This is a genomic window from Stenotrophomonas maltophilia (genome assembly GCF_002799245.1).
Classification (GTDB): domain Bacteria; phylum Pseudomonadota; class Gammaproteobacteria; order Xanthomonadales; family Xanthomonadaceae; genus Stenotrophomonas; species Stenotrophomonas maltophilia_S.
Genome location: NZ_NEQV01000008.1, coordinates 1 through 112,561 on the forward strand (window position 1 = coordinate 1; position 112,561 = coordinate 112,561).

Below are 112,561 nucleotides of genomic sequence, written 5' to 3' on the forward strand. Positions count from 1 at the left end.
CGACGTTAAGGTGCGGGATGGGGATCGCTCGGCTCGTCTGTCGGCTGGTACCCGCAGATATCATGTTGACGGTCCCTCCACCCTGGCTCCTACATACCTCGTAGGAGCCGGGAGGAACATACAAGCCCATGCTCGGCTGCCTTTCGCGCCATCCGGGAAGAGCAGCCGAGCGTGGGCTCGGCTCTACACGGAGCGGCAAGGCGGTCGAGCAAGCTCGACCCCTACCCGAGCGAAGCGCTCAGCGCCGCTTGGCCCATTTGTAGAACCGCTTCCAGCCCTGGCGCACGGCGGCGACCCAGCCCGGGTCGGCCACCAGTGCGACCTGCGCGGCACTCGGCGCCTGGCCGGTCACGCGCTGGCGGATCTTCAGCAGATTCTTCATGTCGCTGCGGCGCATCTGCCGGCTCAGCGGGCCGCGCCGCAGCCAGCGCGGGGCGCGCCAGGCCGAGGTGAAGTCCAGCAGCACCGGTACGCCACCGCTGACGACTACGTTGGTGCCATGCAGGTCGTTGTGGGTGATGCCGGCGGCATGCAGGCGGCTGAGCGCGTGCTGCAGCTGCTCGAACACTTCATTGCCCACGGCCTGTGCGCTGCTGAGCGTCTGGCCGGGAATGAACTCCATGCCCAGCGCCAGGCCACCCAGCGTGCCGAGCAGCGCGGGTGCGTGCTTCCAGCCGCCGAGGCGCTGCAGCATGCGGGCTTCGCGGCGCACCATCAGCCGCGCGATCAGCGAAACGGGGGTGCCGCGGTAGCGGGAGTAATCCTTGATGACCGCCTCGCGCCCGTCCAGGCAGGTGCGGTAGACGTCGGGGGCCAGGAAACGCTCGCCGCGCTTGAGCAGCAGCGGGGAGGCGGCGTCATCGCCGCAGGAGGAGGGGGGCAGAGCAGGAAGATACATGTCGGGGTCTCGGACGACCCGGTGGGTGGCGCAAAGCGTCAAGCGAACCGGTGTTACAGGGAGTTACTAAGTTTTCGTTAATTTTAGTACTCGCCAGTTCGCTATTCCACGATTTGTCGGAGAAATGTCGGGGTCGTGACTGGAACAGTTCGTCACGCAGAATCGGACAATTATGTCTCACTTATAAGGATCACCTTGCTGGATCAAGGGGTTGGGTGCTCTTTCGGCCCATTCATCTGCGCCGCGCTGAACGCGGCGCACGTCCGGCTTGACCCCGGCGCACGCCCTGCCGACCATAAGCTGTTAACCCGCGACATCGGCGGCCGCCCCCCTCCGGCACGTCCCCGTCCCCTGCCGCGTTCCCCACCGGTGCTGGCCGCCAGGCCGTGCATCGCCCCGTTTCCCGTTCCGGCCGCGGCTGGAGGAAAGTGCTTTGATTATCAAGATCGTCCTTGCAGCGCTGTTCGTGGCCTGCGTGCTGTACATCCACTTCCGTGGCAAGGTCCGCGCGCGCTGGTCGCGCCAGCTGCTGGACCATTCCAGTTTCATGGCCCCGATCAACGTGGTCATGTACATGTTCTCGAAGGTGCCGACCACGCCGTTCCTGGATCCGGCCAAGGAGTTCCCGCAGCTGGAGCCGCTGCGCCAGAACTGGCAGATGATCCGCGACGAGGCGCTGGCGCTGCGCGACGCGCAGAAGATCGCCGCCTCCAGCACGTTCAACGATGCCGGCTTCAACTCGTTCTTCCGCCGTGGCTGGAAGCGCTTCTACCTGAAGTGGTATGGCCCGTCGCACCCGTCGGCCAAGGCGATGTGCCCGAAGACCACGGCGTTGCTGGAGTCGCTGCCGGACGTGCGTGCGGCGATGTTCGCGCAGCTGCCGTCGGGCAGCGAACTGCGCCCGCACCGCGACCCGTTCGCCGGTTCGCTGCGCCTGCACCTGGGCCTGGCCACGCCCAACAATGACGGCTGCTACATCGAAGTGGACGGCATCAAGAAGAGCTGGCGCGATGGCGAGTGGATGATGTTCGACGAGACCTACATCCACCACGCGCACAACGAGACGCCGGATGACCGGGTGATCCTGTTCTGCGACATCGCCCGCCCGCTGCGCTTCGGCCTGCCGGGCCTGTTCAACCGCGCGGTGGCGGCCACGCTGCTGGCCGGCGGTGCATCGCCGAACCTGCCGGGTGACCCGACCGGTGGCGTCAACAAGGCGTTCGGCAGCGTCTACAAGGTGCGCCTGAAGGCCAAGGCACTGCGCGAGCGCAGCGTGGTGGCCTACCAGCTGATCAAGTGGGGCCTGGTGGTGGCGGTGATCGCGGGGATCTGGGCGCTTTGATCGAACCGCCGCCGGGCATGGCCCGGCGCTGGCGGACTTCGCGGGGGATGCTGTAGAGCCGAGCCCATGCTCGGCTGCATTTCGCGCAGAAGCAGCCGAGCATGGGCTCGGCTCTACAGAAAGCAAAAACCCGCGCTGTTGCCAGCGCGGGTTTTTCATTGGATGGGTGCCGACCGTTGGTCGGCACGCCTTACTTCAATGCTGCCTGCACGAACGGCGGGGTCACCAGCACGCCGGTGTGCAGCGCGGCGGTGTAGTACAGGGTGTTGAAGGTCTTGGCAGCCGAGTCGGCCTGGCGGAAGTCGAAGCTGCTGTCGCCCTTGCGCGCCATGGTCACGCTCCACCAGCCGGTGGGGTAGCACGGCTGCGGGAACGGCAGGGTCTTGAACGAACCGAAGCCGGCCTTGCCCATCTCGGTGCGCATTTCGTTGATCAGGTCCAGCTGCATCAGCGGCGACTCGGACTGCTGCACCAGGATGCCGTCGTCCTTCAGGGCCTTGAAGCAGCTCTCGTAGAAGGCCTTGTTGAACAGGCCTTCGCCGGGGCCGACCGGGTCGGTCGAATCAACGATCACCACGTCCACGCTGCCGGCCGGGCAGTTGGCCATGTAGGCCACGCCGTCGTCGAACAGCAGCTCGGCGCGGGCGTCGTCGTTGGAGTCGCACAGTTCCGGGAAGTGCTTGCGCGCCATCACCGTGACCTGCTCGTCGATGTCGCACTGGGTCACGCTCTCCACGCCCTTGTGCTTGAGCACTTCGCGCAGGGTGCCGCAGTCGCCGCCACCGATGATCACCACGCGCTTGGGCGCGGCGTGGGTGAACAGCACCGGGTGGCTGATCATCTCGTGGTAGAAGAAGTTGTCCTTGCTGGTCAGCATGATGGCCCCGTCGATGGTCATCAGGTTGCCCCAGTCGGTGGTCTGGAAGATCTCGATCTTCTGGAACGGCGACTGCACCTCGTCCAGCTTGCCGGTGATGCGGTAGCCGATGGCCGAGCCGGTGCGCTCGAAGTGTTCGATGTACCAGTTGTTGCTGTCAGTCATTGAAAACAGTCCTGTTCGGAGGGGTGAAGCCGGGCTGGCGGGCGGGGCCGCGTGGCACAGATGCCACATCCGGACGGATCGGCCTGTTCAGGTTGAAACCTGTCACGGGCGCGGGCGCGCATGATAACGAACCTGTGGGCATATAGGCGTTATCATGCCCCCCCTTTTATTGCCAACAAGGCCGACTGAAATGACCGATTGGTCCCTCGACCAAGCCCGCAAGACCTACTCGATCCCGCATTGGGCGGACGGTTACTTCGACGTGGATCAGGCCGGGCACATGGTGGTGAGACCGACCGGGGCGGATGGCCCGGTGGTGTCGCTGCCCAAGGTGGTCGATGCTGCGCGCGCGGCCGGCGCCAAGCTGCCGCTGCTGGTGCGCTTCCCGGACATCCTCGGCCAGCGCCTGGGCAAGCTGCAGGCGGCCTTCGGCCAGGCCCAGCAGGACTGGGAGTACAGCGGCGGTTACACCGCCGTGTACCCGATCAAGGTCAACCAGACCCGCGGCGTGGCCGGCACCCTGGCCAGCCACCACGGCGAGGGCTTCGGCCTGGAAGCGGGCAGCAAGCCCGAGCTGATGGCCGTGCTGGCGCTGTCGCGCCCGGGTGGCCTGATCGTCTGCAACGGCTACAAGGACCGCGAGTACATCCGCCTGGCCCTGATCGGCCGCAAGCTGGGCCTGCAGACCTTCATTGTCATCGAGAAGCCGTCCGAGCTGAAGCTGGTGCTGGAAGAGTCCAAGGCCCTGGACGTGAAGCCGGGCCTGGGCGTGCGCATGCGCCTGGCCTCGCTGGGCGCCGGCAAGTGGCAGAACAGCGGTGGCGACAAGGCCAAGTTCGGCCTGTCGCCGCGCCAGCTGCTGGACCTGTGGAAGTCGCTGCGTGACACCGAGTACGCCGACTGCCTGAACCTGCTGCACTTCCACATGGGTTCGCAGATCTCCAACGTGCGCGACATCGCCAACGGCATGCGCGAAGCCACCCGCTATTTCGTGGAGCTGTCGCGCCTGGGCGCGAAGATCACCCACGTCGATGTGGGTGGTGGCCTGGGCGTAGACTATGAAGGCACCCGTTCGCGCAGCTTCTGCTCGATCAACTACGGCCTGCATTCCTACGCCAGCAACATCGTGCAGCCGCTGGCCAATGCCTGCGAAGAATTCGGCCTGACCCCGCCGCGCATCGTCACCGAGTGCGGCCGCGCGATGACCGCGCACCACGCGGTACTGATCGCCAACGTGTCGGAAGTGGAAGAGGCACAGGAAGGCCGCGTGCCGGACCAGCACGACGACGAACCGGCGGCGATCCGCCACCTGCGCGAGATCCACGACGAGCTGGACGTGCGCCCGGCGGTGGAACTGTTCCAGGAAGCCCAGCATTTCCACGCCGAAGGCCTGGCCAGCTATGCGCTGGGCCAGATCGACCTGCCGCAGCGTGCGCGCATCGACGATCTGTTCTACGCCATCGCCCATGGCGTGCGTGCACGCCTGAGCTACGACGAGAAGAGCCATCGCCCGGTGCTGGACGAACTGAACGAGCGCCTGGTCGACAAGTACTTCGTCAACTTCAGCGTGTTCGAATCGATCCCGGACGTGTGGGCGATCGACCAGGTGTTCCCGATCGTGCCGATCGAGCGCCTGGACGAAACCCCGGACCGTCGCGGCATCATCGCCGACATGACCTGCGACTCGGACGGCATGGTGGAAACCTATGTCGAGAACGAGAGCCTGGACAGCTCGCTGCCGCTGCACCAGATGAAGCCGGGCGAGAGCTACCGCATCGGGTTCTTCATGGTCGGCGCCTACCAGGAAATCCTGGGCGACATCCACAACCTGTTCGGTGATACCGACGCGGTGGAAGTGCTGGCCGATGCCGATGGCTATGCCATCACCCAGCAGCGCCGTGGCGACACCACCGACGTGATGCTGGATTACGTGGGTTACCGCCTGGACGAGCTGCGCGCCACCTATGCGCAGCGCGTGGCCGAGGCGCAGCTGTCGCCGGAACGCGCGCAGGAGCTGTCGGAGGCGCTGGAAGCCGGCCTGACCGGTTACACCTACCTGTCCGACGAACCGCTGGTCTGAGGTAAACGGGAACGCCGGGCATAGGCCCGGCGCTACCGGTCCCGATGAGCGCCCGCGCGATCTTCCACCTGTTCCTGCATGCCGCCGTGCCAGCCCTGCTGGCATGGCTGTTCTGGCGCAAGCGCTTCGCCTCGGCGTGGCTGCTGATGCTGCTGGGCTGGATCATCGATCTGGACCACCTGCTGGCCGATCCGATCTACGCGCCGAACCGCTGCAGCATCGGTTTCCATCCGCTGCACACCGCGCCGGCCATCGCGGTCTATGCAGGGCTGTGCGTGCCGAAGAAGACGCGGCTGGTGGGTATCGGTCTGATCATCCACATCGTGCTGGACGCGATTGATTGCTGGTGGATGCATCACCGTTGATGGAGGCCTTGCGAAGGGCCCCGCTCTGGTAGCTGCCGACCTTGGTTGGCGCTGGGGAATGCGTGTCGACCCAGGTCGACACCTACCGGGTGTACGGTGACCGGCCCTGGTAGCTGCCGACCCTGGTCGGCACCTACCGCTGGGTTGTGCCCGGCAACCACAACGTCGCACGCAGGCCGGGCTGCGCATTCTCCAACGCCACGCGCCCACCATAACTGGCGGCGATATCCCCTACGATCGCCAGGCCCAATCCACTGCTGCCTTCGCGCTCATCCAGCCGCACGCCGCGCTGGGTGACCCGTTCCAGCGCGTCTGCAGCCAGGCCGGGGCCGTCGTCGCGTACTTCGATGCGCAACTGGCCTTCGTTGACTTCCGCACTGACGTGAACCTGCTGCTGTGCCCACCGCCCGGCATTGTCCAGCAGGTTGCCCAGCATCTCTTCCAGATCCGCGCCGGCACCGGCGAACTGCAGCGCCGGATCGATGCCTGCGGCTGTGAACGTGATGCCACGCTCGCCATGCACGCGTGCCATCAGCCGGCACATCGCCTGTGCGACGACTGCCACGAGGGTCCGCTGGCGATGGTCTGCGGCCAACCCCGCAGCCAGGTAACGGTCGACACTGGCCTGCATGCGGGCACTCTGCTCGCGCACCGTGGCACGCCAGTGCGTGCCGTCGCCGTCAGCCTCGGTGGCCAATACGCTCAGCGGGGTCTTCAGCGCATGCGCCAGATCCTGCGCGCTGGTGCGCGCCCGCGCGACCATGCGTTGCTGGTGGTCCAGCAGCGCGTTGAGTTCTTCACCCAGTGGCGCGACTTCCGCGCCCAGCCCCTGCGTGTCGATGCGCTGCGCATCGCCGCGCCGTATCCGTTCCAGCTGCGCACCGAGGCGATGCAGCGGGCGCAGGCCGAAGTGTACCTGGCTGGCCAGCACCGCCAGCCACGCCGCGACCAGCACGCCCAGGGCGATGACGGTACGTTTGCGGAATGCGGCAACATCCGCATCCAGCGCGCTGCGGTCGGTGGCGACCACGGCCACGAATGGTTCGCTGGCGCGTGGCAGGCGGACCTGCTGCACACGCGCACGCAGGGATTGCTGCAGTGGTCCGGCCAGATTGCGCGTGGACGGCCCGGCAGCCGGCGCCGGCAGGGTTTCATCCCACAGCGAGCGCGACTGCAGCAGCACGCGGCCATCGGCACCGGCGATCTGCCAATAGGCACCGGAGAACACGCGCTGGAAGCGCGCGTCATTGGGTTCCTGGCGCAGGCGCAGCTGTCCGTCCGCATCCACTTCGGCCTGTGCCAGCAGGGTCAGCATGTCCTGCTGCAGTTCGTGGTCGAAGCGATCGCGCGCGCTGCGCTTGAACAGCTCGCCCAGCAGCGCACTGGCCAGCAGTGAGACCAGCAGCAGGCCGATGCCGCCGGCCAGCAGCAGGCGGCGCCGCAGCGACGGCTGCCGGTTCATGGCGCGGCCAGCCGCCAGCCCTGGCCGCGCACGGTCTGGATCAGGTCGGTGCCGAGCTTGCGGCGCACCCGCCCGAGCAGCACGTCCAGTGCGTTGGAGTCCGGGTCATGGCCACCGTCGAACACCTGTTCGCCCAGGCGGTCGCGGCCGATCACCTGCCCACTGTGGTGGATGAAATAGCTGAGCAGGCGGAACTCCTGCGGGCTGAGGGGCAGCGCCTGCCCGTCCAGTTCAAAGCGGCCGGCGTTGACGTCCAGTTGCAGCGGGCCGCAATGCAGGCGCGGGCTGGCGTGGCCATGGCTGCGGCGGATCAGGGCGCGCAGGCGCAGCACCAGTTCGTCGGCCTGGAAGGGTTTGGTGAGGTAATCGTCGGCACCGGCGTCGAAGCCGGCCAGCTTGTCGTGCCAGCGCCCGCGTGCGGTCAGTACCAGCACCGGAAACCCGCGGCCGTTGCCACGCCAGCGCTCGATCACGCTCAGCCCATCCAGTCCGGGCAGGCCGAGGTCGACGATGGCGGCCTGCAGGTCTTCGACCTGGCCGATCTCTTCGGCCTGGCGACCGTCGGCGACCAACGCCACGACATAACCGGCCTGTTCCAGCAGGGGAACCAGGCGCTGTGCCAGTGCGGCATCGTCTTCGGCCAACAGGATGCGCATCAGTCGTCGAGCTCCGTCTTCAGCAGCTTTCCGCTGCGCGCATCATAGTCCAGCTCCACCACCACGCCGTCGCCGCGCAGGATCTCCACTTCGTAGACGCCGTCGTCCAGCTCCACTTCCAGCAGCTGGCCCGGGTAGCGCTTGAGTGCATCGCGTACCACGCTTTCCAGCGGCACGTAGCGGCCCTGCTGCACGGCGCGGCGTGCAACCTGCTGCGCCGGGTCCTGCGCGGGCGCGGCGGCGATCGGGGCGTTGGCCAGGGCCAGCAGCAGGGGCAGGGTGGAGAGCATGCGGGTGCGCAAGTAAAAGAGGGGAACAGGCGCGAGTGTGGAGGAGGTGACTAACAACGGGCTAACAGCCACGGCTAAGGCGCTGTTAACCGGGCCATGCATGGTGGCGTTGCCGGGATGGTCCGGCCACGAACACGAACAGGAGAACCCCCATGTTGAAGTCGCTCACCCTCGCCGCCGTTGCTCTGCTGGCCATCGCACCGGCCGCACAGGCTGCTCCGCTGGGCATGGCCCAGGTCGAGCAGGCGCTGCGCAAGGCCGGTTACACCCAGATCCACGAGATCGAACGCGATGACGGCCTGTGGGAGGCTGACGTGAGCCGCGCCGATGGCCGCTTCAGCGAGGTCTACGTGGACCCGAAGACCGGCGAGATCTTCGATGAGCACAGCGGCCGCGCGCTGCTGACCACCGAGCAGGTGCTGGCACGGGCGCAGTCGCATGGCCTGCGCGAGATCCATTCGCTGGAACGTGATGGTGCGACCTGGTCGCTGGAAGCGCGCAACACCCGCAACCAGAAGGTGGAGGTGCGCCTGAGCGGCTACGACGGCCGCATCCTGCACAGCGAGCGCGACGGCTGGCTGGATTGACGCCAGATCCCCGGTGGATGCCAACCTTGGTCGGCCCGCGGAAGAGGGGTGTCGACCAAGGTCGACACCCACCGGCACATGCAGCGGTGGATGCCAACCTTGGTCGGCCCGCGCGGAAGAAGTGTGTCGACCAAGGTCGACACCTACCGGCACATGCAGCGGTAGTGGCCGACCTCGGTCGGCCCGCATCCCGCGCGCGGCTTACCAGCCGTACGGCGGCGGGTAATCCCAGCCCGGGCCGCGGCCGTAGTAGCCGCCATACGGGCCGAAGAAGCCCGGGCCCTTGCCTTCACTCACATGGATGTTGAGGTTGACCCCGTGGGTCTTGCCTTCATCGGTGGTGTAGTTCTTGCTCAGGTTCAGTGTGGCCGCGTTGTAGTGGCTGTTGCCGCCGTTCTTCGAATAGCCGATGCCGGTGGTGAAGCTGCCGGACACCTTGACCTTGTCGTCGGTCACGTCGGCGATCTTGGCGTCGTCGTGCACGCGCGGGCCGCTCTTGTCACCGTAATAGGTGCCGGGCGGGTCCTGCTGCAGGGCCGGGTCGTTGAGGTAGCGCATCGGCGCCTGCGGCAGCGTCAGGTCCAGGCCAGCGGCCTGCGGCGCGGTGGCGCCAGCGGCGGACTGGGCCAGCACGGTTCCCGGCAGGGCCAGGCACAGCAGCAGGGTCAGGGGGCGGATCATGACGGCGCTCCAGCGGGCAGGTGGCCGCGCAACACGCGGCGGTACAGGCCGACGCTAGCAGGGGTTGCTTGAATGATGCCTGTCGGCGCCCGATTGGGGTAGAGCCGGGCCATTCCGGGCCGCGCGCTACAACCGGCCGAACCCGAACAGCCCCTCCAGCGCATGCCTGCGCCGCTCGATCCGGGCCCGCAGCAGCTGGGCGCCGATCATCGAATAGGTGATGCCGTTGCCGCCGTAGGCCATGGCGAAGTGCACCCGTGGCCCCCACTGGTCGTGCGGGCCGAAGAACGGCAGGCCGTCTGCCGTCTCGGCGAAGGTACCGGCCCAGGAGAAGGCGGGCACCGGGTTCAGCCGGGGGAACCAGTGCAGCAGCTGGTCCATTAACTGGCCGGCCTTGCGGTGCACGCGCCGGTCGCGGCGGGCCGGGATGTCGATGGCATCGTCCAGCCCGCCCACCAGCAGGCGACGGTCGCCGGTCGCGCGCAGGTACAGGTACGGGCGCGCACTTTCCCACACCATCGTGCGCTGCAGGCGGCCCAGCAGCTCCGCATCGATGGGATCGGTGATGAAGGCGTAGCTGCTTCGGTTACGGGCAACCCGCTGCTGCAGCCACTTCTGGTTGGCATAGCCCATCGCCAGCACCACGTGGCGGGCGTGGATCGTGGCGCCGCCCTCGGTGAGGGCGCTCACGCCCCGCGCGGTGGGTGTGAGCGTGTGCAGCACCGTGCGGTCGTGCACCGGGTTGCCACGTCGACGCACGCGTTGCAGCAGCGCATAGGTCAGGCGGTAGGGATCGACCCGCGCGGCCTGGCGCGTGAGCAGCGCGCCGCCGGCGTCCACGTCGAAGCGCTCGCGCAGCGCCCGCCGGTCCAGCCAGCGGGCGTCCAGCCCAATGTCACGGCGCGCGGCCCCTTCCGCCATCAGGCGCGGCACGTCGCGACGGCGGCTGGCCAGGTACAGGCTGTCCATGCGCTGGAAATCCACGTCCTTCAACCCGCGTGCCACGTCGCCCAGGGCCGGGATCGCTTCGGCACACGCGCGGTAGGCCAGAGCGGCGTCCTCGCCATAGCGCTGGGCCAGTTCCAGCAGATGCGTATCGATCTCGTACTGCAGCAGGGCGGTGCTGGCCGCAGTGCTGCCCCAGCCGATGTCGCGCTGCTCGATCACCGCCACGCCATGGCCATGCCGGGACAGCTCGTCGGCGATCAGCGCGCCGGTGATGCCGCCGCCCACCACCAGTACGTCGCAGCGCAGGTCCTGCTGCAGCGGCGGGAACGCATGGATCAGGCCGTTGCGTACCGCCCACCACGGGTAACCGCTTTTCAGGTCCATAGCGGCGGGCAGCTCAGGCCGTGGGCCGGCCGGTGTGCGGGGTCTGGATCAGTTCGGACAGATCGAAGCCCTGCAGGCGGGCCGCCGCCAGATAATGGTCCTGCACGGTCGCGTCCAGGCGTGGCTCGCGCGCCAACAGCCACAGGTACTTTCGATCCGGGCTGCCGACCAGCGAGACGCTGTAGTCCGGGGCAACCTGGATCACCCAGTAGTCACCCTTGGCGAACGGCAGCCAGCGCAGGCCCTTGGGCAGGAAACTCACCTCAAGGCGGGCGCTGTCGTTGTCGACGGCGCAGGCCTCGCCACTGGCCTCTTCGATCTCGCCGTCCATGCGGCAGCGGTTGGTGACGCCAACGTTGCCGTTGTCGAGCAGGGTGTAGTGCGCCGACACGTCGGTGCAGCCCTCCGGCTCGTGGCGCATCGGCAGGCGCGCGATCTCGTACCAGGTGCCCAGGTAGCGGGGCAGCTTGAGGTCGGCGACGGTCTTCAGCGGCGGGTGCTCGGTCATCGTTCATCGTGGCAGGGGTGGGCCTCCACGATGCCGATGGCCTTGCCATGGGCGGGTGAAGCCGGGGCGATGGCCGTGTCCAGAACGTTCCGTCGCCGCGGCGGAGCGCCCGCTGTCACCGGCGTGGCGGTATCCTGCCGCCAGCGCCGTGTTTCCCTGATCCAACCGAGGTGGAGGTGCCGATGTACCAGGTGATCCTGTTGAAGAGTGAATCCGCGTTCGCGCGCGAACAGTGGCCGCAGGTCGACGACCTGGTCGACTACGAGGGCGTCAGCTACAGCCTGCGTGCCGGCCCGCGGCAGCCGTTGCCGACCGACCACGACTGGCACCCGGTGGCGGTGTATGCGCCCGATGAGATCACCGAGGAAGAGTTCCAGGACTGGTATGCGCTGCAGCAGCCGACGGTGGAAGAGCTGCGCCTGAAGTACTGAGTACCGCGGCGCGCCCCCATCCGCCCTTTACCGGCTCTGCCGTATAGTCGCGCGCAGGCGCGGTGGTCCGCGCGAACCGGTGTGGCTGGCTTGTCTTCTTTCCTGCGATCGATCCGTGCACGGGGGCCCTGGTGGGTCCTGCTGCTGTGCACCGCCTTCCTGCTGTCCGCGCCGGTGCTGGCGCAGGATGAGGACCCCACGCCGAAGCAGCAGCTGGCGGATATCGATTCCAGCCTGAAGGATGTGGAGCGCAAGCGTGGCGATGCGGAAGCCACCGAGACGCTGGCGATGCTGTCCGAGAATGCCTCGCAGGCACGGCGCGACGCCGAGGCGCTGGAAAAGGCATTGCAGCCTCAGCTGGATCGACTCAACGAACAGCTGGCGCAGCTGGGAACGCCGGCAGAGGGCACCACTGAACCGCCGGAGCTGGCGGCGCAACGGCGCACCCTCACCAAACAGCGCGACGGCCTGGCTGCTTCGGTGGTGCAGGCCAAGGCCAGTGCCGTGCGTGCACAGCAGCTGGCGGCGGACATCGAGCAGCAGCGCACCGCGCAGCGCACGGAAGAACTGGGCCAGAAGGTCGCCTCGCCGCTGTCTCCGGCGCTGTGGAGCAAGGTGGCCGAGCGCCTGCCGATCGATATCGCACGCGTTGCGCCGTTGGCCGGGCAGGGGCGCGACGCGCTGGTCGCTGGCATCCGTGCCAATGGCTGGGGCACGCCGCTGCTGGGCCTGGTGGCCGCGCTGGCGATGATGTTCCCGCTGCGGCTGTGGCTGCGCCGGATGGGGCGGCAGTTCGCCGCGTCCGATCGTGCACCCGATGGCCGCCTGCGCCGTTCCGGCCTGGCCATGTGGCTGCTGCTGGTGGGCACGCTGCTGCCCGGTTATGCCGTGGTGGTGCTGATGGCGGCGCTGGACGCCGTCGACGCGATCGCGCCGCGCCTGCAGGTGGTGGCCGACGGCCTGGAGACCGCCACCTTCCGCGCCGCCTTCATTGCCGCACTCAGCGCCTGCCTGCTGGTGCCCAAGCGCCCGTCGTGGCGCCTGTTGAACCTGGACGACACCGCCGCGCTGAAACTGCGCAAATACGCCTGGGGCGCGGCGGCGCTGGCCTGGCTGAGCACGGTGCTGGTGGCCCTCGACCAGGCCACGCGCACCAGCGATGTCACCACGGTGGCGCTGGACGGCCTGATTGCGCTGACCTACCTCGGCCTGATCATGGCCATGCTGGTGACCCTGGCGCGCCTGCACCGCCGGCAGACCGCCGAGGCCGAGGCCAAGCTGGAAGCACAGGCCGATGGCCTCGGTGCGAGCACGCCGGTGCGCCGCAGCAGCTGGCTGGTGCTGGCACGGGTAGCGGGCAACATCGCCGTGGTGGCGGCCATCATTGCCACGTTGCTGGGCTACCTGAATTTCGCCAAGTTCGTGAACCAGCAGCTGATCGGCGGCAGCATCGTGGTGCTGGCCGCGACCCTGCTGTTCAAGTTCGTCGACGACCTGAGCACCTGGATACTCAACGCTGACAGCAAGGTCGGCCAGACCATCCTGCTCAGCACCGGCCTGAGCGTGTCGCGGCTGGAGCAGGCCGGCGTGCTGCTGTCGGCGGCGCTGCGCACGATTGTCGTGCTGCTGGCACTGCTGGCGCTGGTGGCGCCGTTCGGCAACATCGGCGCGGTGGTGGAGCGCTTCTTCTCGCTGTTCACCTCCGGGTTCGATGTCGGTGGAACGAAGCTGGAACCGGTGCGCATCGTGCTGGCGGTGCTGGTGCTGCTGGCCGGCCTGGCGATCACCCAGCTGGTGCAGCGCTGGCTGACCGACACCTACCTGCCCAAGACCGAGCTGGACCTGGGCGCACGCAACTCGGTCAGTACGGTTGCCCGCTATGTGGGCATCATCATCGCGGTGATCTGGGCGCTGTCGGCCATGGGCCTGCAGTTGAGCAAGCTGGCATTGCTGGTCAGCGCGCTGTCCGTGGGTATCGGTTTCGGCCTGCAGGTGATCACCCAGAACTTCGTCTCCGGCCTGATCCTGCTGGCCGAGCGCCCGGTGAAGATCGGCGACTGGGTGAAGCTGGGTGACCAGGAGGGCGACATCCGCCGCATCAGCCTGCGTTCCACCGAGATCCAGGTGGGCGACAAGTCGACGTTGATCGTGCCCAACTCCGAGCTGGTCACCAAGACAGTGCGCAACATGACGATGGGCAACAACCAGGGCCGCATCCAGATCCAGTTCGCGGTGCCGCCCAGCACCGATGTCGGCAACCTGCGCCAGGCGCTGCTGGATGCGTACACGGCGCACACGAACGTGCTGAAGCAGCCGGCACCGACGGTCTACATCGACAGCATTGCCGGTGGCCAGATCACCATCAACAGCTTCGCGTACGTGGCCAGCCCGCGGCAGGTCTACGCCACCCGCAGCGATCTGTACTTCAGCCTGCTGCAGATCCTGGCCGAGCGGAACATTCCGCTGTCGACCCCGACCGACATCCACATCACCCGCGATCCGCAGTAGATCCACGCCATGCGTGGATGAAGCCTGTCAGATATCGGCATCAATCCGGGGTCAGATCCGTTTTCCGGGGGAAAACGGATCTGACCCCGTGCGGCGAGGTTATCCACGCATGGCGTGGATCTACCCTCGCGGTCTACTGCGCGAAGGCACCAGTGCGAACGTATCCACCGCCAGCTTCTCGGCGTGGTTCAACCACGCACGGATCTCCAGATCATCCACTTCGTGGTCCAGCCCGAACGACACGTTGATCTTGCCGTTGGCATCGGGCTGTACCCACTGCTGGGCCAGTACCACCTTGCGCTGCGAGGACACCGCTTCGATCCAGAAACCACGATCCGGGCGCGTGCTCGCCACCAGCTGCAGCATGTACTGGCCGGCACGGGTGCGGCGTCCCTTCTGGGTGATCATGTGCGCCTGGCGCACGCTCGGGCGCGGGCCCTGGAGCGCATCCAGCGGTGCATCCACCGCAATGCCGCCGCGCAGGTCGTTGTCGCGGTAGAGCTTGATGCCGTTGTCGCGGTTGACGAGCAGGGCGCACCAGTCGCCGTCGGCCGAGCCATCCTCGAATGCAGTGCAGCGGTCGACGTAGGCCAGGGTGTTGTCCGGATCGGCGTCATCGAACTGCCGCGAAGTGTTTTCCAGATACACCGACTTCAACCCCCAGTCCTTGTCGTACTCCAGCAGTACCGGGGGCTGCACGTGCTGCAGGCCGACCACCACCTGGTCATCGCCATCGATCTTCAGTTCGCGGGTCGGTTCGCCCAGCCACAGCGAACGGGCGAACGCCAGGTACTGCGGGTAATCGCGGCCGCCATCGCGCTGGTTTGCCACGCTGGCGCTGGGCGCGCGCTGGGCATCGATCAGCGAACGGCCAAAGCCCATCGTCTTCAGGTTCGGGTCCAGCAGGCTGAGCAGGGTCGCACCCGAATCCAGGGTGGTGCCGGCCTCGGCACTGAGCTGCTGCGGAGCAATGCCGTCGCCGAGGAACAGCAGCAGGTTCTCGCGCTTCTGCTTGGCCAGTATGTGGCTGAGGTCGTTGGGCATCGCCAGATGGTCGGAGGCGATCACGATCAGCGTGTCCTTGCCATACGGACTGGCCTGGATGCGCTCGACCAGCTGCGAGATCAGGCGGTCGGTGCACTTGAGTGCATTCAGCAGCCCGATGTTGCCGTACCCGCTCTGGTAGCGCTCGCCCTTGCATGACACCGGCAGGTGGCCCGCCGGATGGTGGGTGTCCATGGTCAGCGTGGTCAGCATGAACGGCGAACCGGCGCGCGAGAGCTGCTCGAAGCGTTGATAGGCGGTATCCAGCAGCACATCGTCGTGCACGCCCCAGGCCGAGTAGTGGATGCGGCCGATCTTCTTCTGCTGCTTGAACCATGCCAGGTCGTGCACTTCGTCGAAGCCGTGGCTGGCCAGGAACTGGCCCTTGCCGGCAAACTGGCCGTTGGCGCCGCCCAGGTAATGGTTGGTGTAGCCCTGCTGCTTCAGGTAGTCGCCCAGGCACACCGCCTTGGGCAGGAAGCTGCCCATGCGGTCCATGCTGTTCTCATCGCCCTGCGAGGTGGTCAGCGGCACGCCGCACATCGATGACACCAGGCCGGCGATGGTCCAGCCGCTGCCCTCGGCCGAGGCGAGGCCGCGTACATCCAGCGACTCCGACGCCAGGCGGTTGAGGTTGGGCATCAGGCCGGGAAACACGGCCTCGTCCAGATAGGTGCGTTCCAGGCTTTCGCCGTAGATCCATACGATGTTGCGCGGGCGCTGCAGCGGTTGTGTCGGCACCTGGTACTCGGGCGCGATGCGGGCGAAGTCGACCGGGCGAAGCTGCTGGTAAAGGCGTTGGCCGTCGCGGGCCAGCGGGCTGATCATGATTGTGGCGATCCACACGGCAGCGAAGCCGGCGAACCAGGTGCCACCATGGTCGGGCCGGCGCCAGCGCTTCACCCGTGTGGCGAACAACGGCAGCAGCGAGACCAGCGCCAGCACGATGAAGCCGGCGATGTAGCCCTTGAAGTCGGAGACACCGGCACCTTCCATGTCGGCGCCCAGGTGGTACAGCGTGGCAGCGTTGAGCCCGTCGCCGGACAGTTTGTCGATCAGCCACCAGGCACTGAGCGTGAGCAGCAGCAGCGAGAACGCACCGGCCTTCCACCACACCCACCTGTCGGACGCGAGGAACAACCAGCACAGCAGCAACAACGACAGCAGCAGTATCCAGAGCATAGGCAGCTTCGGCAGTGACGGGGTGGTGGTGATGGACGTCGTACCGACGCGTGCCCATCCGACCGACGCTGCCGCAATCACATTCACATGACAGGCCGATGACCCGATAGTGCATGCACGAACCTGACTGAAATGTTTGTTGAAATGACGCACGCGCAATCGCGCCCAGAAGGTAAAACGAGCGTGAAAGGCTTCGTTGGATTGCATTAAAAACCGCATGAATACGCGGTATTTCGTCGATGCGCTAGCGGTGCCCGCGTTCCTCGCGTGCCCGTGCCCGGCGGTCGAACAGCAGTGCACTGGTGACGATGCCCAAGCCCAGTACCACGCCGATCAACAGCAATACCAGTGCGATGAGTGGATAGCCGAACAGGTGCCAGCCGGTGTCGATCTTCATCATCATCGCGGCGGCCATGATCAGCGCCGCGCTGATGATGCCGGCCGCCACGCGGTTGGCGATCTTCTGCAGGTTCTCCATCAGCCGCGATTCTTCCAGGCCGGTCACCTTCATCTGCAGGCGGTTCTCGGCCAGCAGCGCCATGATGTCCGACAGCTTGCGCGGCCCATCGCGCAGCAACTGCTGCAGTTCCATCGCCTCGCTGGCGATGTTGGCGGCAGACAGCGACTTCTTCAGGCGCGCGCGCATCACGTGCTGCAGCTGGCGCTCGACGATGCGGCGTGTGTCCAGCTCCGGTGCCAGCAGCCGGCATACGGTTTCCAGGTTGAGCAGGGCCTTGCCGAGCAGGCTCAGTTCCGGCGGTGTGCGCAGGCCGCAGGCGGTGGCGATGCGCACCATGTCCAGCACCACGCGGCCTTCGGAGAAGCTGCCGCTGGCAGCGTAGCGTGCGATCAGCTGGCCGGTCTCGCGCAGGTAGCGCTCTTCGTCGAAGGCCTCCAGCCGCGTGCTGATGCTGATCAGGTCGTCGGCCACTTCTTCGCCACGGCCGTCAACGGCGGCGAACAGGATCTTCAGCAGCCGCTCGCGCAGGCGCGGCGGCATGTGCGCGACCATGCCCAGGTCGAAGATCGCCAGCCGGCCATCGGGCATCACCCGCAGGTTGCCCGGATGCGGGTCGGCATGGATCTCGCCATGCACGAAGATCTGGTCCAGGTAGCCGCGGATCAGCGCCGCCGCCAGCGGGTCCATCGACTGCTCGGTGCGGCGCACATCGGGAATCGCGTCCACGCGCACGCCGGTGGCCAGTTCCATGGTCAGCACGCGCTGGCTGCTGTAATCCCACAACGGCTGCGGAATCCACAGGCGCCGGAACGGCTTGAGATGGCGGCCGAACCGGGCCAGGTTCTCGGCCTCGGCGTGGTAATCCAGCTCCTGCATCAGGGTCTTGGCGAACTCGTTGAGCCAGTCGCGCAGGCGCACGCGGCGGCCCACCTGGGTCAGGTGGTCGGCGGCCAGCGCGAAGCTGCGCAGCGCTTCCAGGTCCGAGCGCAGCTGCGCGGCCACCTCCGGCTTCTGCACCTTCACCGCCACCTGGCGGCCATCGTGCAGCACCGCGCGATGCACCTGCGCGATGGAGGCACAGCCCAGCGGCTCGGGATCGAACGCGGCAAACAGCTTGTTCACCGGTGCGCCCAGTTCCTGCTCGACGATGGCATGGATGCGCTCGACCGGGATCTCGGCCACCTTTTCCTGCATGCGCTCCAGCGCCGTGGCGAACTCCACCGGCACCATGTCCGGGCGGGTGGACAGCATCTGGCCCAGTTTGACGAAGGTCGGGCCCAGGGCTTCCAGATCGCTGACGAACTGTTCGGGATTGCCATCGGCGGGCACGTCGGCCTGATTGCTGGCGGCGTCCAGGTTCATGCCCGAGAACACGCCCGAATGGCGGTAACGCATCAGCAGGCGCAGGATCTGGCTGCGCCGGTTCATGCCTGTGACCAGCGGAGGATTGCCAGTGGTGGTGGGCGGGTTGCTCAAGCGGAACTCCCATGCGGCCAGGACAGGCGGTGCCGGGCGTTGGCCGGCACTGCGCGGTTGCCGGCCAGCGGCTGGCACGACCGGATTTGGCAGTGTCGCCGGGGGGCGGTAGGCATGCAGTGAATCCCACGGCTACCGCAGGGACCGGCGGATCGGTCAGAATCGGCGCATTCCCTCTCTTGGACGCCCCATGGCCGGTGCCAGCCTGTTCGCCCTGCTCGACGATATCGCCTCCCTGCTCGACGATGTCTCGGTGCTGACCAAGGTCGCGGCGAAGAAGACCGCGGGCGTGTTGGGCGACGATCTGGCGTTGAACGCGCAGCAGGTCACCGGGGTCAACGCCAACCGCGAGCTGCCCGTGGTGTGGGCGGTGGCCAAGGGTTCATTGGTCAACAAGGTGATCCTGGTGCCGGCGGCACTGGCGATCAGCGCGCTGGAGGCCTGGCTGCACAGCCGCGGCTGGAACGTGCCGCTGATCGTGCCGCTGATGATGATCGGTGGTGCCTTCCTGTGCTTCGAAGGCGTGGAGAAGCTGGCGCACCGCTACCTGCATTCGTCCGATGACGATGCCGAGCGCCTGGCCGAGCGTCGCAAGGCGCTGGCCGATGCGCAGGTGGACATGGTGGCGTGGGAGAAGGACAAGGTGAAGGGTGCGATCCGCACCGATTTCATCCTCTCGGCCGAGATAATCGTGCTGACCCTGGGCGTGGTCGCCACCGCACCGTTCACCAACCAGGTGATCACCCTGGCTGTGGTGGCACTGGCGATGACGGTGTTCGTGTACGGGCTGGTGGCGGGCATCGTCAAGCTCGACGACGTCGGCCTGTACCTGTCGCGCAAGGGCGGTGCCATTGCCGCCTTCGGTCGCGGCCTGGTGGCTTCGGCGCCGTGGCTGATGAAGTTCCTGTCAGTGGCCGGCACCATCGCCATGTTCCTGGTGGGCGGCGGCATCCTGGTGCACAACGTGCCGGCGCTGCACCACGCGGTGCAGGCGTTGGGCGGCGAGGGGCAGTGGGGCTGGCTGGTCAGTGCAGCGGGCAACATGGTGGTCGGGATCATCGCCGGTGCCATCGTGCTGGCGGCGGTGACCGGCTTCCAGAAGCTGCGCGGGAAGTAATCTGTAGAGCCGAGCCCACGCTCGGCTGCTCTACGGCGCTCCGCGCCGCCGCCCGAGCATGGGCTCGGGCGCTACAGAGCCCGCACGTTGGATCATCACCCCGCCTGTACCCGGTTCTTGCCCTGCCGCTTGGCTGCATACAGCGCGTCATCGGCGCGCCGCAGCAGGGTTTCGATATCGTCGCCGGGCTGCCATTGCGCCAGCCCGGCGCTGAAATGCACGGGCACGCGCCGGTCCTGCACGGTCAGCACGCGGTGCGCCAGTGAACGCTGCAGGCGCTGCACGGTGGCCATGCTGTCGGCGGCCTGGGTTTCCGGCAGTACCAGCACGAACTCGTCGCCGCCCAGACGTGCGATGCCGTCGGTAGCGCGCAGCAGCAGTTTGCACACGGACACCAGGTGCTGCAGCAGCGCATCGCCACCCGCGTGGCCGTGCGCATCGTTGGTCTGGTGGAAATCATCAAGGTCGATCACTGCCACGCCCAGCGGTGAGCTGTTGCGTGCGGCGCGGGCCAGCTCGCGTTGCAGCAGTTCGTCCAGGCCACGGCGGTTCAGCGCCTGGGTCAGCGGGTCGATGCGGGCCAGGTCACCGGCGGCACGCAGTTCCTGCTCCAGCTCGGCAATGCGTTGTTCTGCACGTTCCACTTCCTGCCGCGCGTTGGCGAGGTGATCGCGCGCCTGTGCGGCCTGCTGCTGCACCTTGCCGGTATCGCGCATCACGTCCTGCAGCAGCTGGTTGAGGTCGGCGATGCTGCGCGCTTCACGCAGCTGCAGCGCGTAGCTGCCGATACGGTCGTGGTACTCACCGGTGCTGGTGGCCATGCCATCCATGCGTTCGATGAACTCGCCCATCAAGCCGCGCATGGCCGCCTTCGAGTCGTCGATGCCCTGGCGCAGCAGGCCCTGCTTGTAGATCACTTCACGCAGCTCGGCGCGGGTGCGCTCGACCGCTTCAGCTTCCAGTGGGCCGTCCAGCAACTGGCGCACCGCTGCAATCTGGCCCTGCAGCCAGCTGCGGTCATCCAGCAGCTCGCTCACGTTCTCCAGCAGCAACGCAAACAGCTCCAGCAGCAACGCCTGCTGTTCCTGCCAGCTTTCGGCGCGCACGCCGACCTGGTGGCCGAGTTCGCGCACGCCCTGTTCGATCGGCTCCAGCGCGGTGCCTGGCTGCCACTGGCGCAGGTGCATGGCCAGTGCCTGCGCCTGTTCGCGCAGATCGGGGTCGTGCTGCAGCAGGGCCACCACCGCGCCGCCCAGCAGCAGCCGCAGCTGCTCGGACAGGCGCAGGCTTTCCGGCTGCCCGTCCGGCGAATGCTGTTCGATGGTGCGGATGTACTTGTCGATCAGTTGCCGCATCGCGCGCCCGTAGCGTGGCCAATCGGCACTGGCCTGCGCCGATTGCAGGCGGTCGCCCATGTCACCGAGTTCGCCGGGCAGGGTGGCCATGCCGTTGGCGAACGCGGCCAGCAACGGCTCCGGCGCATCGGCACCGGCAAACAGCTGCTGCAGCGCCACGCCACCGCCGCCCTGCAGCACCACGCGGTCACCCAGCCCGTCGTCCACGACCGCGCGCACGCGTGCCGGCGGCCCAAGGGCGGTACCGGGGGCAGGGCGGTGGTCGGGCTGGTCCGTCATGGAGCGAATCCTGGGGCTGGCAGGGACTGGTTCCAGCATATCGGCGCGTCCGCCGACGGCTTGAACGGCTAGGATGGGCGACAGGATGCCGCAGTGGAGGTGCTAATGCGCGTGATGTTGCTGGGGGCGACCGGCCTGGTCGGCGGGTTGACCCTGCGCAGGCTGCTGGACGACCCGCGCTGCAGCGCCGTGATCGCCCCGGCCCGCCGTCCACTGGACCTGCGCCATGCCAAGCTGGAGAACCCGGTGCTGGCCTTCGATGCGTTGCCGGCCGAAGCCGGCTGGGCGCGTGTGGACGCGGTGATCTGCGCGCTGGGCAGCACCATCGCCCAGGCCGGCAGCCGCGAGGCCTTCCATCGTATCGACCACGATTACCCGCTGGCGTTCGCCCGCCTGGCACAGGTACAGGGTGCGCAGGCCTATGTACTGAATTCCGCAGCCGGCGCTGATCCGCAGTCGTCGATCTTCTACAGCCGGGTGAAGGGCGAGCTGGAGCGCGACCTGCGTGCGTTGGACTTCGCCTCGTTGACCCTGGTTCGACCGGGACTGATCGGAGGCGAGCGCACCGAGGTGCGCCGTGGCGAGCGTTTCGCATTGGCGGTGCTCGGCGCGCTGGGGCCGGTACTGCCGCGGGCGTGGAGGATCAACCCGGCCAGCGAAATCGCCAAGGCACTGGTCGAGGCGGCGCTGGCCCCGCAACCGGGTGAGCAGGTGGTGGCCTCAGGCGCGCTGGTCGGCTGATGTCGCGTGCGCTGCGCCTGACCCAGCTGCTGCAGCTGCTGCGTCGCCATCGGCGGCCGGTGGCCGGGCAGGTGCTGGCCGAAGCGCTGGGCATCAGCCTGCGCACGCTGTACCGCGATATCGAGACGCTGCGCGAGCAGGGCGCCGACCTGCGTGGTGAGGCCGGCGTCGGCTACCAGCTTGCGCCGAGCGACACCCTGCCGCCGATGACCCTGCCACCGGCCGAGATCGACGCGCTGGTGCTGGGCCTGCGCTGGGTTGCGGCGCGCACCGAGCCGGCACTGGCTGAGGCGGCACGTGATGCCCTGGCACGTATCGCGCATGTGTTGCCTGCAGCCCGCCGCGAGGCGTTACGTGACAGCGGCCTGCGTGTCGGCCCTTCGCGGGCGGCGGCCAAGGTGCCGTCTGCACGCCTGCAGGCCGTGCGTGAGGCCGTGGGTTCGCAGCAGCGCCTGCGGTTCGGTTACGAGGATGCGCAGGGCCAGCGCAGTGAGCGGATCGTCTGGCCGTTCGCGCTGGGCTACTTCGACGAAGTGCCGATGCTGGCGGCGTGGTGCGAGAGCCGCGGGGACTTCCGCCATTTCCGGCTGGACCGCATCCGCCAGGTGCGCGCGCTGCAGGATCACTATCGGGTGCCGCGCGCCACCCTGCTGCGGCGCTGGCAGAAGGCACAGGGCATCACGCCGGACTGGCTGGATCGTTCGTAGCGTCGGGCTTGTCCGCCTGCTTCCGCGCTTCGTTTCCTGCTGCGGGCGTGATGGGTTGGCGGCCTTTGCTCTTAGCTCTGGTAGAAGTCGAGCTTGCTCGACTGCCCTTGATCTTCGCGAACAGCTGTCGAGCAAGCTCGACATCTACCAAGGCAAGGACAACAGCTGTCGAGCAATCTCGATGCTACTGACAGAATCTGTCAGCAGGGCAGTACCACCATGAACGCTCCCAACAACGGAGCCACCCCATGTTCAAGCCCAGCACCCTGCTGCAGTACGTGCGCGACGTCGCTGCCAGCGCCACCTTCTACAGCGGCATCCTCGGCAGACCGCCGGTCGAGCAGTCGCCCGGGTTCGCCCTGTTCCTGATCGGCGATGGCGCGGCACTCGGCCTGTGGCAGCGCGATGACGTGCAACCGCCGGTGTCCGCGCAGGCCGGCGCCGCCGAACTGGCGATGGTCGTCGCCAACCCTGACGCCGTGCAGCAGATGCACGATGCGTGGCATGCGCTCGGTGTGCAGATCCTGCAGGCACCGGTAACGCTGGAATTCGGCCACACCTTCGTCGGTGCCGATCCTGATGGCCACCGCTTGCGCGTCTACAGCCGCGCCGAAGGTCTGGTAGCGCGTGATTGATCGCCGGCGTTCTGTAGAGCCGAGCCCATGCTCGGCTGCTTCATGCCTTCATCCACTGAAAAGCAGCCGAGCATGGCTCGGCTCTACAGGAGAAGAGCGGGCATAAAAAAACGCCGGGCAGTGCCCGGCGTTTTTTTGTTCATGTGCCAACCAACGGTTGGCACCCACCAATCAGCTGGATCAGCTGGCCAGCGCCAGGTCGTCCATCATCGCGCGCAGGAAGCGGGCCGCTTCGCCGCCGGTGGCCGCGCGGTGGTCGAAGGTGACCGACAGCGGGATCACCTTGTGCGCTTCCACGCCGCCCATCACCGGGGTCATCTGGTGGCGGGCACGGCCGGCACCGACGATGGCCACGCACGGCGGCACCACGACCGGGGTCGCGTAGCGGCCGGCGAACATGCCGAAGTTGGACAGCGAGATGGTATAGCCACTCAGTTCCGAGGCCGCGATCGAACGCGATTCGACCTGCTCGCGCAGGCGGTTGACGCCTTCGCGGATGCCGCGTGCATCGAGCATGTCGGCGTTGCGCAGGGCCGGCACGAACAGGCCGTCGTCGGTGTCCACGGCGATGCCGATGTCCACCTGCGCATGCAGGGTGCGGGTCAGGGCTTCACCGTCGAACCAGGCGTTCATCGCCGGCACCTTCTGTGCGGCGACCACGATCGAACGCACCAGGCGCGCGGTGACATCGTTACCCGGCAGCCAGGCATGGATGTCGGCGTCGTCGTTCAGCGTGGTCGGCACGACCTTGCTGTGCGCATCGGCCATCACCCGTGCCATGTTGCGGCGCACGCCCTTCAGCGGTTCCGGCTGACCCTTGGCGACCACGCCCGGCGGCTGGGTACGCATCGGCTTGCCGGCGGCGGACAGCGGGGTGCGGGCTTCGCTCTGCACCGGGGCCGAGACCTGCGCCGGGGCCGGCGCGGCATACGCGGCAGCGGCGACCGGTGCCGGGGCGGCGCCGAGCCTGGCGCTGCCGTTGGCGGCGGCCTGCTTGACGTCGGCCATGGTCACCGCGCCATCGGTGCCGGTGGCCGGCACGCGGCCCAGGTCGACACCCAGCTTGCGGGCCATCGCACGCACGGCCGGCACGGCCTTGACGCCACCGACGGCCAGCGCCTGTTCGGCGTGCACGGCATTGGAGCTCTGCATCGCGCCAACCACGGTGCCGGCGTCATCGCGCTCGGCTGCGGCAGGCTTGGCCTCTTCCGCGGCGACTGGCGCCGCCGGCAGCGGCGGCGGGGTCGGTGCTGCGGCCGGAGCGGCGTGGCCGTGGCTGTGGCCGGTGTCCTGGCCATCGGCACGCTGCGGCAGGTTCGGGTCCAGTTCGAAGCTGGCCAGCACCGAGCCGGTCGGGATGATGTCGCCGGCCCCGCCGGACAGTTTCAGCACCTTGCCGGAGAACGGCGAGGGCACTTCGACAACGGCCTTGGCGGTCTCCATCGACACCAGCGGCTCGTCCAGCTTGATCACATCGCCTTCCTTGACGAACCACTCGACGATGGTCGCGTCCGGCAGGCCTTCGCCCAGGTCGGGCAGGTTGAAGTTCTTGGTCTGGCTCATTTGCAGTTCTCTTCCAGCAGTTCCAGTTCGCGGGCCGGCAGCCAACCCGTCGCGCCATTGGCGCGCTCGGACCACCACCACCCGCCATGTTCGTGATGAAGCTTCACCATCTCGCCGCTTTCCACATCCAGCTCGCGGGCGTCGTAGTCGCACAGGGCTTCGGCGCGACCCTCATCCAGCAGCTGCAACCAGGCGATGGGCGCCCATCCAGCGCGCCCATCGTTGGTGCGTACCCAGGCAAACGCCGGCCATTCCTCGTCACGGACACCTACTTCGACGATCTGGCCGGTGTGGAACCGGAGCGGGTTGGGATACTGGCTGCGGTAAGCCCCCAGAAGGCGGGCCCGCATGTCAGCCGGCCGCCACCGCGCGCTTGGCCGCAGCCACGATCCGCTCAACGCTCGGCAGGTACTTCATCTCCAGGCGGAACAGCGGAATGTGGGTGTCGTAGCCAGTAACGCGTTCGACCGGGGCCAGCAGGTCGTAGATCGATTCCTCGGCCAGGCGCGCGGCGATCTCGGCGCCGAAGCCCGCGGTCTTCGGGGCCTCCTGCACGATCACGCAGCGGCCGGTCTTGGCCACCGACTCGGCGATGGTGGCGAAGTCCAGCGGGCGCAGCGTGGCCACGTCGATGACTTCGGCACTGATGCCTTCGCCGGCCAGCTTGTCGGCCGCTTCCAGCGCTTCCTTCACCTGCGCGCCCCAGGTCACCAGGGTCACGTCGGTGCCATCGCGCAGCACGAAGCAGACGTCCAGCGGCAAGGCTTCGCCGTCGTTGACGACCACTTCCTTGTACTGGCGGTAGATACGCTTGGGCTCCATGTAGATCACCGGATCCGGCTCGCGGATCGCGGCCAGCAGCAGGCCGTAGGCACGCTGCGGGCTGGACGGCAGCACCACACGCAGGCCCGGCACGTTGGTGAAGATCGCTTCGTTGGCTTCGCTGTGGTGTTCCGGCGCGCGGATGCCACCGCCCCACGGCACGCGCAGCACCATCGGGCAGTGCAGGCGGCCACGGGTGCGGTAGCGCAGGCGTGCGGCGTGGCAGACGATATGGTCGACCATCGGGTACATGAAGCCATCGAACTGGGCTTCGGCCACCGGCTTCATGCCCTGTGCGGCCAGGCCAATGGTCAGGCCGGCGATGGTGGTTTCGTCCAGCGGGGTGTCGAGGATGCGGTCCGAGCCGAAGCGCTGCTGCAGACCGGCGGTGGCGCGGAACACGCCGCCATTGACGCCCACGTCTTCGCCCAGCACCAGCACCGACGGGTCGTGTTCCAGCTCCCAGGCCAGCGCCTGGGTGATGGCTTCGATCAGGGTGATCGGGGTGGTGGTCATGCTGTCATCTCCGCGCGCGACAGCAGCGCTGTCGGCGGCGTTGGTGTGCGCGCCGGGCGCGCCGTTCTTGATCTCATCCATGGCGCTTCTCCAGGGCGATCGCCTGGGCACGCTGGGCCAGCAGGTCCGGCGGCGGATCGGCATACAGGAAATCGAACATCGCCTCGACCGGCTGCACCGGCGTGTTGAGGTACAGGTTCACTTCCTCGTCCACGCGCTTGCCGCACTCGGCGGTCCAGGCGGCTTCTTCTTCCTCGCTCCACACACCCGCGTTGATCAGGTACTTGCGCAGGCGCAGCATCGGCTCGCGCTGCCAGGCATCCTTCACCTCGGCGTCGTCGCGGTAGCGGCGTGCGTCATCGGCGGTGGTGTGGTCGGACAGGCGGTAGGTCATCAGTTCCAGCACGGTGCCACCGCCGCCGGCCAGCGCACGTTCGCGCGCCTGCTCCATCGCCGCCAGCACTGCGATCAGGTCGTTGCCGTCCACCTGCAGGCAGTGCAGGCCGCCAGCCAGGCCCTTCTGCGCCAGCGTTTCGGCACCGGTCTGGGCCGAGCGCGGCACCGAGATGGCCCAACCGTTGTTGACGATGCACAGGATCAGCGGCAGCTTGTAGGCGCCGGCCGAATTCAGGGCCGCGTAGAAGTCGGTCTTGGAACTGCCGCCATCGCCGCACACGGCCACGGCGATCTGCGGTTCCTTGTTGAGCTTGAACTTCAGCGCGGCGCCTGCGGCGTGCAGGCACTGGGTGGAAATCGGCACGCAGAACGGGAAGTCCTTGGCCGCGTTGCCGCCGTAATCGTTGCCGCGTTCGTCGCCGCCCCAGTACATCAGCACGTCGTGCGGGCGCACGCCACGCATGAACATGGCGCCATACTCGCGGTACGAAGGCGCGAACACGTCGTCCTTCTGCATCGCAGCGCCGATACCCACGTGCGCGGCTTCATGGCCCAGGCAGGCGGCATAGGTGCCGAGCTTGCCGGTGCGCTGCAGCGCGATGGATTTGCTGTCGAACGTGCGTACGAACAGCATCTGCTTGAACAGCGGTACCAGGACCTTGGGGTCGCGCAGCGACGCGGGCAGGTCATCGCGGACGAGCTTGCCGTCCGCGTCCAGGTACTGCAGGTATTCGATCTTGAATTCAGCGGCAACCGTCATTGCGTACTGCACCTTCGACAGAGAAGTTACAAATGATATGAATCACCATGTTAAGGAACGCGTACGGAATAGCCTTCCTGCGCCGCAACACGGCGATTCCCCGTTTTACCCCTGCCGGTGGGTGGGGGGCCAATAACAACAACGTATTCAGTCGTTGCTGCAAAGCATCAGAATACGCCTCTGGCTGACCGCCAGTACAACGGCGTGGACGGTTCCACGCGCAGGCCCGGCATCGGCCGATGCTCCACGGCCAACCGCACGCCCCGGTATGGACCCGGCGGCTGTCAGCGCGGCGGCAACGCGCTACCCTTGCCGCCCCCGATCTGGTCCCGCCCATGTCCGTCGACAACAACCAACGCGATCTCGAAGCCGGCATCCACACCGACCTGCAGGGACGCCTGACCTACGGCGGCTACCTGCGGCTGGACCAGCTGCTCAGCGCGCAGCAGCCGCTGTCCAGCCCGCCGCACCACGACGAGATGCTCTTCATCATCCAGCACCAGACCTCGGAGCTGTGGCTGAAGCTGCTGGGCCACGAACTGCGCGCGGCGATCGGCTTCCTGCAGCGCGATGAAGTCTGGCAGTGCCGCAAGGTGCTGGCGCGCAGCAAGCAGGTGCTGCGCCAGCTCACCGAGCAGTGGTCGGTGCTGGAAACGCTCACCCCGTCCGAATACATGGGCTTCCGCGACGTGCTCGGCCCGTCTTCGGGTTTCCAGTCGCTGCAGTACCGCTACATCGAGTTCCTGCTGGGCAACAAGAACGCGCAGATGCTGCAGGTGTTCGAGCACGACCCGGCCGGCCAGGCGCAGCTGCGCATCGTGCTGGAAGCGCCCAGCCTGTACGAGGAATTCCTGAAGTACCTGGCCCGCTTCGGCCATGCCGTCCCGGCGGTCTACGAGGCCCATGACTGGACCCAGCCGCATGTCGCCGACGACGCACTGCAGCCGGTCTTCGAGCGCATCTACCAGGACACCGACCGCTACTGGCGCGAGTATTCGCTGTGCGAGGACCTGGTGGACCTGGAGACCGCCTTCCAGCTGTGGCGATTCCGACACATGCGCACCGTGATGCGGGTGATCGGCTTCAAGCGCGGCACCGGCGGCTCGTCCGGCGTGGGCTTCCTGGCCAAGGCGCTGGAACTGACCTTCTTCCCCGAACTGTTCCAGGTGCGCACCAGCCTGCAGGCCGCGCCCCCGGCAGAGCTGGGCTGATCCCCATTCAGCTTTGTCGCCGGCCGGCGGCTGGATCGTTTCAGATGCAAGTTCAGGGAGCAGGCTGCCACCTGCCTCAAACGGCGTGTATTTGACGTGAACGCCAGAAGTCGGTGATCCTCGCGCGTTGCTCCAACTGCACAGCGGACGTGCTCGTCATCCACCGAACCAGGAAATCCGCATGAGCCTAAACGCCACTGCGAACACCCCAGAGCCGGCGCTGCCGGACTTCAAGACCACGATGGGCCACCCGCGCCCGTTGTGGATGCTGTTCATGACCGAGTTCTGGGAGCGCTTTGCGTTCTATGGCATCCGCTGGGCCTTGGTGCTGTACATCGTCGCCCAGTTCTACAACGGCAGCGCTGCCGGTGAAGGCGACGCCAGCCGCATCTACGGCGCCTACCTGGCCCTGGTGTACGCCGCGGCGATCTTCGGCGGCTACGTGGCCGACCGGGTACTGGGCTACCAGCGCTCGATCCTGACCGGCGCGATCATCATGGCCGCCGGCCTGTTCATGATCTCGCTGCCGCAGGAGCACATCTTCAAGCTCGGCCTGGCCACGATCATCGTCGGCAACGGCCTGTTCAAGCCCAACATCTCGACCATGGTCGGCAAGCTGTATGGCCTGAAGGACGAGCGCCGCGACTCGGGCTTCACCATCTTCTACATGGGCATCAACATCGGCGCGATGATCGCCCCGGTGCTGACCGAGTACCTGGCCCGCAAGGTGTTCGGTACCGATGCGATGCCGTCCTACAAGGTCGTGTTCATCGCCTCGGGCGTGGGCATGCTGATCTCGCTGGTGTGGTTCTACATCGGTCGTGCCGGCCTGAAGGGCATCGGTGCACCGCCGGCCGGTGCTGAAGGCTTCGGCCGCATCGTCATGGTGCTGGCCGGTGCCGTGGTTGCCATCCCGGTTGCGTACTTCCTGCTGGCCACCGGCGCTACCGCGCTGGCCTGGATCCTGGGCGCGATGTTCACCGCCCTGGCCGTCCTGCTGCTGGTCGAGGGTATCCGCGAGGGCAAGGTGCAGCGCGACCGTGTGATCGCCATGCTGATCATCTTCGCCTTCAACGTGATGTTCTGGATGTTCTTCGAACAGGCCGGCAGCTCGTTCACCTTCCTGGCCGAGAACATCGTCAACCGCCAGATGGGTGACTGGACCTTCCCGACCGCATGGTTCCAGTCGGTCAACTCGGTGGCGATCATCACCCTGGCGCCGATCATCGCCTGGATCTGGGTGGCCCTGGGCCGCGCCAATCCGTCCATCCCGCGCAAGTTCGGCCTGGGCCTGCTGTTCAACGGCGCCGCTTTCGCGCTGCTGATGTACGCCCTGTCGCAGATGGTGGTGGACGGCAAGATCCCGTTCTGGACCCTGTTCATGGTCTACGTCATCCAGTCGGTGGGCGAGCTGTGCCTGTCGCCGATCGGCCTGTCGATGGTGACCAAGCTGGCCCCGGTGCGCCTGGTCGGCTTCGGCATGGGTGGCTGGTTCCTGTCCACCGGCATCGGCAACAACCTGTCGGGCATCTTCGCTGGCGTGGTCAGTGGTGAAGGCGGCATGACGGTCGAGTCGGCCCTGAAGGGGTATACCTTCGGGTTCTGGGCCCTGATCGGCTCCGGCGTGGTGCTGTTCCTGGTCGCCCCGCTGATCAACAAGCTGATGCACGGCGTCAAGTAACGATGAGAGGGTAGAAGGCATGCGCATGAAGCTCGGTGGTGCAGTGGTGGTGGTCTGTGCGGCGCTGATCGGCGCCTGTTCCCAACCGCAAGCGCCTGCCGCCGCCGAGCCCACGCAGCCTCTGGATACCCGACCCACCGAGCCACCGGTCGCTGACCCCAGCGAACCGGTGGCTTCGGGCAATACCCCGGTGGCGGCGGACATCGCCGCCATCGCCGGGCTCGGCGCGCAGTTCGACCCGGCCCGCGACCCCGCCGACGATCTGGCCACCGCCAAGGTGGAAGCCCAGCGCGGCAAGAAGCGCATCCTGCTTGAAGTTGGCAACGCGGCCTGTGATCGCTGCCAGGCGCTGGACGAGACAGTTGAAGGCAACGGCGATCTGCGCCGCTTCCGCGATGCCCACTACGTGTGGGTGAAGGTCAACGCGAGCGACGAGCAGCCCAACGCCACCTTCTTCGCCCAATACCCGGCGATGGAGCGCGACTACCCGTACCTGCTGGTACTCGACGCCGATGGCGGCCTGCTGGTGTCGCAGGCGACCGGCGAGCTGCGCAAGGGCGAAGCCTTCCAGCCCGCACGCGTGACCGCCTTCCTCAAGCAGTGGGCGCCTGATCGGTAGTGCCGGCCGCTGGCCGCTGGCCGGCAGCCTCGGTGGATGCCGACCGTTGGCCATCAGCCCCGGTGGTTGCCGACCGTTGGCCAACAGCCCCGGTGGGTGCCGGCCGTTGGCCGGCACTGGGGCACATCCCCGCACGGCGCGGAGCTACTGCGCGCACCGTCACACTCTCCGAATCAGCGTCTCAACTTCACCGTGAGCACGCCGCTACCGGCAAGGACCTCAGTCGACGCCCCGTCGATGCAACCTACCGGAACGCCCATGCACAGCGACCACGCCGAACGATTGCCCGAACCTGCCAGCGACCTGGCCGAGGGTGGGGCTGGCGAGGGCGTGACCCTGCCTGCGCAGGAGGCGCTGCTGGATGACGCGGGCACCGGCGAGGACGCTGTTGAACTGGCACCGCCACGCCACCGCCTGCCGCAGATCGCGCTGCCCGACAATGTGGTGCTGAAGGGGGCCGTGCAGAAGCTGGTGGAGCAGAAGGCGCGCCTTGATGCGCTTGCCGCCGAGGGCCAGCTGGCCGGGCTGATGCCGCCGGAATGGCAGGGCCACGGCGTGCGTGCCATCGATCTGTCCACCTTCATCCAGGGCGTGCTGCCGTTCCTGCAGACCAGCGAACGTGGCGAAACCGCGCCCGCCCGCCTGCCGGTACGCCACGTGCTGGGGGATGACAGCCGCTGGGGCCTGGAGGATGTCTCCGAGCCGAAGTCGCTGGCCTGGTACCTGGCCAGTGACGAGCGCGCCACCGCCGGCAGCAAGGACGTGGCAGAGGCCTGGCTGGTCGGCGCGCTGGGCCTGGCGTGGATGCAGGAGGGGCGCAGCCGCCCCGGCTTCCTGCGTGCGATGGGCCAGGACAGCCTGGCAGCGCGGGTGACCATGCTGGGTTATCCGCCGGCCAACGAACTGGCGCTGTACAGCGTCACCGCGCACGGCCAGCCGCAGATCTGGTGCGTGCACGGCCGTCGCCGCATGCGGCCGCTGGTGGCGCCCTGGCTGAGTGTGCCGCTGCTGACCGCCTACGGCGTGCCGGCGCCGGTTGCGTGGCCGTCCAGCTTCCCGCCGGTGGAGGCGGTGGCCGAACTGCTGGCGACCGCCCGCCTGGGGCGCGCGCTGCCGGAAGTGGATCTGGGCAAGGTGGTGGCGAAGATCGCCGAGGATGCCGCGTCCGACGCCTGGCAACCGGTCAGCCTGCTGCAGCTCAACACCTGGTCACCCCGTTGGCACTTCTTCCTGGGCACCTTCGTCGGCCTGCCGTCGCTGCTGCTGGTGGCCGCAGCGCTGGCGCTGCCGGGGGCAATCGAAGCGGCCACGGTTGCCGCATCACTCGGTTTCGCCGGCGGTGCCATCGCAGCGCTGGCAGTGCCGTGGATCCACGCACGTCGCAAGCACCTCAGCTGAAAAAAGGGGACGGAGGGGATTAAGTCGCAATCAGCACAGGTGTGCGTGATGCGACTTAATCCCCTCCGTCCCCTTTTTCTCTCAGACGCCTTCGCCCATCCGCTCCAGGCCTTCGCCGGCCAGGCGCAGGATCAGCTTCTCCAGCATCTGCTCCTCCTCGTCGCTCAGCACCGACATCAGCTTGCGGGTGATCTCGATCACCATCGGGGCGATGGTCTCGTATACCTCGAAGCCGGCCGCCGACAGCGCCAGCACCGAGCGGCGGCGGTCGTCGCCGTGGGTCTCGCGCTTGATGAAACCGCGCTCCAGCAGGCGGGCCACGGCCCGGCTGACCGCCACCTTGTCCATCGCCGTGCGGTCGGAGACCTCGCTGGCCGAGGAACCCGGGTACAGCGCCAGGATGGTGATCACCCGCCACTCGGGGATCGCCAGACCGTAACGATCACCGTATAGCTTGGCGATGTTGCCGCTGACCCGGTTGGACAGCACGCTCAGCCGGTACGGCAGGAACTGTTCCAGGTCGAGCAGGACGTGCGAAGAACGCAGGCGGGTCGAAACGGGATCGGCGGGGCTCATGTTGCGGTGCACCTTGCTGGTGGTTTCAAGTGTAACTATAAGTGTTGGGTCCAGACCCTGCATTCTCGCCGGGTCCCTACCTGCCCGCACCTGGTTTGTACCGATGCGGTACCGATTCGGAGCCACGCCATGAATACCGCAGTCCCGACCGCCTCGCATCCCAACCCCGGCATGCAGGTCACCACCTTCGAGAACCCGATGGGCATCGACGGCTTCGAGTTCGTCGAATTCGCCGCCCCGGCAGGCCGCGGCCAGGAGCTGCACGAGTACTTCCGGAAGATGGGCTTCAGCGCGGTGCTCAAGCACAAGCAGCGTCCGATTACCGTCTATCGCCAGGGCGACGTCAACTTCCTGGTCAATGAGGACCCCGATTCGTTCGCCTCGGACTTCGCCGAAAAGCACGGTCCGTGCGCCTGCGGCTTCGCGATCCGCTTCAAGAAGCCGGGTCAGGAGGTCTACCAGACCGCGCTGGGCAACGGCGCCGAAGCCATCGCCTTCAAGCCGGACAGCAAGGCGGTCGGCGCGCCGGTCATCAAGGGCATCGGCGATTGCATGCTGTACCTGGTCGACCGCTACGGCAGTGCCGGCAGCATCTTCGACGGCGACTACGAGCCGATCGCCGGTGCCGACCTGCACCCGGTGGGCTTCGGCCTGACCTTCATCGACCACCTGACCCACAACCTGTACTTCGGCAACATGCAGCAGTGGTCGGACTACTACGAACGCCTGTTCAACTTCCGCGAGATCCGCTACTTCGACATCAAGGGCCTGAAGACCGGCCTGGTGTCCAAGGCGATGACCGCGCCGGACGGCATCGTGCGCATCCCGCTGAACGAATCGTCCGACCCGAAGAGCCAGATCAACGAGTACCTGGACGCGTACAAGGGCGAAGGCATCCAGCACATCGCCTGCTTCACCGAGAACATCTACGAGACCGTCGAGGCGATGCGCGCGCAGGGTGTGGATTTCCTCGACACGCCGGAGACCTACTTCGACGTGATCGACCAGCGCGTGCCGAACCACGGTGAAGACGTGGCACGCCTGGCGAAGAACAAGATCCTGATCGATGCCGATCCGGAAACCCACCAGCGCAAGCTGCTGCAGATCTTCACCCAGAACTGCATCGGTCCGATCTTCTTCGAGATCATCCAGCGCAAGGGCAACGAAGGCTTCGGTGAAGGCAACTTCACCGCGCTGTTCGAGAGCATCGAGCGCGACCAGATCCGCCGCGGCGTGCTGTAAGGTCTTCGGGAGCGCCGGGCCACGCCCGGCGCCTGCCCACCTGTAGAGCCGAGCCTTGCTCGGCCGCTTTCCGTTCCGGTCTCGCCGTTTCCAGGAGTCCCCCATGTCCCCCGCCATCACCGCCCGCGGCTACCAGTCCGGCTTCGGCAACGAATTCGCCACCGAGGCCGTCGCCGGCGCGCTGCCGGTCGGGCAGAACTCGCCACAGAAGGTGGCCCATGGCCTCTATGCCGAACAGTTGACCGGCACCGCCTTCACCGCGCCGCGTGGCAGCAACCGCCGCAGCTGGCTGTACCGGATCCGTCCGGCGGTGACCCATGGTGAGTTCACCCCGTTCGCGCAGTCGCAGCTGCAGTGTGATTTCGGCGCACAGCCGGCCTCGCCGAACCAGCTGCGCTGGAGTCCGCTGCCGCTGCCGGAGCTGCCGACCGACTTCGTCGAAGGCCTGTACACGATGGGCGGCAACGGTTCGCCGGATGCGCATGCCGGCGTGGGCATCCACCTCTACGCTGCCAACCGCGACATGGTCGGCCGCTACTTCTACGACGCCGATGGTGAACTGCTGATCGTGCCGCAGCTGGGCGCGCTGCGCCTGCTGACCGAGCTGGGCGTGATCGAAATCGAGCCGCAGCAGATCGCAGTGATTCCGCGCGGCGTACGGTTCCGCGTCGAGCTGCCCGATGGTCCCAGCCGCGGCTACATCTGCGAGAACTACGGTGCGCTGCTGAAGCTGCCCGACCTCGGCCCGATCGGTTCCAACGGCCTGGCCAACCCGCGCGACTTCGAAACCCCGCACGCGGCGTTCGAGGATGTTGATGGCGATTTCGAGCTGATCGCAAAGTTCGAAGGCCGCCTGTGGCGTGCGCCGATCGACCATTCGCCGCTGGACGTGGTGGCCTGGCACGGCAACTACGCGCCGTACCGCTACGACCTGCGCCGCTTCAACACCATCGGTTCGATCAGCTACGACCACCCGGATCCGTCGATCTTCCTGGTGCTGCATTCGCCCAGCGACACGCCCGGGACCAGCAACATGGATTTCGCGATCTTCCCGCCGCGCTGGCTGGTGGCGCAGAACACCTTCCGCCCCCCGTGGTTCCACCGCAACATCGCCAGCGAGTTCATGGGCCTGGTGCATGGCGCCTATGACGCCAAGGCCGAAGGCTTCGTGCCCGGTGGCGCATCGCTGCACAACTGCATGAGCGGTCACGGCCCGGACGCGCCGACCTTCGACAAGGCCTCCAATGCCGATCTGTCCAAGGCCGATGTCATCAAGGACACGATGGCCTTCATGTTCGAGACCCGCGCGGTGATCCGCCCAAGCGCGCAGGCCTTGGCTGCCGGCCATCGCCAGGGCGATTACCAGCAGTGCTGGAACGGGCTGCGCAACAACTACCGCTGAAGCGGAAGGGGCCACGTCTCGGCGACACGCCGCACCCGGTAGGTGCCGACCTTGGTCGGCACGCGCTTATGTGCCTGAAACGACTTAATCCCCTCCGTCCCCTTTTTCTTCAGGCGGCTTCGGCGAATGCGTCGCAATGCTCCAGCGGCAGTGCTTCCAGCAGGCGCTGGCGTACGCGCTGGCAATAGCCTTCCGAGGTCAGCCCGGGCAGCATCCGCATCGCCGATTGCAGCACCTGCAGTACGTCCCTTTCCGCACGGGCCTGCTGCAGGTCGCGGAACAACGCCGCCGCCTGCGGGTGGCGCTGCATTTCCAGGATGCCCAGCACATAGATGCGCGCGGCCACCAGCGAGCGGCGGCGTTCGACCGCGGTGGACGCGGTTGCTGCAGGTGCCGCGGCCGGTGGTGCGGGTGTCGGCTCCACCGCGGCTGCGGGCGACGGTGGTGGGGCTGGGGCGCCGGTACCGGTGCTCAGGTAGCCGGCCTGCACCAGCTGGATGACCATCGCCGGCGCGTCCTGGCCGAGCAGACCGGTCAGGTCGGCAATGGTGCGCTGGCCGTCGCACAGGATCAGCAACCGGCGCTGGCGCATGTCCAGCGGCGCGCGATGGGCCTGCAGCGCGGTTCGGGCGAGTTCGGTCTTGCGCGGTTGCATGGAAGGGACAGCCAAGTCGGTGCACGCCGAGCCTGAACGAAGGCGATGAAACCGCGATGACAATGCAGCGCCTGCACGTGCGCTGCGCTAGCGTGCAGCTACCTCCGTGCCAGGGAACCGCACCGATGAAGCACCTTCCGATTGCCGGTCTTCTGCTGTTGTCGCTCACCGCCTGCAACCGCAGCGCCGAGGCGCCGTCGCCGGCCGCCACTGCGCCCAGTGCGGGCGCCGCTGCCACGCCTGCGCCGATGGTTCCGGCTACCGGGCAGGGACCGGCGCGCCTGGACGGTTTCGCCGGCGCGATGCTGGGCGCCGGCATCACCGAGGTCCGCAGTGGTTTTGGCGCGCCGCTGCAGGGGCTGGGCACTGATGCCGCCGGCAAGCCGCTGCCGGCCGACGATGGCAACGATGGCTGCTACTTCCTGCGCCCGCAGGGTGCCGAGGACCCGCGCCTGATGATCGAAGGCCGCAAGCTGGTGCGCTACGACGTGCGCAGCGCAGCCATCACCGCACCGGGCGGCGGCAAGGTCGGCATGACCCTGGGTGAGCTGCAGGTGCTGTACCCCGAGCGCGCTGACGTCGGCCCCGACAAGTACGACGAGAAGGCCCAGCACCTGCGCGTGCGGCCGGCGCAGGAGGGCGGGGCGGTGATCGACTTCGCGCTCGGTGCTGATGGTCGGGTGGGTGCCTGGCGTGTCGGGCAGACCCCGCAGGTCGACTATGTGGAAGGCTGTGGCTGATCCTTGATCCATCGCCCAGCCATGCGCTCGGGCCAAGCGTAGAATCGCGCCACCACTGCTGGGGGAGTGCTCGATGATCGCCATTGCCATTGCCTGGTTCCTGCTTGGCCTGCTGCTGCTGGCGCTGGGCGGGGACTCCATCGTCAAGGCCGTGTCCGGCCTGGCCCAGCGTTTCGGGGCCAGCCCGTTCACTGCCGGGCTGCTGCTGCTCGGAGTGACCACCTCGTTGCCGGAACTGGCGGTCAACGCGCGTGCGCTGGCGGTCGGCCAACCGGAGCTGGCACTGGGCAACGCGGTGGGCAGCAGCATCGTCAATCTGGGCTTGACCCTGGCGATGGCCGCGATCGCCGCGCCCCTGCTGCTGCGCGCGCGCCTGCAGACGGTGCTGTGGTGGTCGCTGCTGGCGGCCGGCGCGCTGCTGATCCTGTTCGGGCTGGATGGTCGCCTGGTGCGCTGGGAGGGCGGGGTGCTGGTGGCGGGCTTCATCGTCGTGCAGGTGTTGCTGCTGCGCCGCGGCCGCGTTGAGAGCGCCGAGGTGCAGGCGGCCATCGCCGAATCCGCACTGAGCCGCACCAGCCTGCCGTTGAACGTGCTGCGGGTGCTGATCGCCGGGCTCACCCTGTACTGGGGCGCGCGCCTGGTGGTGGGGGCTGCTGCCGATTTCGGTGCTGCGCTGGGCTGGACGCCGCTGCTGGTCGGCCTGTTGCCGGTGGCGATCGGCACCGCACTGCCGGAAGTGGCCACGGCCGTCGCCGCCGCACGTCGCGGCCACGGCGACATGGTGCTCGGCCATGTGCTGGGCTCCAGTGTGGTCAACCTGCTGCTGGTGATCGGTGCGATGGCGGTGTTGCAGCCGTTGGCCTTGCCGGCCTCGTTCGTGCGCCTGGAACTGCCGGCGCTGCTGGCGTTCGCGCTGGTGCTGTACCCGATGCTGCGCGGCGACCTGAAGATCAGCCGCAGCGAGGGCGGAATCCTGCTTGTCGCGTTCGCCGGCTGGTTCGTGCTGGAACTGCTGCTGGTGGGCGCCCCGGCGTTGTAGATCCACGCCATGCGTGGATGCGGTTGGTTCCATGCCGACCAACGGTCGGCACCTACCGGTCAACCCGTCGATGATGCGGTAGCTGCCAACCTTGGTTGGCACTCGGGGAAACATGGCGCCGACCAAGGTCGGCCTCTACCGGATTTACCGGTTCCACGCCATGCGTGGATGCAGTTGGTTCCATGCCGACCAACGGTCGGCACCTACCCGCACAGGGTTACCGGCCCTGCGCGTGCTTTTCTTCTTCCCGCACCGGTTCCGGCGGCGGCAGTTGCTCTTCGGCGGCCGGCTCGTTGCCCGGCAGGCTGGGGCGGGTTTCCATCAGCAGCGACAGCGCGGCCTTGGCCATCATGTGCGCGCTGATCGGTGCGGTGATGAACAGGAACACGGTGATCAGCAGCTCGCGCGGCTGCGGGTCCTGGCCGAGGAAGATGTGGTAGCACACCGAGCACACCAGCACGCAGCCCACGCCCAGCGTGCTGGCCTTGGTCGGTGCATGCAGGCGCTTGAAGAAGGTGGACAGCTTCACCAGCCCCAGTGCGCCGACCAGGATGAAGAAGCAGCCGAACAGCAGCAGGATCGACAGGCCGATCTGGATCGCGGTGATCATTCGACGATGTCCCGGCGCAGCACGAACTTGCTCAGCACCACGGTGCTGCCAAAGCCGAGCATGGCGATGATCAGCGCCGCCTCGAAATAGATCGGCGAGTTGAGGTACATGCCGAACAGCATCAGCTCGGCGATCGCGGTCACCGACAGCGTGTCCAGCGCGAGGATGCGGTCGGGTACGGTCGGCCCGCGCAGCAGGCGCCAGGTGGCCAGCAGCATGGCCAGGCCGACCACGTGCATGCACACCACCAGGGTGGTCTGGATGACTTCAAAACCGGTCATGGGAAGATCTCCATCAACGGCGCCTCGTAACGGCGCTTGATCGTATCGATCAGGTCCTGTGGGTCCTCCAGGTGCAGCACGTGCACCAGCAGGAACTTGCGGTCGTCGCTGAGCGCGGCCGAGACCGTGCCCGGGGTCAGGGTGATCATGCTGGTCAGCGCGGCGATGCCATGGATGTTGGCGATGTCCAGCGGCAGCCAGATGAAACCCGGGTGGATGTTCTTCTCCGGGCCGAGCACCTGGATGGCCACGCGGATGTTGGACATCAGGATGTCCCACAGGGTCACGCACAGCAGTTTCGGCAACGGGCGCAGGGTGCCGATGCGGGCGAACTCGCGGTCCAGGCGTGCGGCGAACAGCGGCACCACCACGCCCAGCAGCAGGCCCAGCACGATCTGGCCAAGGGTGAAGCTGTCGGACATCAGCAGCCAGAACGCCACCACCATGATGCTGAGCATCGGCGAGGGAATCAGGCGGCGGAACAGGGAGCGCTGGGCGGTCATGGCTGGCGGATCTCCGGTGCAGTCGCGCGCAGCTGCTGCACATACTCGCTGGGTTGCAGCAGCTGTGCGGCGGTGGCGTCGGTGTAGCGCATCAGCGGTGCTGCGGCCAGGGTCATGCCGATGCCGTAGGCCAGCAGGATGCAGGCGGCGTACAGCTCGACCCGGCGCAGGCGTGCCTTGCGCGGTACCGGCGCTTCCGGATCGACCGGCGGCACACGCCAGAACAGGCGGATGCCACCACGGGTCAGGCCCATGATCACCAGCAGGCTGCTGACCAGTACCGCGGTCCAGACCGGGGCGGTGTACTGCGCCGGCATGCCGGCCAGCAGCGCAGCCTTGGCCAGGAAGCCGGACAGTGGCGGCAGGCCGGCCACCGACACCGCGCCGATCAGGAACAGCACGGCGGGTGTTTCCTTGCCCGGCATCGGCGCGACCACTTCCTTGCGGTCGCTGGCGCCACCGCGACGGCGGCGGATCAGATCGGCAACCAGGAACAGCGCGGCGGCGACGAAGCTGCTGTGCGGCAGGTAGTACAGGCCGGCCGAGAGCACCTGCGGTGTACCCACCGAGAAGGCGATGAACAGCGTGGCTGCCGACACGATCACCAGGTAGGAGATCAGCACGCGCAGGCGGGTCGCGGCCAGCGCGCCAAGGCCGCCCAGCACCAGCGTTGCGACGCCAGCCCACAGCAACCAGTCGCGGCCATAGCCGGCCATCGCGCCGGCATCGTCGCCGAACCACAGCATCTGGATGCGCAGCACCGCGTACAGGCCGACCTTGGTCATGATCGCGAACAGGGCGGCCACGGCGGCGGGGGCGCGCGAGTAGGCTTCCGGCAGCCACAGGTACAGCGGCATCAGCGCAGCCTTGGCGCAGAACACCAGCAGCAACAGGCCCATCGTCGCCTTCACCAGGGTCAGCTGCGCCGGCGGCAACTCGGCGATGCGCTGCGACAGCTCGGCCATGTTCAGCGAGCCCAGCGAGGCGTACAGCAGGCCCAGCGCGATCAGGAACAGGGTCGAGGCGGTGACGTTGAACACCACGTAATGCAGGCCGATGCGCATGCGCAGGCCACGGCCACCACTGAGCAGCAGGCCGTAGGAGGCGATCAGCATCACTTCGAAGAACACGAACAGGTTGAAGATATCGCCGGTCAGGAACGCACCGTTGAGGCCGACCAGCTGGAACTGGAACAGTGCATGGAAGTGCGGTGCGCGGCGGTCCCAGCCCGAGCAGGCATGCAGCAGGCAGGGAATGGCCAGCAGCAGGGTGGTCAGCAGCATCCACGCCGACAGCCGGTCGGCCACCAGCGCGATGCCCAGCCGCGACGGCCAGTCGCCGAGCAGGTAGACGTTGATCTCGCCGCTGGCGGTGGTGGAAAACAGCAGGCCGACCGCCAGTGCCAGCGCCGACAGCGAGGTCCAGGCCACCGCGCGCTGCACCCTGGGGCCATAGCGGCGGTGTTCGACGAACAGCGACAGCGCGGCACCCAGCAGCGGAATCAGGATCGGCAGGATCACCAGATGGTTCATGCGCGGTCCTCGCCCTGGCGCGGCGGCACGCTTTCATCCTGCAGGTCGTCATCCGGCTCGTGGGCGTCCACGTGGTCGCTGTGGTTGTCGCTGCGGCTGCGCATGGCCAGCACGATGCTCACGGCGGTCATCGCGAAGGCGATCACGATCGCAGTCAGCACCAGCGCCTGCGGCAGCGGGTCGGTGTAGTTGCCCAGGTGGCTGTCCACGCCTTCCTGCAGCACCGGCGCCTTGCCCAGCACCACGCGGCCACCGGCGAAGATCAGCAGGTTGGTGGCGTAGGACAGGAAGGTCATGCCGAGGATCACATCGAAGCTGCGCGCACGCAGCAGCAGGTAGATGCCGATGGCGGTCAGCACGCCGATCGCGGTAGCCAGGGCCAGTTCCATCAGTGCATCTCCCCGGTGCGTGCCGAACGGCGTTGCAGGTCGATCTCACCCTTGCGGGCGGTGCGGGTACGCGACGGCTTGATCGTGCCCATCATCGAAAGCATCAGCATGGCGCCGCCGAACACCACCAGATAGACGCCGATGTCAAAGCCGATCGCGCTGGCCAGCGGCACGTCGCCGATCAACGGCAGGTACAGGTCGAGATGACCGCTGGTCAGGAACGGCACGCCGAACAGCATCGATGCGCTGCCGCTGAGCAGGGCGATCAGCAGGCCCATGCCGATGCAGCGGATGTAGTCGAAGCCGAAGCGCGACTCCACCGACGCAGTGCCCTGGATCACGTACTGGATCAGCAGCGGTACCGCCAGCACCAGGCCGGCGATGAAGCCGCCACCCGGTGCGTTGTGGCCACGCAGGAACAGGAAGATCGACACGGTCAGGGTCAGCGGGAACATGATCTGCGCCAGGTCGGCCGGCACCGGCAGCTTGATCGGCGGGCCGGGCATGATCTGCTCCGGTGCCATCCGCGTACGCCGCAGCAGGGCATGCACCACCAGCGCGGCGATGCCGAACACGGTGATCTCGCCGAAGGTATCGAAGCCGCGGAAGTCGACCAGGATCACGTTGACCACGTTCTGGCCGTAGGCCTCGGGCAGCGCACGGGCGAGCAGCTCGCCGGCCATGGTGTTCGGCGGCAAGGTCATCGCGGAATAGGCCAGCGCGCCAAGCCCGGCACCGGCGACGATCGCGATCACCGCATCGCGGCGCTTGCGCCAGCGCGGCCGTTCCGGGCCGGACTGCGCAGGCAGGTAGTTCATGCCCAGCAGCATCAGCACCAGGGTCACCATCTCCACCAGCAGCTGGGTCAGGGCCAGATCTGGTGCGGACAGGAACACGAAGGTCAGCGCCACCATCAGGCCGACGCCGCCGACCAGCAGCACCGCCAGCAGGCGCTGCTTGTAGACGCGCAGGGTGGCGACCGCACAGGCCATCATCACCAGCCACAAGGCCCAGCCCAGCAGCGGAATCGGCTGCGGCGCGGTCCAGTTCGGCGAGGCCGGGTTGGCCACGAACGGTGCAGCGGCGACCACGATCGCCACCAGTACCAGGCCCAGCAGCATGCGCTGCAGGCTGCCATTGGCGATGCCGTTGGTCAGGCGCATGGCCAGCGCGGAGATCGCATCCAGCTGCGCATGGAACACGTTGCGGCCGGTAGTGCGGGTTTCCACGCCGTGCAGGTTGATCAGCCTGCGCAGGCCGAAGTACAGCGCCACGCCGCCGATCACGCCGATCACGCTCATTGCCAGCGGCAGGTTGAAGCCGTGCCACACCGCCAGGCTGTACTCGGGCATGGCGTTGCCGAGGATCGAAGCCGCGGCGGCATGCAGCACCGGCGCCACGGTCAGTGCCGGCGCCACGCCCACCGCCACGCAGATCACCACCAGCAGTTCCACCGGCACCTTCATCCAGCGCGGCGGCTCATGCGGGACGCGGTCCAGATCGTGCGGGCCACTGCCGAAGAAGGTGTCGTGCACGAAGCGCAGGCTGTAGGCCACGCCCAGCACGCCGGCCAGCAGCGCGGCAACCGACACCGCCGTGCGCATCGCCCCCGGGCCGCCACCGGCGGTCAGCGCCTCGGCGAACAGCATTTCCTTGGACAGGAAGCCGTTGAGCAGCGGGATGCCGGCCATCGCCAGCGAGGCGATGATCGCCAGCGCGCTGGTGAACGGCATCAGCTTGCGCAGGCCACCGAGCTTGCGCATGTCACGGGTGCCGGTTTCGTGGTCGATGATGCCGGCGGCCATGAACAGCGAGGCCTTGAAGGTGGCGTGGTTGAGGATGTGGAACACGCCGGCCACCACCGCCATCGGCGTGGACAGCCCGAACAGCAGGGTGATCAGGCCCAGATGCGAGATCGTCGAGTACGCCAGCAGGCCTTTCAGGTCGTGCTGGAAGATCGCGTTCCAGGCGCCGATCAGCAGGGTCAGCGCACCGATGCCGCTGACCGTGTAGAAGAACAGGTCGCTGCCGGCCAGCGCCGGATGCAGGCGCGCCAGCAGGAACACGCCGGCCTTCACCATGGTGGCCGAGTGCAGGTAGGCCGAGACCGGGGTGGGCGCCGCCATCGCGTGCGGCAGCCAGAAGTGGAACGGGAACTGCGCGCTCTTGGTGAAGATGCCGGCCAGCACCAGGAACAGTGCGTACGGGTACAGCGCGCTGGCGCGGATCTGCTCGCCGGCGGCCAGCACCACGTCCAGGTCGAAGCTGCCGACGATACGGCCGATCAGCAGCACGCCACCGAGCAGGGCCAGGCCGCCGCCGCCGGTGATCACCAGCGCCATGCGCGCGCCTTCGCGGGCGTCCTGGCGGTGCGACCAGAAGCCGATCAGCAGGAACGAGCTGATGCTGGTCATTTCCCAGAAGATCATCAGCAACAGCAGGTTGCCCGACAGCACCATGCCCAGCATGGCGCCCATGAACAGCAGCAGGTAGCAGTAGAAGCGGTGCGCGTTGTCCTGCTGGCTCAGGTAGTAGCGCGCATACAACACCACCAGTGCGCCGATGCCCAGCACCAGCCCGGCGAACATCCAGGCCAGCCCGTCCAGGCGCAGGGTGAAGTCCAGGCCGATCTGTGGCAGCCAGGGCACCAGTGTGCGGACCACCTGGCCATCGAGTACGGACGGGGTCAGCCAGCCGAGGATGGCCAGCCCGCCCAACGGCGCCAGCGCCGCCAGCCAGGCAGCAGTCGAGCGCGAACTACGGGGGAAGGCCGCAACAGCCGCTGCCATCAGGAACGGCAGGGCCAGCAGCAGGGGCAGGCTGGGGAGCATGCAGGGAATCCATGATTCACGAGCAGGTCAGGGAGAATAACAGGCTGCGAAATGTCGCCGAAACCCATCGAACAGCGATCAATTGCATGTAACGTTCGCTGATTCATTTTTTCTGCGGCGCAGCATCACGTTCCTGTATCCCTCCCCGGTTGCCCTGAGGGGACACCCTACGCCCACGCAGGGAGACCGCAGGCCCTGTCGCACAGGGGCTGCCGCCAACGGGCGGGAAGTGGGGAGCGAGTCACCGGCGCAGGCTGGCAGGGCCGCCGTGGAGTGTGGGTGACGGAATCCGCCCGTTCAGGAAACGACGGCCGCTGTCGGCTGCCGGCAGTTCAATAGCGCCAGTCGAGCTTGCGGTAGAACTTGGCCATCACCCAGGCCGGGCCGATCAGCAGATAGGTCAGGTCGGTCAGGAAGCTGGGCTTGCGGCCCTCGAACTTGTGGCCGATGAACTGCGCGATCCAGGCCACCACGAACACCCCCACCGCCAGCCAGCGCAGGGCCTGCAGGCCGATCTCGGCCTCCAGCAGGCGGCACAGGCAGCCGAACACGAAGAACTGGATGAGCATGCCGATGCCCAGCGGGCGCGACAGCTTGTTGTAGAAGCACCAGGCGCTGAACATCGCCAACGCCGACCAGATGCCGTACTGGAACCAGGTGATCAGCGGCGGCAGGCACCACAGCAGGGCCACCACCGACCACAAGATCGCCGGTACCGCCACCACGTGGATGCGCTGGTTGATCACATTGCGATGGTCGTCGGAGTAGCTGGCGAAATAGCGGTCGATCGGCCGCGCAAGCTCGGTGGATGTCTGCATGCGGCCAGCATACTCCCGCCGCGCCCGTAGTAGAGCCATGCCATGCCTGTCTGCAGGACCTCACGTATCCCGCAGTAGAGCCAGGCCATGCCTGGCTGCAGGACCTCACGTATCCCGCAGTAGAGCCAGGCCATGCCTGGCTGCGAACGCGGGACGGACCGCAGAACGCCCCCAGCCACGTGGGCCGGGGGCGCAGGCGGATCAGTCGACGCTGATCCCGGCCAGGCGCTGCAGCGCCTCGGCGTACTTGGCGCGGGTGCGCTCGATGATTTCGGCCGGGATGGTCGGGCCCGGAGCGGTCTTGCCCCAGTCCAGCGTCTCCAGGTAATCGCGCACGAACTGCTTGTCGTAGCTCGGCGGGCTGGTGCCCACTTCGTACTCGTCGGCCGGCCAGTAGCGCGAGGAATCCGGCGTCAGCATCTCGTCCATGATGTACAGGCGGCCATCGGCATCGGTACCGAACTCGAACTTGGTGTCGGCCAGGATGATGCCGCGCTCGCGGGCGTAATCGGCGGCGAACTTGTAGATGCGCAGGGTGGCATCGCGCACGCGCTCGGCCAGATCCGCACCGACCTGCTTCACCATTGCATCGAAATCAATGTTCTCGTCATGGTCGCCGACAGCGGCCTTGGTCGAGGGGGTGAAGATCGGCTCGGGCAGCTGCTCGGCCTGGCGCAGGCCGTCGGGCAGGTCGATGCCGCTGACCTTGCCGGTGCGCTGGTAATCCTTCCAGCCGCTGCCGATCAGGTAGCCGCGGGCGATCGCTTCCACCGGGACCGGCTTCAGCTTGCGGGTGACCACTGCACGCTTGGCGTACAGGGCCGGGTCCACGCCTTCGGGCAGCACGCTGGCCACCTCGATGCCGGTCAGGTGGTTGGGCATCAGGTGCGCGGTCTTGGCGAACCAGAAGTTGGACACCTGGCAGAGCATCTCGCCCTTGCCCGGGATCGGGTCGGGCAGGACCACGTCGAACGCCGACAGGCGATCGGTGGCCACCATCAGCAGGTAATCGCCCGGCGGGGTCCCTGCAGGCAGCCGCTCGCGCGGGATATCGAACACATCACGCACCTTGCCGCGGTGGCGCAAGGGCAGGCCGGGGAGATCGGATTGCAACAGCGTGGTTGGCACGGGCACTCCTGGGGCGTTGTCGATACGGCTGCCCAACGGACCCGGCGGGCCCGCTGACCAGCGGGCGGCCTAGTGTAAAGCCGTCCGGGCCCGCTGTGACGTAAAATGAGCGTCCATTTCGTCGGCCGACCCCGGAGCGCCATGCGCTGGTACGGAAAACTGCTCGGATTCATCGCCGGCGCCCTGCTGTTCCGGCCCAATCCGCTGTTCGGCGCGGTGGTCGGCCTGCTGATCGGCCATGCCTTCGATTCGGACTGGTTCCGCCTGAACAAGGAGAACCCGTACCGGGAGCTGGGGCTGACCTCCGAGGCCACCGATGCCGAGGTCGAGCGCGCCTACCGCAAGCTGATCTCCCAGTACCACCCCGACAAGCTTGGCGGCGCCGCCCCCGAGCTGCAGCAGCAGGCCGAGCAGAAGTCGCGGCGGATCAATGCCGCCTACGACCGCATCAAGACCCTGCGCAAGCGCTGACCCCTGAGCCCCGCCTGCGGGCGGGAGAACCTTTTCCCCGTTCCGAAGGCCCCGGCCATGTCCAATTGCCTCATCGCCCCGTCCATCCTCTCCGCCAACTTCGCCCGCCTCGGCGAGGAAGTCGACAACGTCCTCGCCGCCGGCGCCGACTGGGTCCACTTCGACGTGATGGACAACCACTACGTGCCGAACCTGACCATCGGCCCGATGGTCTGCCAGGCCCTGCGCAAGCACGGCGTGACTGCGCCGATCGACGTGCACCTGATGGTCGAGCCGGTGGACCGCATCATTCCGGACTTCGCCGAGGCCGGTGCCACCTACATCAGCTTCCACCCGGAGGCCAGCCGCCACGTGCACCGCACCATCCAGCTGATCCGCTCGCTGGGCTGCAAGCCCGGCATCGTGCTCAATCCGGCCACGCCGGTGGACATCCTCGACTGGGTGCTGGATGACCTGGACCTGGTGCTGCTGATGTCGGTCAACCCGGGCTTCGGTGGCCAGGCCTTCATCCCCTCGGCGCTGGACAAGCTGCGCGTCGTGCGCAGGATGATCGACGCCAGCGGCAAGGACATCCGCCTGGAGATCGACGGCGGCGTGAAGGCCGACAACATCGGTGAGATCGCCGCTGCCGGCGCCGATACCTTTGTCGCCGGTTCGGCCATCTTCAACGCCAAGACCAGCTACCAGGACGTGATCGCGCAGATGCGCGCGAATGTCGCTGCGGCGCGGGGCTGAGCCATGAGCACGGTGGCCGTGTTGAACATCCGCCCGGCCACTGTTGCCGATGCTGGCCTGATCCTGCATTTCATCCGCGAGCTGGCCATCTACGAGAAGGCCGAGCATTCGGTGCAGACCGATGAGATCGGCATTGCCGAAAGCCTGTTCGGTGCCGATGCCACCGCGTGCGCGCTGATCTGCGAAGCCAATGGCGAAGCGATCGGCTATGCGGTGTACTTCTACAACTATTCCACCTGGCTGGGCCGCAAGGGCATCTACCTGGAAGACCTGTATGTCAGCCAGGAAAAGCGCGGCGCCGGTGCCGGCAAGGCGCTGTTGAAGTACATCGCACGCCAGGCCGTGGCCGAGGGCTGCGGTCGTTTCGAATGGTCGGTGCTGGACTGGAACACCCCGGCCATCGAGTTCTACACCGCCGCCGGTGCGAAGCCGCAGGACGAGTGGACCGTGTACCGGCTGCAGGGCCAGGCACTGCACGATTTCGCCAACGGGTGAGGCGAAATGCATCCACGCATGGCGTGGATCTACCAACCGGCTGGGTGCGAACCGCAGCCTGGTGGGTGCGAACCTTGGTTCGCACTCCCCGTGCACCCAAAAAAAAGCCACGCCAATCACTGGCGTGGCCTCGCTGCATGCGTGGGAGGCTGATCCTGCCTCCATCCATCGTCCCTGCTATGGCCTTCCATTCTCCAGCAGCTGAATGACACCTGCGTGACATTCACCGCGGGCAAACAGCACGTTGCTAGCCTGTGCCACCCCGCCCTGGAAGCTCCGCATGACCGCACCACGCTGGCGCCTGATCCTCAACGGCAAATCTGCTGGCAACGATGCGTTGCGCGACGCTGTCGGTCATTGGCGCGGGCAGGGGGTGCAGCTGGAAGTGCGGGTGACCTGGGAGGACGGCGACGCTGAGCGCTATGTGGCCGAGGCGATCGAGCATGGCGTGGATGTCATCGTGGCGGCGGGCGGTGACGGCACGCTCAGTGCTGTTGCGGAAACCCTGGCGCACCGCAGGGAAGTGGCCGATGCGCTGCCCTCGCTGGCGTTGATCCCGATGGGGACCGCCAACGACTTCGCCACGTCGGCAGGCATTCCCACCGAGCCACAGGAAGCCTTCGCGCTGATCGCGCAGACGGTGCCACGCGCGGTCGACCTGTTGCGCGTCGATGCCGATGGCACGCCCTGGTGGTGCGCCAATCTCGCCAGCGGTGGCTTCGGCACGCAGGTCACGGTGGAAACCGATGCGGGCCTGAAGAAGATGCTGGGTGGCCTGGCCTATGTGATCACCGGCATCGCCAAGCTCGGTCGCATCGAGCCGGTCAACGCGCGCCTGTCCGGTCCGCAGTTCGCCTGGGAAGGTGACTTCATCGCGCTGGGCATCGGCAATGGCCGCCAGGCGGGGGGCGGCCAGCAGTTGTGCCCGGAGGCGGTGATCGACGACGGGCTGCTGGATGTCACCGTGCTTCCGGAACTGGAGGGGGAGGTCACTGCCACCCTGGGCCAGATGTTCAAGTCCGGCACCCAGGCGGCACTGGAGCAGCTGGCCACGCGCGCGCGGCTGCCGTGGCTGCAGGTGGAATCCGAGCGCCCGCTGACGCTCAACCTGGACGGCGAGCCGGTGCAGGCCCGCCAGTTCCGCATCCAATGCGTGCCGGGCCGCGTACGGATGCACCTGCCGGCCGGTTGCCCGTTGCTGGCCGGGCAGGGGTAGAGCCGGCTGGGTAGAGTCGTCCCGGTCCCCGCCGCCGGTCCCGCATAGGTCGCCGCCGCGGTCCGCGCCACAGCCCCCATCACCGGCACCGTGCTCGCCGTGGTTCAGTTTCCAAGGGTTTCCCTCCCGCCGATCCTGCGATACAGTCAAGGGGTGTACAGCCTGACGACCCCGCATACCTTTTCTTCCGCACGCCGTTGGTGGCGATGGTGGCCCGTTGCCGTCGTCCGCCCCCATAACGCTGTGTCCCGGAAGGAAAGTCGTCTTGAACTCGCACGCTCAGTTTCAGCTGCAGGCCGCTGAAGGCCACACCCATATTCCCGTCGTCCGTGAAGTGCTGTCCGACCTGGACACGCCGCTTTCGGTCTATCTGAAGCTCGCCGACGGCCCCAATACCTACCTGTTTGAATCCGTCGAAGGCGGCGAGCGCTTTGGTCGTTACTCGATCATCGGCCTGCCGGCGCGCCGCGTGTACGCCTTCCATGGGCACACGCTGACCGTGCGCGAAGACGGCCAGGTGGTGGAAACCCGCGAGGTGGCCGACCCCTTCGCCGAAGTCGAGGCGCTGCGCAGCGCCCACTCGGTGCCCAAGCTGGAAGGCCTGCCAGGCTTCACCGGTGGCCTGGTCGGCTGGTTCGGTTTCGAGTGCATCGGCTACATCGAACCGCGCCTGGCCCCGACGGCCGGCCGCGACGAGCTGGGCACGCCGGACATCCTGCTGCTGGACTCCAACGAGCTGGCGGTATTCGACAACCTCAAGGGCCGGCTGTACCTGATCGTGCATGCCGACCCGCGCCTCGACGGCGCCTTCGAACAGGCCCAGGCGCGCCTGGATGCACTGACCGCGAAGCTGCGTGCACCGGGTGCCGGCTATCCGGCGCCGCTCAACAGCGACGTGCTGGATGAATCCGATTTCGTCTCCGGTTTCACCCGCGAAGGCTTCGTCGATGCGGTCCAGCGCAGCAAGGAATACATCCGCGCCGGTGACATCTTCCAAGTGGTGCTCAGCCAGCGCCTGAGCGTGCCGTTCAAGGCGCGCCCGGTGGATGTATACCGTGCGCTGCGCGCACTGAACCCATCGCCGTACATGTACTTCCTGGATGTCGGTGACCTGCAGGTGGTCGGCTCCTCGCCGGAAATCCTGGTGCGCCTGCAGGATGGCGAAGTCACCGTGCGTCCGATCGCCGGTACCCGCCCGCGCGGCGCCACCGTCGAGCAGGATCTGGCGCTGGAAGCCGAGCTGCTGGCCGACCCGAAGGAACGCGCCGAGCACCTGATGCTGATCGACCTCGGCCGCAACGATGCCGGCCGCGTGTCGAAGGCCGGCACCGTGGAAGTGGGCGAGCAGTTCGTGATTGAACGCTACAGCCACGTCATGCATATCGTCAGCGAAGTGACCGGGCAGCTGCAGCCGGGCCTGAGCTATGCCGATGTGCTGCGTGCCACCTTCCCGGCCGGCACGGTCAGCGGCGCGCCCAAGATCCGCGCGCTGGAAGTGATCCGCGAACTGGAACCGATCAAGCGCAACGTCTACGCCGGCAGCATCGGCTACATCGGCTGGCACGGCGATGCCGATACCGCGATCGCGATCCGCACCGCGGTGATCAAGGATGGCCGCCTGTGCGTGCAGGCCGGCGCCGGCATCGTCTACGACTCGGACCCGGACAAGGAATGGGACGAGACGATGAACAAGGGCCGCGCGCTGTTCCGCGCCGTTGCCCAGGCCGCCAAGGGCCTGTGAAGCTCCCCGTGCCGCGGCCTGCGCCGCGGCACCTTCCGCTGTTCCCATTCAAGACAAGGAGTACCGCATGAAGCTGCTGAGCGCATTGCTGTGGTCGTCACTGCTGGCCACGATGGCCCCGTCTGCGTGGGCGCAGGCCAATACCATTCCTTCGCAGCCGCACCTGCTGGTGAAGGGCAGTGCCACCCGCACCGTCATGCCGGACCGCTTCACCGTGAAGGTGGCGCTGGCGTCGGTCGACATGCAGACCAGCGTTGCCCGCCAGCGCGTGCAGGGAAACACCGAGCGGGTGCTGCAGCTCTTCGAGAAGCATGGTGCCCTCAAGGACAGCGTGCGTGCGGACAACCTGAGCATCACGCCGTCGACGCGCTACCGCGATGATGAAGAAGTGTTCAACGGTATCGAGGCGAGCCGCAGCCTGACCGCGTCATTTGCCAGTGCCGAAGCACTGAAGGATTTCCTGGGTGATCTGAAGGCCAGCCGCGAAGTGCAGGTGAGCACGGCCGTGCCCACCTATGCCAATGCGGCGCGTCTGCGCGCCGAACTGAAGGCCGAGGCAGCTGCCGAGACCCGGGCGTCGGCCAAGGGGCTGGCCGGGGCTTACGGCGCGAAGATCACCGGCCTTTACAGCATTTCCGATGTGGCCCCCAGTTTCGCCTACGGCGTGCAGGCAGGCAGTTGGCCGAATGCAAGCCAGGCCGCAGGTGGGGATGGCTATGCAGGAGGCGATAGCACCGCCCTGGAGCGGATACAGGTCACTGGCAGCCGCGCGGCGCCGGCGCCGGCTGCTGGCGAACTGCTGGTGGCCGCGCCCATCACCTACACCGAAAACGTATACGCCATTTTCCTGATAAGCGACGGAACCTGACCATGTTGTGGATGATCGACAACTACGACAGCTTCACCTACAACCTCGTGCAGTACCTGCAGACGCTGGGCGCCGAGGTGAAGGTGGTGCGCAACGATGCGATGAGCGTGGACGAGATCGCCGCGCAGAAGCCCGAGCGCATCGTCATCTCGCCCGGCCCGTGCACGCCCAACGAAGCGGGCGTGTCGCTGGAGCTGATCCAGCGCCTGGGCCCGACCACGCCGATCCTCGGCGTGTGCCTGGGCCACCAGGGCATCGGCCAGGTCTACGGCGGCACCGTGATCCGTGCCGGCAACATCATGCACGGCAAGACCTCGCCGATCCGCCATGAAGGCAAGGGCGTGTTCGCCGGCCTGCCGGACCGCTACCAGGCCACCCGCTACCACTCGCTGGTGGTGGACAAGAACAGCCTGCCCGACGCGCTGGAAGTGACCGCCTGGACCGAAAACGACGACGGCTCGATCGAAGAGATCATGGGCCTGCGCCACCGCCAGTTCCCGGTGGAGGGCGTGCAGTTCCACCCCGAATCCATCCTCACCGAACACGGCCACGCCCTGCTGCGCAATTTCCTGCAGCGCCCGGCGGCCTGATCCAAGGAGCATTCCCATGAGCTTCTCCCCCCAGGAAGCCCTGCATCGCACCATCGAGCACCGCGAAATCTTCTTCGACGAAATGGTCGACCTGATGCGGCAGATCATGCGCGGCGACGTGTCGCCGATGATGACCGCAGCGATCCTCACCGGCCTGCGGGTGAAGAAGGAGACCGTGGACGAAATCGCCGCGGCGGCCACCGTGATGCGTGAATTCGCCCGGCCAGTGCCGGTGGCCGACACCGCCAACCTGGTTGATATCGTCGGTACCGGTGGCGATGGTTCGCACACCTTCAACATTTCCACCTGCGCGATGTTCGTGGCCGCCGCCGCCGGTGCTCGCGTGGCCAAGCATGGCAACCGCAGCGTGTCGTCCAAGTCCGGCAGCGCCGATGCGCTGGAAGCGCTGGGCGCGGTGATCGAACTGCAGCCGGACCAGGTGGCCACGGCCATCGAGCGGACCGGCATCGGTTTCATGTTCGCGCCGATCCATCACCCGTCGATGAAGGTCGTCGCGCCGGTACGCCGCGAGATGGGCGTGCGCACCATCTTCAACATCCTCGGCCCGCTGACCAACCCGGCCAGCGCACCGTCGGTGCTGATGGGCGTGTTCCATCCCGATCTGGTAGGCATCCAGGCACGCGTGCTGCGCGAGCTGGGCACCGAGCGTGCGATGGTGGTCTGGGGCCGCGACAACATGGATGAGATCTCGCTGGGCGCGGGCACCCTGGTCGGCGAACTGCGCGACGGCAAGGTGCGCGAGTACGAGATCCACCCCGAAGACTTCGGCATCGCCATGTCGGCCAGCCGCAACCTGCGCGTGGACGGCCCGGAGCAGTCCATCCAGATGCTGCGCGCCGTGCTGGACAACGAGCCCGGCCCGGCGCTGGACATCGTCGCGCTGAACGCCGGCGCCGCGCTGTACGTGGCCGGCGTGGCCAGCGACATCGGTGACGGCCTGGCCCGTGCCCGTGCCGCCATTGCCAACGGCAGCGCCCGCCAGCGCCTGCTGCAGTATGTCGAGACCACCCACGCGCTGGTTGCCTGAGCGCGCGGTTCAGCCTGACCCCTTCGATGGCCGATAATGGCCGTCCTCACCGCCCCCGCACCGAACCGAAGACGATGAGCGACATTCTGCAGACGATCCTGGCCCGCAAGGCCGAAGAAGTGGCCCAGCGCCGCGCCCAGCGCCCGCTTGAGGAGCTGCAGGCCGCCCTGGCCAGCGCCCCGCCGGTACGTGGCTTCGTGCGCGCACTGCAGGCGGCGGTGGCCAATGGCGACCCGGCGGTGATCGCCGAGGTGAAGAAGGCCAGCCCGTCCAAGGGCGTGATCCGCCCGGATTTCCGCCCGGCCGACATCGCTGTCAGCTACGAGTTCGGTGGCGCCAGCTGCCTGTCGGTGCTGACCGACGTGGACTTTTTCCAGGGCGCCGATGCTTACCTGCAGCAGGCCCGCGAGGCGTGCACGCTGCCGGTGCTGCGCAAGGACTTCGTGATCGATGCCTATCAGGTGTACGAGGCACGCGTGCTGGGCGCCGACTGCATCCTGCTGATCGTGGCCGCGCTGGACGACACGCAGCTGGCCACGCTGTCCGAACTGGCGCTGTCGCTGGGCATGGACGTGCTGGTGGAAGTGCACGACATCGATGAGCTGGAGCGCGCGCTGCAGGTACCGGCGCCGATGATCGGCATCAACAACCGCAACCTGCGCACCTTCGAGGTGTCGCTGCAGACCACGCTGGACATGCAGAAGGCGGTGCCGCGTGACCGCCTGCTGGTCACCGAGAGCGGCATCCTCGGCCCGCAGGACGTGGCGCTGATGCGCGATGCCGGCATCCATGCCTTCCTGGTCGGCGAGGCCTTCATGCGCGTGGAAGAGCCGGGCGAGGGCCTGCGTCAGCTATTCTTCGCAGCATGAAAACGCACTATCCAACGCCGCGCGAGGACGCGCCGCTGGTGGTCTTCGACTTCGACCACACCCTCTACGACGGCGATTCGGGCACCCACCTGTTCGCCTCGCTGATCAAGCGCAACCCGTTGCGCATGCTGGCCGCGCTGCTGGTCACGCCGATCGCCGGGCCGATGGTGGCGATGCTGCCGACCCGTCGCGCGGGCATCTCGGTCTATGTGTGGATCGGCAGCTTCGGCCTGCACCGTGCGCGTGATTTCAACAAGGTGATCGACGCCTACGTGCTGCGCAACCAGGCGCAGATGCGCGCCAAGCTGCTGCCGCAGGCGCTGGAGGTGTTCGCCGCGCACCGTGCCAAGGGCGACCGCGTGGTGGTGGCCACCGGCGCGCCGCCAGAGCTGGCGCGCGCGATCCTGGCCTTCGCGGCCCATCAGGACGTGCCGGTGATCGGTACCGAGGTCGGCCCGCGGCTGGGCGGCGTTGGCCCGACCCGCCACTGCCACAACGAAGAGAAGATGCGCATGCTGCGCGAGCGCGGCTATGGCGAAATCGATATCGCCTATTCCGACAGCACCGCCGATCTGCCGTTGCTGCTGGCGGCCAAGGCGCCGGTGGTGGTGAACCCGAAGCCGGGCCGGGTGGACTTCTTCCGCCGTGTGCTGCCGGCTGGCACCCGCATCCTCAACTGGGGCTGCGTGGACCGCGGCGGCGACAAGGCCTAGCCCGGGGTCAGATCCCTGAAGGGGCTCTGGCCCCATCGCACGGGTAATGGATCTGCCGGCCAGCGGCCGGCACGACCCTTCTCCGTCCCGGTAGTGCCGGCCGCTGGCCGGCAAATGGCCCGGCCAGCGGTCAGCGGTACAGGTGCCCGTACACCGCGTGACCGATCTGGAACAGGCTGATGCCCAGTACCAGCACGCCGACGGCCACCAGTACCCAGCGCTCCTTCAGGCGCTTCACCAGCAGAGCGGCCACCGGAGCGGCCATCATGCCGCCGATCAGCAGGCCGGCCACGATCTGCAGGTGATGCAGCCCCATCGACAGCAGGAACGTGGCTGACACGGTCAGGGTGACCACGAACTCGGCCGCGTTCACCGTGCCGATGGTGGTGCGCGCCTGGCCGCCGCGGGCCAGCAGGGTGGAGGTGGCCACCGGCCCCCAGCCGCCTCCGCCGCTGGCGTCCAGGAAGCCGGCCACGAAGCCCAGCACGGGCACGCGCTTGACCTCGCCCTTGGGCATCAGGCGGCCGGCGGCACGTGCCAGGATGATGATGGCCAGCACCAGCAGGTACAGATAGATGAGCGGGCGGATCACCTCGCCGGGCAGCTGGGTCAGGCCGTAGGCCCCCACGGCGCCGCCCACCGCGCCGGGCAGCGCCAGGCGCAGGAACAAGCGCTTATCGACATTGCCGGCGACCAGATGCGACACGCCGGAGGCGCCAGTGGTGAACACCTCGGCGGTGTGGATGGCGGCGCTGGCCTGCGCGGGCGGAATGCCCATGGCCAGCATCACCGACGACGATACCAGGCCGAATGCCATGCCCAGGGCGCCGTCCACCAGCTGTGCGCCGAGGCCGATGAGGATGAACCACCAGAATGCGCTGCTCAGTTCCATGAACCGAGCCTAGCGCGCGAAGGAGTGCGGACCAAGGTCCGCACCCACCTGGCGATCAACGGGTGCCGTACAGCACCACGGTCTTGCCGCGGGCATGCAGCAGGCCGTCGGTCTGCAGCTTCTTCAGCACGCGGCCGGCCATTTCGCGCGAGCAGCCGACCAGGCGTGCCAGCTCCTGGCGCGAGACACGCAACTGGCTGCCCTGCGGATGGCTCATTGCCTCCGGCTCCTGCGCCAGGTCGTGCAGGGTGCGCACGATCCGATCGGTAACGTCCAGGAATGCCAGGCGGCTGGTGTCGAGCAGGCGCTTGGAAATCTGCTGGCCCAGCGCGTACAGCAGGCGCGGGGCATCGGCCGACAGCGGGCCGAGGAACAGCTGATGCAGGCGCTCGTAGCTGATTTCAGCCAGCTCGCAGGCGGTTCGGGTCCGCAGGATCACCTCGCGGCGGTCCGATTCGACGAACAGGCCCATCTCGCCGACGAACTCGCCGGCACCGAAGTAGCCCAGCACAAGCTCGCGATCGTCATCTTCCTCGGCCATGATCGAAACCGAGCCGCTGATGACGTAATACAGGGTTCCCGCCGGGTCACCGGGTCGGAAGACGTCGGTACGGGTGGGATATCGCCGCCTGTGGCTGTGCGCCAGGAAACGATCGATTGTGGCGATATCCAGGGCCAGTGGACTGCTAGCTAGGCGCACGGTTGACACGATAGGGGCGCTCCCTCTGCGCATGAACGGATTCACGGGGTCGATAGCGGAGCTTAACCAGCGCAATTGTTAAGGGCAAACAGTGTGCCAGAACTCTTGCGTCTTCACGTTCCCCCCGGGAGCAGTTTGCCCCATAATTCCTCCTTTCCCTTCTTACACAGGAATCGACCGCCGTGGTCAAGCCGTTGCCTCGCCTGAGGCTGCAGGGTTTCAACAACCTCACCAAGGCGCTGAGCTTCAACATCTATGACGTGTGTTACGCGCGCACCGAAGAGGAGCGTCAGCGTTACATTGAATACATCGATGAAGAGTACAACGCCGACAGGCTGACTCAAATCTTGACCGATGTCGCCGAGATCATCGGCGCCAACATCCTGAACGTGGCCCGCCAGGACTACGACCCGCAGGGTGCCTCGGTGACCATCCTGATCTCCGAAGAACCGGTGATCGACAAGAAGCAGGCCGGCAAGGAGCTGATCTCCGACGCCGTGGTCGCGCACATGGACAAGAGCCACATCACCGTCCATACCTACCCGGAAACCCATCCGCAGGAAGGTATCGCGACGTTCCGCGCGGACATCGACGTGGCCACCTGTGGCGTCATTTCGCCGCTGAAGGCCCTGAACTACCTGATCGAGAGCCTGGAATCGGACATCGTGATCATGGACTACCGCGTCCGTGGCTTCACCCGCGATGTGAAGGGCAAGAAGCACTACATCGATCACAAGATCAACTCGATCCAGAACTTCCTGGCCAAGAACATCAAGTCGCGTTACGAGATGTTCGACGTCAACGTCTACCAGGAAAACATCTTCCACACGAAGATGCACCTGAAGGACTTCGACCTGGACCAGTACCTGTTCGAGGAAAAGGCCAAGAACCTGTCGTTCAAGGAACGCATGAAGATCGAAACGCTGCTCAAGCGCGAGATCGAAGAGCTGTTCCACGGCCGGAACCTGTCCGAGTAAGCCCCATGCGCGATGCCCGCAGGCATCGCCGCCCAGGCGGGACGACCCGCCCCGTGGAACTGGTGTCGCATGCGCGATAGGGTTCCACGGTGATGTACCGACCCACGGCCCGGTGTGAAAACACCGGGCCGTTTCGTTTTTTTCAAAAAAGGTAAGGAGCCCCCACCCATGCCCTGGATCTACCTGCTGCTGGCCGGCCTGTTCGAGATCGGTTTCGCCCTCGGAATGAAGTACTCCGAAGGCTTCAGCAAACCCTTGCCCACCGTTGCCACGGTGGTGTCCGCCCTGATCAGCCTGTACCTGATGAGCCAGGCGATGAAGAGCATCCCGGTCGGCACCGCCTACGCGATCTGGACCGGCATCGGTGCCATGGGCGTGGCCGTGCTCGGCATCTATCTGTTCAATGACAGTGCGTCGCCGGCCCGCCTGGCCTGCGTGGGCCTGATCGTGGCCGGCGTGATCGGCCTGAAGCTGGTGTCGCCGAACTGAAAGGTGGCCCGACCAACGGTCGGGCCCCACCATGTCCTGGGTAGGCCCCCACCGCGCCCTGGGTAGGCCCTCACCGCGCCCTTGGGTAGGTCCTCACCGCGCCCTTGGGTAGGTCCTCGCCGTGCCCTTGGGTAGGTCCTCACCGCGCCCTGGGTAGGCCCCACCGCGCCCTGGGTAGGCCCTCACCGCGCCCTGTGTAGGTCCTCACCGCGCCCTGGGTAGGCCCCCACCGTTGGTGGGGGCGCCCCTTTCAGATGCGGTAGGCGATGGTCTTCATCACCCTGGAGGCCAGCGCCATCGCGCCCGGGATCGGGAACGGCAGGCGGCGTGCGCCGGCCTGTTCGGCGTGCTCCGCATGGCGGGCTTCGTCTTCCTTCATCACCTGGATGACCGCGCGGCTGCGCAGGTCGCCAGCCGGCAGGTCGACCAGGTGCTCGTCCAGATGGGCTTCCACCTGGCGCTCGGTTTCGACCACGAAACCCAGGTTCCAGCCGTCGCCGCGCAGCCCGGCCAGGGTGCCGATGGTGTAGCTGCCGGCGTACCACAGCGGATTGAACAGGCTCGGGCGGCTGTCCAGCTCGCCCAGCCGGGTCGCACACCAGGCCAGGTGGTCGGTCTCTTCCTGGGCTGCTTCCAGCAGGTGTTCACGCGTGGCTGGGTCGCGGGCCACGGCCGCCTGGCCGAAATACAGGCCCTGTGCGCAGACTTCGCCGACGTGGTTGATCCGCATCAGGCCGGCCGCGTGGCGGCGCTCGGCGCTGTCCATGCCCGGCTCGTCGGTCTGCGCAGCCGGGTAGGGGCGGGCCGCCGGTGGGTTGCCGAACACCGTGTCCAGGGCGCGCTGCGCCTCGGTCAGCAGATGGTCCAGCGGTGTGGTCTGGCGGAGCACGGTCATGGCGGTACGCGGTGGGGCGGAAGACCCCTCGATTCTCGCCCGGCTCCGCCCCCCTGCCAACCCGGGTCAGGGCCGGCTTGCACCGGGGCCTTGACCTGCGTACAATCCCGCCTCTTACGCTTCACCTTTCACAACGCGTGGCAGAGTTCCGGCGAGTCGTTCGCCGCAATGAGCCCGACCTAACTTAGAGTTCTTCATGAGCACTTTCACTGCCAAGAACGAGACCGTCCAGCGCGACTGGTACCTCGTCGACGCCGAGGGCAAGACCCTGGGCCGTCTCGCCACCGAGCTGGCCCGCCGTCTGCGCGGCAAGCACAAGCCGGTCTACACCCCCCACGTTGATACCGGCGACTACCTGGTCGTCATCAATGCAGAAAAGATTGCCGTCACTGGCAAGAAGCTGCAGGACAAGATGTATCACCGTTTCACCGGCTACATCGGCAACCTGAAGACCGAGTCCCTGGCCCAGGCGCTGGAGCGCCACCCGGAGCGCGTGATCGAGATCGCCGTCAAGGGCATGCTGCCGAAGGGCCCGCTGGGTCGCCAGATGTACCGCAAGCTCAAGGTCTACGCCGGCACTGAGCATCCGCACGCCGCACAGCAGCCGCAGGTTCTGGATATCTAATCATGGCTATCACTCAAAACTACGGCACTGGCCGCCGCAAGTCCTCCACCGCTCGCGTGTTCCTGCGCAAGGGTTCGGGCAACATCACCGTCAACGGTCGTCCGCTGGACGAGTTCTTCGGTCGTGAGACCGCGCGCATGATCGTGCGCCAGCCGCTCGAGCTGACCAAGAACACCGAAAGCTTCGACATCCTGGTCACCGCCGCTGGCGGCGGCACCACCGGCCAGGCCGGTGCGATCCGTCTGGGCATCGCTCGTGCTCTGGTCGAGTACGACGAAACCCTGAAGTCCGAGCTGCGCAAGGCGGGCTTCATGACCCGTGACGCCCGTGAAGTCGAGCGTAAGAAGGTCGGTCTGCACAAGGCCCGCCGCGCCACCCAGTTCTCCAAGCGCTGATCCACTGCGCCCAGAACTACAAAAAGCCCGGCCTTTGGCCGGGCTTTTTGCGTTATGGGCTTGCGGACAGGTATTTCACCTTATCCCCGCGCCGTTGGCGCGCCTCCTTCAACAAGAAGGGGGCTTTCCTCCAGATGTGCGATGGTGGCCGGAGGATAGGGCTGCCTGATCCTGGGCTGCGCCGCATTCTCCCTGCAGGGGAGCCCCCTTGATGTTCAAGGGGGTGCGCCGACAGGCGCGGGGATGAGGTGGAGTGCGTGACCAGATTAAACGCAAAAGGCCAGATCTTCCGGGTGTGCGATGGTGGCCGGAGGATGGGGTCGCCTGATCCTGGGCTGCGCCGCATTCTCTCTGGAGGGGAGCCCCCTTGATGTTCAAGGGGGTGCGCCGACAGGCGCGGGGATGAGGTGGAGTGCGTGACCAAACAAAAAAGAAAAAAGCCTGATCTTTCGATCAGGCTTTTTTCTTTTTTGTTTGGCTGCCCCGGATGGATTCGAACCACCGAATGCCTGAGTCAGAGTCAGGTGCCTTACCGCTTGGCGACGGGGCAAAACGTGTAACTATTTTCTCACTTTTCACATTGAAAAACAACTTGTTTTTCAGTGTGGTGGCTATGGGTGGACTCGAACCACCGACCCCAGCATTATGAGTGCTGTGCTCTAACCGGCTGAGCTACATAGCCTTGGTGAGCCCGCTATTCTGCGGATGTGTATCGACCCTGTCAACACTTTTGTGCCGTGCTTGTGGGCCGACAGAGGGCATGGGATAGTCCCGGCCAGTAGATTTTCTTAGGAGTCCGCATCGTGATCGATCCGGACGGCTATCGACCGAACGTCGGCATCGTGCTGATGCGGCAGGACGGCCAGGTGTTCTGGGCACGACGTGTGCGCCGGGACGGCTGGCAGTTCCCGCAGGGTGGCATGAACACCGACGAGACGCCTGTCGAGGCCATGTATCGTGAACTGCAGGAAGAGACCGGCCTGCTGCCTGAGCATGTGGAAGTGCTCGGGGCGACGCCCGGCTGGCTGCGCTACAAGCTGCCGGCGCGGGCGATCCGCCGCAATGAGCGGCAGGTCTGCATCGGCCAGAAGCAGGTCTGGTTCCTGCTGCGCCTGACCGGTGACGAATCGCATGTGCAGCTGGACCATACCGACTCGCCCGAATTCGACCACTGGCGTTGGGTGGACTTCTGGTACCCGGTGGAGCACGTGGTGATGTTCAAGCGTGGCGTCTATGCGCGCGCGCTGCGACATCTGGCGCCGTTGGCACGCGGGGTGGCCGGGCAGGGCGTTACCGCCATGCCCAAGAGCGCTGCCGAGGCCTGGATGCCGGGCCATGCGGCCGGCCACGACAGGCCCCGCAAGCGCACGCCCAAGCGCGGTGGCTATTGGCCGCGCAAGGCCAAGGGAGAGCCGGGGGCGGTCTGATGCGGAGGCCGCGCAGACCGCGGGCCGATCAGTCACACCGCACCCCCGCCGGGTATTTCCAGCAGGGCCTGGCTGTCCGGCTGGCCAGCCTGCCCTGGGTGGCGATGTGCGTGGTGGCGCTCGGCGACATCGCAGGGCTGCCGCTTGCGCTGGGCTTGGGCCTCACCCTGGCGACCTGCGCCGGTGCCCTGTACCTGGCGGACTACCTGCTGCGCCTGAGAGCGGCAGGCGGCGGCCTCCACTGGCTGATCATCTTCTTCAGCACGCCGGTGCTGGCGCTGCTGTGTTCAATCGGAGCCTGAACCGTATCGAGAATGGTTCAGGTCTCTGATTGACAACCATTCTCGTTTCCATTGGAATAGCCAACAGGCCGCTTCTGGCCTGCCAGCCCGGTTCCCGCCTGTGTACGTCTGCATCTGCAACGGAGTCACCGACCACCAGATCCGCGAAGCCGCCAGCAATGGCGTCAGTACGGTGGCCGAGCTGACCATGCGTACGGGGTGTGGTGCCACCTGCGGTTCCTGCCTGGACATGGCCGGCGACCTGCTGGCCAAGGCACGTGCGACCCACGATCTGCCGCTGCCGGTATTGGGCCTGGCCCAGGTCGCCTGATCGCCTTTTTCGCGGTGCGTTGACGCCGCGCTTTCGCAACCTTCACGTGCGGCCGCGCAGGCCAATGCGCACGATTCGCGTTCCTTCACGACTGCACGCAAGGCGTTAAAGTGCCTGCGTTTTCAGCGTGCAGGAGCACCCCCATGAAGGGCGACACCAAGGTCATCGAATTCCTCAACAAGGTCCTCTACAACGAGCTGACCGCGATCAACCAGTACTTCCTGCACGCCAAGATGCTGAAGAACTGGGGCATCAAGGAACTGGCCGAACACGAGTACAAGGAATCGATCGACGAGATGAAGCATGCCGACATGCTCGCCGACCGCATCCTGTTCCTTGAAGGCCTGCCGAACTTCCAGGCGCTGGGCAAGCTGCGCATCGGCGAGAACCCGACCGAGATCCTGCAGTGCGACCTGTCGCTGGAACGCGATGGCGTGGTCACCCTGCGCGAGGCCGTGGCCTACTCCGATTCGGTTGGCGACTACGTCAGCCGCCAGCTGTTCGTGAAGATCCTCGACTCGGAAGAAGAGCACATCGACTGGCTTGAAACCCAGCTCGACCTGATCGAGCGCATCGGCGAGCCGAAGTACCTGCTGAGCAAGCTGGAAGAGTGAGTCAGCCGCCCTGGCCGGCGCGATGCTGTGCCAGGTAGCCCGCCAGTGCAACGCGCGCGCGGGCGAATTCAGCAACCAGCAGCGCCACCGCCACTGCGGGGCGCTGCAGGCTGCCACTACGGGCCTCGTGCTCGATCCGCTGCGCGATCGCCGACAGCGACAACGCTCCCACGTTCGCGCTCGATGATTTCAGGCTGTGCGCAACGGCCTGCATGCGCGGTTCATCGGCGTTCTGTGCGGCCAGCTGCAACTGCTGCACCATCACCGGCGCATCTTCAAGAAAGACCGTAACGATCTGGGTGGCGGCGTCGCCGATCACTGCGTGCAGTTCATCCAGCACATCGCGGTCGAGTACCGGTTTCGGCGCAGAGCCGACTCGGCTGTCATCGCCCTGTGGAGCCGAGCCCTGCCCGGCTGCTGGAGCGCCGCTGCAATGCGACGCCTGCCGGGCATGGCGATGCCGGTCGTCCTGGCCGCCATCCTCCGCGCTATCGCAAGCGAGGTTGCCAGCGGCTCCTGCCGCTGCCTTCGGCTCCATGGATGGCTGTGCAGCTGATGCAGCCACATCGCCACCCCAGCGCTGCAACAGCGCGTGCAGCGCGGTGCGCGCGATCGGTTTGGACAGGTAATCGTCCATGCCGGTCTGCAGGCAGCGCTCGCGGTCGCCGGCCATCGCATTGGCGGTCATCGCGATGATCGGCAGTCGTGCACGCCCGGTTTCCGCTTCTTCGGCGCGCCAGTGACGGGTGGCGGCGTAGCCGTCCAGCACCGGCATCTGGCAATCCATCAGCACGATGTCCACGTTGCCTTCGCGCAGGGCGGCCAGTGCCTGCTCGCCATCGGCCGCATTGCGCACTTCGCACTGGAACCCCCGCAACAGCTGCTCGGCCACCATGCGGTTGACCGTGTTGTCCTCCACCAGCAGCACACGCAGATGCAGCGGCGGCAGCGTGGCAGCCGGTTGCTCGTTCTCCGCGCTGGCCAGCAGCGCAGCGGGGCGGGCACGGGCGACCGGCACAGCCAGCAGTGCATGCAGGGCTGCATCGTCGAAGTGCGAGGGCAGCTGGCGTTGGCGCGGGCGTTGCGCAAGCGCATCATCCTGCAGCCACAGCACCTGCAGTGCGTCGTCGTCACCGCGTTCACCCAGCGCCAGCTGCAGCGAGGCCTCGCCGTTGCGGCGTGCGCGTGCATCGACCAGCAGCCATGCCGGTGCCGGTTGCCCGGGCCGCGCGGGAGCGCGCAGGCGCTCGACCACGCTGTCCAGCTGCGCCAGCACCTGCACCGGCAGCCCATGGTGGGCGGCGATGCGCTCGATGCGTGCCTGCAGCGTTGCATCGGCACTGAACAGCAGCAGCGGTGCCGGCGCGCGCGCCATTGCGGGCAGATCGCCAGGGACCTTCAGCAGCGGGATCTCGAACCAGAACGTAGCGCCCTGTCCGGGCGTGGACTGCACGCCGATATGGCCGTGCATCAGGTCGATGATGCGCTTGCAGATGGCCAGGCCCAGGCCGGTGCCGCCGTAGAGGCGGGTGGTGGATGCGTCGGCCTGGCTGAAGGACTGGAACAGGCGTGCCTGCAGCGTGTCGTCGATGCCGATGCCGGTATCGATGATCTCGAAGCGCAGCTGGTGCTGCGCGGCACCTTCGCCCAGGCGCAGCACGCGCAGCTGCACCTGGCCGCGGGCGGTGAACTTGATTGCGTTGGCCAGCAGGTTGCTCAGCACCTGGCGCAGGCGCACCGGGTCGCCGCGCACCGGCAGCCGCACCGATGGGTCCAGTTGCAGGCCCAGGGCCAGGCCCTTGGAATCGGCGGCCCGCTGCATCAGCTGCACCACGCCGTCGAGCAGATCGCGCAGGTTGAAGCTGGTGATTTCCAGTTCCAGCGCCTGTGCTTCCAGCCGGGAGTAGTCGAGGATGTCGTCGACGATGCGCAGCAGCTGCTGCGAGCTGGCCGAGGCGGTGGCCAGCATCTGCCGCTGGTCCTCGCCCAGCGGGCCGCGTGCGATCAGTTCCAGCATCGGCAGGATGCCGTTGAGCGGGGTGCGGATCTCGTGGCTCATCGTAGCCAGGAACTCGCCCTTGGCCAGCACGGCCGCCTCGGCGGCCTGCTTGGCCTGCAGCAGCTGTTGTTCCAGCTGGCCCTGGCGCTCGGTGGTATGGCGCAACTGGTCGCGTTCGGCGGCCAGCGCGTTGTGCGCGCGCTGCAGCTGCGCCAGTGCATGGTTGCGCGTGCGCAGGCGCTGGCCCAGCACCATCAGCACGATGGCGGCCGCGGCAAGGGCAACCAGCAGCACGCCCCACAGCGGCACGTCAGAGCACCGCGTTGTGGAAGTCGAAGTTCAGGTCGCTGCCGGCCGACTGCACCATGTTGCCCTGGATGTAGTCGACGCCGCCGACCCACATCGCCGCTGCAGCCTGCGGATCCTCGATCTGCTGGCCGATGATCTGCAGCCCGGCGGCGTGGGCCTGTTCGATCGCCTTGCGCAGTTCCTCGCGCGTGGCCGGATTGGAATGGCTGCTGGAGAAGCGCGCAGCCATCCGCACGAACGACAGCGGCAGCTGGGTCAGCAGTGCATCGGCCTCGCCGCTGGGTTCGAACTGGCTCAGGCAGAAGCGCACTCCGGCACTGGCCATGCGCTGGCAGAACTGCTGCAGCGGCACGGTGTGGATCAGTGCGTCGGGCAGGCGGACGTCGATCACCAGCGCACTGCCGGGCAGGTCACGCTGCTGCAGCGATTCCAGCAGCCAGTCGGCAAAGGCATCGCGCTGCAGGGTGCGCAGCGACTGCGAGACGAACAGGTTCAGCGGCTGCGTCGCGTGCCGGTACAGATCCAGCAGGCCCAGCGCGTGGTCCATCACCTGCTGGTCGAGGTCGGCAATGCGGCCCGCTGCTTCCGCCGCCGGGATGACCTGGCCGGCGGCCAGCACCGTGCCATCGGCCTGGCGCAGGCGCAGCAGCAGCTGGTACTGCGCGGTGTTGCCGCCGGCGACGGCGACGATCGGCTGGTAGGCCAGTTCCAGCTGGCCTTCCAGCAACGCCAGGTGTTCCTGTTCGGTGACCGCCTGGCGGTGCACATGGCCGGCCACGCCGGCGCTGAGCAGGCGTGCCTGCAGGGTCGTGCGCTCGACCGCTTCCAGCGCACTGTTGGCATCCTCGAAGCCCGGCGACAGCGGCGCGTAGCCGACCACGCCGCGCAGGTGCACGGATTCGTCGTCGCGGATCACGAAGGCGCGTGCCGACAGCTGCTCGCGCAGGGTGGCGGCGATGCTTTCGAGGGCGTCCTCGTCGGCGTTGCGGGCCAGCAGCAGGAAGCTGTTGTCGTTCAGGCGTGCCAGCAGGTGCGGATGGCCGGCTTCGGCCAGGCGCTGCCCGGCCTGCACCATCAGCCGTTCAAACGCGGCATAGCCATAGCGTTCGCGCAGGCCCAGCGCGCTGGCCACTTCGATGAAGAGCACGCCGCCCTGGTCGCGGTGGGCGAGTGCGGTGTTGAGCTGCTGCAGCACATGGTGGCGTGTCGGCAGTCCGGTTTCCGGATTGCTGGTGGCCGGTGCGCCGGTGGCGCCGGGCAGGGTCGCGGCCTGGGCACGTGCGCGCCGGATGCGGTTGGCCACCGCCGCGATCAGGTGGCGGGGCCGGATCGGCTTGCTCAGGTAGTCGTCGGCGCCGCTGTCGAGCACTTCGAACTGGCGCTCCGGGTCCGGATCGCCGCTGAGGAACACGATGGGCAGCAGTTGCAGGCCAGGCTGCTGGCGGATCAGTGCGGTCAGGCGCATGCCGTCCAGCCCGGGCAGGTGCAGGTCCATCAGGATCAGGTCGGGGCGGTGCTCCCTGATCGCCTGCAGCGCGGCATCGGCATCGTTGTGCACGATCGCCTGCATGCCGGCGCCGTGCAGCACGCTTTGCGCGAACAGGGCCTGCGCACGATCGTCTTCAACGATCAGCACGCGGTAGGGCGAGTCCGACGGCGGCGGGGCCAGATCGTTGTTGCCGGCTTCGGCCTGTGTGATCGGGCCGGGCAGCGGCGGCGGCGCACTGTTGGCCGGCGCAGACGCGTCGGCCGCGACGGGCAGCAGCGGCGCAGCCATCGGCGCGGTCACCGCCGGACTTGCCGTCTCGGGGGCCCAGCGTTGCCAATGGTCGGCCGGAGGGGTTTCAGCGCGTCCCGGGCGGGCGCCCGCGGGGGATTCGTTTGCGGCCATCGGTGCTCCTGGTGTTCGCGTCCATTATGCGACAAGGCCGGCGCTCAACCGGTACCGGTGTGCCCTGGCGGTGATGCCGATGCACCGCGCGCCAGCCAGCGCACGCCCTTCCACAGGGCGCGCCAGACCAGCCACACCAGCAGGGCGCCGGCCAGGCTGCAGGCCAGCACCACCACCAGTGCGATCCACGGGTGCGCCAGCGCCAGTGCCAGGCCACCGATCACCACGGTGTCTTCGGCCGCAGAAGCGACCCAGTTGCTGGCCGGTTCCGGCGAGGTGTTGAGCAGGGCGCGGGTACCGGCCTTCAGGCCATGGCTGGCCAGGGCGACGCCGGCACCGGCGGCGAGTGCGCCGGTGCCCAGCTGGCCATCCGGCGACAGCGTGGCCGCCGCGAGGAATGCGCCGGCAGGCACGCGCGCGAGCGTCTGTACCAGGTCCCAGACCGAGTCCACGCCGGGGATCTTGTCGGCGAAGAACTCGGCGACGGCCAGCGCCGCCGACGTGCCCAGCACCCACCATGATTCGGTGGCCTGCAGGGCCGGTGGCAGGTCGACCCAGCCCAGCAGGCCGGCCAGGCCGACGCCGAACACGGTGAGGTAGACGCGGATGCCGGCCAGCCAGGCCAGCAGGATGCCGATCACGAACAGGTGGGCTTCGGTCATGGCGGTGCTCCGGCGACGGAACTGTGCAGGGGGCCACACTATCGACGATGGCGTGCCTGAACACCACAGACCGTGGCAGGACCCTGCGCAGGAAACCCACCCGTCCTGTCATACACTAGCCCGTCGTTTGCCACAGGGGCCGTACCGGTGTCGCCCCCGCGATACCCCGGAAACCACCCATGACCAACCGTCCTCCCATGCGCGTGCAGGTCCGCCTGCCCGGCGCGCCGCAACCGCCTGCCGACCGTCGCCGCCTGCTGGTGATCGGCGGCATCTGGCTGCTCAGCCTGGTGCTGGCGGTGCTCGGCGGCTGCTGGATGGCCACGCCCCGCGATGCGCAGGGCCAGCGCCTGCAGGCCGCCGAGAAGCGTGCCGAGACGCTGCAGGCGCAGCTGACCGAACTGCGCCAGAAGCAGGCCACGCTGGAAGCCTCCGATCGCATCAGCCGCGCCGCCAACACCGAGGTGCAATCCTCGCTGGCCGAGCGTGATGAGGAAATCGCCGGCCTGCGTGCCGACGTCGCCTTCTACGAGCGCCTGGTCGGCTCGACCAGCCAGCGCAAGGGCCTGAACACCCATTCGATCGAGTTCAGCCCGGAAGCGGCCGGCACCTGGCAGTACACCGCCGTGCTGACCCAGAACCTCAACCGCGGTGCCATCAGCCAGGGGCAGATGCGCTTCACCGTGGAAGGCGTGAAGAACGGCAAGCTGGCCACGATCAGCTGGGATGATCTGCACCAGCGCAGCAAGGTGCCGGGACAGGATTACTCGTTCCGGTACTTCCAGCAGATCACCGGCAGCGTGATGCTGCCGGCTGACTTCACCCCGCAACGCGTGCGGGTGACATTGGGGAGTGGTACGGGGGGTACCACCCAGGTATTCGACTGGAAACAGGCCGGCGCACCGGCCAGCAAAGGGGAGTAGGCAGATGTTCGGAAGCAGCAAATCCAACCGTGAAGGCCAGCTGGTGGTGGATGCCCTGATCGGCAACCAGGTGGTGATCCGCGGTGATGTGGAATTCAGTGGTGGCCTGTATGTGGAAGGCCGCATCCACGGCAAGGTGATTGCCGCCGAAGGCGCCAGTGGCGCGACCCTGACGGTTGCCGAGCACGGCGTGATCGAGGGTGAGATCCGGGCCCAGGTGGTGGTCATCAGTGGCCGCCTGGACGGCGATGTACACGCCACCGAGAAGGTCGAGCTGACCCCCAGCGCACGGGTCAATGGCAATGTCCATTACCAGGTGGTGGAGATGAATGCGGGAGCCCAGCTGAACGGCCGCCTGATCCATGCCAGCGCCCCGATGGCGGCCCTGCCGGCACCGGAAGGCGACGACGCCAATGGGGGCAAGGGCGACAACGCTGCACGCCGCAAGCTGGCCGAGGCGATGGCTTGAAAGCCATCGTCGGCGCCCCCATGCTGACACCATGAGCACGCTAGTCTCCCTGCCCGGCGCCACCCCGGTTGCCGCGCCCGATTACCAATCGCTGGAGCGCCCGCTGAACTTCACCGAGTCGGCGGCCGCCAAGGTCAAATCCCTGATCCAGGAAGAGGGCAACCCCGACCTGGCCCTGCGTGTGTACATCGAGGGCGGCGGCTGTTCGGGCTTCCAGTACGGGTTCGAGTTCGACGAGAACCGTGCCGAGGATGACCTGGCGGTACAGACCAGCGGGGTGACCCTGCTGGTCGACCCGCTGAGCCTGCAGTACCTGATGGGTGCGGAAGTGGACTACACCGAGAGCCTGACCGGTGCCCAGTTCGTGATCCGCAACCCGAACGCGAAGACCACCTGCGGCTGCGGCAGCAGCTTCAGCATGTAAGCAGGGCGCGGGGCCTGCCCCCTGCGCGACAAGGTGTGTGGAGCAAGCTCCACACCCACAGCTGCTTTGCGCAAAGTCTGCGGGTTGCCACCTGCATCGATTGGCGGCACGCTTGGCGGATGCCCAATATTCCTTCGCCGCTTTCCGGTTTCGCCTTCGTTGGCGAACCGTTGGAGCGCGCCGATGCCCTGCGCGAAGATGCCGATGCACTGGCGCGCCTGTGGCCGGGCGCGCGCATCCTCGTCCTCGATCACGATGGCAGCGCCTTCACGGGTGATGATGACCAGCCACTGGCGCTGACCGGCGATGACATCGGCGGTGGCCCGGGTGCCGCGATCTTCCTCGGCCTGCGCGGGGAGCAGGCGTGGTTCTCGGTCGAAGCGGCCAGCGTTACCGTCAGCGCACCGCGCCGTCTCGATCTTCGCCAGGCCGCATTGCTGTGGTCGGTGGCGGATGCGACCGCCTTCAGCTATGCCCGCGGCATGTCCTACTGGCACTCGCGCACGCGCTTCTGCGGCGTGTGCGGCGGCGCCGTGGCCTTTGCCCGGGGCGGCTTCGTCGGCCGTTGCGCGCAGTGCTCCACCGAACACTATCCGCGTGTCGACCCGGCGGTGATCGTCGCCGTGGAAAACCAGGGCCGGCTGCTGCTTGGCCGGCAGTCGAACTGGGCCCCGCGTCGTTATTCGGTGCTGGCCGGCTTCGTCGAACCCGGCGAGACCTTCGAGCAGACCGTGGTGCGCGAAGTCCACGAGGAGAGCAGGGTGCGTGTGACCGCCTGCCAGTACCTCGGTTCGCAACCATGGCCGTTCCCCGGCGCGCTGATGGTCGGCTTCCGTGCACAGGCGCAGGACGACCTGCCGACCGTGGATGGCGAGCTGGAGGACGCGCGCTGGTTCAGTGCCGAAGAGGTCGGCGCTGCGCTGGCACGCGATGTGGAGGACGATGGCCAGGGCATCCGCCTGTCGCCGCCGATCTCGATCTCGCGGGGCCTGATCGAGCACTGGTACCGCCAGCAGCGAGGCTGAGTCGGCGCATCTGCTGGGCCGGCGGTGGTAGCTGTATTGCCGCCACCTGAACACGGCCCGGGTTACAGTCCGGGTCACCAGCGAGGGCGCCGCTGTGACAGGTAATGTAGCGGCGCCGAGCGTTCTGTTTCGTAGGGAGACCTGCCATGTTCACCACTCTGGCTGCCGTGCTGGTGGCGCTGGCCCTGGGCCACGTTGCCCCGGCCGCTGCCGCCTCGCTGCGCCGTTTCGACGGCTTCCGGCGATGGCTGGGCTGGCTGGACGCGCGTGGCGGCAGGGCCTGGCAGGGACCGGCAGGTGTCGCGCTGGCGCTGTTGCCGCCGCTGCTGCTGATGGGCCTGCTGGCCTGGCTGCTGCGCGGTGTACTGTTTGGCCTGCCGTCGCTGCTGCTGGGGGTGACGGTATTGGCCTGGTGCTGGGGTCCGCGCGACCTGGATCGCGATATCGAGGCGATCATCGACGCGGATGACGCTGCGACGCGGCAGGCCGCGGTGCGCAACCTGCAGGCGGCCGGCGGCAGTCTGCGTGAGGATGTGCCGTCGCTGGTCGAAGCGACCGTGCTCAATGCGCTGCGGCGCTGGTTCGCGGTGCTGTTCTGGTTCCTGCTGCTGGGTCCGGCCGGTGCGCTGGGCTACCGGTTGCTGGCACTGATGGCGGAAAGCCCGATGCGTGCACGCGTGCCGGTGGAGCCGCTGGCGCTGGCGCAGCGCCTGCTGGGCTTGATCGAGTGGCCGGTGGCGCAGCTGATGGCGTTTTCGATGGCGCTGGTGGGCAACTTCGACACGGCGTGGAAGGCCTGGCGCCAGGCGCATGGCGAACGCCTGGCGGGCAATATCGGGTTCCTGGGCGCGGTGGCGCGGGCCAGCGTCAATGCCGAGCTGCGCGAGGATGCGCACGATTACACCGAGGCGGGGCTGTTGCCGGTGTGGCAGCGGCTGCCGGACCTGCGTGATGCGATGAGCCTGGTATGGCGGATGCTGCTGTTGTGGCTGGCCGTGCTGGCGCTGCTGGTAATTGCAGGCTGGGTGACGTAGTGGCTTTGGCAGGGCTTGCAGCCCTGCACCTGCAGAGGCAACAGCAACGGCGGCTCTGGATTGCTGATGGTTGGGCGGGGCGGTATGGGGCTGCAGGACACGCCGTAAACCCGTCAATGGGGGCTCGATGGCGCCATCCATGGCGCCAACGGTCCTGCAGCCCCACACCGCCCCACCCCCGACAGATTGCCGGTGACGGTGGGTCAACTGCGATTGCCGGTAGGTGTCGACCTTGGTCGACACGGTAGATCCACGCCGTGCGTGGATGCAGAGCGAAGCGATCCGCTTCCGCTTCCGCTTTTGATCTTCTCTTTCTTTTCCGTGGTGGACGCGCACGGAAACTGTCCGTGGCCGGGCGGGTGGGCTGCGCAGGGGCGTGAGCCGCATGGATGCGGCGACCGAGCTTGCATGGACGTACTTGCAGCGACCCCTGCGCAGCCCACCCGTCCGGCCAACCCCATGATCGACAAACGCCGCCCACCACGAGGGGCTGCGCCGTTGGCTGGAAACCTAGACCGGTGCCAGCGCGGTGAACGGTGCCCACGGCAGGTTGCGCAGCAGCGCATAGCCGGGCAACACCCACAGCCAGAACGTGGGATTGGCCAGTACCCGCATCAGCGGGTCGAGCACGCGCGGCCGGATGCCGGCGACGTTCAGCAGCATCAGCAACAGGAAGGGCAGGCTGATGACCAGCAGCGGGTTCATCGCCATCGCGCCAGGCAGGTCGAAATGGACCAGCGAATACAGGCAGCGGGTGCTGCCACAGCCCGGGCAGTACATGCCGGTCAGCGCGTACAGCGGGCAGCTCGGCAAGGGATTGCCGGCGACATATGGATTGACGTTGCGCAGCACGACCGCGGCGCCCGCAGCCAGGCCGGCGGCAGCCAGCAGGGGTGCCCAGCGGGCGAGTCGGGAATGGGCGGGAAGTGCGGACATTGCAGCAACGGATCCGGCGCGGGCGCCGGATCCGTCCACGCGGCTCAGTAGCCGCCGTTGCTCATTGCACCCATGCCGCCGAGAGCGACGATCAGGATGCCGTACAGCACGCCGACCACGACGGCGGCGATGGCCGACCAGATGGCCCACTTCTTGGCCTTGGCCGAGGATTCCTGGGCACCGGCGATGTCGCCAGCGGCCAGCTTGCCGTTGACCTGGGCGGCGTAGACGATCGACACGATGCCGGCCGGCAGGCAGCAGAACAGGGTGCTCAGGATGGCCCAGACCAGATTGTTCGGGACCTGCGGAGTGGTGGTGTTCATGGGTTCAAGCTCCTTGATGGGTGATGGTGGTGAATCATTGGTCGGAAAGAGCGCCCAGTACGGCCAAGCCGCCGAACAGCCCGAACCACAACAGCAACAGGACCGGCAGGGCCACGGCCGAAGCCACCGCCCACCAGCCCGCCTTGCGCGACGCGCTGTAGGCCCCCGGCAGGTCGCCGGCCGCGCGGCGGCCATCGACCTGGGAGGCATAGACGATCGACACCACGCCCAATGGCAGGCAGCAGAACAGCGTCGTCAGGATCGCCCAGACCAGATGGTTGGGGATGTAGACCGGACGGCTGAGCGGTGGCGGTTGATTCAAAACGAGACTCCATTCCTTGGTGGCCGGCCACGATGAAACGGCCGAACCTCCCCCCTGTGGGTGCGTAATCTACCTCAACCTGCGTTGCATGTATGCGTTTACAGTCAGATGGTGGCGCTTATGGTCATTGACTGGGCGCTATCAGACGGGCCTCTGTCGTGAAACAGAGGCCGCCCTTCGTGGGGGTGTTGGGGGCTGTCGCCCGGAACGGTTACCGCCGGCCGTGGGGCCGATCAGGCGTGATCGCCACGCAGCGCCCGCACCTGCGCCTCCAGCACCGGGGCGCTGGTGGTGTGGCCATCCACGGCCGGCGCCGCCACCACCTCGACCGTGGCGCGGAAACGGCGCGGCACGCGCATGCGGCCAAGGCGGCTGTCGCGGCGGCTCCACATGCTCGACCACATGCCGCGCAGCGCCATTGGCACTACCGGCACCGGCCGCCGCTCGAGGATCTTCTCGACGCCGGATTTGAACGGCGCCATCTGCCCATCGCGGGTCAGCGCACCCTCCGGGAAGATGCAGACCAGTTCGCCTTCGGCCAACGCGGCGTCGATTTCATCGAACGCGCGCTGCATCAGCGCCGGGTCTTCGCGCGCCCCGGCAATCGGGATCGCCTTGGCGGTCCGGAAGATCCAGCGCATCACCGGGATGTTGAAGATCTTGTAGTACATGACGAAGCGCACCGGGCGTGGAATGGTCGCCGACAGGATCAATGCGTCCATGTAGCTGACGTGGTTGCAGACCAGCAGTGCGGCGCCTTCGTCCGGCACGTTGGCCTCGATGCCGTGCGGGCGCAGCCGGTACAGGGTGCGCACCATCAGCCAGCTGAGGAAGCGCATCAGGAATTCGGGGACGATGGTGAAGATGTAGATCGCCACCAGCGCGTTGGCGATGGCCAGCGCCAGGAACTGCTGCGGAATGGTCCAGTGCAGCAGCTTGTGCGCGGCCAGCGACAGCAGCGCCGCCGCGACGATGAAGCCCGAGTTCTGGATGTTCAGTGCGGCGAACACGCGCGACATCTGCGCCTTCGGCGTGCGGCTCTGGATCAGCGCGAACAGTGGCACCACGAAGATGCCGGTAAACAGGCCGATGCCGATCAGGTCGATGACGATGCGGATGCTGCCGGGCTGCTGCAGGAACGGCCCGATGGCCAGCCCGTGCGCCGTCGCTTCGCCGCTGCGGGCGAAGTACAGGTCGAGCAGGAACGCGGTCATGCCGAACGCGCCCAGCGGCACCAGGCCGATTTCCACCGTGCGCGCCGACAGCTTCTCGCACAGCAGCGAGCCGACGCCGGTGCCGACCGAGAACAGGGCCAGCGCAAAGATGTACAGGGTTGGCTCGCCCCCCAGGTTGGTCACCGCGTAGGCCGGGAGCTGCGAGGTCAGCACGGTGCCGACGAACCAGAACCAGGACACGCCCAGGATCGAGTTGCGCACCGCCTTCTGCTGGCGCGCCATGCGCAGCACCGCCAGCGACTCCGGCAACGGATTCCAGTTGATCTTCAGGGTCGGATCACCGGCATCGACCTTGGGAATCATGCGTGCGGCGATGTTGCCGCAGACCGCCAGGGCGATGATCGCGCACGCCGCCACCACCGTGCCGTGGCTGCCGGCCACGGTGAACACCAGGCCGCCGACGATCATGCCGGAGAGGATCGACATCGAGGTGCCCATCTCGACCAGGCCGTTGCCGCCGGTCAGTTCCTCGGGCCTGAGCACCGACGGCAGCACCGAATACTTCACCGGGCCGAACAGGGTCGACTGCATGCCGGTACAGAACAGCGCGACCAGCAGCACCGGCAGGCTCTGGGTGAGGAAGCCGGTGGCCGCCAGCGACATGATCACGATCTCCATGGTGGTGGTGATCACGATCAGCCGCGATTTTTCCAGTTTGTCGGCGATCTGCCCGGCCAGTGCCGAGAACAGGAAGTACGGCAGGATGAAGATGGCCGGCGCCAGCGTGGCGTACAGCCCCAGTTCTTCCTCCGGCACGGCCATGAACAGCAACATGCTGATGATCGCCTGCCGGTACACGTTATCGTTGAACGCGCCGAGTGCCTGTACCACGAAGAACGGCAGGAAACGGCGCTGGCGCAGCAGGGCGAACTGGTTGTGACCGGACATGGAGCCTCCTTGACCGGCGCAGCCTAGCATTCCTGCCCACCTGTGGTGGGGGCCAATCGAGGGTGCGGACCGTTGGTCCGCACACCCCAGCGGCCTCAGACGATATCGTCGACCACGCCGCCATCCACGCGAAGCGCTGCACCGGAGGTCGCCGAAGCCTGCGGCGAGGCCAGGTACACCACCATGTTCGCCACTTCCTCGACCGTGGCGGTGCGCTGGATGACCGAGGACGGCCGCTGCGACATCACGAACTCGCGGCCGATCTGCTCCAGCGGCTTGCCGCTGCGCTGGCGTTCATCCTCGAACATCGCCGCGAAACCATCGGAGAGGGTCGGGCCGGGCAGCACCGCGTTGACGGTGACACCGCTGCCGGCCACGCGCTTGGCCAGGCCTCGCGACAATGACAGCTGCGCGGTCTTGCTGACCCCGTAATGGATCATGTCGGCCGGAATGTTGCGCGCCGACTCGGAAGAGATGAACAGCACACGGCCCCAGCCGGCATCGACCATCGCCGGCAGCAGCGCACGCGACAGGCGCACGCCGGACATCACGTTGGTCTGCCAGTAGCGCTCCCAGGTGGCGTCATCGGTTTCAAAGAAGTCCTGTGGGCCGAAGATGCCGGCGTTGTTGACCAGGATGTCGACCTTGGGCAGGCCGGCCAGCAGCGTATCGACACCGGCCGCATCAGAGAGATCGGCGGCGACGCCGAGCACGTCGGCCCCCGGAACGGTGACGAGCAGGTGCTGGCGGGCGCGCTCGACGCTGTCGGTGCTGCGGCCATTGAGGACGACGCGCGCGCCTGCGGTGGCCAGGCCTTGGGCGATGGCCAGGCCGATGCCGGCGGTGGACGCGGTCACCAGCGCGGTGCGGCCGGCGAGTTCGATCTTCATGCGGGGAATCCGGGGCGGGGGATTGGCCAGTATCTGTGCGGTCGTGTGATCGGGATGCAGCGCTGGATGCAACAGGATGTTGCGTCGACGGTAGCGTCGGACATCAGCCGGCGGTGCATCACCGCGGGCGTGCGCCGCGCTCGCCGGGCATGGCCCGGCGCTGCCGCTGTCAGGTCAAGCCCAGCACCGCCTGATTGGCCGCCGCCCGCACCTTCGGCAGCATCCGCAGCACCAGCGCCATCTGTGTGCGGATCAGCTGCAGTTTCGGCGGCATCGCCTCGTCGATCTGCTCCAGCTCTGCGGCCACCGCGCGGTCGGCGTCATTGTCATCTTCCGCGACCGGTTGCCGTGCGGTCAGGGCCGAGGCCAGCTGCTGCAGTGCCTTGCGCACGCGCTCGCCGGCCGCCAATGCCAGCGGATCGCCGGCATAGCTGTCCACCTGGTCGCGATGCGCGCCCAACGCCGACAGATGGCCGAGCAGCGTGTTGGACAGCGCCAGGAAGTGGAAGCCGGCATCCAGGTTGCGGCGCACATGGCCAGGTTCACGCAGCATGTTCGACAGCGCGGTGGACAGCGCTGCATCGGCGTTGTGCATGTCGCGGCGGGCGATGCGGTAGGCGAGGTCGTCGCGCATGCCGCTGCGGTACTGGCCCAGCACCGAATCCAGGTAGCGCGCAGCGGTGTCCAGCACGCGTGCCAGTACAAGATGCAGCTGGCGGCCCTGCCAGTCGGGCAGGATCAGGAATGCTGCCGCCGCTGCGATCGCACAGCCCAGCACCGTATCGACCATGCGCGGCACGATCAGCACGAAGCCATCGCCGATCAGGTTGAAGCAGGTCAGGGCCATCACGGTGATCGCGGCCGACGCCACCAGGTAGCGGTCGGTGCGGGTGAAGAAGAACAGCAATGCCGACAGCAGGGCGATCAGCAGCTGCACGTGCAGCTGCGGGAACAGCTGCAGCAGCGCCCAGGTCAGGACCAGGCCGGCCAGGGTGCCGACGATGCGCTGGGCCAGGCGCTGGCGGGTCGCGCCGAAGTTGGGCCGGCACACGAACACGATGGTCAGCAGCACCCAGGAACCGTTCTGCGCATTGAACAGGCGGATCGCTGCAAAGCCGGCGATCAGCGCCAGCGCCATGCGCAGGCCGTGGCGGAACAGCACCGAACCGGGCGTGAGCTGCTGGCGGACGCGCACGCCCATCTCGCGCAGGGTGTGCGGGTTGCTGTCGCGCAGGCGGGTATCGACGTTGTCCAGGCTGGCTTCGGAACGTTCGGCGTCGAGCAGCCGGCGCTCGATGCTGCGCAGGTTGTGCACCAGCAGGTCCAGCGAGCCCAGCAGGCGCTGCCACTGCGGGCGCTGCTGGTCGCGCAGGTAGGCCAGCGCATCGGCGAGGTCGCGCCCGGCCTGCTGGTTGCTTTCGCCGTACACGAACGGACGGCGCAGGCGGATCGCTTCGCCCAGGCGGGCGCAGGCCTGGCCCTGCAGGTCGAGCAGGCGCTGGCAGCGGTACAGCACGTCGCTGTGGAAGAACGCGTCCACCAGTGCACCGTACGGGTAGTGCGAGGAGCTGGCACGCTCGTGGAAATCCTGTGCCATGTAGTACAGGCGCAGGTACAGGCCGGAGTTCACGCCGGGCCGGCCGGAACGGCCGAAGCGGGCCAGGATCGCCGTCTTGGCTTCGTTCAGCGCGCCGACCACGCGGCGGTTCTGTTCGGCAAGATCGAGCTGGCGACGTTGCAGGTCGGCTTCGCGCACCGGCTCGAACAGCGCGGCCTTCAGCTGCAGGTAGCGGCCCAGCTCCTGGTACAACCGTGCTACGCGTTCGCGCACCGGCCGGTTGGCGAACAGTGCGGTCCACAGGATCGACAGCAGGCCGTACCAGACGGCACCGGCCAGCAGGTGGCTGACCGCTTCCAGCGCGCTGTGCAGGTCGCTGGCACCGTGCTGCTCCAGGCCGATCATGGTGTAGATCGCCAGCGTCACCGTCGCCTGGGCAATGGAGGCGTAGCGCTCGCCGAGCGCGCCCAGCAGGGTCAGCCCGAAGGTGGACAGCGCCAGCGCGCCAATGAAGATCCACGGCCACGGGAACAGCCAGATCACCGAGGCCGCAGCAATGCAGAAGCACAGCAGTGACAGCACCACGGCCTTGGTCCGGCCCCACCAGTTGTCGTCGGTTTCTGCGATGGCGCTGGCGATGATGCCGAGGAACACGCCCGGCAGGGCGGTCAGTGCATCAAACTGCCAGCACACGGCAACTGCCGAGGCCAGCGCGATGAACACGCGCAGGCCATAGCTGGCCTTCTCGTGGGCCCAGAGGCGACTGAGGCGGGACTGGCGGGCGGGCATGCAGGCTCGGTGGAGGGATCTCCGACCATTATTGCGGGCTGCGCGTGAAATAGGGGGCGTGCGGACCAGCGGTCCGCAGCCACCGGATATGCCTTGCTATGCCCGCTGCGCGCGCTTGAGCAGCTTCGCCTCGCGCCTGCGTGCGCGACGTGCGCGCCAGCGCTCGGCCAGGCAGGAGAAGATCACGTACAGCGCTGGCGTGCTGAGCAGGGTCAGGCTCTGCGAGAACAGCAGGCCGCCGATCATCGCGATGCCCAGCGGGCGGCGCAGCTCGGACCCTTCCCCCAGGCCGATCGCCAGCGGCACAGCCGCCAGGATCGCTACCATCGTGGTCATCATGATCGGGCGGAAGCGCACGATGCTGGCCTCGCGTGCGGCGTCGCGCGGCGCCAGCCCATGCTCGCGCTGCGCCACCAGCGCGAAGTCGATCATCATGATCGCGTTCTTCTTGACGATGCCGATCAGCAGTACCAGCGCGATCATCGAGATCACCGACAGCTCGGTATTGGTACCAAACAGCGCCAGCAGGGCACCGACGCCGGCCGCCGGCAGCGTGGACAGGATGGTGACCGGGTGGATCAGGCTCTCGTAGAGCATGCCCAGCACCAGGTATACGGTCAGGATCGCCGCCAGCACCAGGATCAGCATGTCGCTGGGGTCGGAGTTGAAGCCGAACCCCGCATCGTCAGCCAGGCGGATGTCGCCGGGCATGCGCATGCCGGCCACGGTGGCGTCGATGATCGCCTTGGCCTCACCCATGCTCACGTTGGGAGCCAGGTTGTAGCTGAGGTCCATCGTCGTGTACTGGTTTTCGTGGGTGATCTGCGACGGTGCCAGGCCCGGCATCTGGGTGGCCACCGCGGTGATCGGCACCATGTCGCCGTTGCGCGCACGCACGTACACCTCATCCAGCGCCGCCGGGGTGGCGGTCTGCGAGGGCAGCGCGTTGACCACCACGCTGTACTGGTTGATGTCCGAGTAGATGGTGGAGATCTGGCGCTGGCCGAAGGCACCGTACAGCGCGCCGTCGATGGCACCTACCGTGATGCCCAGGCGCGCGGCCTTGGCACGGTCGATCTGGATGTTCTGGCGCAGGCCGGCATTGTCCACGTCGGTACCGACGTCACGCAGCTTGGGGTTCTTCTTCAGCTCCGCCTGCAGCTTGGGCAGCCATTCCTGCAAGGCGGCCAGGTCGTTGCCCTGCAGGGAAATGCGGTACTGCGCGCCCTGGCTGGAACCGCCGCCGTCGTTGCTGGGCAGGTCCTGGATCGCGCGCAGGCGCAGCTGCAGGTCCGGGTAGCGGTCGGCCTTGGCACTGAGGCGCGCCAATGCATGTGCGGTGGTTTCGCGGCGGCCGTCGCTGCGCGACTTCAACTCGATGTTGAACTGTGCGCTGGAGCCCTGGCGACCGCTGCCCAGGCGCACACCCACGGTCTTGACCGCCGGGTCGGCCATCAGCATGTCGGTGATGCGGCGCTGGCGGGCGACCATGTCCTCGAAGGACACCGTGGCGCTGGAATTGGCCCGGCCCCAGATCAGGCCGGTGTCCTGCGGCGGGAACGCGCCCTTCTTCACCGCGCCGAACAGGAACACGGTGACGCCGATCAGGATCAGCGGGGTCAGCGACATCAGCAGTGCGTGGCGCAGCGAGAAGTCGAGGAACACGGTGTAGAGGCGCAGCATGCGCTCGTGGCCCGCATCCAGCCAACGGCCGAAGCGCGACGGTGGCGCGCTGTGGTCGTGTGCACTGAGGAAGCGGCTGCACAGTGCCGGAGTCAGCGTCAGCGAGACGATCATCGAGACCACGATGGCCGCCACCAGGGTGACGGTGAACTCGCGGAAGAACGCGCCCATCATGCCGCTGGCGAACAGCAGCGGGATGAACACCGCCACCAGCGAGGCGGTGATCGAGACGATGGTGAAGCCGATCTCGCGCGCGCCGGTCAGCGCCGCCTGCATGCGCGGCATGCCCTCGTCGAGGTGGCGCATGATGTTTTCGATCACCACGATCGCATCGTCGACCACGAAGCCGATCGCGATCACCAGCGCCAGCAGGCTCAGGTTGTTCAGGGTGAAGCCCATCACGTACATCACCAGCGCGGCACCGGCCAGCGACAGCGGTACGGTCACCGCGGCGATCAGCGTTGGTGCCAATCGGCGCAGGAACAGCGCCATGGTCAGCACCACCATCGCCAGGCTGATCAGCAGCGTGATCTGCACTTCATGCAGCGACGAGCGGATGGTCGGCGTACGGTCGAAGTACGGCGTCATCGTGGTGCCGGGCTGCAGGTAGTCGCGCAGGGTCGGGATCTGCGCCTTGACCCGGTCCACGGTCTCCACGATGTTGGCGCCGGCACGGGTGAACACGTACATCACCACCGCCGGTTTGTGGTCGAACCACGCCGCCTGGTAGGCGTCCTGCTGGCCGTCGTAGACGTTGGCGATGTCCTTCAGGCGGATGACCCGGCCGTCGCCCTGGGTCTTGACCACCAGCTCGGCGAAGTCGGCGGCGCGCGCGACCGAGTCGTTGGCGATGATCGCGGTGGTGGTGTTGCCATCGCTGAGGAAGCCGGTGGGCGAGGTCACGTTGGCTGCGCGCACGGCATTGCGCAGGTCATCGGCGGTCAGGCCCAGCGCGTTCATCAGGCGCAGGTTCACGTCCACGCGCACCGCCGGTGTCGAAGCGCCGGCGATGTCGACCGAGGCGACGCCGCTGATCTGGCGGATGCGCTGCGCCAGCAGCGAATCGGCGACGTTGTACAGCTCATCGGCCGACTGCGTCTGCGAGGTCAGCGCGATGGCGATCACCGGGTCGTCGTTCGGGTTCGCCTTCTGGTACATCGGCGAGCCCATGCCCGAGGGCAGGTCGGCCTGTGCCGAGTTGATCGCCGTCTGTACGTCGAGTGCCGCCGAATCGATGTTGTGGCCGCTCTGGAAGATCATGAACACCAGCGAGCTGCCTTCCGAGCTCGACGAGCGCATGCGGTCGATGCCCGGCAGCTGGCCCAGATGGCGTTCCAGCGGTGCGGTGACCGTGGAGGCCATGGTCGCTGCATCGGCACCGGACTGGCTGGCATGCACGAAGATCACCGGGATCTCGATGTTCGGCAGCGCCGACACGCCCAGGCGCAGATAGCAGATCAGGCCGACCATGAACAGGCCGATGGCCAGCAGCGCGGTGCCGATCGGGCGGCGGATGAAGGGGCCGGACAGATTCATCGTGCGGCCCCCCGCAGCAGCGGGGCGTGGATCATGCCTGCGGCTCCTGCAGCGAACCGTTGCGCAGCGCTCGCTGTTCGCGGCGGTGCGCCAGCCACTCGGAGAAGCGTTCCATGTACAGGTAGATCACCGGCGTGGTGTACAGGGTCACCAGCTGCGACAGCAGCAGGCCACCGACGATGGCGATGCCCAGCGGGCGGCGCAGCTCCGAGCCGATGCCGGTGCCCAGCGCCAGCGGCAGCGCGCCGAGCATCGCTGCGGCAGTGGTCATCATGATCGGGCGGAAGCGCAGCAGGCAGGCACGGCGGATCGCCTCATGCGCGTTGGCACCCGCGCGGCGCGCCTCGATCGCGAAGTCGACCATCATGATGCCGTTCTTCTTGACGATGCCGATCAGCAGCACGATGCCGACGATGCCGTCCACCGACAGGCTCAGGCCGCACAGCATCAGCGCCAGCAGTGCGCCGACACCGGCCGGCGGCAGCGTGGAGATGATCGTGATCGGGTGGATGTAGCTCTCGTACAGCACGCCCAGCACGATGTAGATCACCACCAGCGAAGCCAGCAGCAGCCACACCACGTCGGTCTGGCTGCCGGTGAACTCGGCGGCCTTGCCGATGAACTCGGCATGCAGGTGGGTGGGCATGTCCAGGCTGTCCTTGGTCTCCTGGATCGCACGCACGGCTTCGGACAGCGAATAGCCCGGTGCCACGTTGAACGAGACCGTCACCGCCGGCAGCTGCTGCTGGTGGCTGACCACCAGCGGCGCACTGCTGACCTTGCCCTCGGCCAACGCCGACAGCGGAATGATGTTGCCGGCGCCGACAGTGATGCCAGTGTTCTGCGCACCGATGCCGGTGGCGGTCGATGAGTTCGACGAGGTGACCTGGCCGAAGCTGGTGGCGTTGGTGCCGGTCAGTGCGCCGGCACCGTTGGAAGCGACAGCCAGCTGTTCCATCAGCGCCGTGCTGGTGCGGAACTCCGGCGCCACTTCCAGCACCACGCGATACTGGTTGAGCTCGGTGAAGATGGTCGAGATCTGGCGCTGGCCGAAGGCATCGTAGAGCGTGTCGTCGATGGTCTGCATCGGCACGCCCAGCACGCTGGCCTTGTCGCGGTCGATGTTCAGCTCCAGGGCGCGGCCCTGGTTGGACAGGTTGTTGTCGACGTCGGCCAGTTCCGGGCGCTTGCGCAGCGCTTCGGTCAGGCGCGTGGCCTGGGTCGCCACCGTCGCCGAATCCACGTCCGACAGCGAGTACTGGTACTCGGTGGCGGCAACGCGGGTATCCAGGGTCACGTCCTGCACCGGCTTCAGGTACAGCGCCACGCCCGGAATGCCGGCCACCGCCTTCTGCAGGCGTGGCAGGATCTCGTCCAGGCCATCGCGCTGGCTGCGCTCCTTCAGCACGATCGACAGCTGGCCCTGGTTGAGCGTGGGGTTCATGCTGCCGGCACCGATGAACGCCGACACGCCGGTCACATCCGGGTCGTGCCGCAGCGCTTCGGCGACCTGCTTGGTGCGCTGCTCCATCTGCGGGAAGGCAATGTTCTGGTCGGCCTGCACCACACCGGTGATCAGGCCGGTGTCCTGCTCGGGCAGCAGGCCCTTGGGAATCAGCACATACAGCAGCACGGTCAGCACCAGTGCGCCGCCGGCCACGGCCAGGGTCAGGCGCTGGTGGCCCAGCACCCAGTCCAGGCTGTGCTCGTACAGCCCGACGGTGCGCGTCCACAGGTTCTGCTTGCCGGCCGCCGCCGCGCGCTCATGCGCGTCCTCGCCCTCGGGCAGGGCATCTGGCTTGAGCAGGTAGGCGCACATCATCGGGGTGAGCGTCAGCGATATCAGCATCGACAGCACCACGGCGATGCTCAGTACCCAGGCGAATTCATGGAACAGGCGGCCGGTGACGCCGGGCATCAGCAGCAGCGGCAGGAACACCGCCACCAGCGAGACGGTCAGCGACAGCACGGTGAAGCCGATCTGGCGCGCACCGATCTCGGCCGCTTCCTTGCCACTCTTGCCCTGCTCGATGTAGCGCACGATGTTCTCGATCATCACGATCGCATCGTCGACCACGAAGCCGGTGGCCACCACCAGCGCCATCAGCGAAAGGTTGTCCAGCGACATGCCGGCGAAGGCCATCACCGCGAAGGTGCCGGCCAGAGACAACGGCACCGCCACCGACGGGATGATCGTGGCCCACAACCGGCGCAGGAACACGAGGATCACCGCCACCACCAGGCCGATGGTGAGGATCAAGGTGAACTGCACTTCATGCACCGAGGCGCGGATCGTCTCGGTGCGGTCGTTGAAGATTTCCAGGTGCACGTCGGCCGGCAGCACGCCCTGCAGCTGCGGCAGGATCGCGCGGATGCGCTCGACGGTCTGCACGATGTTGGCACCGGGCTGGCGCCGTACTTCCAGCAGCACCGCCGGCTTGCCATCGGCCCAGGCGGCCAGCTGGTCGTTCTCCACGCCATCGATCACCTTGGCCACGTCCGACAGCCGCACCGGGCGGCCGTTCTTGTAGCTGATGATGGTGTCGCGGTACTCGGCGGCGCTGGCCAGCTGGTCGTTGGTGCCGATGCTGTAGGACTGCGTCTTGCCGTTCAACGAACCCTTCGGCGCATTGACGTTGGCCTGGGTCAGTGAGCTGCGCAGCTGTTCCAGGGTCAGGCCCATGTTCGACAGCTGCGCCGGATTGACCTGGATGCGCACGGCCGGGCGCACGTTGCCGGCAATCGAAACCAGGCCGACGCCCTGCACCTGCGACAGGCGCTGGGCCAGGATGGAGTCGGCGTAATTGTTGACGTCGCGCAGCGGGCGCGTGTCAGAGGTCAGCTTCAGGGTGACGATGGCCGCGTCAGCCGGGTTCACCCGGTTGTAGACCGGCTGGTAGGGCAGCGACGAGGGCAGGGTGGCCTGGCGGATCGCCGCCTGCACGTCCTGGGCGGCGATGTCGATGTCGCGGTCCATCGAGAACTGCAGGATGATCGTGGACAACCCGGCCGACGAGTCGGAGGTCATCAGCTCCAGCCCGGAGATCTGCCCGAACTGGCGCTCCAGCGGGGTGGTGACCAGCGAGGCCATGGTGGTGGCGTTGGCACCGGGATACTGGGTGGTGACCACCAGGCTGGGCGCATCGATTTCCGGCAGCGCCGACACCGGCAGCTTGCGGTAACCGAGGATGCCCAGCAGCAACAGGCCCGCCATCAACAGCGAGGTGGCGATCGGGCGGCGGATGAAGATCGTCGAAAAGCCCACGGACTGATCCTTGCTGGCACTTCAATGTCGGCGCCGGCAGGTTCGCCGGCGCGAGGGAGATCAGTGGCCTGCGCTCAGCGCGGGCCACCACCGCGACGGCCACCGCCGCCCGCGTTCTTCTGTTCGGCCGCCTTCAGTTCGGCCTCGGTTGGTGCGGCAGGGGTCTCGCCCGGCTTCAGCGCGGTGACCTTGCTGCCTGGCTTCAGGCGGAACTGGCCTTCACTGACCACCCGCTCGCCGCCCTTCAGGCCTTCGGCGATCTGCACCTGGCTGTCGCCGACTTCCACACCGCTGCGCACGGTCTGCATCTTTACCGTGTTGTCGCCCTGCACGATGTAGACGTACTCGCCGTCCGGGCCACGCAGCACCGCCTGGGTGGGGATGACCACGCCGCCGGCAATGGTGCGCAGCTGCATGCGCACGTTGACGAACTGGCCCGGCCACAGGCCGTTGTCGGTGTTGTCGAACAGGGCGCGCGCCTTGAACGTGCCGCTGTCTGCACTGATCAGGTTGTCGACCACGTCGAGCTTGCCGTCGCCGGACAGCACGTGCGAATCGGCGCGGTCCAGCGCGGCCACCGGCACCGTGCCGGCGGCCTGCGCCTGGCGCACGTCGCCGAGCTGGCGCTCGGGCAGGTTGAACAGCACATGGATCGGATGGATCTGGGTCAGCGTGACCAGTGCGGTACCCGCGTTGACCACGTTGCCGGCGTCGACCGCACGGATGCCGGCGATGCCGGAAATCGGTGCGGTGACCTTGGTGTACTGCAGCTGCACCTGTGCCGAGCGCATGCTGGCCTCGTTGGCGGCCACGGCGCTTTCGTACTGTGCCACTTGGTTTCGTTGTGTATCCAGATCGGTCTTGGCGACGTACTGGCGATACTCCGGGGCGTTCGAGCGCTGGAAGTTGGAGCGCGCGGTGGCCAGCAGGGCTTCGTTCTGGCGCTTGGCCGCAGCGGCCTGGTCATAGCTGGCCTGGGCCGTGCGCGGATCGATCACCGCCAGCACATCACCCTGCTTCACTTCCTGGCCTTCGCGGAAATTCAGGCTCATCAGCTGGCCACCGACCTGCGGGCTGACGGTCACGGTGTTCATCGCGGTCACCGTGCCCAGCGCGCTGGCATACACCGGCACGTCCTGGCGCGTGGCATCCACCACGGTCACCGGCACCGGGCCGGCATTGGGGTCCTCACCGCCCTGGCGCGCGCCCGCAGCCGCACCCCCGGCCTTGTCCTTGCCCCCGCCCATGACGCGCAGGCCGACCACGGCCAGCACCAGCACTGCCACGACCAGCAGCACGATCTTCCAAACACGTGACATTACGAGGACTCCGAGAGGGCTGGACCGGACGGGACGCCGGGGGCAATGCGCAAAGCATACCTGTGCCACATCACGTTTCCTGCATGACGGATGGGACGGGCGCTAAGACCGGATCCGGCGCCGGAGGTTCCCGTGGCGGCGGCGTTGCCCTACATTCAGCTGGAACCCCTTGCCATGGAGATTGCGATGCGCCGTTCGCTGCTGCTGTCCGCCCTGCTGCTGGCCCTGCCGGCCCTTGCCCACGCCCAGGACGGGCAGCGCCCGGAAGTGACCGCTGCCGCGCAGCGGCTGCAGGCCAAGGTGGTCGAATGGCGCCGCGACTTCCATCAGCACCCGGAGTTGTCCAACCGCGAGGCACGCACCTCCGCCGAGGTCGCCAAGCGCCTGCGTGCGATGGGCCTGAAGCCGAAGACCGGTATCGCCCACCACGGCGTGGTGGCGATCATCGAAGGCGGCAAGCCCGGCCCGAAGATCGCGCTGCGCGCGGACATGGACGCGTTGCCGGTGACCGAGCAGACCGGCCTGCCGTTCGCCTCCAAGGCCACGGATCAGTACCGCGGGCAGACCGTGGGCGTGATGCATGCCTGCGGCCATGACGCGCACACCGCCACCCTGCTCGGCGTGGCCGAAGCACTGGTATCGATGAAGAAGGACCTGCCGGGCCAGGTGATGCTGATCTTCCAGCCGGCCGAGGAAGGCGCACCGCCGCCGGAAGAGGGTGGCGCCGCGCTCATGCTGAAGGAAGGCCTGTTCGCCGACTTCAAGCCAGAGGCGGTGTTCGGCCTGCATGTGTTCTCCAGCGTGCAGGTGGGGCAGATCGCCGTGCGCGGTGGCCCGCTGATGGCCGCCTCGGACCGTTTCGGGATCAAGGTGATCGGGCGCCAGACACACGGTTCGGCGCCATGGAACGGTGTTGATCCGATCGTGGCCACTGCTGATCTGGTCGGCACTGCACAGACCATCGTCAGCCGCCGGGTGAATCTGTCCAAGCAGCCGGCGGTACTGACCTTCGGCGCGATCAACGGCGGCATCCGCTACAACATCATTCCCGATGAAGTGGAGATGGTCGGCACCATCCGCACGTTCGACGAAGGCATGCGCCAGCAGATCTTTGCCGATCTGCGCAATGTGGCCGAGCACACGGCGGCCGCGCACGGTGCCAAGGCGGTCACCGACATCTACGAATCGGAAGGCAATCCGGCGACGGTGAACGACCCGGCACTGACCGCGAAGATGCTGCCGAGCCTGCAGGCGGTGGTGGGCAAGGACAACGTGTACGAGCCGCCGCTGCAGATGGGCGCGGAGGATTTCTCGCTGTACGCGAAGGAAGTGCCGGGCCTGTTCTTCTTCGTCGGTTCCACCAGCGTGGGCATCGACCCGGCGACGGCACCGGCGAACCATTCGCCGAAGTTCCTGCTGGATGAGAAGGCGCTGGACGTGGGGTTGAGGGCGCTGCTGCAGGTGAGCCTGGATTACCTGCACGGTGCGGGTACCCCGGCGGGGTGAGGGTTTCCGGCAGGGTGAGGATTTCCGGCAGGGCTTGCAGCCCTGCACCCGCCTAAATCAACGTCAACGTCAAAAGCGGGCATTCCGTGGGAAGGCGGGGTGGATCCGGTGGCAGGGGACGCTGCAAGTACGTCCATGTAAGCTCGATCGCCGCATCCATGCGGCTCACGCCTCTGCCACCGGACCCACCCCGCCTTCGGCAGTTTCCCGCGAGCTGTCGGAACGACATCCTGCTTTGGTGGGTGTCGACCTTGGTCGACACGGCGGACGTCATGAACGTCTGAAGGATCGGCTTCTGATTTTGATTTTCCTGATCTTTCCCGTGGTGACGCGGGAAACTGTCCGTGGCCGGGAGGGTGGGTTGGCTGGGAGCGTGAGCCGCATGGATGCGGCGACCGAGCCTCCATGGACGGATTCACGGCGTCCCCCAGCCAACCCACCCTCCCGGCCAACCCTCAGTCCCCAGGCTTTCAGCACCCACCACGGAGGGGCTCCGCCGTTGGCCGGCCCGGCCGAAGGCCCGCCCTGCGCGCGATACAATGACTCCCATGAACACCCCACAGGATTCCAGCCTCGGTCGCGAGGTCAGTTACCCGTCGCAGTACGATCCCGGCCTGCTGTTTCCCATCCCGCGCATCGGTGCCCGCGCCGAGATCGGCCTCGATGACGCCGCGCTGCCGTTCGTCGGCCATGACCGCTGGCATGCCTTCGAGCTGAGCTGGCTCGACCCGCGTGGCAAGCCGCAGGTCGCCGTCGCCACCGTGCAGGTGCCGTGCACCTCGCCGCGGCTGATCGAATCGAAGTCGTTCAAGCTCTATCTCAACTCCCTCAACAGCACCCGCATCGACAGTGCCGAGGCACTGCGCGTCCGCATCGTGGCGGATCTGTCGGCCTGCGCCGGTGCGCCGGTCCAGGTCGAGTTCGGTCTGCCGGGCCTGCGTGAGACGCCGCTCGGCGAATCCATCGACGGGCTGGACGTGGAGATCGACTGCTACGGCCCGCCGCAGGCGGACTTCCTCATGGCCGATGCGGGCGAAGTGGTGGAAGAGACCCTGGTCTCGGCGCTGCTGAAGTCCAACTGCCCGGTTACCGGCCAGCCGGACTGGGCGACGGTCAGCCTGCGCTATCGCGGACCGAAGATCGACCGCGCCGGCCTGCTGCGCTACCTGGTCAGCTACCGCGAGCACGCCGAGTTCCATGAGCAGTGCGTTGAGCGGATCTTCAGCGAGGTGTCTGCGCGCTGCCAGCCGCAGTGGCTGGAAGTGGAGGCCCGCTACACCCGCAGAGGGGGCCTGGACATCAATCCCTGGCGCGCCAGCCCGGGCATCGCCACCCCGGTCGCGACCTACCGCGAACTGCGGCAGTAACCGCCGCAGGCGGTTACGGGTAGTGCCGGCCGCTGGCCGGCAACTGCGTGGAACCGGACTCCAGGGCAAGCCGGCCAGCGGCCGGCACTACCGGACACCTTCCCTCCCGATTGTTCAGCCGCCCCCGGGGGCGGCTTCACATCTGCACCATCCCCATTTAACAACCGCCATGGCACCGTGCGAGTCACGTAGTCATGCAGACGGGAGTTGTGGATGAGTACCGAGAAGAAAGCCGATTTCTCCGGCGTCAGTGGCAGTGTCGACAGTACCGCCGAGCAGGTGCCGAAGGCGGACTTCTCCGGCGTCAGCGCCTCGGTGGACAGTACCGCCGACGTTGTGAGCGGCGGCACCTACACCGTGCAGAAGGGTGACTCGCTGTCGAAGATCGCCAAGCAGCATCTGGGCGACGCCAATGCCTGGAAGAAGATCTTCGAAGCCAACCGCGATGTACTCGACGACCCGGACAAGATCTTCCCGGGCCAGACCCTGAAGCTGCCGCCGAAGTAAGCCGGCCATCGAACGCTGTCCGCCAATCCCTGGGAGGAACCCCGAATGATCAAGACCACCCCGCTCCAGACCGCCCTGATCGCCGCCCTTCTGGGCAGCGTTGCCCTGGTCGGTTGCAAGAAGAAGGAAGAGTCGACCGACAGCAATGCCGCACCGGCAGCCACCGCCCCGGCCGAGCCGGCGGCGCCGGCACCGATGACCGGCGCACCGCCGCCGATGGCCGAAGCTGCTGCGGTCAGCGTGTCTGCCGTCACCGTGGGCAAGACCGCCGCCGCCGACAAGTCGGTTGCACCGGCGGCACTGTTCGCACCGAAGGATGACGTCATCGTCTCGGTCAAGACCGACGGCGCCGCCAACAATGTCAATGTCGGTGCCAAGCTGACCTTCCAGGACGGCCAGGTGGCCGGCGAACAGAACGCGACCCTGAACACCAGCGGCGCGGAAACCACCAACGTCACGTTCAAGAATGCAAAGGGCTGGCCGGCGGGCAAGTACCGCGCCGAGGTCATGGTCGATGGCAAGGCGGCCGGAACGCCGCAGGAGTTCGAGGTCAAGTAAGTCCTGCCGACTCTCTCCCGGCAGGGCTCACGATGGACGCAGCCGCGAGGCTGCGTCCTTTTTTATTGGGCGATGGCTGGCTTCATCATCCACGCATGGCGTGGATCTACTGATGCAGGGCGGGGCGGGCTTCATCCACGCGTGGCGTGGATCTACCGCGGATGGCCGACGCCAATCCGTGCGTGATGCCCGGGTAGATCCACGCCATGCGTGGATGCATGGGCAGGGCTGCATCCGATACACGTGGATGGATCACACCGTTGCCGCCGTGCAGTACCGCCGCGTATGGCACGGCTTTGCCCCGCGCGGCTGAAAACGCGACAATGCAGGGGTTTCCCCGCCGCGCGCCCACCCTGACGGCGACGGGGGAAAGCGTGGGGCCCGGCCCCGCGCGCGACACGGTTGCACGTGGCCCGGCGCTGGCGCCGGCCTTCCCCTGAGCATTGCTACAGAGTCCAAGTCCCCCATGTCCAAGATCCTCTACACGCTGACCGACGAAGCACCGTTCCTGGCCACCCAGTCGCTGCTGCCGATCGTCGACGCCTACACCGCCACTGCCGGCATCGTGGTGGAAACCCGTGACATCTCGCTGTCCGGCCGCATCCTGTCGCAGTTCCCGGAACTGCTGGCCGATGCGCAGAAGGTCAGCGACGACCTGGCCGAGCTGGGCCAGCTGGCGACCACCCCGGACGCCAACATCATCAAGCTGCCGAACATCTCCGCCTCGGTGCCGCAGCTGAAGGCGGCCATCAAGGAACTGCAGGACCAGGGCTATCCGCTGCCGGATTACCCGGAAACCCCGGCCGACGACCAGCAGCGCGACTACAAGGCGCGCTACGACAAGGTCAAGGGCAGCGCGGTGAACCCGGTGCTGCGCGAAGGCAACTCCGACCGCCGCGCACCGCTGTCGGTGAAGAACTACGCGCGCAAGCACCCGCACCGCATGGGTGCCTGGGCGTCGGATTCGAAGTCGCACGTTTCGCACATGGCCGCCGGCGATTTCTATGGCAGCGAACAGTCGGCCACCCTGGCCAACGCCGGTTCGCTGAAGATCACTTTCCACGGCAACGACGGCAGCACTGCCGTGCTGAAGGAAAAGACCGCAGTGAAGGCGGGCGAGATCGTCGATGCCGCCGTCATGAGCCGCAAGGCACTGGCTGCCTTCATCGGTGAGCAGATCGCCGATGCCAAGGCCCAGGGCGTGCTGTTCTCGCTGCACCTGAAGGCGACCATGATGAAGGTCTCCGACCCGATCATGTTCGGCGTGGCCGTCCAGGAGTTCTACAAGGACGTGCTGGCCAAGCACGCCGATGTGCTCAAGCAGGCGGGTTTCGATGCCAACAACGGCATCGGTGACCTGGCTGCGCGCCTGCCGTCGCTGCCGGAGGCCACCCGCGCTGCGATCGAGGCCGATCTGGCTGCCGAGTACGCACAGCGTCCGGGCGTGGCCATGGTCAACTCCGACAAGGGCATCACCAACCTGCATGTGCCGAGCGATGTCATCGTCGACGCCTCGATGCCGGCGATGATCCGCGACTCCGGCAAGATGTGGAACGCCGAAGGCAAGCTGCAGGACACCAAGGCCGTCATTCCGGACCGCTGCTACGCCGGCGTGTACCAGGCCGTCATCGACGACTGCAAGGCGCATGGCGCCTTCGACCCGGCCACCATGGGCTCGGTGCCGAACGTCGGCCTGATGGCACAGAAGGCCGAAGAGTACGGCTCGCACGACAAGACCTTCCAGATCGCCGCCGATGGCGTGGTCAAGGTCACCGACGATGCCGGCACCGTGGTGTTCGAGCACGCCGTGGAAGCGGGTGACATCTGGCGCATGTGCCAGACCAAGGACGCGCCGATCCAGGACTGGGTCAAGCTGGCCGTCGAGCGCGCCCGCCTGAGCGGCACCCCGGCCGTGTTCTGGCTGGACGCCGCCCGCGCCCACGATGCGCAGGTCATCGCCAAGGTCGAGCAGTACCTGAAGAACCACGACACCACCGGCCTGGACATCCGCATCCTGCCGCCGGTGGAGGCGACCGCGTTCTCGCTGGACCGCATCCGCAAGGGTGAGGACACCATCTCGGTGACCGGCAATGTGCTGCGCGACTACCTGACCGACCTGTTCCCGATCATGGAGCTGGGCACCAGCGCCAAGATGCTGTCGATCGTGCCGCTGATGGCCGGTGGCGGCCTGTTCGAGACCGGTGCCGGTGGTTCGGCCCCGAAGCACGTGCAGCAGTTCGTGGAAGAGGATTACCTGCGCTGGGATTCGCTGGGTGAATTCCTGGCCCTGGCCGCGTCGCTGGAACACCTGGGCAACCGCTACGACAACGCCGCCGCCCGTGTGCTGGCCAAGGCGCTGGACGAAGCCAACGGCCAGTTCCTGGACAACGACAAGTCGCCGTCGCGCAAGCTGGGTGGCATCGACAACCGTGGCAGCCACTTCTACATCGCGCTGTACTGGGCCCAGGCCCTGGCCGCACAGGACGAAGATGCCGCGCTGAAGGCACGCTTCGCTCCGCTGGCCAAGGCGCTGACCGACAACGAGCAGAAGATCGTCGAAGAGCTGATCGCGGTGCAGGGCAAGGCCGTGGACATCGGCGGCTACTACCGCCCGGACCTGGCCAAGGCCAGCAAGGCGATGCGCCCGAGCGCGACCTTCAACGCCGCGCTGGAGCAGCTGCGCGGCTGATTTTCCGCCGCCACGATGTGACACCTGGAAACCCGCGCTTCGGCGCGGGTTTCTTTTTGCAGACCGCGGGGTCAGATCCCTTTTGCATGGCAAAAGGGATCTGACCCCAAGCGGTGAAACCGTGAAGTCCGTCGGCTGTCGGAATGCCGTCAAAGGGGCATGAAACTTGCCCGCGATGGCCGTCGCAGAACCGATAGCAGGCGGTCTGCAGCTGCCCTCAATCTGAGCAGTCGATCACGACCGCCTTCGTCGACAATGCCCTAGCCTTGGCGACGCGAGACCACCGGGGAGGTGGTCGCTCGGGGAACACGGATGGCACGCGTGCTGGTAGTGGGAACCGACATCCAGGGCGAGCAGGCCCTGCTGCAACGGCTGCGCCTGGCGTCGGCACTGCCGGACGGCCAGATCCGCCGCAGCCAGGACCTGGATGATTGCGACCTGCTGGTCATCCGCGATACGCCGGCCCTGCGCAACGCCGCCCAGCGCATGCGCCAGCAGCGGCCGCGCCTGCAGTGCTGGATCGAGGATACCGGCGGCCAGTTGCGTGACGGCGACGGGCACCAGCACGTGCTTGACGATGGTGCCATCGGCCGCGCGCTGCGTCGCATGCAGTTGGCACCGGAGCCCATGGCCATGCAGACCGCCGCACCGATCCGCCTGGCCGATGGCGCGCACGCCATCACCCGCCTGCTGCGCGAGCGGCTGCCCTTGAGGCAGGGGCAGGCACTGCTCAGCGACGCCCACGAGCCCTTGTTGCTGATGGACCTGGAGCATGACCAGGCCGTGTTGTTGCAGGAACCGGCGAGCGCGCTGGTGGAGCGCCTGGCCGACGCCTTCGAACGCCTGCAGCTGGATGCACTGACCCCCGCGCGCCTGCAGGTCCTGGCCGGTGAGCGGCCACGCCAGCCGCTGCGGCCGCTGTTGTGGCAATGGGCGCAACGAAGCCGTCATTGGCAGGCACTGGACGAACGCCTGCGCGGCGCCTCGGTGAAGCTGCTGCGCTGGCCGGATTTCCGCGTACTGGGCCATGACCACGATGGCTTCCGCCTGTGCTCGTTGCTGCTCAAGCGCGCGTGCACGGTTGAAGAATGCGCGGTGCTGCTCGAACTGCCGGCTGCAGCCGTTCGCGATTTCATCCATGCCGCCTACCTGTGTGGCTATGCGCAGCTGCAGGCCGCCCCCGCGACGCCGATGATGGCGACAGGTGGCACCCGCACCGACAATGGATTGCTTGCCCGCCTATGGCGGCATCTGCGTGGGAGCGAGCGCAATGCGTGAGCACAAGGTGGTCGTGCTGGGCGGCATGGGCAGCGGCAAGTCGACGCTGGTGCGCAGCATCGCCGCGGGCGCGGTGATCGACACGGATGTGGCCAACAGTGATCGTCTCGGCGCCGACAAGGCCTCCACCACCGTCGCGCTGGACTACGCAGACATCGACCTGCCCAACGGTGAACGCCTGCGTCTCTACGGAACGCCCGGCCAGCAGCGCTTCGATTTCCTGTGGCCGATCCTGCTGCAGGGCGCGCGTGGCGCGGTGCTGCTGCTGGATGCACGCCGCGCCGGCGTGGCCAGCGAGCTGCAGGACTACCTGCAGGTGCTGCAGCCGTTCGCAGCATCCCTGGCACTGGTTGTGGCGGTCACCCACCTGGACCAGGCACCACAGGCAGCACTGGATGACTGGGCCACGCATGCCTGCCTTGATGACCAGCCGCTGCCGTTGCTGGCCGTGGATGCGCGTGACCGCGAACAGGGACTGCTGCTGATGGATGTATTGATGAGCGAAATGGAAGCGCACGCACTGGTGGCTGCGCATGGCTGACGGGCAGATGGCGGTACTGCCCGATGCCGGCCAGCGTGAGCGCCTGCAGCCCCTGTTGCAGGACCTGCAGCAGCGGGTGGAAGGGGTGCGCACGGTGGTGCTGGCCAGCGTCGATGGCTTTGCCCTGGTCAGCGCCGGTGCCGACGGGCGCGGCGAGCGGCTGGCAGCGATGACCAGCGCAATGCTGGCGCTGGCCGCGGCGGTTGGGCGTGAACTGGTGCTGGGTGATCTGCAGACACTGATGCTGGAAGCGGCCGGCGGCAAGGTGCTGATGCTGGCGATCCAGGCCGATGGGCGCGCACCACTGCTGCTGATGGCGGCCTGCGACCAGCGCAGCGTGATCGGCCAGGTGCTGTGGCAGAGCAGGGAATGTGGCCAGGCGATCCTGGCTGAACTCGGCGGATCGTGAGCCCAGCCGCAGGGGAACGAGGGGCTCGAACCAACATCGACAAGGGGTGCGACGTGGCTGGATTGAATGAATCGTTGAACGCACTGATGGGCATCGACGGCGCGCAGGCAGTGGCGCTGGTCGACTATGAAAGCGGCATGCTGCTGGGCGAAGCCGGTGCCGGCATGGACATGGAAGTGGCCGCCGCCGGCAACACCGAAGTGATCCGCGCCAAGATGAAGACCGCCGCGTCGTTGAACCTCAACGACAGCATCGAGGACATCCTGATTTCGCTGGGCAAGGCGTACCACATCATGCGCCCGGTGGCGAAGAAGAAGGGCCTGTTCTTCTACATCGTGCTGGACCGTACCAAGTCCAACCTGGCATTGGCCCGGCGCAAGGTGCAGGACGTGGAGGCCGAGCTGGCAATCTGAGCCGGTAGCGCCGGCCGCTGGCCGGCACCTGCATGGATCCACCGACGGTCCAGGTGCTGCCGGCCAGCGGCCGGCACTACCTTTGCGCTCGACGGCGTCGCACACGCCGGCGTATGGTGTAACCGGTCCTTCCCGGTGAGCCGTGCATGCCCGAGCCTGACTTCGCTGCCGAGTTGGCGTCGCGCATCGCCGGCGCCATCCACGCCGGCTTCGAGCAGTACCACGCCCGCTTTGCGGCGATCACTGCCCGTGCCCGGCATCGCTTCGAGCAGCGTGACTGGACCGGGGCGCGCCAGGATGCAGTCGAGCGCATCGCGTTGTACGACCTGTGCATCGCCGAACAGATGGATGCGCTGCGGCGACTTGCTGGTGAAGCGATCGGGGAGCGTGCGCTGTGGCTGCAGGTGCATGCACGTTACAGCGCGTTGCTGCAGGGGCTGATCGACGCCGAGCTATACAAGACCTTCTACAACACGCTGTCGCGGCGCTTGTTTTCCACCCGTGGCGTGGACCCGGCGCTGGAGTTCATCGCCTTCGATGTCGAGCCATCCGATGCGATCACCCATCCGGTCGCGCGGCATACCTACGCGGTTTCGCCGACGCGGCCGGTGGAGGCGCTGCAGCGCGTGTTGGCTGACTACCGCTTCGGTGTTCCGTATGCGCACCAGCTGCGCTGCGCGGCGGCCATCGCCGTGCGCCTGCTGGACGATCTGGCCCATTGGGGCGATACACCGGTGCGCAGCATCGAGCTGCTCGACACCGTGTTCTATCGCGAGCGCCGCGCCTATCTGGTCGGCCGCGTGTTCGGCGAGCACCGCTTCTCACCGTGCGTGATCGCCCTGGTCAACGATGGTCAGGGCCTGCGTGCCGATGCGGTGCTGACCCGTCGCCGCGATGTCGCCCACCTGTTCGGTGTATCGCGCAGCTACTTCCAGGCTGACCTCGCCACGGTCGGCGATGCGGTAGTGTTCCTGCGCAGCCTGTTGCCGGGCAAGCCCATTGATGAGATCTACACCGTGCTGGGCCGCGCCAAGCAGGGCAAGACCGAGCGCTACCGCACCTTCTTCCGCCACTTCAACGAACATCCGCAGGAGCGGCTGGTGCCCGCCGAAGGCACGCCGGGCATGGTCATGGCGGTGTTCACCCTGCCCAGCTATCCGCTGGTGTTCAAGTTGATCCGCGATCGCTTCGCCTGGCCCAAGTCCATGTCGCGGCAGCAGGTGGAGGAGAAGTACGCGCTGGTGTTCAATCTCGACCGCGTGGGCCGCCTGCTCGACGCACAGCCGTATCGCCACCTGCGTTTCCCGCGCGACCGCTTCGCACCGGCTTTGCTGGAAGAGCTGCTGGAGCAGTGCGCGCAGAGCGTGCGCGTCGATGGCGACCAGGTGGAAGTTGCGCTGTGCTACGTGCAGCGCCGCTTCCGTCCGCTGAACCTGTACCTGCGCGAGCAGGGCGGCGACGCGGTGCGCGCGGCGGTACTCGACTACGCGGAGGCGATCACCGACATGGCGCGCAACAACATCTTCCCCGGCGACATGCTGCCGAAGAACTTCGGCGTATCCCGGCACGGCCGGGCCGTGTTCTACGACTATGACGAGCTGTGCCTGGTCAGCGACTGCGTGTTCCGCGCCTGGCCGCAGCCGCGTACGCCGGAGGAAGCCATGGCCGACGAGCCCTGGTTCCATGTCGGTCCACGCGATGTGTTTCCCGAGCGCTTCGGCCCGTTCATGGGCCTGCCGGCGGGAGAGCTGGCCGCAGTGCGCGAGCACTACCGGCACCTGTTCGATCCGGCGTGGTGGCAGGGCCTGCAGGCGCGCTTCGCCGGTGGTGATTATCCGGATACGCCGCCCTACGCAGCGGCCCATCGCCTGGCCTGAACGGATTGGCGTGAACCGCCTGCCGGCCCGGTCCGGACTGCGGTACGCTCGGCGCTCACTTCATCACCACGGATCCGGCAATGATGCGTTCCCCCCTGTTCCTTGCCCTGGCCCTGGCGTTCACCGCCGGTGCCCCCCTGCTGCCGGCCGATGCCGTCGCCCAGAACGCGCGCGCCGTGCGCGCCACGGCCGAGATGAGCATGGCACTGTCGGGCAGTATCGACGTGGCGGCCGATGGTTCGGTCAGCAAGCTGACCCTGGACCAGCAGGCGATGCTCGCACCGGGCATCGCGTCGTTCGTGGAAGGCACCATCCGTGGCTGGCAGTTCGAGCCGACCCTGCGTGACGGCAGCGCGATCGCCGTCCACGCGCCGCTACGGGTGCGCCTGCGTGGCAAGGAGCAGGACGACGGCAGCTACCAGATCAGCATGACCAGTGTCGATTTCAGCGACTACGACCCGAGCTCCACCTCGACGGTGACCCGCAAGAGCATGCCGCCGCCGCGCTACCCCGAGGATGCCTTCCGCAATGGCGGGCAGGGTGACGTGCTGCTGCTGGTGAAGGTCGCACGCGACGGCACCGTGGCCGATGTCATTGCCGAACAGGTGAACATGACCGTGGTCGCACCGGAACGGGCCATGGCCAGGATGCGCGACATCCTGGCCAAGGCCAGCATCAGCGGGGCCCGCAAGTGGACCTTCGTCCCGCCGACCACCGGTGAGGACAGCACGCGGGATTCCTGGACCGTGCGCGTGCCGGTGACTTTCGCCCTGAACGACAACGGCAACGCCCAGCCGGAGCGCTATGGCCGCTGGCGGGCCTTCATCCCCGGCCCGCGCCAGGCCGCACCGTGGCGCAAGCCGGATGCTGCCGGACAGGCGGGCAGCGATCTTCTGCCCGCCGGGGGCGTGTACATGGTCGATGGCACCCAGCGTGGCCTGCGCCTGCTGACGCCGCTGGCCCAGCGCTGAGCCCGGCGCGGTGAAGCGGCCGGCCGGGCCGGCCGCTTCTCAGTCCGCGTACGGGTAGACCACCACCCGGTTGCGGCCCTGCTCCTTGGCCATGTACAGGGCCTTGTCGGCCAGCCGCAGCGCCTGCTCGGCATCGACATGGAAGCTGGGGAAGTGGGCGACGCCCAGCGACACGGTGATGGTGCCGACCGGTTCGAACGGATGATCGGCGATGTGCTGGCGCAGGCGCTCGCCGGCCTGGCGCGCCGGGTCGGTACTGATGCCCGGCAACAGCAGCAGGAATTCCTCACCACCGGCGCGGCAGAGGATGTCGCTGTCACGCGAGTAGCGGCGCATCTGGTCGGCAATATGGACGATGGCGGCGTCGCCGACGTCATGGCCATGGCGGTCGTTGATCGATTTGAAGCGATCGATGTCCAGCGCCAGGATCGCGAACGGAATGCCCTGCACCTGCAATGCATCCAGCGCCTGCTGCAGGCCACGGCGATTGAGCAGGCCGGTCAGCGGATCAGTGCGGTTGGCGCGGTTGAGCGTACCGATGCGGTCCTGCAGGGCGTTGAAGCTGTGCAGGACCGCCTGCTTGAGCTGGGCCACCTCGAAGTACCACGCGCGGATGCCGCTGACGTGGTTGATCGCGTTGCCGGTGTCCTCGCCGCCCTGCACGTTGCGCGCCAGCTGCCACAGCGGCATCGAGATGCGCCGGGCGAACCACCAGGTGATCAGCAGTGACAGCAGGCCGAGCGGGATCGCGTTCCAGATCACCGCCGTCATCAACCGCGACAACGGCTGCAACGTGGCCTCGGTCGGCCGCTGGGCGATGATGCCCCAGCCGGTGGCCGGTACCGGTGCATAACCGGCCAGCATCGACACGCCCAGGTTGTTGCGTACCTGCTGCGCACCGCGTTCACCACGCACCACCGCCTTCACCGCCGGGTTGCCGACCACGTAGTCGCCGACCCGCTTGCCATCGGCGTGGTACAGCAGGCGGCCATGGCGATCCACCACGTACAGGTAGGAACCATCGCGGTAGTAGTGCTTGCCCAGCAGCGTGTGCAGCGCGCTGCGCTGGCGCAGGTACAGGGTGCCGCTGACGTAGCCGCGATAGCGGCCCTGGCGGTCGAAGATCGGGTGCGACAGCGAGACCAGCAGCTTGCCGGTGGCCGACTGGTAGGGGTCGCTGATCATCGGCTGGCGCGAGGCCAGTGCGGCGTTGTTGCCGACGCTGTGCAGGATCTCGCCCTGCAGTTGCAGGGTCTGCGGCGACGTGGCGATCACCAGGCCGTCGGCGTCGACCACCAGCGAGGAATTGAAGCTGTTGGTCTGCAGCTGCAGGCGGCTGGCTTCATCCTGCGCCTGTGCCGGATCGAGGTCACTCTGGCCGAGCCGGGTGGCGGCGTAGGCCAGCTCCTGCTGGGCGGCCAGCAGGAAGTTCTGGGTGGTCTCTGCCAGCTTGGTGGCATAGACGCGATTGGCTTCCAGGGTGTTGCCGACCAGCTGGTCGCGCTGCACGCGGTAGCTGGCCAGCAGGGTATTGGCCAGGGCGATGATGGCGCTGAGCAGGGCCAGCGCGAGGATCAGCTTGCCCAGGTTGAGGCGGGGGGACAGCGTACGCATGCGTCGACGGATCCGGCAGGAGGCTGGACCCGACCGGTTCTCCGGAAGGGGCGACAGCGGGAATCGGTGGCCACGCCCGCGGGGCCGGGCTGGGGGTCGGGCGAATTATCGCCAAAAGTCGGCGGCGGCAAAGTGAAGTGGGTCGCCCTGCAGGCAAAAAAAAACCTGCCGCAGCGAGCGGCAGGTTCTTTTCGATGCAATGCCGTGGATCAGCGCTTCATCGAGCCGAAGAACTCGTCGTTGGACTTGGTGTTCTTCATCTTGTCCAGCAGGAACTCCATCGCGGCCATTTCATCCATCGGATGCAGCAGCTTGCGCAGGATCCAGATCTTCTGCAGCAGCTCCGGCTCGATCAGCAGGTCTTCGCGGCGGGTGCCGGAACGGTTGATGTCGATGGCCGGGAACACGCGCTTTTCAGCGATACGGCGGCTCAGGTGCACTTCGCTGTTGCCGGTGCCCTTGAACTCTTCGTAGATCACCTCGTCCATCTTCGAGCCGGTGTCGACCAGCGCGGTGGCGATGATGGTCAGGCTGCCGCCTTCTTCCACGTTGCGCGCGGCACCGAAGAAGCGCTTCGGGCGATGCAGGGCGTTGGCGTCCACACCACCGGTCAGCACCTTGCCCGAGCTCGGCACCACGTTGTTGTAGGCGCGGGCCAGGCGGGTGATCGAGTCGAGCAGGATCACCACGTCCTTCTTGTGCTCGACCAGGCGCTTGGCGCGCTCGATGACCATTTCGGCCACCTGCACGTGGCGCGCGGCCGGCTCGTCGAAGGTCGAGCTGATGACCTCGCCGCGCACGGTGCGCTGCATTTCGGTCACTTCTTCCGGGCGCTCGTCGATCAGCAGCACGATCAGGTGCACGTCCGGATGGTTGGTGGTGATGGCGGTGGCGACCTGCTGCATCATCATGGTCTTGCCGGCCTTCGGCTGCGACACGATGAGCGAGCGCTGGCCCTTGCCCTGCGGCGCCATCAGGTCGAGGATGCGGCCGGTGATGTCTTCCGACGAACCGTTGCCACGCTCCAGGGTGAAGCGGCGGCGCGGGAACAGGGCGGTCAGGTTTTCGAACAGCACCTTGTTCTTCGACGCTTCGATCGGCTCGCCGTTGATGGTGTCGACGATGTTCAGCGCGAAGTAGCGCTCGCCGTCCTTCGGGAAACGGATGCGGCCGGAGATGTGGTCGCCGGTGCGCAGGTTGAAGCGGCGGATCTGGCTGGGCGAGATGTAGGTGTCGTCCGGGCCGGCCAGGTAGCTGGCTTCAGCCGCGCGCAGGAAGCCGAAGCCGTCCGGCAGGATTTCCAGCACACCGTCGGCGGCGACGCCGTCGCCGTGGCGGGTCAGCACCTTCAGCAGGGCGAAGATCACATCCTGCTTGCGGGCACGCGCCACGCCTTCGGAGATCTGCAGCTGCTCGGCGATTTCCAGCAGCTTCTGTGCCGGCATGCGCTTGAGGTCGCTCAGCGAGTAGACCGGGAAGCCCTCGGGCACGTTGGCGTGCGGGCGCGGCACGAACGGCTGCTGCTCGCCGCCGTCGCTGGGCAGGCCATCGTCGCGGAAGCGGTTGTTGCGGTCACGGTCGCGGCGGTTGCGGAAGCGGTCGCGGCGGTTGCCCTGGCCTTGCCCCTGGCCCTGCTGGCCGTTCTGGTTGTACGGGTTCTGGCCCTGGTTCTGGCCACCCCCCTGGTGGTTCTGCTGCCGCGGCTGGCCGGATTCGCGACCCTCGCCACCTTCGCCACCGCCACTGCTGGCAGGGGCCTCGGCGGCGGGCGCGCTCGGTGCGGGGGCGGCGGCCGGTGCTTCGGGCGCGGCGGCCAGCGGCAGGGTCGGCTGCGCCGGAGCGGCGCTGGTTTCGGCGGCTGCCGGGGCGGCGGCCTTGCTCACGCGGGGCTTGCGCACGCGCTTTTCGGCGGGCGCATCAGCGCTGCCGGTTTCGGAAGTGTTATCGGACAAGAGCGTTATTCCTCGCTTGAAGGTGCGAGCGCCCGGCTGGGGCGGCGAACGTTGGGAATGGGTCTGGAAGAAACTGCGTCCAGAGGGTGCGGCACGCGAACGCGGCCGGATATGCCGACACTATCATCGGCCTGCGGCGCCATGCAAGAGTCGCCGGGAACAGCATTCATCATGGGCGTGGTGCGCCCGCCGGCAGCCGCGGTCGGCGGCTGCCGGGGAACAGCAGGATCAGGCCAGGGCCTTGTCCAGCAGGCCGGCCAGCTGGGCCTTGCCCACCGCACCGATCTGCTCGCCGACCTTCTCGCCGTCCTTGAACACGACCAGGTACGGAATCGAACGCACGTGGTACTTGGCAGCCAGCGCACGGTTGTGGTCGACGTTGACCTTGGCGATCTTGGCGCGGCCCTGGTAGGCATCGGCCAATTCGTCCAGCGCCGGGGCGATCATCTTGCACGGGCCACACCATTCGGCCCAGAAATCGACCAGCACCGGTTCCTTGGAATTCAGTACTGCGCTATCAAAGTCGGCGTCGCCGACATGTACAACCTTGTCGCTCATCTTGGTTTCTCGTCTTGGATTGCACCCGGCCATGCCGGAGGTGGGTGAACTGGGCCATGCCCGGTGGCGCGACCCTCGTCGTTGCCTCGCGGCGCACTGCCGCGGTGCGTTCGGCGGGATGCCTGGACGCTCACGGCCGGCAGTGTACCCCTATCGCAGGGCGGGGACAGGCGCCGGCTGGAACCCAGCGTATCGTGATCGCTTCGATGTCCGGTATGTGCCGGATTTCACTGTCTTCCTGTACATGGGGCTGGCAGTGGGCGACACCAGCGCCCGGGGCCAGGCCGTTCAAGTCCCGTGTGGCTGGGTGAAGGCTGATCGTCTCCCTGGTCCGTGAGACGGCCCATTCCGGCATGTGCGCCCGAGTGAGTTAAACTGGAACATTGTGCGGCGAGCGGACCAGGTGGTCCCGGCCTGCCAACCCGCCGCAGGGGCCGCAGTTTGCGACGGTGCCCCTAGACGATGAAGTGCCAGCCGCCCCACGGGCCGGCGGCCATACCAAGACGGACTCATGAGCGACAAACCGCTGACCGATTTGACCTTCTCCTCCTTCGAGCTGCATCCGGCCCTGCAGGCCGGTCTTGAAGGAGCCGGATTCACCCGCTGCACGCCCATCCAGGCGCTGACCCTGCCGGTCGCGCTGCCTGGTGGCGATGTTGCCGGCCAGGCCCAGACCGGCACCGGCAAGACCCTGGCCTTCCTGGTTGCTGTTGTGAACCGCTTGCTGACCCGTCCGGCGCTGGCCGACCGCAAGCCGGAAGACCCGCGCGCCCTGATCCTCGCCCCGACCCGTGAACTGGCCATCCAGATCCACAAGGATGCGGTGAAGTTCGGTTCCGACCTGGGCCTGCGTTTTGCGCTGGTCTACGGTGGCGTGGATTACGACAAGCAGCGCGAACTGCTGCAGCAGGGCGTGGACGTGATCATCGCCACCCCGGGCCGCCTGATCGACTACGTCAAGCAGCACAAGGTGGTTTCGCTGCACGCCTGCGAGATCTGCGTGCTGGACGAAGCCGACCGCATGTTCGATCTGGGCTTCATCAAGGACATCCGCTTCCTGCTGCGCCGCATGCCGGAACGCACCATCCGCCAGACCCTGCTGTTCAGCGCCACCCTCAGCCATCGCGTGCTGGAGCTGGCCTACGAGCACATGAACGAGCCGCAGAAGCTGGTGGTCGAAGCCGAGACCATTACGGCTGCCCGCGTGCGCCAGCGCATCTACTTCCCGGCCGACGACGAGAAGATCCCGCTGCTGCTGGGCCTGCTGTCGCGCAGCGAAGGCGCGCGGACCATGGTGTTCGTCAATACCAAGGTGTTCGTCGAGCGCGTCGCCCGTTCGCTGGAAAAGGCCGGCTACCGCGTCGGCGTGCTGTCCGGCGATGTGCCGCAGAAGAAGCGTGAGAGCCTGCTCAACCGCTTCCAGAAGGGCCAGCTGGAAATCCTGGTGGCCACCGACGTCGCCGCGCGCGGCCTGCACATCGATGGCATCAAGTACGTCTACAACTACGACCTGCCGTTCGACGCCGAAGACTACGTGCACCGCATCGGCCGTACCGCGCGCCTGGGTGAAGAGGGTGATGCGATCAGCTTCGCCTGCGAACGCTACGCCATGGGCCTGCCGGACATCGAGGCCTACATCGAGCAGAAGATTCCGTCCGAGCCGGTCACCAAGGAACTGATGACGCCGCTGCCGCGCCCGGAACGCCCGGCCCCGGTGGCGGGCGAGGACGGTGAGGACAACGAAAGCGTCGGCCAGATCTTCCGTGAAGCGCGCGAAGCCCGCGCCGCCGAGGAAGAGCGCCGTGGCGGTGGCCGCAGTGGCAGCCGTTCCGGTAGTGGTGGTGGCCGCGGTGGCCGTGACGGTGAGCGCAGCGGCGAACGCCGTTCGCGCGGCCCGCGCAAGCCGCGCGTGGAAGGCGAGCAGGGCGCTGCCGCTCCGGTCGCCGGTGCGGAAGGTGCCGCCGCCCAGGCCCCGCGTCCGCCGCGCCCGCCGCGCGCCGAAGGCGCACCGGAAGGTGCCGTGGACGGTGAACACAAGCCGCGCAAGCGCCGTCGTCGTCGCCACGGCCGTCCGGTCGAGGGTGCCGAGGGCGTGCAGGCCAACGCCGGCAATGGCGCCAGCCCGGTGACTCCGGTGCAGGTGGTGGCCAAGCCGGTGCGCACGGCGGCCGATACCGGCGATTCGTTCCTGACCCGCATCGGCCGCAAGATCCGCCGGATGCTGTCGGGCAGCTGATCCGGGGTGTGCCGACCAACGGTCGGCACCCACCGGTAGCACCCGACCGTGGGTCGGGTGGCTTTGAAGGATGTGCCGACCAACGGTCGGCACCCACCAGGCCAGACCGGTAGCACCCGACTGTTGGTCGGGTGGCATTGAAGGGTGTGCCGACCAACGGTCGGCACCCACCAGGCCAGACCGGTAGCACCCGACCGTTGGTCGGGTGGCATTGAAGGGTGTGCCCACCAACGGTCGGCACCCACCAACGGCCCGGCGCTACCGATCTGTCGCGCCGGTCCTGCATAATCGGGGCATGAGTGTCCTGCGCTTCGACAATGTCAGCAAACAGTACGCCGGTGGCCACGAGGCGCTGATCGATGTCAGCTTCGAGGTCGCGCCGGGCGAGATGCTGTTCGTCACCGGCCATTCCGGTGCGGGCAAGAGCACCCTGCTCAAGTTGATCCACCTGGATGAGCGGCCCAGCCGCGGCGCGGTGGTGTTCGACGAGCGCAACCTGCTGAAGGTGCGCGGTGGCGATGTGCCCCGCCACCGACGCGCGGTGGGGGCGGTCTACCAGGACCACCGCCTGCTGATGGACCGTTCGATCGCCGAGAACGTGGCGCTGCCGCTGATCCTGCGTGGCACCCGCCGTGGCGACATCAGCAAGCGCGTGCGCTCGGTGCTCGAACGGATGGGCCTGGGCCATCGTGAGAAGGCGCTGCCCTCGCAGCTGTCGGCCGGCGAGCAGCAGCGCGTCGGCATTGCCCGCGCCATCGTCGGTGAACCCAAGCTGCTGGTGGCCGATGAGCCGACCGGCAACCTCGACCCGACCCTGGCGGCGGAGATCATGGCCCTGTTCGCCGAGCTGCCCTCGCGTGGCACCAGCGTGCTGGTGGTCAGCCACGACCTGCCGCTGCTGCGCCGCATGCGCAAGCGCGTGCTGATCCTCGACCACGGCCGGCTGGTGGATGACATCTCGCCGCAGGACCTGGCGGAGTAACCCATGGCGAAGAACGAAAACAGCGAAGCCGCCGCCCCCTCGCGCGTGGGCGTCTGGTTCCAGCACCACGTGCACAGCGTGGTGTTCAGTCTTGGCCGCGCCTGCCGCAAGCCGTGGGCGACCCTGCTCACGGTGATGGTCATGGCACTGGCACTGGCGCTGCCGCTGGGGCTGTCGATCGCGCTGGACAACCTCAAGCAGTTCGCCGGCAGCGTGCAGCAGTCGCGCGACATCAACGTGTTCCTGAAGGGCAACGTCGATGGTCCCGGCGCGCTGCGCCTGGCGGGCCAGCTGCGCGACCGCGATGACGTGGCCGAAGTGAACGTGCGCACGCCCGAGCAGGGCCTGCAGGAACTGCGCGATGCCGGCCTTGGCGAGGCGATCGATGCACTGAACGACAATCCGCTGCCCTCGCTGCTGGTGATCACCCCCGGCCAGGGCAAGGACGACGCACGCCTGGCGCGCGCGCTGGAAAGCCTGCCCGAGGCCGACCTGGTGCAGCACGATGCACTGTGGCGCCAGCGCCTGGATGCCTGGCTGGCGTTCGGTGCGCGGCTGGTGCAGGTGCTGTCGGTGCTGCTCGGCGTGGGCGCCGCACTGGTGGTCGGCAACACCGTGCGCCTGGATATCCAGGCGCGTCGCGAAGAGATCGGTGTGCTGCAGCTGCTTGGCGCCAGTGATGGCTTCATCCGTCGTCCATTCCTGTACCTGGGCGCGTGGTACGGCCTGGGCGCGGGCGCGGTGGCGCTGGGCCTGATCGGGGCTGCCGGTGCTGCCCTGCGCGTGCCGCTGGCCGAACTCTCGCGCAGCTATGGCAGCCCGTTCGTGCTGCACGGCCTGGACCTGCTGCACGGCAGCCTGGTCCTGCTCGGCACGCTGCTGCTGGGCTGGCTGGGCGCCTGGCTGGTCACCGGCCACTTCCTCCGCCAGACCCGCCCGACCGACACCTGAGACCGGCATGCAACCGCAAGCGCTGAAGCACCTTGAAGGGCCCGCGACGCGGGTGATGGTGGTCGATGGGTCGAAGCTGGTCCGCAAGCTGATCGCCGACGTCCTGCAGCGCGACCTGCCGGGCGTGGAGGTGATCGGCTGCGACAGCATCGAAGACGCGCAGCAGGCACTGGCGCAGGGCCCGGTGGACCTGGTGACGACCTCGCTGACCCTGCGCGATGGCGACGGCCTGGCGCTGGCGCGGATGGTGCGCGAAGCCGCAGGCCAGGCCTATGTGCCGGTGATCGTGGTCTCCGGCGACGCCCAGCAGCACCTGGAGCAGCGTCGCTTCACCGAGTACGTCACCGACTATTTCGACAAATCGCTCGGCCATGAAGCGCTGGCGACCTTCGTCCGTGGCTATGTGCAGCCGCAGACCATTCCCGGCGCCACCATCCTCTATATCGAGGACAGCCGCGTGGTGGCCGAGGCCACCAAGCGCATGCTCGAACGCCAGCAGTTGAACGTGCTGCATGTGGTCAGCGCCGAAGAAGCCTTCACCCTGCTCACCGCCGAGTCCCTCGGCCGCAGCCGCCACCGGATCGACCTGGTGCTGACCGACGTCACCCTGAAGGGCGAGCTGAGCGGCCGCGACGTGGTGCAGCGCGTACGCGTGGATTTTGGCTACGGCAAGCGCCGCCTGCCGGTGCTGGTGATGACCGGCGACGGCAACCCGCACAACCAGACCGGGCTGCTGCAGTCCGGTGCCAACGATCTGGTGCTCAAGCCGATCGAAGAGCGGCTGCTGGTCACCAAGGTGCTGTTCCAGCTGCGCCTGGCCCGATTGAACGATGGACCCCTGATTCGATGAAGGGGCGCGATGATTGATGAAGTAGCCGGTACCCCGGCGATCCAGCTGGAACCGAGCTGGAAGCAGCATGTCGGCGATTACCTGATGCAGCCGCAGATGCGCGAGCTGTCCACCTTCCTGCGCCAGCGCAAGGCGGGCGGCGCGGCGGTGTTCCCGCCCGGCCCGCAGATCTTCGCGGCGTTCGACGCCACGCCGTTCGAGCAGGTGAAGGTGGTCATCCTCGGCCAGGACCCGTACCACGGCCGCGGCCAGGCCCATGGCCTGAGTTTCTCGGTGGCACCCGGCGTGCCGGTGCCGCCGTCGCTGCTGAACATCTACAAGGAGATCGAGAGCGATCTCGGTATCCCGCGTCCGGACCACGGCTGCCTGATCCCATGGGCGCAGCGCGGCGTGCTGCTGCTCAATGCCGTGCTGACGGTGGAGGAAGGCAAGGCCGGCGCGCATCAGGGCCGGGGCTGGGAAGGCTTCACTGACCACGTGGTGGATGTGCTCAACCGCGAACGCGAAGGGCTGGTGTTCATGCTCTGGGGCGCTTACGCGCAGCAGAAGGGCAAGGTCATCGACACCCGCCGCCATCGCGTGCTGAAGTCGCCGCACCCGTCGCCACTGTCGGCCCACCGTGGCTTCCTCGGCTGCCAGCATTTCTCGATGGCCAACGAGTACCTGCGGCGCCGCGGCCAGGCCCCGATCGACTGGTCGCTGCCGCCGCGTTCGGCGCTCTGAGCGTCGGCGCGCGCGCGGGCCTGAACACCGGGCAACGTTTCCTGGCCTGAATGGGCCTCCGGGACGGCCCGTTCAGCTCCGCTTGACCGGAATCGGCCGGTTTCCGGTGGGTAATTGCTTGAATTCCAAGGGATTGTGAATCCCGAAAAGCGTGCTCGCCACTGTCATCAAATCGCGCTACGGTAGGGCTCTGTTTGGGACCAGTGTTGCATCAATGGGACGCTGGAACTTTTTCCTCCTTTAGCAGTCCAAATGCCGGACTGCTAAGATGGGTGCCTATGAGCCAGAACACCTCTACTGCCCTTGTGGCAAACAATCTCCCGATTCCCAGTGCGCTCGGTTCGCTGGACGCCTACATCGGTGCCGTGCACCAGATCCCGGTGCTGTCGGTCGATGACGAACAGGACCTGGCCCGTCGCTTCCGCGACGGCAACGATCTGGACGCTGCCCGCGAGCTGGTGCATTCGCACCTGCGCTTCGTGGTGCACGTGGCCCGCGGCTACAACGGCTACGGACTTGCCCTGGGCGACCTGATCCAGGAAGGCAACATCGGCCTGATGAAGGCGGTCAAGCGCTTCGACCCGGACATGGGCGTGCGCCTGGTCTCCTTCGCCGTGCATTGGATCCGTGCCGAGATGCACGAGTTCATCCTGAAGAACTGGCGCATCGTGAAGGTGGCCACCACCAAGGCGCAGCGCAAGCTGTTCTTCAACCTGCGCAAGTCGAAGACGCGCCTGGGCTGGATGAACGCGGCCGAAGTGAGCGCGGTGGCCAAGGACCTGAACGTGTCCGAGCGCGAGGTCATGGAAATGGAGTCGCGCCTGTCCGGTCGCGATATCGGTTTCGATGCGCCGACCGACGAGGACAACGAACACGCACCGCCGTCGCCGGCCGCGTTCCTGGTTGCCAACGACGAAGATCCGTCGATGGCCTATGAACGTGCGGACAGCGAAGACAACCAGATGCAGCTGCTGCGCGAAGGCCTGGCCGAGCTGGATGCCCGCTCGCGCGACATCATCCGCCGCCGCTGGCTGGATGCCGACAGCAAGGTGACGCTGCAGGAACTGGCTGACGAGTACGGCGTGTCGGCCGAGCGCATCCGCCAGGTCGAAGCGAACGCGCTGAAGAAGATGAAGGCGCTGTTCACCGCGTAAGGCGGGGGATGCGTTGGAATGAAGAAAGGCCCGGCAGCAATGCCGGGCCTTTTCCGTTTGTGGGGCTTGGCCACGCATGGCGTGGCTCTACTCTGACACCAGAGCGGTGATTGTGCCGACCGGGTCACGTGCTGGATGCTGATGTTCACGCCGTACCACGCAGTGGCACGGTATGATCATGCCACGCGTCTTCCGCACACGAAGTTTCAATCGCAGCATGCGTAGGACCACCCTGTCCGACGCTGCGCTGTACCGGTCGGTGCGTGAAATGGAAGCGGGTCTGGTGGATGCTGATCTTGGCGGCGGAATCTTCAAGAAGCGCGTTGCGCTGCCGGGGCGAGGAAAGCGTGGGAGCGTTCGAATCATCGTCGCCACACAGCGAGGCGGGCATCGGTTCTTCCTTTTCGGCTACGAGAAGAATGAACGTGCTGCGATCACGAATGCGGAACGGGATGCGCTGCAGTTGTACGCATCGGAGTTTCTGAGAATGAGTACGGCGCAGCTGAATCGTGCCGTGGAGTACGGGGATCTACAGGAGATCGGCCATGACGAAGACCCCTGAGCGACGGCGCGCGAAAAGTGCGCTTCTTGAAGCGGTGCATGATGCTGCTGTGAGTCTGCACGCGCATGGCTTCATCGATAAACGTCGGTTGAGCAGCTACGAAGTGCTTTGCCTTGAGCCGGTCCCTGAGTACAGCAGTACCCAGATCCGTGCCCTGCGTACGTCATTGCAGCTCAGTCAGCCGGTCTTTGCGGGGGTTCTCAATACCAGCGTTTCCACCGTACGCAGCTGGGAGCAGGGCGAAAAGAAACCCAGCGGGCCGTCACTGAAGTTGCTCAACCTGATTGATCGGAAGGGCCTCGAAGCAGTCCTGTAAAGCAAAGGCCCGGCAATGCCGGGCCTTTGCTTTACCGTGGTATTCAATCCGCGCCATGCATGGAAGCGGGGTGTGCCTCACCCCTCGCGTGCGATCGCGCGCCAGCCGATGTCGGTGCGGTGGAACTCGTTGGCCCAGCTCACCCTGGCCACGCCAGCGTAAGCCTTCGCCTGTGCATCGCGCACGCTGTCGCCCAGCGCCGCCACGCACAGCACGCGGCCGCCGGCACTGAGCACCTGGCCCTGTGCATCCAATACCGTGCCGGCATGGAACACCTTGGCACTGGCCGGCACATCATCCAGGCCGGAAATCACGTCACCGGTGATCGGCGACTCCGGATAGGGCCTGGCGGCCAGCACCACGCCCAGCGACGGACGCGCATCCCACTGTGCCTGCACCTGGTCCAGGCGGCCGTCGATGGCTGCTTCCACCAGTTCGACCAGGTCCGACTGCAGGCGCAGCATCACCGGCTGGGTTTCCGGGTCGCCGAAGCGCACGTTGAACTCGATCACCTTCGGTGCGCCGCTGGCGTCGATCATCAGGCCGGCGTAGAGGAAGCCGGTGAACGGGACGCCGTCGGCGATCATGCCCTGCACGGTCGGGTTCACCACCTCGCGCATCACCCGTGCATGCACCTCCGGCGTCACCACCGGCGCCGGCGAATAGGCGCCCATGCCGCCGGTGTTCGGGCCGGTGTCGCCGTCGCCGACGCGCTTGTGGTCCTGCGAGGTGGCCATCGGCAGCGCGTGCACGCCGTCCACCATCGAGATGAAGCTGGCTTCTTCGCCGTCGAGGAATTCCTCGATGACCACGCGTGCGCCGGCATCGCCGAATGCATTGCCCGACAGCATGTCACGCACGGCGTCTTCGGCTTCGGCCAGGGTCATCGCCACGATCACGCCCTTGCCGGCGGCCAGGCCATCGGCCTTGACCACGATCGGTGCGCCCTTCTCGCGGATGTAGGCCAGGGCGGCGTCCACCTCGGTGTGCACGGCGTAGTACGCGGTGGGAATGTTGTGCCGGGCCAGGAAATCCTTGGCGTAGGCCTTGCTGCCTTCCAGCTGCGCGGCGGCGGCGGTCGGCCCGAAGATGCGCAGGCCGGCGGCGCGGAAGCGATCGACCACGCCGGCCACCAGCGGCACTTCCGGGCCGACCACGGTCAGCGCTACGCCTTCAGACTGCGCCAGCGCCAGCAGGCCGTCGATGTCGGTCACCTTCACCGCCACGTTGCGGCACTTGTCCTCGCTGGCGGTGCCGGCGTTGCCGGGCGCTACGATCACTTCGGTGACACGGGAGGACTGGGCCAGCTTCCATGCCAGGGCGTGTTCGCGGCCGCCAGAGCCGATGACAAGTACGTTCATCACGAGATTCCAGATTGCGTGGGAAGGGAAGATCGATATCCCCGGCGGCGCGCGTGGCTCACTCGCAGCCTTCGCGTCGCAGCGACTCGGGGAAGGAATAGGTCCAGGTCTTTGTGTCCAGGGTGAAGCGGTGCTGCTGCCGGAGCCGCTTGCCGCCACAGGTGTTGCCGGTTTCCTCGATCAGCAGCGGCCAGACCCGCGCGCTGCGGTCGCTGTCGTCGAAACGCAGTGCGAAATCGATGCTGAAACGGCGGGTGCGGCAGTCGTTGGCCGTGTCGGGGTCGGTGCTGGCGTCGACCGTGTCGCACTCGTACTGGGCGTCGTTGTCGATATGGCTGCGCACGCTGCCACTGGCCACCAGGCCGTTCGGGCCCGGCAGGATCAGCGACTGCGAAAGCAGCGAGAAGCCCTGCCCGAACCAGCCATCCTCGACACGGAAGCCGTAGAAGTCGCTGCCGGCGCGGATGATGCTGGCGGTACCGGGCTGGCCACCACTGCCGAAGCGCTCGCCGGTCAGTTCGCTGGCCACTTCGAAGCCATCGCCCTGCGGACGCAGCACGAAGAAGTCGATGGTTCCCGGGTCGATGTGCGCGCCTTCGGACAATGCACCGCACACCGCCAGCAGCTGCTGCCAGCTGTCGCCGCTCACCACCGGTTGCTCGGCGCAGACCTGCCAGTCCATTGGGCGGGTCTCGCCGTCCTGGGTCCAGCTGCCGTGCCATTCACCGGAGAGCCTGGCGTTCTTGCCGTAGCGCTGGACCAGGAAGGCCTGCAGTCGTGCGGTGCGGCTGACATGCGCGGTCGGCTCGGCATGGGTCGCCGTGGAGGTCTCCGACGGCGCCGCAGGCACAGGCGCTGCCGTTGGCTTGCAGCCCGCCAGCAAGGCCGCCGCCGCGAGGGCGAGGGCGGCCAGGGATGTCATCGAAACGGTGGACATCCGTGTCGCTCCGGGATCAGTGGCGGAAGTGGCGCACGCCGGTGAACACCATGGCCAGGCCATGTTCGTCGGCGGCGGCGATCACTTCGGCGTCGCGCATCGAACCGCCCGGCTGGATGACCGCCTTGATGCCGGCAGCGGCGGCGGCATCGATGCCGTCGCGGAACGGGAAGAACGCATCGGACGCCATCACCGAGCCCTCGACCACCAGGTTCGCATCGGCGGCCTTGATGCCGGCGATGCGGGCCGAGTACACGCGGCTCATCTGGCCGGCACCGACACCGATGGTGCGGTTGTCCTTGGCATAGACGATCGCGTTGGACTTCACGAACTTGGCCACCTTCCAGGCAAACAGCAGGTCGGTGAACTGCTTGTCGGTCGGTGCCAGCGTGCTGACCACCTTCAGTTCGTCGCGGGTCATGCCGCGGTTGTCCGAGGACTGCAGCAGCAGGCCCGAACCGACACGCTTGCTGTCGAAGTTGTTCAGGCCGTCACCGTGCGGGATGC

General features: G+C 67.2%; 105 protein-coding genes, 2 tRNA genes and 1 pseudogene (1 of these 108 cut by a window edge). 60 read left to right on the plus strand and 48 right to left on the minus strand.

The window, feature by feature from the left end:
* Positions 1–238 precede the first annotated feature (238 nt).
* Positions 239–898: an RIO1 family regulatory kinase/ATPase gene (locus tag B9Y64_RS19720; RefSeq protein ID WP_100442103.1), complete on the minus strand. Its 660-nt coding sequence runs from the start codon at positions 896–898 to the stop codon at positions 239–241.
* Between the two features lie 436 nt (positions 899–1,334).
* Between B9Y64_RS19720 and B9Y64_RS19725 the strand changes: the two genes are divergently transcribed.
* Positions 1,335–2,240, plus strand: coding sequence for an aspartyl/asparaginyl beta-hydroxylase domain-containing protein (locus B9Y64_RS19725; protein WP_180866089.1), 906 nt, complete (start codon positions 1,335–1,337; stop codon positions 2,238–2,240).
* A 190-nt stretch (positions 2,241–2,430) separates the two neighbouring features.
* On the opposite strand, the gene speE is transcribed toward B9Y64_RS19725, so the two are convergent.
* Positions 2,431–3,282, minus strand: coding sequence for a polyamine aminopropyltransferase (gene speE, locus B9Y64_RS19730; RefSeq protein ID WP_049403786.1), 852 nt, complete (start codon positions 3,280–3,282; stop codon positions 2,431–2,433).
* A gap of 190 nt (positions 3,283–3,472) precedes the next feature.
* Here speE and speA point away from each other — a divergent pair, with 190 nt between their 5' ends.
* Together speA and B9Y64_RS19740 are read left to right on the plus strand one after the other, a co-directional pair.
* Positions 3,473–5,362 carry an arginine decarboxylase gene (gene speA, locus B9Y64_RS19735; RefSeq protein WP_100442105.1) on the plus strand — a complete coding sequence of 630 codons (1,890 nt, stop codon included), beginning with the start codon at positions 3,473–3,475 and terminating at the stop codon, positions 5,360–5,362.
* A gap of 44 nt (positions 5,363–5,406) precedes the next feature.
* Positions 5,407–5,727: a DUF6122 family protein gene (locus tag B9Y64_RS19740; protein WP_049417052.1), complete on the plus strand. Its 321-nt coding sequence runs from the start codon at positions 5,407–5,409 to the stop codon at positions 5,725–5,727.
* A gap of 133 nt (positions 5,728–5,860) precedes the next feature.
* Here the strand turns inward: B9Y64_RS19740 and B9Y64_RS19745 are convergent, their stop codons facing one another.
* Genes B9Y64_RS19745 through B9Y64_RS19755 form a run of 3 tightly spaced genes read right to left on the minus strand, consistent with a single transcriptional unit; the run spans position 5,861 to position 8,135 of the window.
* Entirely contained in the window at positions 5,861–7,189 is a 1,329-nt protein-coding gene (locus tag B9Y64_RS19745; RefSeq protein ID WP_100442106.1) for a sensor histidine kinase, read from the minus strand.
* Positions 7,186–7,845, minus strand: coding sequence for a response regulator transcription factor (locus B9Y64_RS19750; RefSeq protein WP_100442107.1), 660 nt, complete (start codon positions 7,843–7,845; stop codon positions 7,186–7,188). Before B9Y64_RS19750 ends, B9Y64_RS19745 begins: the two co-directional genes overlap by 4 nt.
* Positions 7,845–8,135: a PepSY domain-containing protein gene (locus B9Y64_RS19755; protein WP_100442108.1), complete on the minus strand. Its 291-nt coding sequence runs from the start codon at positions 8,133–8,135 to the stop codon at positions 7,845–7,847. The genes B9Y64_RS19750 and B9Y64_RS19755 overlap by 1 nt, the downstream gene beginning before the upstream one ends.
* A gap of 152 nt (positions 8,136–8,287) precedes the next feature.
* On the opposite strand from B9Y64_RS19755, the gene B9Y64_RS19760 reads away from it, so the two are divergent.
* Positions 8,288–8,722 (plus strand): PepSY domain-containing protein, encoded by a 435-nt coding sequence (locus B9Y64_RS19760; protein WP_100442109.1) that lies wholly within the window; start codon positions 8,288–8,290, stop codon positions 8,720–8,722.
* Between the two features lie 201 nt (positions 8,723–8,923).
* Here B9Y64_RS19760 and B9Y64_RS19765 read toward each other — a convergent pair whose 3' ends face one another.
* The 3 genes from B9Y64_RS19765 to B9Y64_RS19775 all read right to left on the minus strand — a co-directional run bounded on the left by B9Y64_RS19765 (position 8,924) and on the right by B9Y64_RS19775 (position 11,243).
* On the minus strand, positions 8,924–9,403 hold the full coding sequence (locus tag B9Y64_RS19765; protein ID WP_014038776.1) for a hypothetical protein: 480 nt from the start codon (positions 9,401–9,403) through the stop codon (positions 8,924–8,926).
* Between the two features lie 126 nt (positions 9,404–9,529).
* A complete protein-coding gene (locus B9Y64_RS19770; RefSeq protein ID WP_100442110.1) occupies positions 9,530–10,735 on the minus strand; it encodes an NAD(P)/FAD-dependent oxidoreductase in 1,206 nt (401 codons plus the stop codon).
* A 13-nt stretch (positions 10,736–10,748) separates the two neighbouring features.
* Positions 10,749–11,243 (minus strand): lipocalin family protein, encoded by a 495-nt coding sequence (locus B9Y64_RS19775; protein ID WP_100442111.1) that lies wholly within the window; start codon positions 11,241–11,243, stop codon positions 10,749–10,751.
* A gap of 182 nt (positions 11,244–11,425) precedes the next feature.
* On the opposite strand from B9Y64_RS19775, the gene B9Y64_RS19780 reads away from it, so the two are divergent.
* Both B9Y64_RS19780 and B9Y64_RS19785 read left to right on the plus strand, forming a co-directional pair.
* On the plus strand, positions 11,426–11,674 hold the full coding sequence (locus B9Y64_RS19780) for a hypothetical protein (protein ID WP_006474562.1): 249 nt from the start codon (positions 11,426–11,428) through the stop codon (positions 11,672–11,674).
* A gap of 81 nt (positions 11,675–11,755) precedes the next feature.
* Positions 11,756–14,182 (plus strand): DUF3772 domain-containing protein, encoded by a 2,427-nt coding sequence (locus tag B9Y64_RS19785; protein ID WP_100442112.1) that lies wholly within the window; start codon positions 11,756–11,758, stop codon positions 14,180–14,182.
* Positions 14,183–14,302: 120 nt separating this feature from the next.
* Here B9Y64_RS19785 and B9Y64_RS19790 read toward each other — a convergent pair whose 3' ends face one another.
* Positions 14,303–16,408 (minus strand): phosphoglycerol transferase I, encoded by a 2,106-nt coding sequence (locus B9Y64_RS19790; protein ID WP_100442212.1) that lies wholly within the window; start codon positions 16,406–16,408, stop codon positions 14,303–14,305.
* Between the two features lie 244 nt (positions 16,409–16,652).
* Positions 16,653–18,299 (minus strand): annotated as a pseudogene (locus B9Y64_RS19795) (ABC1 kinase family protein); the annotation flags it as partial.
* Positions 18,300–18,534: 235 nt separating this feature from the next.
* Here B9Y64_RS19795 and B9Y64_RS19800 point away from each other — a divergent pair.
* Positions 18,535–19,461 carry a DUF808 domain-containing protein gene (locus B9Y64_RS19800; protein ID WP_100442114.1) on the plus strand — a complete coding sequence of 309 codons (927 nt, stop codon included), beginning with the start codon at positions 18,535–18,537 and terminating at the stop codon, positions 19,459–19,461.
* 95 nt (positions 19,462–19,556) lie between these two features.
* On the opposite strand, the gene B9Y64_RS19805 is transcribed toward B9Y64_RS19800, so the two are convergent.
* Entirely contained in the window at positions 19,557–21,095 is a 1,539-nt protein-coding gene (locus B9Y64_RS19805; RefSeq protein ID WP_100442115.1) for a GGDEF domain-containing protein, read from the minus strand.
* A gap of 105 nt (positions 21,096–21,200) precedes the next feature.
* Here B9Y64_RS19805 and B9Y64_RS19810 point away from each other — a divergent pair, with 105 nt between their 5' ends.
* From B9Y64_RS19810 to B9Y64_RS19820, 3 genes are all read left to right on the plus strand, one after another.
* Positions 21,201–21,836, plus strand: a complete 636-nt coding sequence (locus B9Y64_RS19810; RefSeq protein ID WP_100442116.1) for an NAD-dependent dehydratase — start codon at positions 21,201–21,203, stop codon at positions 21,834–21,836.
* Positions 21,836–22,543 carry a helix-turn-helix transcriptional regulator gene (locus tag B9Y64_RS19815; protein ID WP_100442117.1) on the plus strand — a complete coding sequence of 236 codons (708 nt, stop codon included), beginning with the start codon at positions 21,836–21,838 and terminating at the stop codon, positions 22,541–22,543. The genes B9Y64_RS19810 and B9Y64_RS19815 overlap by 1 nt, the downstream gene beginning before the upstream one ends.
* Before the next feature lie 248 nt (positions 22,544–22,791).
* The gene (locus tag B9Y64_RS19820) at positions 22,792–23,178 is read left to right on the plus strand and encodes a VOC family protein (RefSeq protein ID WP_100442118.1); all 387 of its coding nucleotides are present in this window, start codon (positions 22,792–22,794) and stop codon (positions 23,176–23,178) included.
* A 180-nt stretch (positions 23,179–23,358) separates the two neighbouring features.
* On the opposite strand, the gene B9Y64_RS19825 is transcribed toward B9Y64_RS19820, so the two are convergent.
* Genes B9Y64_RS19825 through pdhA form a run of 4 tightly spaced genes read right to left on the minus strand, consistent with a single transcriptional unit; the run spans position 23,359 to position 27,235 of the window.
* The gene (locus B9Y64_RS19825; RefSeq protein WP_100442119.1) at positions 23,359–24,741 is read right to left on the minus strand and encodes a dihydrolipoamide acetyltransferase family protein; all 1,383 of its coding nucleotides are present in this window, start codon (positions 24,739–24,741) and stop codon (positions 23,359–23,361) included.
* Positions 24,738–25,091, minus strand: a complete 354-nt coding sequence (locus tag B9Y64_RS19830) for an SH3 domain-containing protein (protein WP_005411349.1) — start codon at positions 25,089–25,091, stop codon at positions 24,738–24,740. Before B9Y64_RS19830 ends, B9Y64_RS19825 begins: the two co-directional genes overlap by 4 nt.
* 1 nt (position 25,092) lies before the next feature.
* The gene (locus B9Y64_RS19835) at positions 25,093–26,160 is read right to left on the minus strand and encodes an alpha-ketoacid dehydrogenase subunit beta (protein ID WP_005419896.1); all 1,068 of its coding nucleotides are present in this window, start codon (positions 26,158–26,160) and stop codon (positions 25,093–25,095) included.
* A complete protein-coding gene (pdhA, locus tag B9Y64_RS19840; protein ID WP_100442120.1) occupies positions 26,153–27,235 on the minus strand; it encodes a pyruvate dehydrogenase (acetyl-transferring) E1 component subunit alpha in 1,083 nt (360 codons plus the stop codon). Before pdhA ends, B9Y64_RS19835 begins: the two co-directional genes overlap by 8 nt.
* 335 nt (positions 27,236–27,570) lie before the next feature.
* On the opposite strand from pdhA, the gene B9Y64_RS19845 reads away from it, so the two are divergent.
* The 4 genes from B9Y64_RS19845 to B9Y64_RS19860 all read left to right on the plus strand — a co-directional run bounded on the left by B9Y64_RS19845 (position 27,571) and on the right by B9Y64_RS19860 (position 32,144).
* Positions 27,571–28,446: a tryptophan 2,3-dioxygenase gene (locus B9Y64_RS19845; protein ID WP_100442121.1), complete on the plus strand. Its 876-nt coding sequence runs from the start codon at positions 27,571–27,573 to the stop codon at positions 28,444–28,446.
* A gap of 181 nt (positions 28,447–28,627) precedes the next feature.
* Positions 28,628–30,127 carry a peptide MFS transporter gene (locus B9Y64_RS19850; RefSeq protein ID WP_100442122.1) on the plus strand — a complete coding sequence of 500 codons (1,500 nt, stop codon included), beginning with the start codon at positions 28,628–28,630 and terminating at the stop codon, positions 30,125–30,127.
* 19 nt (positions 30,128–30,146) lie between these two features.
* Complete coding sequence (locus B9Y64_RS19855; protein WP_100442123.1) at positions 30,147–30,746, plus strand: thioredoxin family protein; 600 nt, start codon at positions 30,147–30,149, stop codon at positions 30,744–30,746.
* A 258-nt stretch (positions 30,747–31,004) separates the two neighbouring features.
* On the plus strand, positions 31,005–32,144 hold the full coding sequence (locus tag B9Y64_RS19860; protein ID WP_100442124.1) for a hypothetical protein: 1,140 nt from the start codon (positions 31,005–31,007) through the stop codon (positions 32,142–32,144).
* An 81-nt stretch (positions 32,145–32,225) separates the two neighbouring features.
* Here the strand turns inward: B9Y64_RS19860 and B9Y64_RS19865 are convergent, their stop codons facing one another.
* Positions 32,226–32,783, minus strand: a complete 558-nt coding sequence (locus B9Y64_RS19865; RefSeq protein ID WP_100442125.1) for a MarR family winged helix-turn-helix transcriptional regulator — start codon at positions 32,781–32,783, stop codon at positions 32,226–32,228.
* A 66-nt stretch (positions 32,784–32,849) separates the two neighbouring features.
* Between B9Y64_RS19865 and hppD the strand changes: the two genes are divergently transcribed.
* Both hppD and hmgA read left to right on the plus strand, forming a co-directional pair.
* On the plus strand, positions 32,850–33,962 hold the full coding sequence (gene hppD, locus B9Y64_RS19870; protein WP_202909092.1) for a 4-hydroxyphenylpyruvate dioxygenase: 1,113 nt from the start codon (positions 32,850–32,852) through the stop codon (positions 33,960–33,962).
* Between the two features lie 103 nt (positions 33,963–34,065).
* On the plus strand, positions 34,066–35,364 hold the full coding sequence (gene hmgA, locus B9Y64_RS19875) for a homogentisate 1,2-dioxygenase (protein WP_100442126.1): 1,299 nt from the start codon (positions 34,066–34,068) through the stop codon (positions 35,362–35,364).
* 109 nt (positions 35,365–35,473) lie between these two features.
* Here hmgA and B9Y64_RS19880 read toward each other — a convergent pair whose 3' ends face one another.
* Positions 35,474–36,019 (minus strand): hypothetical protein, encoded by a 546-nt coding sequence (locus B9Y64_RS19880; RefSeq protein WP_100442127.1) that lies wholly within the window; start codon positions 36,017–36,019, stop codon positions 35,474–35,476.
* Between the two features lie 125 nt (positions 36,020–36,144).
* On the opposite strand from B9Y64_RS19880, the gene B9Y64_RS19885 reads away from it, so the two are divergent.
* A complete protein-coding gene (locus B9Y64_RS19885) occupies positions 36,145–36,759 on the plus strand; it encodes a hypothetical protein (protein WP_100442128.1) in 615 nt (204 codons plus the stop codon).
* Positions 36,760–36,832: 73 nt separating this feature from the next.
* Positions 36,833–37,798: a sodium:calcium antiporter gene (locus tag B9Y64_RS19890; RefSeq protein WP_100442129.1), complete on the plus strand. Its 966-nt coding sequence runs from the start codon at positions 36,833–36,835 to the stop codon at positions 37,796–37,798.
* Between the two features lie 217 nt (positions 37,799–38,015).
* Here the strand turns inward: B9Y64_RS19890 and B9Y64_RS19895 are convergent, their stop codons facing one another.
* From B9Y64_RS19895 to B9Y64_RS19930, 8 genes are all read right to left on the minus strand, one after another.
* Positions 38,016–38,408: a Na+/H+ antiporter subunit G gene (locus tag B9Y64_RS19895; protein WP_100442130.1), complete on the minus strand. Its 393-nt coding sequence runs from the start codon at positions 38,406–38,408 to the stop codon at positions 38,016–38,018.
* On the minus strand, positions 38,405–38,689 hold the full coding sequence (locus B9Y64_RS19900) for a K+/H+ antiporter subunit F (protein WP_005411334.1): 285 nt from the start codon (positions 38,687–38,689) through the stop codon (positions 38,405–38,407). Before B9Y64_RS19900 ends, B9Y64_RS19895 begins: the two co-directional genes overlap by 4 nt.
* Complete coding sequence (locus B9Y64_RS19905; RefSeq protein ID WP_014038751.1) at positions 38,686–39,192, minus strand: Na+/H+ antiporter subunit E; 507 nt, start codon at positions 39,190–39,192, stop codon at positions 38,686–38,688. The genes B9Y64_RS19900 and B9Y64_RS19905 overlap by 4 nt, the downstream gene beginning before the upstream one ends.
* On the minus strand, positions 39,189–40,724 hold the full coding sequence (locus tag B9Y64_RS19910; protein ID WP_100442131.1) for a monovalent cation/H+ antiporter subunit D: 1,536 nt from the start codon (positions 40,722–40,724) through the stop codon (positions 39,189–39,191). The genes B9Y64_RS19905 and B9Y64_RS19910 overlap by 4 nt, the downstream gene beginning before the upstream one ends.
* The gene (locus B9Y64_RS19915; RefSeq protein WP_049428077.1) at positions 40,721–41,113 is read right to left on the minus strand and encodes a Na+/H+ antiporter subunit C; all 393 of its coding nucleotides are present in this window, start codon (positions 41,111–41,113) and stop codon (positions 40,721–40,723) included. Before B9Y64_RS19915 ends, B9Y64_RS19910 begins: the two co-directional genes overlap by 4 nt.
* Complete coding sequence (locus B9Y64_RS19920; protein ID WP_100442132.1) at positions 41,113–43,944, minus strand: monovalent cation/H+ antiporter subunit A; 2,832 nt, start codon at positions 43,942–43,944, stop codon at positions 41,113–41,115. Before B9Y64_RS19920 ends, B9Y64_RS19915 begins: the two co-directional genes overlap by 1 nt.
* A gap of 332 nt (positions 43,945–44,276) precedes the next feature.
* Positions 44,277–44,762 (minus strand): DUF962 domain-containing protein, encoded by a 486-nt coding sequence (locus B9Y64_RS19925; protein ID WP_100442133.1) that lies wholly within the window; start codon positions 44,760–44,762, stop codon positions 44,277–44,279.
* 201 nt (positions 44,763–44,963) lie between these two features.
* Positions 44,964–45,890: a phosphoribosylaminoimidazolesuccinocarboxamide synthase gene (locus B9Y64_RS19930; protein ID WP_162292387.1), complete on the minus strand. Its 927-nt coding sequence runs from the start codon at positions 45,888–45,890 to the stop codon at positions 44,964–44,966.
* A gap of 141 nt (positions 45,891–46,031) precedes the next feature.
* On the opposite strand from B9Y64_RS19930, the gene B9Y64_RS19935 reads away from it, so the two are divergent.
* The 10 genes from B9Y64_RS19935 to B9Y64_RS19980 all read left to right on the plus strand — a co-directional run bounded on the left by B9Y64_RS19935 (position 46,032) and on the right by B9Y64_RS19980 (position 54,636).
* Entirely contained in the window at positions 46,032–46,361 is a 330-nt protein-coding gene (locus B9Y64_RS19935; protein WP_005411327.1) for a J domain-containing protein, read from the plus strand.
* 57 nt (positions 46,362–46,418) lie between these two features.
* Positions 46,419–47,096: a ribulose-phosphate 3-epimerase gene (rpe, locus tag B9Y64_RS19940; RefSeq protein WP_100442135.1), complete on the plus strand. Its 678-nt coding sequence runs from the start codon at positions 46,419–46,421 to the stop codon at positions 47,094–47,096.
* Between the two features lie 12 nt (positions 47,097–47,108).
* Positions 47,109–47,591: a GNAT family N-acetyltransferase gene (locus tag B9Y64_RS19945; protein WP_100442214.1), complete on the plus strand. Its 483-nt coding sequence runs from the start codon at positions 47,109–47,111 to the stop codon at positions 47,589–47,591.
* Positions 47,592–47,871: 280 nt separating this feature from the next.
* The gene (gene yegS / locus B9Y64_RS19950; RefSeq protein WP_100442136.1) at positions 47,872–48,807 is read left to right on the plus strand and encodes a lipid kinase YegS; all 936 of its coding nucleotides are present in this window, start codon (positions 47,872–47,874) and stop codon (positions 48,805–48,807) included.
* Between the two features lie 265 nt (positions 48,808–49,072).
* Positions 49,073–50,548: an anthranilate synthase component I gene (gene trpE, locus B9Y64_RS19955; RefSeq protein WP_100442137.1), complete on the plus strand. Its 1,476-nt coding sequence runs from the start codon at positions 49,073–49,075 to the stop codon at positions 50,546–50,548.
* A 67-nt stretch (positions 50,549–50,615) separates the two neighbouring features.
* Positions 50,616–51,416 carry an SIMPL domain-containing protein gene (locus B9Y64_RS19960; protein ID WP_100442138.1) on the plus strand — a complete coding sequence of 267 codons (801 nt, stop codon included), beginning with the start codon at positions 50,616–50,618 and terminating at the stop codon, positions 51,414–51,416.
* A 2-nt stretch (positions 51,417–51,418) separates the two neighbouring features.
* Complete coding sequence (locus B9Y64_RS19965) at positions 51,419–52,006, plus strand: anthranilate synthase component II (protein ID WP_087923833.1); 588 nt, start codon at positions 51,419–51,421, stop codon at positions 52,004–52,006.
* Positions 52,007–52,022: 16 nt separating this feature from the next.
* Complete coding sequence (gene trpD / locus B9Y64_RS19970) at positions 52,023–53,054, plus strand: anthranilate phosphoribosyltransferase (RefSeq protein WP_100442139.1); 1,032 nt, start codon at positions 52,023–52,025, stop codon at positions 53,052–53,054.
* Positions 53,055–53,128: 74 nt separating this feature from the next.
* On the plus strand, positions 53,129–53,923 hold the full coding sequence (gene trpC, locus B9Y64_RS19975) for an indole-3-glycerol phosphate synthase TrpC (RefSeq protein WP_049426871.1): 795 nt from the start codon (positions 53,129–53,131) through the stop codon (positions 53,921–53,923).
* On the plus strand, positions 53,920–54,636 hold the full coding sequence (locus tag B9Y64_RS19980) for a haloacid dehalogenase-like hydrolase (RefSeq protein WP_100442140.1): 717 nt from the start codon (positions 53,920–53,922) through the stop codon (positions 54,634–54,636). The genes trpC and B9Y64_RS19980 overlap by 4 nt, the downstream gene beginning before the upstream one ends.
* A gap of 130 nt (positions 54,637–54,766) precedes the next feature.
* On the opposite strand, the gene B9Y64_RS19985 is transcribed toward B9Y64_RS19980, so the two are convergent.
* Both B9Y64_RS19985 and crp read right to left on the minus strand, forming a co-directional pair.
* A complete protein-coding gene (locus B9Y64_RS19985) occupies positions 54,767–55,528 on the minus strand; it encodes a sulfite exporter TauE/SafE family protein (RefSeq protein WP_088027604.1) in 762 nt (253 codons plus the stop codon).
* 55 nt (positions 55,529–55,583) lie between these two features.
* Positions 55,584–56,261: a cAMP-activated global transcriptional regulator CRP gene (gene crp / locus B9Y64_RS19990; RefSeq protein WP_100442141.1), complete on the minus strand. Its 678-nt coding sequence runs from the start codon at positions 56,259–56,261 to the stop codon at positions 55,584–55,586.
* Positions 56,262–56,410: 149 nt separating this feature from the next.
* Between crp and speD the strand changes: the two genes are divergently transcribed.
* On the plus strand, positions 56,411–57,205 hold the full coding sequence (gene speD, locus B9Y64_RS19995) for an adenosylmethionine decarboxylase (RefSeq protein ID WP_100442142.1): 795 nt from the start codon (positions 56,411–56,413) through the stop codon (positions 57,203–57,205).
* A gap of 168 nt (positions 57,206–57,373) precedes the next feature.
* Positions 57,374–57,694 carry a DMT family transporter gene (locus B9Y64_RS20000; protein WP_005419816.1) on the plus strand — a complete coding sequence of 107 codons (321 nt, stop codon included), beginning with the start codon at positions 57,374–57,376 and terminating at the stop codon, positions 57,692–57,694.
* Between the two features lie 250 nt (positions 57,695–57,944).
* Here B9Y64_RS20000 and coq7 read toward each other — a convergent pair whose 3' ends face one another.
* Positions 57,945–58,589 (minus strand): 2-polyprenyl-3-methyl-6-methoxy-1,4-benzoquinone monooxygenase, encoded by a 645-nt coding sequence (gene coq7 / locus B9Y64_RS20005; protein ID WP_100442143.1) that lies wholly within the window; start codon positions 58,587–58,589, stop codon positions 57,945–57,947.
* 196 nt (positions 58,590–58,785) lie between these two features.
* Here coq7 and rplM point away from each other — a divergent pair, with 196 nt between their 5' ends.
* The gene (gene rplM / locus B9Y64_RS20010; RefSeq protein ID WP_005414692.1) at positions 58,786–59,214 is read left to right on the plus strand and encodes a 50S ribosomal protein L13; all 429 of its coding nucleotides are present in this window, start codon (positions 58,786–58,788) and stop codon (positions 59,212–59,214) included.
* A gap of 2 nt (positions 59,215–59,216) precedes the next feature.
* Complete coding sequence (rpsI, locus tag B9Y64_RS20015; protein ID WP_005411311.1) at positions 59,217–59,609, plus strand: 30S ribosomal protein S9; 393 nt, start codon at positions 59,217–59,219, stop codon at positions 59,607–59,609.
* A 475-nt stretch (positions 59,610–60,084) separates the two neighbouring features.
* On the opposite strand, the gene B9Y64_RS20020 is transcribed toward rpsI, so the two are convergent.
* Positions 60,085–60,159: transfer RNA gene (locus B9Y64_RS20020), tRNA-Gln, on the minus strand.
* 55 nt (positions 60,160–60,214) lie between these two features.
* Positions 60,215–60,291, minus strand: a tRNA-Met gene (locus B9Y64_RS20025).
* A gap of 121 nt (positions 60,292–60,412) precedes the next feature.
* Here B9Y64_RS20025 and B9Y64_RS20030 point away from each other — a divergent pair.
* The 4 genes from B9Y64_RS20030 (at position 60,413) to bfr (ending at position 62,262) form a co-directional block, all read left to right on the plus strand.
* Positions 60,413–61,036 (plus strand): RNA pyrophosphohydrolase, encoded by a 624-nt coding sequence (locus B9Y64_RS20030; RefSeq protein ID WP_010482644.1) that lies wholly within the window; start codon positions 60,413–60,415, stop codon positions 61,034–61,036.
* A complete protein-coding gene (locus B9Y64_RS20035) occupies positions 61,036–61,338 on the plus strand; it encodes a hypothetical protein (RefSeq protein WP_238379947.1) in 303 nt (100 codons plus the stop codon). Before B9Y64_RS20030 ends, B9Y64_RS20035 begins: the two co-directional genes overlap by 1 nt.
* 100 nt (positions 61,339–61,438) lie before the next feature.
* The gene (locus B9Y64_RS20040; RefSeq protein WP_019336609.1) at positions 61,439–61,648 is read left to right on the plus strand and encodes a (2Fe-2S)-binding protein; all 210 of its coding nucleotides are present in this window, start codon (positions 61,439–61,441) and stop codon (positions 61,646–61,648) included.
* A 143-nt stretch (positions 61,649–61,791) separates the two neighbouring features.
* A complete protein-coding gene (bfr, locus tag B9Y64_RS20045) occupies positions 61,792–62,262 on the plus strand; it encodes a bacterioferritin (RefSeq protein WP_005419804.1) in 471 nt (156 codons plus the stop codon).
* Position 62,263: 1 nt separating this feature from the next.
* Here the strand turns inward: bfr and B9Y64_RS20050 are convergent, their stop codons facing one another.
* From B9Y64_RS20050 to B9Y64_RS20060, 3 genes are read right to left on the minus strand one after another with little or no spacing between them, the layout of a single operon-like run.
* Positions 62,264–64,570, minus strand: a complete 2,307-nt coding sequence (locus B9Y64_RS20050; protein ID WP_100442145.1) for a hybrid sensor histidine kinase/response regulator — start codon at positions 64,568–64,570, stop codon at positions 62,264–62,266.
* A gap of 1 nt (position 64,571) precedes the next feature.
* Positions 64,572–66,461 (minus strand): EAL domain-containing protein, encoded by a 1,890-nt coding sequence (locus B9Y64_RS20055; protein WP_100442146.1) that lies wholly within the window; start codon positions 66,459–66,461, stop codon positions 64,572–64,574.
* A gap of 44 nt (positions 66,462–66,505) precedes the next feature.
* On the minus strand, positions 66,506–67,123 hold the full coding sequence (locus tag B9Y64_RS20060) for a DUF4126 domain-containing protein (protein WP_100442147.1): 618 nt from the start codon (positions 67,121–67,123) through the stop codon (positions 66,506–66,508).
* Positions 67,124–67,302: 179 nt separating this feature from the next.
* Between B9Y64_RS20060 and B9Y64_RS20065 the strand changes: the two genes are divergently transcribed.
* The 5 genes from B9Y64_RS20065 (at position 67,303) to ampE (ending at position 70,998) form a co-directional block, all read left to right on the plus strand.
* Complete coding sequence (locus B9Y64_RS20065; protein ID WP_100442148.1) at positions 67,303–68,046, plus strand: DUF6776 family protein; 744 nt, start codon at positions 67,303–67,305, stop codon at positions 68,044–68,046.
* 4 nt (positions 68,047–68,050) lie between these two features.
* Positions 68,051–68,515 carry a bactofilin family protein gene (locus B9Y64_RS20070; protein ID WP_100442149.1) on the plus strand — a complete coding sequence of 155 codons (465 nt, stop codon included), beginning with the start codon at positions 68,051–68,053 and terminating at the stop codon, positions 68,513–68,515.
* A 31-nt stretch (positions 68,516–68,546) separates the two neighbouring features.
* Positions 68,547–68,939, plus strand: coding sequence for an iron-sulfur cluster insertion protein ErpA (gene erpA, locus B9Y64_RS20075; RefSeq protein WP_005419789.1), 393 nt, complete (start codon positions 68,547–68,549; stop codon positions 68,937–68,939).
* Between the two features lie 119 nt (positions 68,940–69,058).
* Entirely contained in the window at positions 69,059–69,964 is a 906-nt protein-coding gene (gene nudC / locus B9Y64_RS20080; RefSeq protein ID WP_100442150.1) for an NAD(+) diphosphatase, read from the plus strand.
* A gap of 146 nt (positions 69,965–70,110) precedes the next feature.
* Entirely contained in the window at positions 70,111–70,998 is an 888-nt protein-coding gene (gene ampE / locus B9Y64_RS20085; RefSeq protein ID WP_100442151.1) for a regulatory signaling modulator protein AmpE, read from the plus strand.
* A gap of 510 nt (positions 70,999–71,508) precedes the next feature.
* Here the strand turns inward: ampE and B9Y64_RS20090 are convergent.
* From B9Y64_RS20090 to B9Y64_RS20130, 9 genes are all read right to left on the minus strand, one after another.
* The gene (locus B9Y64_RS20090; protein WP_100442152.1) at positions 71,509–71,934 is read right to left on the minus strand and encodes a DUF2752 domain-containing protein; all 426 of its coding nucleotides are present in this window, start codon (positions 71,932–71,934) and stop codon (positions 71,509–71,511) included.
* 44 nt (positions 71,935–71,978) lie between these two features.
* A complete protein-coding gene (locus B9Y64_RS20095) occupies positions 71,979–72,257 on the minus strand; it encodes a CD225/dispanin family protein (protein WP_100442153.1) in 279 nt (92 codons plus the stop codon).
* A gap of 34 nt (positions 72,258–72,291) precedes the next feature.
* Complete coding sequence (locus B9Y64_RS20100; protein WP_005419784.1) at positions 72,292–72,579, minus strand: CD225/dispanin family protein; 288 nt, start codon at positions 72,577–72,579, stop codon at positions 72,292–72,294.
* A 233-nt stretch (positions 72,580–72,812) separates the two neighbouring features.
* Positions 72,813–74,702 carry an MFS transporter gene (locus B9Y64_RS20105; protein WP_100442154.1) on the minus strand — a complete coding sequence of 630 codons (1,890 nt, stop codon included), beginning with the start codon at positions 74,700–74,702 and terminating at the stop codon, positions 72,813–72,815.
* Between the two features lie 95 nt (positions 74,703–74,797).
* The gene (locus tag B9Y64_RS20110) at positions 74,798–75,592 is read right to left on the minus strand and encodes an SDR family NAD(P)-dependent oxidoreductase (protein ID WP_100442155.1); all 795 of its coding nucleotides are present in this window, start codon (positions 75,590–75,592) and stop codon (positions 74,798–74,800) included.
* Positions 75,593–75,761: 169 nt separating this feature from the next.
* Positions 75,762–77,939: a YccS family putative transporter gene (gene yccS, locus B9Y64_RS20115; protein ID WP_100442156.1), complete on the minus strand. Its 2,178-nt coding sequence runs from the start codon at positions 77,937–77,939 to the stop codon at positions 75,762–75,764.
* 96 nt (positions 77,940–78,035) lie between these two features.
* On the minus strand, positions 78,036–81,158 hold the full coding sequence (locus B9Y64_RS20120; RefSeq protein ID WP_100442157.1) for an efflux RND transporter permease subunit: 3,123 nt from the start codon (positions 81,156–81,158) through the stop codon (positions 78,036–78,038).
* 31 nt (positions 81,159–81,189) lie between these two features.
* On the minus strand, positions 81,190–84,423 hold the full coding sequence (locus tag B9Y64_RS20125) for an efflux RND transporter permease subunit (protein ID WP_100442158.1): 3,234 nt from the start codon (positions 84,421–84,423) through the stop codon (positions 81,190–81,192).
* Between the two features lie 74 nt (positions 84,424–84,497).
* Entirely contained in the window at positions 84,498–85,742 is a 1,245-nt protein-coding gene (locus B9Y64_RS20130; RefSeq protein WP_100442159.1) for an efflux RND transporter periplasmic adaptor subunit, read from the minus strand.
* A gap of 186 nt (positions 85,743–85,928) precedes the next feature.
* On the opposite strand from B9Y64_RS20130, the gene B9Y64_RS20135 reads away from it, so the two are divergent.
* From B9Y64_RS20135 to B9Y64_RS20185, 11 genes are all read left to right on the plus strand, one after another.
* Complete coding sequence (locus tag B9Y64_RS20135; protein ID WP_100442215.1) at positions 85,929–87,248, plus strand: M20 family metallopeptidase; 1,320 nt, start codon at positions 85,929–85,931, stop codon at positions 87,246–87,248.
* A 548-nt stretch (positions 87,249–87,796) separates the two neighbouring features.
* On the plus strand, positions 87,797–88,615 hold the full coding sequence (queF, locus tag B9Y64_RS20140) for an NADPH-dependent 7-cyano-7-deazaguanine reductase QueF (RefSeq protein ID WP_100442160.1): 819 nt from the start codon (positions 87,797–87,799) through the stop codon (positions 88,613–88,615).
* A 213-nt stretch (positions 88,616–88,828) separates the two neighbouring features.
* Positions 88,829–89,122 (plus strand): LysM peptidoglycan-binding domain-containing protein, encoded by a 294-nt coding sequence (locus B9Y64_RS20145; RefSeq protein ID WP_005419771.1) that lies wholly within the window; start codon positions 88,829–88,831, stop codon positions 89,120–89,122.
* Positions 89,123–89,167: 45 nt separating this feature from the next.
* Positions 89,168–89,680 (plus strand): hypothetical protein, encoded by a 513-nt coding sequence (locus tag B9Y64_RS20150; RefSeq protein WP_100442161.1) that lies wholly within the window; start codon positions 89,168–89,170, stop codon positions 89,678–89,680.
* A 466-nt stretch (positions 89,681–90,146) separates the two neighbouring features.
* Positions 90,147–92,369: an NADP-dependent isocitrate dehydrogenase gene (locus tag B9Y64_RS20155; protein ID WP_100442162.1), complete on the plus strand. Its 2,223-nt coding sequence runs from the start codon at positions 90,147–90,149 to the stop codon at positions 92,367–92,369.
* Between the two features lie 312 nt (positions 92,370–92,681).
* Positions 92,682–93,647 (plus strand): hypothetical protein, encoded by a 966-nt coding sequence (locus B9Y64_RS20160; RefSeq protein WP_100442163.1) that lies wholly within the window; start codon positions 92,682–92,684, stop codon positions 93,645–93,647.
* Positions 93,640–94,188 (plus strand): GTP-binding protein, encoded by a 549-nt coding sequence (locus tag B9Y64_RS20165; RefSeq protein ID WP_100442164.1) that lies wholly within the window; start codon positions 93,640–93,642, stop codon positions 94,186–94,188. The genes B9Y64_RS20160 and B9Y64_RS20165 overlap by 8 nt, the downstream gene beginning before the upstream one ends.
* The gene (locus tag B9Y64_RS20170) at positions 94,181–94,597 is read left to right on the plus strand and encodes a roadblock/LC7 domain-containing protein (protein ID WP_100442165.1); all 417 of its coding nucleotides are present in this window, start codon (positions 94,181–94,183) and stop codon (positions 94,595–94,597) included. Before B9Y64_RS20165 ends, B9Y64_RS20170 begins: the two co-directional genes overlap by 8 nt.
* A gap of 53 nt (positions 94,598–94,650) precedes the next feature.
* Positions 94,651–95,010 (plus strand): hypothetical protein, encoded by a 360-nt coding sequence (locus B9Y64_RS20175; RefSeq protein ID WP_005419760.1) that lies wholly within the window; start codon positions 94,651–94,653, stop codon positions 95,008–95,010.
* Positions 95,011–95,156: 146 nt separating this feature from the next.
* The gene (aceK, locus tag B9Y64_RS20180; RefSeq protein WP_100442166.1) at positions 95,157–96,887 is read left to right on the plus strand and encodes a bifunctional isocitrate dehydrogenase kinase/phosphatase; all 1,731 of its coding nucleotides are present in this window, start codon (positions 95,157–95,159) and stop codon (positions 96,885–96,887) included.
* A gap of 80 nt (positions 96,888–96,967) precedes the next feature.
* A complete protein-coding gene (locus tag B9Y64_RS20185; protein ID WP_100442167.1) occupies positions 96,968–97,858 on the plus strand; it encodes a TonB family protein in 891 nt (296 codons plus the stop codon).
* Positions 97,859–97,897: 39 nt separating this feature from the next.
* Here the strand turns inward: B9Y64_RS20185 and B9Y64_RS20190 are convergent, their stop codons facing one another.
* The 3 genes from B9Y64_RS20190 to trxA all read right to left on the minus strand — a co-directional run bounded on the left by B9Y64_RS20190 (position 97,898) and on the right by trxA (position 101,982).
* A complete protein-coding gene (locus tag B9Y64_RS20190) occupies positions 97,898–99,472 on the minus strand; it encodes a sensor domain-containing diguanylate cyclase (RefSeq protein WP_100442168.1) in 1,575 nt (524 codons plus the stop codon).
* A 209-nt stretch (positions 99,473–99,681) separates the two neighbouring features.
* Positions 99,682–101,424: a transcription termination factor Rho gene (rho, locus tag B9Y64_RS20195; RefSeq protein WP_100442169.1), complete on the minus strand. Its 1,743-nt coding sequence runs from the start codon at positions 101,422–101,424 to the stop codon at positions 99,682–99,684.
* A gap of 228 nt (positions 101,425–101,652) precedes the next feature.
* The gene (trxA, locus tag B9Y64_RS20200; RefSeq protein WP_005411275.1) at positions 101,653–101,982 is read right to left on the minus strand and encodes a thioredoxin; all 330 of its coding nucleotides are present in this window, start codon (positions 101,980–101,982) and stop codon (positions 101,653–101,655) included.
* Positions 101,983–102,493: 511 nt separating this feature from the next.
* Here trxA and rhlB point away from each other — a divergent pair.
* From rhlB to B9Y64_RS20245, 8 genes are all read left to right on the plus strand, one after another.
* Entirely contained in the window at positions 102,494–104,218 is a 1,725-nt protein-coding gene (gene rhlB / locus B9Y64_RS20210; protein ID WP_100442170.1) for an ATP-dependent RNA helicase RhlB, read from the plus strand.
* A 295-nt stretch (positions 104,219–104,513) separates the two neighbouring features.
* A complete protein-coding gene (gene ftsE / locus B9Y64_RS20215; RefSeq protein WP_014648630.1) occupies positions 104,514–105,200 on the plus strand; it encodes a cell division ATP-binding protein FtsE in 687 nt (228 codons plus the stop codon).
* Between the two features lie 3 nt (positions 105,201–105,203).
* Entirely contained in the window at positions 105,204–106,151 is a 948-nt protein-coding gene (ftsX, locus tag B9Y64_RS20220) for a permease-like cell division protein FtsX (protein ID WP_100442171.1), read from the plus strand.
* 7 nt (positions 106,152–106,158) lie between these two features.
* Positions 106,159–107,001, plus strand: coding sequence for a response regulator (locus tag B9Y64_RS20225; RefSeq protein ID WP_100442172.1), 843 nt, complete (start codon positions 106,159–106,161; stop codon positions 106,999–107,001).
* A 9-nt stretch (positions 107,002–107,010) separates the two neighbouring features.
* Positions 107,011–107,724, plus strand: coding sequence for a uracil-DNA glycosylase (ung, locus tag B9Y64_RS20230; protein ID WP_100442173.1), 714 nt, complete (start codon positions 107,011–107,013; stop codon positions 107,722–107,724).
* Between the two features lie 278 nt (positions 107,725–108,002).
* Positions 108,003–108,878 carry an RNA polymerase sigma factor RpoH gene (gene rpoH, locus B9Y64_RS20235; RefSeq protein WP_006473441.1) on the plus strand — a complete coding sequence of 292 codons (876 nt, stop codon included), beginning with the start codon at positions 108,003–108,005 and terminating at the stop codon, positions 108,876–108,878.
* A gap of 178 nt (positions 108,879–109,056) precedes the next feature.
* A complete protein-coding gene (locus B9Y64_RS20240; RefSeq protein ID WP_428993247.1) occupies positions 109,057–109,440 on the plus strand; it encodes a type II toxin-antitoxin system RelE/ParE family toxin in 384 nt (127 codons plus the stop codon).
* A complete protein-coding gene (locus B9Y64_RS20245; RefSeq protein WP_100442175.1) occupies positions 109,424–109,756 on the plus strand; it encodes a helix-turn-helix domain-containing protein in 333 nt (110 codons plus the stop codon). The genes B9Y64_RS20240 and B9Y64_RS20245 overlap by 17 nt, the downstream gene beginning before the upstream one ends.
* A gap of 77 nt (positions 109,757–109,833) precedes the next feature.
* On the opposite strand, the gene purD is transcribed toward B9Y64_RS20245, so the two are convergent.
* The 3 genes in view from purD to purH are tightly spaced (at most 58 nt apart) and all read right to left on the minus strand, a layout consistent with a single transcriptional unit that may run on beyond the window.
* Entirely contained in the window at positions 109,834–111,117 is a 1,284-nt protein-coding gene (purD, locus tag B9Y64_RS20250; RefSeq protein WP_100442176.1) for a phosphoribosylamine--glycine ligase, read from the minus strand.
* 58 nt (positions 111,118–111,175) lie between these two features.
* Entirely contained in the window at positions 111,176–112,054 is an 879-nt protein-coding gene (locus tag B9Y64_RS20255) for a hypothetical protein (RefSeq protein WP_100442177.1), read from the minus strand.
* Positions 112,055–112,070: 16 nt separating this feature from the next.
* Positions 112,071–112,561 carry the 3' portion of a bifunctional phosphoribosylaminoimidazolecarboxamide formyltransferase/IMP cyclohydrolase gene (gene purH / locus B9Y64_RS20260; RefSeq protein WP_100442178.1) on the minus strand. Its footprint extends 1,093 nt past the window's final position, so only the last 491 of its 1,584 coding nucleotides appear in the window; its start codon lies beyond the right edge, outside the window — the gene reads right to left on this strand; it ends in the stop codon at positions 112,071–112,073.

Excerpts from the sequence above, each read along its gene's own strand:
- B9Y64_RS19855 (WP_100442123.1), top strand. The coding sequence starts at position 30,147 with ATGCGCATGAAGCTCGGTGGTGCAGTGGTGGTGGTCTGTGCGGCGCTG.
- rplM (WP_005414692.1), top strand. The coding sequence starts at position 58,786 with ATGAGCACTTTCACTGCCAAGAACGAGACCGTCCAGCGCGACTGGTAC.
- B9Y64_RS19890 (WP_100442129.1), top strand. The coding sequence starts at position 36,833 with ATGATCGCCATTGCCATTGCCTGGTTCCTGCTTGGCCTGCTGCTGCTG.
- B9Y64_RS19815 (WP_100442117.1), top strand. The coding sequence starts at position 21,836 with ATGTCGCGTGCGCTGCGCCTGACCCAGCTGCTGCAGCTGCTGCGTCGC.
- B9Y64_RS20090 (WP_100442152.1), bottom strand. The coding sequence starts at position 71,934 with ATGTCCGCACTTCCCGCCCATTCCCGACTCGCCCGCTGGGCACCCCTG.
- ftsE (WP_014648630.1), top strand. The coding sequence starts at position 104,514 with ATGAGTGTCCTGCGCTTCGACAATGTCAGCAAACAGTACGCCGGTGGC.
- B9Y64_RS19830 (WP_005411349.1), bottom strand. The coding sequence starts at position 25,091 with ATGCGGGCCCGCCTTCTGGGGGCTTACCGCAGCCAGTATCCCAACCCG.
- B9Y64_RS19865 (WP_100442125.1), bottom strand. The coding sequence starts at position 32,783 with ATGCAGGGTCTGGACCCAACACTTATAGTTACACTTGAAACCACCAGC.
- B9Y64_RS20150 (WP_100442161.1), top strand. The coding sequence starts at position 89,168 with ATGATCAAGACCACCCCGCTCCAGACCGCCCTGATCGCCGCCCTTCTG.
- B9Y64_RS20165 (WP_100442164.1), top strand. The coding sequence starts at position 93,640 with ATGCGTGAGCACAAGGTGGTCGTGCTGGGCGGCATGGGCAGCGGCAAG.
- B9Y64_RS20120 (WP_100442157.1), bottom strand. The coding sequence starts at position 81,158 with ATGAATCTGTCCGGCCCCTTCATCCGCCGCCCGATCGGCACCGCGCTG.
- B9Y64_RS20170 (WP_100442165.1), top strand. The coding sequence starts at position 94,181 with ATGGCTGACGGGCAGATGGCGGTACTGCCCGATGCCGGCCAGCGTGAG.
- B9Y64_RS19885 (WP_100442128.1), top strand. The coding sequence starts at position 36,145 with ATGAAGCACCTTCCGATTGCCGGTCTTCTGCTGTTGTCGCTCACCGCC.
- trxA (WP_005411275.1), bottom strand. The coding sequence starts at position 101,982 with ATGAGCGACAAGGTTGTACATGTCGGCGACGCCGACTTTGATAGCGCA.
- B9Y64_RS19985 (WP_088027604.1), bottom strand. The coding sequence starts at position 55,528 with ATGGAACTGAGCAGCGCATTCTGGTGGTTCATCCTCATCGGCCTCGGC.
- B9Y64_RS19835 (WP_005419896.1), bottom strand. The coding sequence starts at position 26,160 with ATGGATGAGATCAAGAACGGCGCGCCCGGCGCGCACACCAACGCCGCC.
- B9Y64_RS19960 (WP_100442138.1), top strand. The coding sequence starts at position 50,616 with ATGAAGCTGCTGAGCGCATTGCTGTGGTCGTCACTGCTGGCCACGATG.
- B9Y64_RS19765 (WP_014038776.1), bottom strand. The coding sequence starts at position 9,403 with ATGATCCGCCCCCTGACCCTGCTGCTGTGCCTGGCCCTGCCGGGAACC.
- B9Y64_RS19755 (WP_100442108.1), bottom strand. The coding sequence starts at position 8,135 with ATGCTCTCCACCCTGCCCCTGCTGCTGGCCCTGGCCAACGCCCCGATC.
- B9Y64_RS20055 (WP_100442146.1), bottom strand. The coding sequence starts at position 66,461 with ATGGCCGCAAACGAATCCCCCGCGGGCGCCCGCCCGGGACGCGCTGAA.
- B9Y64_RS20135 (WP_100442215.1), top strand. The coding sequence starts at position 85,929 with ATGCGCCGTTCGCTGCTGCTGTCCGCCCTGCTGCTGGCCCTGCCGGCC.
- crp (WP_100442141.1), bottom strand. The coding sequence starts at position 56,261 with ATGCGCAGAGGGAGCGCCCCTATCGTGTCAACCGTGCGCCTAGCTAGC.
- erpA (WP_005419789.1), top strand. The coding sequence starts at position 68,547 with ATGAGCACGCTAGTCTCCCTGCCCGGCGCCACCCCGGTTGCCGCGCCC.
- B9Y64_RS20240 (WP_428993247.1), top strand. The coding sequence starts at position 109,057 with ATGCCACGCGTCTTCCGCACACGAAGTTTCAATCGCAGCATGCGTAGG.
- B9Y64_RS19790 (WP_100442212.1), bottom strand. The coding sequence starts at position 16,408 with ATGCTCTGGATACTGCTGCTGTCGTTGTTGCTGCTGTGCTGGTTGTTC.
- ung (WP_100442173.1), top strand. The coding sequence starts at position 107,011 with ATGATTGATGAAGTAGCCGGTACCCCGGCGATCCAGCTGGAACCGAGC.
- B9Y64_RS19810 (WP_100442116.1), top strand. The coding sequence starts at position 21,201 with ATGCGCGTGATGTTGCTGGGGGCGACCGGCCTGGTCGGCGGGTTGACC.
- B9Y64_RS19925 (WP_100442133.1), bottom strand. The coding sequence starts at position 44,762 with ATGCAGACATCCACCGAGCTTGCGCGGCCGATCGACCGCTATTTCGCC.
- B9Y64_RS20110 (WP_100442155.1), bottom strand. The coding sequence starts at position 75,592 with ATGAAGATCGAACTCGCCGGCCGCACCGCGCTGGTGACCGCGTCCACC.
- hppD (WP_202909092.1), top strand. The coding sequence starts at position 32,850 with ATGAATACCGCAGTCCCGACCGCCTCGCATCCCAACCCCGGCATGCAG.
- B9Y64_RS20060 (WP_100442147.1), bottom strand. The coding sequence starts at position 67,123 with ATGACCGAAGCCCACCTGTTCGTGATCGGCATCCTGCTGGCCTGGCTG.
- B9Y64_RS19775 (WP_100442111.1), bottom strand. The coding sequence starts at position 11,243 with ATGACCGAGCACCCGCCGCTGAAGACCGTCGCCGACCTCAAGCTGCCC.
- B9Y64_RS20130 (WP_100442159.1), bottom strand. The coding sequence starts at position 85,742 with ATGTCACGTGTTTGGAAGATCGTGCTGCTGGTCGTGGCAGTGCTGGTG.
- B9Y64_RS19905 (WP_014038751.1), bottom strand. The coding sequence starts at position 39,192 with ATGACCGCCCAGCGCTCCCTGTTCCGCCGCCTGATTCCCTCGCCGATG.
- pdhA (WP_100442120.1), bottom strand. The coding sequence starts at position 27,235 with ATGACGGTTGCCGCTGAATTCAAGATCGAATACCTGCAGTACCTGGAC.
- B9Y64_RS20245 (WP_100442175.1), top strand. The coding sequence starts at position 109,424 with ATGACGAAGACCCCTGAGCGACGGCGCGCGAAAAGTGCGCTTCTTGAA.
- B9Y64_RS19915 (WP_049428077.1), bottom strand. The coding sequence starts at position 41,113 with ATGGAACTGGCCCTGGCTACCGCGATCGGCGTGCTGACCGCCATCGGC.
- B9Y64_RS20105 (WP_100442154.1), bottom strand. The coding sequence starts at position 74,702 with ATGTCCGGTCACAACCAGTTCGCCCTGCTGCGCCAGCGCCGTTTCCTG.
- B9Y64_RS20160 (WP_100442163.1), top strand. The coding sequence starts at position 92,682 with ATGGCACGCGTGCTGGTAGTGGGAACCGACATCCAGGGCGAGCAGGCC.
- B9Y64_RS20190 (WP_100442168.1), bottom strand. The coding sequence starts at position 99,472 with ATGCGTACGCTGTCCCCCCGCCTCAACCTGGGCAAGCTGATCCTCGCG.
- B9Y64_RS20095 (WP_100442153.1), bottom strand. The coding sequence starts at position 72,257 with ATGAACACCACCACTCCGCAGGTCCCGAACAATCTGGTCTGGGCCATC.
- trpD (WP_100442139.1), top strand. The coding sequence starts at position 52,023 with ATGAGCTTCTCCCCCCAGGAAGCCCTGCATCGCACCATCGAGCACCGC.
- B9Y64_RS19805 (WP_100442115.1), bottom strand. The coding sequence starts at position 21,095 with ATGACGGACCAGCCCGACCACCGCCCTGCCCCCGGTACCGCCCTTGGG.
- coq7 (WP_100442143.1), bottom strand. The coding sequence starts at position 58,589 with ATGACCGTGCTCCGCCAGACCACACCGCTGGACCATCTGCTGACCGAG.
- B9Y64_RS19980 (WP_100442140.1), top strand. The coding sequence starts at position 53,920 with ATGAAAACGCACTATCCAACGCCGCGCGAGGACGCGCCGCTGGTGGTC.
- B9Y64_RS20185 (WP_100442167.1), top strand. The coding sequence starts at position 96,968 with ATGATGCGTTCCCCCCTGTTCCTTGCCCTGGCCCTGGCGTTCACCGCC.
- rhlB (WP_100442170.1), top strand. The coding sequence starts at position 102,494 with ATGAGCGACAAACCGCTGACCGATTTGACCTTCTCCTCCTTCGAGCTG.
- B9Y64_RS20035 (WP_238379947.1), top strand. The coding sequence starts at position 61,036 with ATGCGGAGGCCGCGCAGACCGCGGGCCGATCAGTCACACCGCACCCCC.
- yccS (WP_100442156.1), bottom strand. The coding sequence starts at position 77,939 with ATGCCCGCCCGCCAGTCCCGCCTCAGTCGCCTCTGGGCCCACGAGAAG.
- B9Y64_RS19750 (WP_100442107.1), bottom strand. The coding sequence starts at position 7,845 with ATGCGCATCCTGTTGGCCGAAGACGATGCCGCACTGGCACAGCGCCTG.
- trpC (WP_049426871.1), top strand. The coding sequence starts at position 53,129 with ATGAGCGACATTCTGCAGACGATCCTGGCCCGCAAGGCCGAAGAAGTG.
- nudC (WP_100442150.1), top strand. The coding sequence starts at position 69,059 with ATGCCCAATATTCCTTCGCCGCTTTCCGGTTTCGCCTTCGTTGGCGAA.
- B9Y64_RS19860 (WP_100442124.1), top strand. The coding sequence starts at position 31,005 with ATGCACAGCGACCACGCCGAACGATTGCCCGAACCTGCCAGCGACCTG.
- speE (WP_049403786.1), bottom strand. The coding sequence starts at position 3,282 with ATGACTGACAGCAACAACTGGTACATCGAACACTTCGAGCGCACCGGC.
- B9Y64_RS19895 (WP_100442130.1), bottom strand. The coding sequence starts at position 38,408 with ATGATCACCGCGATCCAGATCGGCCTGTCGATCCTGCTGCTGTTCGGC.
- B9Y64_RS19760 (WP_100442109.1), top strand. The coding sequence starts at position 8,288 with ATGTTGAAGTCGCTCACCCTCGCCGCCGTTGCTCTGCTGGCCATCGCA.
- hmgA (WP_100442126.1), top strand. The coding sequence starts at position 34,066 with ATGTCCCCCGCCATCACCGCCCGCGGCTACCAGTCCGGCTTCGGCAAC.
- B9Y64_RS19845 (WP_100442121.1), top strand. The coding sequence starts at position 27,571 with ATGTCCGTCGACAACAACCAACGCGATCTCGAAGCCGGCATCCACACC.
- B9Y64_RS19800 (WP_100442114.1), top strand. The coding sequence starts at position 18,535 with ATGGCCGGTGCCAGCCTGTTCGCCCTGCTCGACGATATCGCCTCCCTG.
- ampE (WP_100442151.1), top strand. The coding sequence starts at position 70,111 with ATGTTCACCACTCTGGCTGCCGTGCTGGTGGCGCTGGCCCTGGGCCAC.
- bfr (WP_005419804.1), top strand. The coding sequence starts at position 61,792 with ATGAAGGGCGACACCAAGGTCATCGAATTCCTCAACAAGGTCCTCTAC.
- B9Y64_RS19825 (WP_100442119.1), bottom strand. The coding sequence starts at position 24,741 with ATGAGCCAGACCAAGAACTTCAACCTGCCCGACCTGGGCGAAGGCCTG.
- yegS (WP_100442136.1), top strand. The coding sequence starts at position 47,872 with ATGACCGCACCACGCTGGCGCCTGATCCTCAACGGCAAATCTGCTGGC.
- B9Y64_RS20000 (WP_005419816.1), top strand. The coding sequence starts at position 57,374 with ATGCCCTGGATCTACCTGCTGCTGGCCGGCCTGTTCGAGATCGGTTTC.
- B9Y64_RS19720 (WP_100442103.1), bottom strand. The coding sequence starts at position 898 with ATGTATCTTCCTGCTCTGCCCCCCTCCTCCTGCGGCGATGACGCCGCC.
- B9Y64_RS19935 (WP_005411327.1), top strand. The coding sequence starts at position 46,032 with ATGCGCTGGTACGGAAAACTGCTCGGATTCATCGCCGGCGCCCTGCTG.
- B9Y64_RS20065 (WP_100442148.1), top strand. The coding sequence starts at position 67,303 with ATGACCAACCGTCCTCCCATGCGCGTGCAGGTCCGCCTGCCCGGCGCG.
- queF (WP_100442160.1), top strand. The coding sequence starts at position 87,797 with ATGAACACCCCACAGGATTCCAGCCTCGGTCGCGAGGTCAGTTACCCG.
- B9Y64_RS19850 (WP_100442122.1), top strand. The coding sequence starts at position 28,628 with ATGAGCCTAAACGCCACTGCGAACACCCCAGAGCCGGCGCTGCCGGAC.
- B9Y64_RS19910 (WP_100442131.1), bottom strand. The coding sequence starts at position 40,724 with ATGAACCATCTGGTGATCCTGCCGATCCTGATTCCGCTGCTGGGTGCC.
- B9Y64_RS19770 (WP_100442110.1), bottom strand. The coding sequence starts at position 10,735 with ATGGACCTGAAAAGCGGTTACCCGTGGTGGGCGGTACGCAACGGCCTG.
- B9Y64_RS19820 (WP_100442118.1), top strand. The coding sequence starts at position 22,792 with ATGTTCAAGCCCAGCACCCTGCTGCAGTACGTGCGCGACGTCGCTGCC.
- B9Y64_RS20145 (WP_005419771.1), top strand. The coding sequence starts at position 88,829 with ATGAGTACCGAGAAGAAAGCCGATTTCTCCGGCGTCAGTGGCAGTGTC.
- speA (WP_100442105.1), top strand. The coding sequence starts at position 3,473 with ATGACCGATTGGTCCCTCGACCAAGCCCGCAAGACCTACTCGATCCCG.
- ftsX (WP_100442171.1), top strand. The coding sequence starts at position 105,204 with ATGGCGAAGAACGAAAACAGCGAAGCCGCCGCCCCCTCGCGCGTGGGC.
- B9Y64_RS19740 (WP_049417052.1), top strand. The coding sequence starts at position 5,407 with ATGAGCGCCCGCGCGATCTTCCACCTGTTCCTGCATGCCGCCGTGCCA.
- purD (WP_100442176.1), bottom strand. The coding sequence starts at position 111,117 with ATGAACGTACTTGTCATCGGCTCTGGCGGCCGCGAACACGCCCTGGCA.
- B9Y64_RS20070 (WP_100442149.1), top strand. The coding sequence starts at position 68,051 with ATGTTCGGAAGCAGCAAATCCAACCGTGAAGGCCAGCTGGTGGTGGAT.
- B9Y64_RS20155 (WP_100442162.1), top strand. The coding sequence starts at position 90,147 with ATGTCCAAGATCCTCTACACGCTGACCGACGAAGCACCGTTCCTGGCC.
- B9Y64_RS19745 (WP_100442106.1), bottom strand. The coding sequence starts at position 7,189 with ATGAACCGGCAGCCGTCGCTGCGGCGCCGCCTGCTGCTGGCCGGCGGC.
- B9Y64_RS20225 (WP_100442172.1), top strand. The coding sequence starts at position 106,159 with ATGCAACCGCAAGCGCTGAAGCACCTTGAAGGGCCCGCGACGCGGGTG.
- B9Y64_RS19880 (WP_100442127.1), bottom strand. The coding sequence starts at position 36,019 with ATGCAACCGCGCAAGACCGAACTCGCCCGAACCGCGCTGCAGGCCCAT.
- rpoH (WP_006473441.1), top strand. The coding sequence starts at position 108,003 with ATGAGCCAGAACACCTCTACTGCCCTTGTGGCAAACAATCTCCCGATT.
- B9Y64_RS19920 (WP_100442132.1), bottom strand. The coding sequence starts at position 43,944 with ATGCTCCCCAGCCTGCCCCTGCTGCTGGCCCTGCCGTTCCTGATGGCA.
- rpe (WP_100442135.1), top strand. The coding sequence starts at position 46,419 with ATGTCCAATTGCCTCATCGCCCCGTCCATCCTCTCCGCCAACTTCGCC.
- B9Y64_RS20255 (WP_100442177.1), bottom strand. The coding sequence starts at position 112,054 with ATGTCCACCGTTTCGATGACATCCCTGGCCGCCCTCGCCCTCGCGGCG.
- B9Y64_RS19900 (WP_005411334.1), bottom strand. The coding sequence starts at position 38,689 with ATGACCGGTTTTGAAGTCATCCAGACCACCCTGGTGGTGTGCATGCAC.
- B9Y64_RS19780 (WP_006474562.1), top strand. The coding sequence starts at position 11,426 with ATGTACCAGGTGATCCTGTTGAAGAGTGAATCCGCGTTCGCGCGCGAA.
- aceK (WP_100442166.1), top strand. The coding sequence starts at position 95,157 with ATGCCCGAGCCTGACTTCGCTGCCGAGTTGGCGTCGCGCATCGCCGGC.
- rpsI (WP_005411311.1), top strand. The coding sequence starts at position 59,217 with ATGGCTATCACTCAAAACTACGGCACTGGCCGCCGCAAGTCCTCCACC.
- B9Y64_RS19965 (WP_087923833.1), top strand. The coding sequence starts at position 51,419 with ATGTTGTGGATGATCGACAACTACGACAGCTTCACCTACAACCTCGTG.